This window comes from Marinobacter sp. F4218 (assembly GCF_019443085.1).
Lineage (GTDB): Bacteria > Pseudomonadota > Gammaproteobacteria > Pseudomonadales > Oleiphilaceae > Marinobacter > Marinobacter albus.
The window spans coordinates 1-115343 of the sequence record NZ_JAHZIL010000004.1; the positions used below are offsets into that span (position 1 = coordinate 1).

The 115343-nt window shown below is 58.0% G+C and carries 105 protein-coding genes and 2 tRNA genes (1 of these 107 running past the window's edge); 47 read left to right on the top strand and 60 right to left on the bottom strand.

Going from position 1 to position 115343, the window contains the following annotated elements:
- Positions 1–157 precede the first annotated feature (157 nt).
- The 4 genes from purT to K0B93_RS15345 are packed head-to-tail and all read right to left on the bottom strand — an operon-like array spanning position 158 to position 2711.
- The gene (purT, locus tag K0B93_RS15330) at positions 158–1357 is read right to left on the bottom strand and encodes a formate-dependent phosphoribosylglycinamide formyltransferase (protein ID WP_219868151.1); all 1200 of its coding nucleotides are present in this window, start codon (positions 1355–1357) and stop codon (positions 158–160) included.
- Between the two features lie 52 nt (positions 1358–1409).
- Entirely contained in the window at positions 1410–1592 is a 183-nt protein-coding gene (locus K0B93_RS15335; RefSeq protein ID WP_219868152.1) for a DUF1289 domain-containing protein, read from the bottom strand.
- Positions 1589–2122 (bottom strand): gamma carbonic anhydrase family protein, encoded by a 534-nt coding sequence (locus K0B93_RS15340; RefSeq protein WP_219868153.1) that lies wholly within the window; start codon positions 2120–2122, stop codon positions 1589–1591. The genes K0B93_RS15335 and K0B93_RS15340 overlap by 4 nt, the downstream gene beginning before the upstream one ends.
- A gap of 1 nt (position 2123) precedes the next feature.
- The gene (locus tag K0B93_RS15345; RefSeq protein ID WP_219868154.1) at positions 2124–2711 is read right to left on the bottom strand and encodes an NUDIX hydrolase; all 588 of its coding nucleotides are present in this window, start codon (positions 2709–2711) and stop codon (positions 2124–2126) included.
- A gap of 98 nt (positions 2712–2809) precedes the next feature.
- On the opposite strand from K0B93_RS15345, the gene K0B93_RS15350 reads away from it, so the two are divergent.
- Positions 2810–3367, top strand: a complete 558-nt coding sequence (locus K0B93_RS15350; RefSeq protein ID WP_219868155.1) for an NUDIX hydrolase — start codon at positions 2810–2812, stop codon at positions 3365–3367.
- On the opposite strand, the gene K0B93_RS15355 is transcribed toward K0B93_RS15350, so the two are convergent.
- Together K0B93_RS15355 and purL are read right to left on the bottom strand one after the other, a co-directional pair.
- On the bottom strand, positions 3368–3679 hold the full coding sequence (locus K0B93_RS15355) for a YqfO family protein (protein WP_219868156.1): 312 nt from the start codon (positions 3677–3679) through the stop codon (positions 3368–3370).
- A gap of 414 nt (positions 3680–4093) precedes the next feature.
- On the bottom strand, positions 4094–7999 hold the full coding sequence (purL, locus tag K0B93_RS15360) for a phosphoribosylformylglycinamidine synthase (protein ID WP_219868157.1): 3906 nt from the start codon (positions 7997–7999) through the stop codon (positions 4094–4096).
- 334 nt (positions 8000–8333) lie between these two features.
- Between purL and mltF the strand changes: the two genes are divergently transcribed.
- Positions 8334–9788: a membrane-bound lytic murein transglycosylase MltF gene (gene mltF / locus K0B93_RS15365; protein ID WP_219868158.1), complete on the top strand. Its 1455-nt coding sequence runs from the start codon at positions 8334–8336 to the stop codon at positions 9786–9788.
- A gap of 18 nt (positions 9789–9806) precedes the next feature.
- Here mltF and K0B93_RS15370 read toward each other — a convergent pair whose 3' ends face one another.
- Positions 9807–10283, bottom strand: a complete 477-nt coding sequence (locus tag K0B93_RS15370; RefSeq protein WP_219868159.1) for a regulatory protein RecX — start codon at positions 10281–10283, stop codon at positions 9807–9809.
- 168 nt (positions 10284–10451) lie between these two features.
- On the opposite strand from K0B93_RS15370, the gene K0B93_RS15375 reads away from it, so the two are divergent.
- Positions 10452–12920 (top strand): DUF349 domain-containing protein, encoded by a 2469-nt coding sequence (locus K0B93_RS15375; RefSeq protein WP_219868160.1) that lies wholly within the window; start codon positions 10452–10454, stop codon positions 12918–12920.
- A 13-nt stretch (positions 12921–12933) separates the two neighbouring features.
- Here the strand turns inward: K0B93_RS15375 and K0B93_RS15380 are convergent, their stop codons facing one another.
- Positions 12934–13197 carry a late competence development ComFB family protein gene (locus K0B93_RS15380; RefSeq protein ID WP_219868161.1) on the bottom strand — a complete coding sequence of 88 codons (264 nt, stop codon included), beginning with the start codon at positions 13195–13197 and terminating at the stop codon, positions 12934–12936.
- Positions 13198–13384: 187 nt separating this feature from the next.
- Between K0B93_RS15380 and K0B93_RS15385 the strand changes: the two genes are divergently transcribed.
- The 4 genes from K0B93_RS15385 to K0B93_RS15400 all read left to right on the top strand — a co-directional run bounded on the left by K0B93_RS15385 (position 13385) and on the right by K0B93_RS15400 (position 19962).
- The gene (locus K0B93_RS15385) at positions 13385–14593 is read left to right on the top strand and encodes an acetyl-CoA C-acetyltransferase (protein ID WP_219868162.1); all 1209 of its coding nucleotides are present in this window, start codon (positions 13385–13387) and stop codon (positions 14591–14593) included.
- A gap of 32 nt (positions 14594–14625) precedes the next feature.
- The gene (locus tag K0B93_RS15390) at positions 14626–16776 is read left to right on the top strand and encodes a 3-hydroxyacyl-CoA dehydrogenase NAD-binding domain-containing protein (RefSeq protein ID WP_219868163.1); all 2151 of its coding nucleotides are present in this window, start codon (positions 14626–14628) and stop codon (positions 16774–16776) included.
- A 223-nt stretch (positions 16777–16999) separates the two neighbouring features.
- Positions 17000–19171 carry a carboxy terminal-processing peptidase gene (locus K0B93_RS15395; protein ID WP_219868164.1) on the top strand — a complete coding sequence of 724 codons (2172 nt, stop codon included), beginning with the start codon at positions 17000–17002 and terminating at the stop codon, positions 19169–19171.
- 17 nt (positions 19172–19188) lie between these two features.
- On the top strand, positions 19189–19962 hold the full coding sequence (locus K0B93_RS15400; RefSeq protein ID WP_219868165.1) for a helix-turn-helix domain-containing protein: 774 nt from the start codon (positions 19189–19191) through the stop codon (positions 19960–19962).
- Here K0B93_RS15400 and mtnA read toward each other — a convergent pair.
- A complete protein-coding gene (mtnA, locus tag K0B93_RS15405; protein WP_219868166.1) occupies positions 19951–21015 on the bottom strand; it encodes an S-methyl-5-thioribose-1-phosphate isomerase in 1065 nt (354 codons plus the stop codon). The genes K0B93_RS15400 and mtnA overlap by 12 nt on opposite strands.
- Before the next feature lie 108 nt (positions 21016–21123).
- Here mtnA and K0B93_RS15410 point away from each other — a divergent pair, with 108 nt between their 5' ends.
- From K0B93_RS15410 to rdgC, 8 genes are all read left to right on the top strand, one after another.
- The gene (locus K0B93_RS15410) at positions 21124–22464 is read left to right on the top strand and encodes a TRZ/ATZ family hydrolase (protein ID WP_219868167.1); all 1341 of its coding nucleotides are present in this window, start codon (positions 21124–21126) and stop codon (positions 22462–22464) included.
- 35 nt (positions 22465–22499) lie between these two features.
- Positions 22500–23216, top strand: coding sequence for a bifunctional 2-polyprenyl-6-hydroxyphenol methylase/3-demethylubiquinol 3-O-methyltransferase UbiG (gene ubiG, locus K0B93_RS15415; protein WP_219868168.1), 717 nt, complete (start codon positions 22500–22502; stop codon positions 23214–23216).
- Entirely contained in the window at positions 23209–23871 is a 663-nt protein-coding gene (gene gph / locus K0B93_RS15420) for a phosphoglycolate phosphatase (protein WP_219868169.1), read from the top strand. The genes ubiG and gph overlap by 8 nt, the downstream gene beginning before the upstream one ends.
- 50 nt (positions 23872–23921) lie before the next feature.
- On the top strand, positions 23922–24671 hold the full coding sequence (locus K0B93_RS15425; RefSeq protein ID WP_219868170.1) for a YciK family oxidoreductase: 750 nt from the start codon (positions 23922–23924) through the stop codon (positions 24669–24671).
- Positions 24671–24904 carry a glutaredoxin family protein gene (locus K0B93_RS15430; protein ID WP_041342924.1) on the top strand — a complete coding sequence of 78 codons (234 nt, stop codon included), beginning with the start codon at positions 24671–24673 and terminating at the stop codon, positions 24902–24904. The genes K0B93_RS15425 and K0B93_RS15430 overlap by 1 nt, the downstream gene beginning before the upstream one ends.
- Positions 24905–24916: 12 nt before the next feature.
- Entirely contained in the window at positions 24917–25690 is a 774-nt protein-coding gene (yaaA, locus tag K0B93_RS15435; RefSeq protein ID WP_219868171.1) for a peroxide stress protein YaaA, read from the top strand.
- A gap of 30 nt (positions 25691–25720) precedes the next feature.
- Positions 25721–25921: a DUF2788 domain-containing protein gene (locus tag K0B93_RS15440; RefSeq protein ID WP_218637204.1), complete on the top strand. Its 201-nt coding sequence runs from the start codon at positions 25721–25723 to the stop codon at positions 25919–25921.
- 96 nt (positions 25922–26017) lie between these two features.
- Positions 26018–26944: a recombination-associated protein RdgC gene (gene rdgC / locus K0B93_RS15445; RefSeq protein WP_219868172.1), complete on the top strand. Its 927-nt coding sequence runs from the start codon at positions 26018–26020 to the stop codon at positions 26942–26944.
- 21 nt (positions 26945–26965) lie between these two features.
- Here rdgC and K0B93_RS15450 read toward each other — a convergent pair whose 3' ends face one another.
- Positions 26966–29710: a GNAT family N-acetyltransferase gene (locus K0B93_RS15450; RefSeq protein WP_219868173.1), complete on the bottom strand. Its 2745-nt coding sequence runs from the start codon at positions 29708–29710 to the stop codon at positions 26966–26968.
- A 210-nt stretch (positions 29711–29920) separates the two neighbouring features.
- On the opposite strand from K0B93_RS15450, the gene K0B93_RS15455 reads away from it, so the two are divergent.
- Positions 29921–30847 (top strand): histone deacetylase family protein, encoded by a 927-nt coding sequence (locus tag K0B93_RS15455; RefSeq protein WP_219868174.1) that lies wholly within the window; start codon positions 29921–29923, stop codon positions 30845–30847.
- 7 nt (positions 30848–30854) lie between these two features.
- Here the strand turns inward: K0B93_RS15455 and K0B93_RS15460 are convergent, their stop codons facing one another.
- A complete protein-coding gene (locus K0B93_RS15460) occupies positions 30855–31730 on the bottom strand; it encodes a flagellar protein MotY (protein ID WP_228743585.1) in 876 nt (291 codons plus the stop codon).
- A 200-nt stretch (positions 31731–31930) separates the two neighbouring features.
- Here K0B93_RS15460 and pyrC point away from each other — a divergent pair, with 200 nt between their 5' ends.
- Entirely contained in the window at positions 31931–32962 is a 1032-nt protein-coding gene (gene pyrC, locus K0B93_RS15465) for a dihydroorotase (RefSeq protein ID WP_219868176.1), read from the top strand.
- A gap of 41 nt (positions 32963–33003) precedes the next feature.
- Entirely contained in the window at positions 33004–33657 is a 654-nt protein-coding gene (gene rnt, locus K0B93_RS15470; protein ID WP_219868177.1) for a ribonuclease T, read from the top strand.
- 54 nt (positions 33658–33711) lie between these two features.
- Here rnt and K0B93_RS15475 read toward each other — a convergent pair whose 3' ends face one another.
- Positions 33712–35697 (bottom strand): SDR family oxidoreductase, encoded by a 1986-nt coding sequence (locus tag K0B93_RS15475; RefSeq protein ID WP_219868178.1) that lies wholly within the window; start codon positions 35695–35697, stop codon positions 33712–33714.
- Between the two features lie 387 nt (positions 35698–36084).
- Between K0B93_RS15475 and K0B93_RS15480 the strand changes: the two genes are divergently transcribed.
- Both K0B93_RS15480 and K0B93_RS15485 read left to right on the top strand, forming a co-directional pair.
- Positions 36085–36384 (top strand): hypothetical protein, encoded by a 300-nt coding sequence (locus K0B93_RS15480; protein ID WP_219868179.1) that lies wholly within the window; start codon positions 36085–36087, stop codon positions 36382–36384.
- Between the two features lie 35 nt (positions 36385–36419).
- Positions 36420–39272: an insulinase family protein gene (locus K0B93_RS15485; RefSeq protein WP_219868180.1), complete on the top strand. Its 2853-nt coding sequence runs from the start codon at positions 36420–36422 to the stop codon at positions 39270–39272.
- Between the two features lies 1 nt (position 39273).
- Here K0B93_RS15485 and K0B93_RS15490 read toward each other — a convergent pair whose 3' ends face one another.
- Both K0B93_RS15490 and K0B93_RS15495 read right to left on the bottom strand, forming a co-directional pair.
- Complete coding sequence (locus tag K0B93_RS15490; protein ID WP_219868181.1) at positions 39274–39912, bottom strand: TIGR04282 family arsenosugar biosynthesis glycosyltransferase; 639 nt, start codon at positions 39910–39912, stop codon at positions 39274–39276.
- Complete coding sequence (locus K0B93_RS15495) at positions 39905–40606, bottom strand: TIGR04283 family arsenosugar biosynthesis glycosyltransferase (RefSeq protein ID WP_219868182.1); 702 nt, start codon at positions 40604–40606, stop codon at positions 39905–39907. The genes K0B93_RS15490 and K0B93_RS15495 overlap by 8 nt, the downstream gene beginning before the upstream one ends.
- 87 nt (positions 40607–40693) lie before the next feature.
- Between K0B93_RS15495 and K0B93_RS15500 the strand changes: the two genes are divergently transcribed.
- The 3 genes from K0B93_RS15500 (at position 40694) to K0B93_RS15510 (ending at position 42207) form a co-directional block, all read left to right on the top strand.
- Positions 40694–40770: transfer RNA gene (locus K0B93_RS15500), tRNA-Arg, on the top strand.
- Between the two features lie 141 nt (positions 40771–40911).
- Positions 40912–41154, top strand: coding sequence for an inovirus-type Gp2 protein (locus K0B93_RS19480; protein WP_219868183.1), 243 nt, complete (start codon positions 40912–40914; stop codon positions 41152–41154).
- A 333-nt stretch (positions 41155–41487) separates the two neighbouring features.
- The gene (locus K0B93_RS15510) at positions 41488–42207 is read left to right on the top strand and encodes a Crp/Fnr family transcriptional regulator (protein ID WP_219868184.1); all 720 of its coding nucleotides are present in this window, start codon (positions 41488–41490) and stop codon (positions 42205–42207) included.
- Here K0B93_RS15510 and K0B93_RS15515 read toward each other — a convergent pair.
- From K0B93_RS15515 to K0B93_RS15530, 4 genes are all read right to left on the bottom strand, one after another.
- Entirely contained in the window at positions 42204–43136 is a 933-nt protein-coding gene (locus K0B93_RS15515) for a diguanylate cyclase domain-containing protein (RefSeq protein WP_219868185.1), read from the bottom strand. The genes K0B93_RS15510 and K0B93_RS15515 overlap by 4 nt on opposite strands.
- A gap of 78 nt (positions 43137–43214) precedes the next feature.
- A complete protein-coding gene (locus tag K0B93_RS15520; RefSeq protein ID WP_228743559.1) occupies positions 43215–43826 on the bottom strand; it encodes a PEP-CTERM sorting domain-containing protein in 612 nt (203 codons plus the stop codon).
- 10 nt (positions 43827–43836) lie between these two features.
- Entirely contained in the window at positions 43837–44697 is an 861-nt protein-coding gene (locus K0B93_RS15525; RefSeq protein WP_219868186.1) for an OmpA family protein, read from the bottom strand.
- Positions 44694–45092 carry a DUF4398 domain-containing protein gene (locus K0B93_RS15530; protein ID WP_219868187.1) on the bottom strand — a complete coding sequence of 133 codons (399 nt, stop codon included), beginning with the start codon at positions 45090–45092 and terminating at the stop codon, positions 44694–44696. The genes K0B93_RS15525 and K0B93_RS15530 overlap by 4 nt, the downstream gene beginning before the upstream one ends.
- Before the next feature lie 244 nt (positions 45093–45336).
- On the opposite strand from K0B93_RS15530, the gene K0B93_RS15535 reads away from it, so the two are divergent.
- From K0B93_RS15535 to K0B93_RS15545, 3 genes are all read left to right on the top strand, one after another.
- A complete protein-coding gene (locus tag K0B93_RS15535; RefSeq protein ID WP_219868188.1) occupies positions 45337–45963 on the top strand; it encodes a PAS domain-containing protein in 627 nt (208 codons plus the stop codon).
- Complete coding sequence (locus K0B93_RS15540) at positions 45963–48488, top strand: chemotaxis protein CheB (RefSeq protein ID WP_219868189.1); 2526 nt, start codon at positions 45963–45965, stop codon at positions 48486–48488. The genes K0B93_RS15535 and K0B93_RS15540 overlap by 1 nt, the downstream gene beginning before the upstream one ends.
- 168 nt (positions 48489–48656) lie before the next feature.
- Positions 48657–49148 (top strand): PRC-barrel domain-containing protein, encoded by a 492-nt coding sequence (locus K0B93_RS15545; protein WP_219868190.1) that lies wholly within the window; start codon positions 48657–48659, stop codon positions 49146–49148.
- Positions 49149–49284: 136 nt separating this feature from the next.
- Here the strand turns inward: K0B93_RS15545 and K0B93_RS15550 are convergent, their stop codons facing one another.
- Positions 49285–50361: a histone deacetylase gene (locus tag K0B93_RS15550; RefSeq protein ID WP_219868191.1), complete on the bottom strand. Its 1077-nt coding sequence runs from the start codon at positions 50359–50361 to the stop codon at positions 49285–49287.
- Positions 50362–50692: 331 nt separating this feature from the next.
- Here K0B93_RS15550 and K0B93_RS15555 point away from each other — a divergent pair, with 331 nt between their 5' ends.
- On the top strand, positions 50693–51364 hold the full coding sequence (locus K0B93_RS15555; RefSeq protein ID WP_219868192.1) for a matrixin family metalloprotease: 672 nt from the start codon (positions 50693–50695) through the stop codon (positions 51362–51364).
- A 6-nt stretch (positions 51365–51370) separates the two neighbouring features.
- Here the strand turns inward: K0B93_RS15555 and K0B93_RS15560 are convergent, their stop codons facing one another.
- Both K0B93_RS15560 and K0B93_RS15565 read right to left on the bottom strand, forming a co-directional pair.
- Entirely contained in the window at positions 51371–51859 is a 489-nt protein-coding gene (locus K0B93_RS15560; RefSeq protein WP_219868193.1) for a hypothetical protein, read from the bottom strand.
- Between the two features lie 240 nt (positions 51860–52099).
- Positions 52100–53389, bottom strand: coding sequence for a cation:proton antiporter (locus K0B93_RS15565; RefSeq protein WP_219868194.1), 1290 nt, complete (start codon positions 53387–53389; stop codon positions 52100–52102).
- 234 nt (positions 53390–53623) lie between these two features.
- Between K0B93_RS15565 and K0B93_RS15570 the strand changes: the two genes are divergently transcribed.
- On the top strand, positions 53624–53827 hold the full coding sequence (locus K0B93_RS15570) for a CsbD family protein (protein ID WP_219868195.1): 204 nt from the start codon (positions 53624–53626) through the stop codon (positions 53825–53827).
- A gap of 982 nt (positions 53828–54809) precedes the next feature.
- Here the strand turns inward: K0B93_RS15570 and K0B93_RS15575 are convergent.
- The 5 genes from K0B93_RS15575 to K0B93_RS15595 all read right to left on the bottom strand — a co-directional run bounded on the left by K0B93_RS15575 (position 54810) and on the right by K0B93_RS15595 (position 61145).
- A complete protein-coding gene (locus K0B93_RS15575) occupies positions 54810–55802 on the bottom strand; it encodes an XdhC family protein (RefSeq protein WP_219868664.1) in 993 nt (330 codons plus the stop codon).
- A gap of 2 nt (positions 55803–55804) precedes the next feature.
- On the bottom strand, positions 55805–58135 hold the full coding sequence (locus K0B93_RS15580; protein ID WP_219868196.1) for a xanthine dehydrogenase family protein molybdopterin-binding subunit: 2331 nt from the start codon (positions 58133–58135) through the stop codon (positions 55805–55807).
- Positions 58132–58593, bottom strand: coding sequence for a (2Fe-2S)-binding protein (locus tag K0B93_RS15585; RefSeq protein WP_219868197.1), 462 nt, complete (start codon positions 58591–58593; stop codon positions 58132–58134). Before K0B93_RS15585 ends, K0B93_RS15580 begins: the two co-directional genes overlap by 4 nt.
- A gap of 99 nt (positions 58594–58692) precedes the next feature.
- Positions 58693–59628, bottom strand: a complete 936-nt coding sequence (locus K0B93_RS15590) for an AraC family transcriptional regulator (protein WP_228743560.1) — start codon at positions 59626–59628, stop codon at positions 58693–58695.
- A gap of 398 nt (positions 59629–60026) precedes the next feature.
- A complete protein-coding gene (locus K0B93_RS15595) occupies positions 60027–61145 on the bottom strand; it encodes an S-(hydroxymethyl)glutathione dehydrogenase/class III alcohol dehydrogenase (RefSeq protein ID WP_228743587.1) in 1119 nt (372 codons plus the stop codon).
- Positions 61146–61385: 240 nt separating this feature from the next.
- On the opposite strand from K0B93_RS15595, the gene K0B93_RS15600 reads away from it, so the two are divergent.
- The 3 genes from K0B93_RS15600 to K0B93_RS15610 all read left to right on the top strand — a co-directional run bounded on the left by K0B93_RS15600 (position 61386) and on the right by K0B93_RS15610 (position 65262).
- Entirely contained in the window at positions 61386–62255 is an 870-nt protein-coding gene (locus tag K0B93_RS15600; protein ID WP_219868198.1) for a LysR substrate-binding domain-containing protein, read from the top strand.
- A 229-nt stretch (positions 62256–62484) separates the two neighbouring features.
- Positions 62485–63669 carry a YncE family protein gene (locus tag K0B93_RS15605; protein WP_219868199.1) on the top strand — a complete coding sequence of 395 codons (1185 nt, stop codon included), beginning with the start codon at positions 62485–62487 and terminating at the stop codon, positions 63667–63669.
- A 201-nt stretch (positions 63670–63870) separates the two neighbouring features.
- Positions 63871–65262 (top strand): hypothetical protein, encoded by a 1392-nt coding sequence (locus K0B93_RS15610; protein WP_219868200.1) that lies wholly within the window; start codon positions 63871–63873, stop codon positions 65260–65262.
- A 148-nt stretch (positions 65263–65410) separates the two neighbouring features.
- Here the strand turns inward: K0B93_RS15610 and K0B93_RS15615 are convergent, their stop codons facing one another.
- Positions 65411–66340, bottom strand: a complete 930-nt coding sequence (locus K0B93_RS15615) for a hypothetical protein (RefSeq protein WP_219868201.1) — start codon at positions 66338–66340, stop codon at positions 65411–65413.
- Between the two features lie 288 nt (positions 66341–66628).
- On the opposite strand from K0B93_RS15615, the gene K0B93_RS15620 reads away from it, so the two are divergent.
- Positions 66629–67270: an MBL fold metallo-hydrolase gene (locus K0B93_RS15620; protein WP_219868202.1), complete on the top strand. Its 642-nt coding sequence runs from the start codon at positions 66629–66631 to the stop codon at positions 67268–67270.
- Here the strand turns inward: K0B93_RS15620 and K0B93_RS15625 are convergent.
- Positions 67267–68883 (bottom strand): methyl-accepting chemotaxis protein, encoded by a 1617-nt coding sequence (locus K0B93_RS15625; RefSeq protein WP_219868203.1) that lies wholly within the window; start codon positions 68881–68883, stop codon positions 67267–67269. The two genes, K0B93_RS15620 and K0B93_RS15625, sit on opposite strands and share 4 nt — an antisense overlap.
- A 251-nt stretch (positions 68884–69134) precedes the next feature.
- On the opposite strand from K0B93_RS15625, the gene K0B93_RS15630 reads away from it, so the two are divergent.
- A complete protein-coding gene (locus K0B93_RS15630; protein WP_219868204.1) occupies positions 69135–69800 on the top strand; it encodes a hypothetical protein in 666 nt (221 codons plus the stop codon).
- A 20-nt stretch (positions 69801–69820) separates the two neighbouring features.
- On the opposite strand, the gene K0B93_RS15635 is transcribed toward K0B93_RS15630, so the two are convergent.
- Together K0B93_RS15635 and K0B93_RS15640 are read right to left on the bottom strand one after the other, a co-directional pair.
- Positions 69821–70444 carry an L-threonylcarbamoyladenylate synthase gene (locus K0B93_RS15635; protein WP_219868205.1) on the bottom strand — a complete coding sequence of 208 codons (624 nt, stop codon included), beginning with the start codon at positions 70442–70444 and terminating at the stop codon, positions 69821–69823.
- The gene (locus K0B93_RS15640) at positions 70441–70797 is read right to left on the bottom strand and encodes a BolA family protein (RefSeq protein WP_219868206.1); all 357 of its coding nucleotides are present in this window, start codon (positions 70795–70797) and stop codon (positions 70441–70443) included. Before K0B93_RS15640 ends, K0B93_RS15635 begins: the two co-directional genes overlap by 4 nt.
- 125 nt (positions 70798–70922) lie before the next feature.
- Here K0B93_RS15640 and K0B93_RS15645 point away from each other — a divergent pair, with 125 nt between their 5' ends.
- The 4 genes from K0B93_RS15645 (at position 70923) to K0B93_RS15660 (ending at position 78181) form a co-directional block, all read left to right on the top strand.
- Positions 70923–73097: a DNA topoisomerase 3 gene (locus K0B93_RS15645; protein WP_219868207.1), complete on the top strand. Its 2175-nt coding sequence runs from the start codon at positions 70923–70925 to the stop codon at positions 73095–73097.
- Positions 73098–73212: 115 nt separating this feature from the next.
- The gene (locus tag K0B93_RS15650) at positions 73213–73950 is read left to right on the top strand and encodes a response regulator transcription factor (RefSeq protein WP_219868208.1); all 738 of its coding nucleotides are present in this window, start codon (positions 73213–73215) and stop codon (positions 73948–73950) included.
- Positions 73943–75580 carry a FecR family protein gene (locus K0B93_RS15655; protein ID WP_219868209.1) on the top strand — a complete coding sequence of 546 codons (1638 nt, stop codon included), beginning with the start codon at positions 73943–73945 and terminating at the stop codon, positions 75578–75580. The genes K0B93_RS15650 and K0B93_RS15655 overlap by 8 nt, the downstream gene beginning before the upstream one ends.
- Before the next feature lie 33 nt (positions 75581–75613).
- Entirely contained in the window at positions 75614–78181 is a 2568-nt protein-coding gene (locus K0B93_RS15660) for a CHASE2 domain-containing protein (RefSeq protein WP_219868210.1), read from the top strand.
- Between the two features lie 37 nt (positions 78182–78218).
- Here K0B93_RS15660 and K0B93_RS15665 read toward each other — a convergent pair whose 3' ends face one another.
- From K0B93_RS15665 to K0B93_RS15680, 4 genes are all read right to left on the bottom strand, one after another.
- The gene (locus K0B93_RS15665; protein ID WP_228743561.1) at positions 78219–78464 is read right to left on the bottom strand and encodes a fibronectin type III domain-containing protein; all 246 of its coding nucleotides are present in this window, start codon (positions 78462–78464) and stop codon (positions 78219–78221) included.
- Between the two features lie 538 nt (positions 78465–79002).
- Positions 79003–79842, bottom strand: coding sequence for a DODA-type extradiol aromatic ring-opening family dioxygenase (locus K0B93_RS15670; RefSeq protein WP_219868211.1), 840 nt, complete (start codon positions 79840–79842; stop codon positions 79003–79005).
- Positions 79843–79891: 49 nt separating this feature from the next.
- Positions 79892–80839, bottom strand: a complete 948-nt coding sequence (locus tag K0B93_RS15675; protein WP_219868212.1) for a glutathione S-transferase family protein — start codon at positions 80837–80839, stop codon at positions 79892–79894.
- A gap of 90 nt (positions 80840–80929) precedes the next feature.
- Positions 80930–81406 carry a DoxX family protein gene (locus K0B93_RS15680; RefSeq protein WP_219868668.1) on the bottom strand — a complete coding sequence of 159 codons (477 nt, stop codon included), beginning with the start codon at positions 81404–81406 and terminating at the stop codon, positions 80930–80932.
- A 164-nt stretch (positions 81407–81570) separates the two neighbouring features.
- On the opposite strand from K0B93_RS15680, the gene K0B93_RS15685 reads away from it, so the two are divergent.
- Positions 81571–82467 carry a LysR family transcriptional regulator gene (locus tag K0B93_RS15685; protein ID WP_219868213.1) on the top strand — a complete coding sequence of 299 codons (897 nt, stop codon included), beginning with the start codon at positions 81571–81573 and terminating at the stop codon, positions 82465–82467.
- A 62-nt stretch (positions 82468–82529) separates the two neighbouring features.
- Here K0B93_RS15685 and K0B93_RS15690 read toward each other — a convergent pair whose 3' ends face one another.
- The 19 genes from K0B93_RS15690 to rpsB all read right to left on the bottom strand — a co-directional run bounded on the left by K0B93_RS15690 (position 82530) and on the right by rpsB (position 99944).
- Positions 82530–83081, bottom strand: a complete 552-nt coding sequence (locus tag K0B93_RS15690) for a hypothetical protein (RefSeq protein WP_219868214.1) — start codon at positions 83079–83081, stop codon at positions 82530–82532.
- Between the two features lie 445 nt (positions 83082–83526).
- Positions 83527–84033, bottom strand: a complete 507-nt coding sequence (locus tag K0B93_RS15695; protein WP_219868215.1) for a hypothetical protein — start codon at positions 84031–84033, stop codon at positions 83527–83529.
- Positions 84034–84112: 79 nt separating this feature from the next.
- A complete protein-coding gene (locus tag K0B93_RS15700) occupies positions 84113–84394 on the bottom strand; it encodes a hypothetical protein (RefSeq protein ID WP_219868216.1) in 282 nt (93 codons plus the stop codon).
- A 749-nt stretch (positions 84395–85143) separates the two neighbouring features.
- Positions 85144–85220, bottom strand: a tRNA-Met gene (locus tag K0B93_RS15705).
- 71 nt (positions 85221–85291) lie between these two features.
- Entirely contained in the window at positions 85292–85987 is a 696-nt protein-coding gene (rnhB, locus tag K0B93_RS15710; RefSeq protein ID WP_219868217.1) for a ribonuclease HII, read from the bottom strand.
- On the bottom strand, positions 85987–87174 hold the full coding sequence (lpxB, locus tag K0B93_RS15715) for a lipid-A-disaccharide synthase (RefSeq protein ID WP_219868218.1): 1188 nt from the start codon (positions 87172–87174) through the stop codon (positions 85987–85989). The genes rnhB and lpxB overlap by 1 nt, the downstream gene beginning before the upstream one ends.
- A gap of 18 nt (positions 87175–87192) precedes the next feature.
- Positions 87193–87984 carry an acyl-ACP--UDP-N-acetylglucosamine O-acyltransferase gene (gene lpxA, locus K0B93_RS15720; RefSeq protein ID WP_219868219.1) on the bottom strand — a complete coding sequence of 264 codons (792 nt, stop codon included), beginning with the start codon at positions 87982–87984 and terminating at the stop codon, positions 87193–87195.
- Positions 87984–88421: a 3-hydroxyacyl-ACP dehydratase FabZ gene (gene fabZ / locus K0B93_RS15725; protein WP_219868220.1), complete on the bottom strand. Its 438-nt coding sequence runs from the start codon at positions 88419–88421 to the stop codon at positions 87984–87986. The genes lpxA and fabZ overlap by 1 nt, the downstream gene beginning before the upstream one ends.
- Before the next feature lie 11 nt (positions 88422–88432).
- The gene (gene lpxD, locus K0B93_RS15730) at positions 88433–89458 is read right to left on the bottom strand and encodes a UDP-3-O-(3-hydroxymyristoyl)glucosamine N-acyltransferase (protein ID WP_219868221.1); all 1026 of its coding nucleotides are present in this window, start codon (positions 89456–89458) and stop codon (positions 88433–88435) included.
- A 39-nt stretch (positions 89459–89497) separates the two neighbouring features.
- Positions 89498–89995, bottom strand: a complete 498-nt coding sequence (locus K0B93_RS15735) for an OmpH family outer membrane protein (RefSeq protein ID WP_219868222.1) — start codon at positions 89993–89995, stop codon at positions 89498–89500.
- A 42-nt stretch (positions 89996–90037) separates the two neighbouring features.
- Positions 90038–92356: an outer membrane protein assembly factor BamA gene (gene bamA / locus K0B93_RS15740; RefSeq protein ID WP_219868223.1), complete on the bottom strand. Its 2319-nt coding sequence runs from the start codon at positions 92354–92356 to the stop codon at positions 90038–90040.
- A 44-nt stretch (positions 92357–92400) separates the two neighbouring features.
- Positions 92401–93750, bottom strand: coding sequence for an RIP metalloprotease RseP (rseP, locus tag K0B93_RS15745; RefSeq protein ID WP_219868224.1), 1350 nt, complete (start codon positions 93748–93750; stop codon positions 92401–92403).
- A 47-nt stretch (positions 93751–93797) separates the two neighbouring features.
- Entirely contained in the window at positions 93798–94982 is a 1185-nt protein-coding gene (gene ispC, locus K0B93_RS15750; RefSeq protein ID WP_219868225.1) for a 1-deoxy-D-xylulose-5-phosphate reductoisomerase, read from the bottom strand.
- Positions 94983–94984: 2 nt separating this feature from the next.
- Positions 94985–95824 carry a phosphatidate cytidylyltransferase gene (locus K0B93_RS15755; protein WP_219868226.1) on the bottom strand — a complete coding sequence of 280 codons (840 nt, stop codon included), beginning with the start codon at positions 95822–95824 and terminating at the stop codon, positions 94985–94987.
- A gap of 22 nt (positions 95825–95846) precedes the next feature.
- Positions 95847–96617: a polyprenyl diphosphate synthase gene (uppS, locus tag K0B93_RS15760; RefSeq protein WP_219868227.1), complete on the bottom strand. Its 771-nt coding sequence runs from the start codon at positions 96615–96617 to the stop codon at positions 95847–95849.
- Between the two features lie 66 nt (positions 96618–96683).
- Positions 96684–97241 carry a ribosome recycling factor gene (frr, locus tag K0B93_RS15765; RefSeq protein ID WP_219868228.1) on the bottom strand — a complete coding sequence of 186 codons (558 nt, stop codon included), beginning with the start codon at positions 97239–97241 and terminating at the stop codon, positions 96684–96686.
- Positions 97242–97318: 77 nt separating this feature from the next.
- Positions 97319–98047 carry a UMP kinase gene (pyrH, locus tag K0B93_RS15770; protein ID WP_008170379.1) on the bottom strand — a complete coding sequence of 243 codons (729 nt, stop codon included), beginning with the start codon at positions 98045–98047 and terminating at the stop codon, positions 97319–97321.
- Between the two features lie 183 nt (positions 98048–98230).
- The gene (gene tsf, locus K0B93_RS15775; protein WP_219868229.1) at positions 98231–99100 is read right to left on the bottom strand and encodes a translation elongation factor Ts; all 870 of its coding nucleotides are present in this window, start codon (positions 99098–99100) and stop codon (positions 98231–98233) included.
- 91 nt (positions 99101–99191) lie between these two features.
- Positions 99192–99944 carry a 30S ribosomal protein S2 gene (gene rpsB, locus K0B93_RS15780; protein ID WP_219868230.1) on the bottom strand — a complete coding sequence of 251 codons (753 nt, stop codon included), beginning with the start codon at positions 99942–99944 and terminating at the stop codon, positions 99192–99194.
- Positions 99945–100196: 252 nt separating this feature from the next.
- On the opposite strand from rpsB, the gene map reads away from it, so the two are divergent.
- From map to dapE, 6 genes are read left to right on the top strand one after another with little or no spacing between them, the layout of a single operon-like run.
- Positions 100197–100967, top strand: coding sequence for a type I methionyl aminopeptidase (gene map / locus K0B93_RS15785; RefSeq protein WP_219868231.1), 771 nt, complete (start codon positions 100197–100199; stop codon positions 100965–100967).
- Positions 100968–103613 carry a [protein-PII] uridylyltransferase gene (locus tag K0B93_RS15790; RefSeq protein ID WP_219868232.1) on the top strand — a complete coding sequence of 882 codons (2646 nt, stop codon included), beginning with the start codon at positions 100968–100970 and terminating at the stop codon, positions 103611–103613.
- Positions 103610–104812: a succinyldiaminopimelate transaminase gene (gene dapC / locus K0B93_RS15795; protein ID WP_219868233.1), complete on the top strand. Its 1203-nt coding sequence runs from the start codon at positions 103610–103612 to the stop codon at positions 104810–104812. Before K0B93_RS15790 ends, dapC begins: the two co-directional genes overlap by 4 nt.
- Positions 104809–105156, top strand: coding sequence for an ArsC family reductase (locus K0B93_RS15800; RefSeq protein ID WP_219868234.1), 348 nt, complete (start codon positions 104809–104811; stop codon positions 105154–105156). Before dapC ends, K0B93_RS15800 begins: the two co-directional genes overlap by 4 nt.
- A gap of 30 nt (positions 105157–105186) precedes the next feature.
- The gene (dapD, locus tag K0B93_RS15805) at positions 105187–106215 is read left to right on the top strand and encodes a 2,3,4,5-tetrahydropyridine-2,6-dicarboxylate N-succinyltransferase (protein ID WP_219868235.1); all 1029 of its coding nucleotides are present in this window, start codon (positions 105187–105189) and stop codon (positions 106213–106215) included.
- Entirely contained in the window at positions 106202–107338 is a 1137-nt protein-coding gene (gene dapE / locus K0B93_RS15810; RefSeq protein ID WP_219868236.1) for a succinyl-diaminopimelate desuccinylase, read from the top strand. Before dapD ends, dapE begins: the two co-directional genes overlap by 14 nt.
- 11 nt (positions 107339–107349) lie before the next feature.
- On the opposite strand, the gene K0B93_RS15815 is transcribed toward dapE, so the two are convergent.
- Complete coding sequence (locus tag K0B93_RS15815) at positions 107350–107568, bottom strand: SlyX family protein (RefSeq protein WP_219868237.1); 219 nt, start codon at positions 107566–107568, stop codon at positions 107350–107352.
- A 227-nt stretch (positions 107569–107795) separates the two neighbouring features.
- Between K0B93_RS15815 and K0B93_RS19425 the strand changes: the two genes are divergently transcribed.
- A complete protein-coding gene (locus K0B93_RS19425) occupies positions 107796–108329 on the top strand; it encodes a cold shock domain-containing protein (protein ID WP_324125532.1) in 534 nt (177 codons plus the stop codon).
- Positions 108330–108374: 45 nt separating this feature from the next.
- Here K0B93_RS19425 and K0B93_RS15825 read toward each other — a convergent pair whose 3' ends face one another.
- From K0B93_RS15825 to gloA, 3 genes are all read right to left on the bottom strand, one after another.
- A complete protein-coding gene (locus tag K0B93_RS15825; protein ID WP_219868238.1) occupies positions 108375–108749 on the bottom strand; it encodes a hypothetical protein in 375 nt (124 codons plus the stop codon).
- Positions 108721–110124 carry a hypothetical protein gene (locus K0B93_RS15830; protein ID WP_219868239.1) on the bottom strand — a complete coding sequence of 468 codons (1404 nt, stop codon included), beginning with the start codon at positions 110122–110124 and terminating at the stop codon, positions 108721–108723. The genes K0B93_RS15825 and K0B93_RS15830 overlap by 29 nt, the downstream gene beginning before the upstream one ends.
- Positions 110125–110219: 95 nt before the next feature.
- Positions 110220–110660: a lactoylglutathione lyase gene (gene gloA / locus K0B93_RS15835; RefSeq protein ID WP_219868240.1), complete on the bottom strand. Its 441-nt coding sequence runs from the start codon at positions 110658–110660 to the stop codon at positions 110220–110222.
- Positions 110661–110740: 80 nt separating this feature from the next.
- Between gloA and K0B93_RS15840 the strand changes: the two genes are divergently transcribed.
- A complete protein-coding gene (locus K0B93_RS15840; protein WP_219868241.1) occupies positions 110741–111640 on the top strand; it encodes a DUF1853 family protein in 900 nt (299 codons plus the stop codon).
- Positions 111641–111805: 165 nt separating this feature from the next.
- On the top strand, positions 111806–112831 hold the full coding sequence (locus K0B93_RS15845) for an MDR family NADP-dependent oxidoreductase (RefSeq protein WP_219868242.1): 1026 nt from the start codon (positions 111806–111808) through the stop codon (positions 112829–112831).
- Positions 112832–112861: 30 nt separating this feature from the next.
- On the opposite strand, the gene K0B93_RS15850 is transcribed toward K0B93_RS15845, so the two are convergent.
- The 3 genes in view from K0B93_RS15850 to K0B93_RS15860 are tightly spaced (at most 29 nt apart) and all read right to left on the bottom strand, a layout consistent with a single transcriptional unit that may run on beyond the window.
- Positions 112862–113830 (bottom strand): NAD(P)H-quinone oxidoreductase, encoded by a 969-nt coding sequence (locus K0B93_RS15850; RefSeq protein ID WP_219868243.1) that lies wholly within the window; start codon positions 113828–113830, stop codon positions 112862–112864.
- 29 nt (positions 113831–113859) lie between these two features.
- Positions 113860–114981 carry a tRNA-queuosine alpha-mannosyltransferase domain-containing protein gene (locus K0B93_RS15855; RefSeq protein ID WP_219868244.1) on the bottom strand — a complete coding sequence of 374 codons (1122 nt, stop codon included), beginning with the start codon at positions 114979–114981 and terminating at the stop codon, positions 113860–113862.
- A gap of 14 nt (positions 114982–114995) precedes the next feature.
- On the bottom strand, positions 114996–115343 hold the 3' portion of the coding sequence (locus K0B93_RS15860) for a sugar phosphorylase (RefSeq protein WP_219868245.1). 1383 nt of this gene lie beyond the right edge of the window; only the last 348 of its 1731 coding nucleotides appear in the window; the start codon falls outside the window, past its right edge — the gene reads right to left on this strand; its stop codon occupies positions 114996–114998.

Sequence of the window (115343 nt, forward strand, 5' to 3'; positions counted from 1 at the left end):
CGATTTCTGGCCCGCCTCAGTGGCGTTCCCCTCGAAAGAGATGCGCATTCTACAGACCTGCTCAGAGGTGTCAACGGTTCGTTTTAAGTTTTTTCAAAAGCCGTCATTTTCCCGATCAAAAGACCCCATCAGGCACGCCCTGAAACGACCAGAAGATCTACAGTTCTACATTAACCGCAGCCGCTGCACGCCGAGCTTTTTCCCGGGCCTCCTCGATACTCTCCCCGCGTGCCAGCGCCACACCCATACGGCGACGGCCCTTCAGTTCCGGCTTCCCAAACAGTCGCAACTGGGTATCCGGTTCAGACAGGGCGCTTTCGATGCCACTGAAGGCGACGTCCGACGACTCTCCCTCCGGCAGAATGACTGCCGACGCCGAGGCGCCGTTCTGCCGAATCATTGGAATCGGCAAACCCAGGATCGCACGGGCGTGCAATGCGAATTCGGACAGGTCCTGGGAGATAAGGGTAACGAGCCCCGTATCGTGTGGGCGCGGAGACACCTCAGAGAACCAGACGTCATCTCCCTTAACAAACAGCTCCACCCCATAAAGACCAAAGCCGCCAAGATTCTCAACTACCGCCCTCGCAATCTCCATGGACCGATCGAGGGCGGCGGCCGACATCGGCTGCGGCTGCCAGGATTCCCGATAGTCCCCATCCTCTTGCCGGTGGCCAATAGGATCGCAAAAAGAAACACCATCACGGTGCTTAACAGTCAGCAAGGTGATTTCATAGTCGAAATCCACAAACCCTTCGACGATGACCCGGCCTTTGCCTGCCCGGCCACCGGACTGGGCATACTCCCAGGCAGCCTCGACATCCGAGCCGGACGTGACAGTGCTCTGCCCTTTACCGGAGGAACTCATCACTGGCTTGACGACAAGGGGCAACCCGACTTCGTCGACGGCGGCCAGATACTCCTCCCGCGTCCCGGCAAACCGGTACGGCGAGGCGGGCAATCCGAGCTCTTCAGCCGCAAGCCGGCGTATGCCCTCACGATTCATGGTCAGGTTCACGGCTCGGGCGGTCGGTATGACCCGATAGCCTTCGTTCTCCAGCTTCACCAGCTCGGGAGTGGCAATCGCCTCGATCTCGGGAACGATAAGATCCGGCCTCTCCTGCTCAATAATGCTGCGCAGGTTACCCGCATCCAGCATGTCGATCACATGGCTTCGATGGGCCACCTGCATGGCTGGAGCATTGGCATAGCGATCGACTGCAATCACTTCCACGCCGTAGCGCTGCAACTCGATAACCACTTCCTTGCCAAGCTCGCCGGAGCCACAAAACAATACCTTGAATGCGCCCTGCTTGAGGGGGGTGCCGATTCGAACCGTGCTGGTGCCTTCTGTCATGTCGATGTCTGCCTGAATGTCTATGGTTGGGCGTGTTTACTCATTTCTGCCGCTATAGCGCTACCTTTTCTTCGCGAATGGCAACCTTGCGCAGAACCTCCCTACGCTCCTCATTGGTCATCTGGGTCCAGCGAAGAATCTCATCGCCAGTGCGCTGACAACCGATGCACATATCGTTTTCATCAAGAGCGCAAACCTGAACGCAAGGCGAGCGAACTTTATCTGCAACGCTCATCGCTCGGGCTCACACACTTTCAGCTTGTCCTGGTACCGAGCACCGTTCTGCACGTAATGCTGCGCGCTCATTTCCAACATCTTCTTCTGGCTGTCGTTCAGTTCGCGCTTGATCTTGCCGGGGGAGCCCACAACCATCGACCCGTCCGGAATCTCCATCCCCTCCGGAATCAGTGTATTGGCGCCGATCAGGCAATGCTTTCCAATCTTCGCGCCATTAAGGACAACCGCGTTGATTCCGATCAGGCTGTAATCCCCAATCTCGCAACCATGAAGCATCACCTTGTGACCGACGGTCACACCTCGACCAAGGGTCAGCGGGATGCCGGGATCGGTATGAAGAACGGATCCATCCTGGACATTGCTTTCCGGGCCGATGGTGATCAGCTCATTGTCACCTCGAATGACCACGTTGAACCATACACTGGCCTTCTCCATCAGGCGCACACTGCCAATCACTGTCGCGTTTTCGGCAACAAACTGACCCTCTCCCTCCAGCACAGGCGTTCGGTTGTCCAGCTCGTAAAACATGTCAGCCTCCTCGGGGCGGTTCCAATAAATCGATACCGGCATCGTACACAGCGTTCATAAAATCGACCAGAACCACCGCCGATAACCCCCATATCTGATAACGCTCCCAACGATAACAGGGGACATAGAACGTGTGGTTCAGGAAGTTCAGCGCATCCGTACGCTCCCGACGGTCTTCGTGAAAGAACGACAGGGGTACACGAAATACGCTCTCAATTTCATCCGGATTGGGCTCCAGAGGGTGATCCACCGGAATCACTCCGACATAAGGAGTGACCAAAATGCCGTAGCGGGACATCACCTGACTGAGAGGCGCAATTACCTCGACGTGCTCTGGTGGCAAACCGATCTCTTCATGGGTCTCCCTCAGAGCGGTGGCCGCCAGAGATGGATCCCCGGGGTCTCGCTTCCCCCCGGGATAGGCAACCTGCCCCCGGTGAGTGCTCAGATTCGAGGATCTCAACGTAAACACCATTTCCGGGTTACGATGATCGTCCGTCACCGGAACAAGGATGCCGGCTTCGGGATAATCCAACGCCAGTTGTCGGGGTGCGTAGCCAGCCAAACGCTCGGCGAGTAAATCACGCAAATTGTAGCTCCGTGGAACTTCAGAATGTTGGATGAGACACAGGCAGCCACGATGGTTAAACTGACTACCAAACCAATTTCCAGTATACGGGGAATCACATGAAGTACTGCAGCACATGCGGCCATCCGGTTGAACAACGCATCCCCGAGGGGGACAACCGCCACCGCTATGTATGCATCAGCTGTGAAACCATACATTACCAGAACCCGCGTATTGTCGCCGGGACGGTTCCAGTATGGAACGGGAAAATCCTGTTGTGCCGCAGGGCCATCGAACCACGTTACGGATACTGGACTCTGCCTGCCGGGTTTATGGAGAACGCCGAGACCACCATCGAAGCGGCCGCCCGGGAAACTCTGGAGGAAGCCCTCGCTGAAGTGCATATAGAGGGCTTGTATTCGATCATTGATGTGCCACACATCAACCAGGTCCACATGTTTTACCGGGCAACCCTCAAGAATGACCAATTCGGTGCCGGCGAAGAATCGCTCGAAACCCAATTATTTGAACTCGAAGACATTCCCTGGGATGAACTGTCGTTCCCGACGGTCCGGAAAACCCTCGAGCTGTTTATCGAGGACTTCCGCAAGGAGTCCTTCGGAGTACACGTACAGGACATACGCCATCCAATGTCAGGTTCCACTGCCAGACGGTGATCACATCGCCTCCATCCGGTAGACCTCGTAGGCAGGCTCCTCATAGGGGTGGGCCTGCTTGAGGGCTTTGAGGGCCTCCCCCACCACACTGTCGTCGCAAACCAGCTCGACCTTGTACTCATCCACAACTTCCAGGGCGCCTTTTTTACCCAGAAACGGATCACTGCCTTCCAGCGGTCGAAATTGCCCCTGCCCGACGCACTGCCAGGCACAACAATCGTAATCGCCGATTTTTCCGGCGCCAGCCTGAAACAATGCGCGCTTGGTCTTTTCAAGGTGAGTTTCGGGTACGAAATAGCACAGTTTGTACATAACCAACCTCCACAAATACGGATATTTTTTGTACAGATTAATGGCTTAGCAACTTACCCACAGAATCTGTGGATAACTCTGGGGAAAGTTTTGGGGAACACGCCTCTCACCCCCGTAATCACTGCACTTCCGTTAAATTGGCGACAAAATCGCCCAATTACTTTTGTATATATTTTTCAATAGCTTATATGCAAAGAACAAAAATTGAACCAATTTCTCATTCTTTGTACACAGAACACTCAGGGAAGCACCAGGAATGTGCATAAAAATACTGAGTCAAGTTCATTTTTGCCTATTTTACGAATTTTATCCCTTGAAAATCGCTCCAGAGCCGGGGGCCCAAAGACAAAAAAGCCGGCCGTGAAAAATGCCTTCAACAGACACCTTCCAGGACCGGCTTTTTAGCCAGGGGGCTTAACCGAACCAGCGCCTCGCATTCCTGAACATACGAATCCAGGGACCATCTTCCTGCCAGCCTTCTGGATGCCAGGAGTACTGAACCGCCCGGAAAACCCGCTCGGGATGAGGCATCATGATCGTGACCCGGCCATCGCGAGTGGTAACACCGGTAATGCCGCCCTCCGACCCGTTCGGGTTGAAGGGATAGCGCGACGTGGCCTGGCCTTTGTTGTCCACGTAGCGAATGGCAACCAACTCGCTCTCGGTCAGACCTGCGGCCGAACTTCCGCCCGCAAACTCTACCCGGCCCTCCCCATGGGCGACCGCGATCGGCATGCGCGATCCCGCCATACCATCAAGGAATGCCGATGGTGAAGACATCACTTCGGTCATCACCAGGCGCGCCTCGAACTGCTCGGACTGGTTGCGGACAAACCTTGGCCAGCCTTCACTGCCCGGAATCAGTTCGTGCAGGTTGGAAAGCATCTGGCAGCCATTGCACACCCCAAGCGTCAGGGTGTCCTGACGGTTGAAAAAGGCAGCAAACTGGTCGCGAACCCGGTCGCTGAACAGGATTGACTTGGCCCAGCCTTCGCCGGCTCCCAGTACATCACCGTAGGAGAAGCCGCCGCAGGCGACGAGACTGTTGAAGCGTTCCAGCGTCACGCGACCGGACAACAGGTCGCTCATGTGAACATCCACGGATTCGAAGCCGGCACGATCAAACGCCGCAGCCATTTCGACCTGACCGTTCACGCCCTGTTCGCGCAGAACCGCTACCTTCGGGCGGGCTCCCTTGCTGATGTAGGGCGCGGCAACGTCGTCATTGATGTCGTAGGTCAGATCTGCACTGAGCCCGGGATCGGAGGCATCCAGCAGATTGTCGAATTCCTCCTGGGCGCAATGCGCGTTGTCCCGCAGCGACTGGACCCGGTAACTGGTCTCGGCCCACAGGCGCTGGAGGGAAACCCGTGATTCATCAACCACCGTTTCCCCTTCGAAACTCAGACGCAACTGATCGTCGTCGTTCAGGGTGCCGATTACGCTGGTGTGATCGCCCAGGCCAGCGGCGGAAAACTGCTGCAGAACAAACCTGGTGTCGTCACGACGGACCTGGATGACGGCACCCAGCTCCTCGTTGAACAACTCCCGAGCGAACTGGGACCCATCCTCGGCCAGCCCGTCCAGCTTGATATCAACCCCGGTATGGCCGGCAAAACACATTTCCGCCAGGGTCACGAACAGGCCACCGTCTGAGCGGTCATGGTAAGCCAGCAGCTTGGAGTCTGCGTTCAGGCCCTGGATGACCGCAAAGAAGGCCTTGATGTCCTCGGGATCGTCCAGATCCGGTGCAACGGCGCCCACCTGCCGATATACCTGAGCCAGCGCGGAGCCGCCGAGTCGGTTCTGGCCCGCCGCCAGGTCAATCATGATCAGATCGGTTTCACCGGCGTCGGTTACCAGTTGCGGCGTCAGCGTCCGGGCCACGTCAATGACAGGGGCAAAGCCGCTGATTACCAGGGACAACGGCGCGGTGACACTCTTCTGCTCGCCGCTGTCCTCTTCCCACATGGTTTTCATGGACATGGAGTCCTTACCAACGGGGATCGTAATACCCAATGCCGGGCAGAGTTCCATGCCCACGGCACGCACGGTCTCGTAAAGGTTCTCGTCTTCGCCCGGGTGCCCTGCCGCAGCCATCCAGTTGGCCGACAGACGAATGTCCGAAAGCTGGCCGATGGCTGCGGCTGCAAGGTTGGTCACCACTTCACCCACGGCCATACGCCCAGAGGCCGGCGCATCAATCACCGCAACCGGCGTGCGCTCACCCATCGCCATGGCTTCACCCGCACGGACATCAAAGGAACTGGCGGTGACGGCAACGTCGCTGACCGGCACCTGCCACGGGCCAACCATCTGATCCCGGGCAACCAGGCCAGTGATGGTGCGATCCCCGATTGTAATCAGGAAGCTCTTGGAACCTACGGACGGCAAACGCAGGACCCGGCGAATGGCATCGTGTAGATCAATCTTGGTGGAATCGAAGATTGGCTTGGTGAAGGAAGCGCGGCTCACACTGCGGTGCATGCGCGGTGGCTTACCGAACAGCACTTCCATCGGCAGGTCTACCGGCTTGTCGTCGAAATAGGAATCGCCCAATTCGAGATGATGGGATTCGGTCGCTTCGCCAATAACGGCATACGGGCAACGCTCGCGACGGCACAGGGCGTCGAATTGCTCCAGATTCTCCGGAGCAACGGCCATGACATAACGCTCCTGGGACTCGTTGCACCAGATCTCCAGAGGCGACATGCCAGGTTCGTCGCTCGGGATGTCCCGAAGCTCGAACTTGCCCCCGCGCCCGCCGTCTTTAACCAGTTCCGGCATGGCATTGGACAAGCCGCCGGCACCGACGTCGTGTATGAAACAGATCGGGTTACGGTCGCCCATCTGCCAGCAACGGTCGATCACCTCCTGACAACGGCGCTCCATTTCCGGGTTATCGCGCTGGACCGAGGCAAAATCGAGGTTCTCATTGCTTGAACCCGAGTCCATGGAGGAAGCTGCACCGCCACCCAATCCGATAAGCATGGAGGGGCCACCCAGAACGATCAATTTGGCACCAACCGGGATGTTACCTTTTTCGACGTGCTCCTCACGGATGTTCCCCAAGCCACCCGCGATCATGATCGGCTTGTGGTACCCTCGCACTTCTTCTCCCGCCGGTCCTGGCACCTTCTCTTCGAAGGTCCGGAAGTAGCCGGCCAGATTGGGTCGCCCGAATTCGTTGTTGAAAGAAGCCCCCCCAATGGGACCCTCGATCATGATATCCAGTGCGGACGCTATCCGCTCAGGCTTGCCATATCCAATTTCCCAGGGCTGGGGATCGCCTGGCAGATTCAGGTTCGACACAGTGAAGCCGGTCAGGCCCGCCTTGGGCTTGGAGCCGCGACCGGTGGCGCCCTCATCCCGGATCTCACCACCGGAACCGGTGGCCGAGCCCGAAGCCGGCGCAATGGCCGTCGGGTGATTGTGGGTTTCCACCTTCATCAGGATGTGGATGTCTTCTTCGTTGTACCCGTAGACACCGGAATCCGGATCCGGGTAGAAGCGACCACCACGGCTGCCACGAATGACTGAAGCATTGTCCTTGTATGCCGAAAGCACACCTTCACTGTTCATTTCGAAGGTGTTGCGGATCATGGCAAACAGCGATTTTTCCTGGCCTTCGCCGTCGATATCCCAGGACGCATTGAAGATCTTGTGCCGGCAGTGCTCCGAATTGGCCTGCGCAAACATCATCAGTTCAACGTCAGTCGGGTCACGCTGAAGATCGGTAAACGATTTCACCAGGTAGTCGATTTCATCGTCCGCCAGGGCCAGGCCCAACCGGGCGTTAGCTTCCACCAACGCTGAGCGACCGCCGGCCAGCACCGGCACGCGGCCAAGTGGGCGGGGCTCCTCATGGCTGAACAACAACTCAGCACCACCCATTTCATGGAACACTTTCTGGGTCATGCGGTCATGCAGCAACGCGGCAATTTTTTCACGCTGCGCCAGCCCCAGTTTACGATTGGCACGGACGTAGAAGGCGGTACCGCGCTCAATGCGGTGAATCTGGCGCAGACCACAGTTCCGTGCGATATCGGTGGCCTTGCTCGACCACGGGGACAAAGTGCCCGGTCGGGGTACGACCAGGAACAGGACGCCATCGGGATCTTCCACCTGGACGCTCGGACCGTAGGTCAGAAGCCGGTCGAGAATCGCCTGATCGGATTCGGAAAGGCTGCCCTCCAGATCCACAAAGTGCATGAACTCGGCATACACATGCTCGACTTCAGGTACAACGTCCTGAATTCGGGTATGCAGTTTGCGGGAGCGGAAGGGCGAAAGCGCGGGAGCGCCGCGAAGTTCAAGCATGATATCAACCTGTATCGCGCGAAACGGGGAAGTCTGGGTGCAATTTGAAAGGCCGCCATGATACTCGAAAGCGAGGTCGGGATACAGCGCCACTCGCCTTAATTCCGTCCTGTACAATTGACATTGTTTTGCATATTAATTAACCAGCTTTATTGACCAACGTAGCAGCAGCAACGATCATATATATGTGGAAGCGGAAGCCACAGCTCGTGACACACCGGATGCGTCCATTCCCCACTTACTGACGTATCCCGACGATCCAGCGGTAACGGAGCCTAGGGACTTGTTCAGAATTCTGACTGCTTTTGCGGCTGCGCCAACTCAGGCGGCACTCATGATCAGTGCTGTCGTTGCAGTTGCCGGCTGCTCGCGCCCAAGCACACTGCAGGAGGTTCTCGCAGAGGACGTGCTGCATGTGATCACCCGCGAAGCGCCCTCCATTTACTATGAGGGACGGGACGGGCCGACTGGCTATGACTACGAGCTGGCAAAGCTGTTTGCCGATGAGCTCGGAGTTGAGCTTCGGGTGCGCGTGGCAGAAGACAACACTGAAGTCCTTTCCGTACTCTCCAGGAACTACGCCCACATTGGGCTGGCCGGATTGTCTGGCCAACCGGGTATGGCGGATCAGTACAAGGTCCTGCCTACCGGCATCGCCGCCCAGTCTGTGGTGGTGTACAACCGGGATGTACCGCGCCCCGATTCCCTCAGTGACCTTGAGGGCCAGACTCTTCATCTGGTCGCAGAAAGCAATCACGAACACTTGCTCGAGGGTGAAGAATCCGGATTCGACTGGCAGGTGCACCCCGGTCTGGATCCGGCAGGCATTCTGGCGCGCGTGGAAAGCGGTGAATTCTCCTATGCGGCGGTTTCCTCCAACGAGCTGGAACTCAACCACGTATTCTTTCCCCAGGTAAAAGATGCTTTCTACGTGGGAGAGCCAGAGGAACTGGCATGGCTGTTCCCAGCAGACCAGGATGACACCCTGGTCAATGCCGCCAACCAGTTCCTGACAAAACTGCAAAGTGACGGCACACTCGCACAGCTTGCGGAACGCTTTTATGGGCACCTTGACCAACTGAACTACGTCGGTGCCCGGACATTCATGCACCACGTCGAAAACCGCCTGCCAAAGTACGAATCACTGTTCCAGGATTATGCTGCCGAGTTCGGGATAGACTGGCGCCTGCTTGCGGCCATCGGTTACCAGGAGTCGCATTGGCGCCCGAATGCTGTTTCTCCAACGGGCGTTCGAGGCCTGATGATGCTGACACGGAACACCGCGAGCTACATTGGCATCAACAATAGGCTGGACCCTGAGGAAAGCATCCAGGGCGGCGCCAAATACTTTCGCATGGTGCACAAGAAAATCCCGGACCGGATTCCGGAACCGGACCGGACCTGGTTTGCGCTCGCTTCCTACAACGTTGGTTTCGGCCACCTGGAAGACGCGCGACGACTCGCGGAGAGCGCCGGCAAGAGCCCGGATCGCTGGATGGATGTAAAAGAATTCCTGCCGCTACTGGCTCAGAAGGAGTGGTACACCAAAACCCGCTTCGGATATGCTCGTGGTCATGAGCCGGTGTTGTACGTGCAGAATATTCGCCGCTATTACGACGTCCTCGCTCGGATAACCGAGCGTAACCAGACGGATGCGATAAAACCGGGCGAGCTGGTCAACCTCGATTCCATGCCCCGGGGTTCGGGTTCCGCACCAAAAGCAGAGGCCCACCCGGAACTGCGAGCCGGCCTGCCACGCGAGCTGGGCATGATTCCCCCGACCCTCTAGCACTGTGCCGCGGCAGACTCAGCTGTCTTGCGAGCGGGTTTCCAGGGCCCGCTCCACCTGACCCGCCGAAAATCCTCTCCGATTCAGAAACCGGGCCTGCCGCACTTTTTCATCCCAATCCTCGTCGAGGTCTGACAACCCGAAGCGCTTCGCCCTGAGCGCCACGGCGCGACGACACCAGTCTTCCTCAGTCATCTCTGTGAGGCACTCGGGGGCATGGTGCACACCGCGCTGCTGGAGCTCACCCAGTATGCGTAATGGGCCATAGCCCAGATCCATTCTTTGGCGAGCATAGACATCGGCGAACCGGTTGTCGTCCAACCAGCCCTCGCCTTCATAGTCGTCCAGCACCGCTTCGATAATGGCGGCTTCAATCTTTCGCTGGCGCAGTTTCAACGACAGCTCCAGACGACTGTGCTCCCTTCTGGCCAAAAGCCTGAGAGCGGCGGCACGAGCCTTGTATTCCTGATCGTCCTGATTTTCCGGTTTTGTCATACAGCCCCTTCCCGCGTGCGCGTACAAAACGCTAGACTAGCCCCCGAATTCATTCTTGCCGGCATGCCCGGCAACGGTACCCGGCTTGCCGACACGAGCAGCCGATGGCCGGTGGCGGATAACTTTGCCCGACACCGAGGACTGGTTTCAATCCCGAAGGATACCTTTATGGCCGCATTCATCCAGAAACTCTTCAAGTCCCGCAAGTCTCCAGAAGCGACCGGAAAGGTCCGCAAGGAAGTGCCCGCACCGGATGCCCCGCAGGAAGATACGCGTGCCAGCCTGAGGGAGGCTCAACTGGAAACGCTCAAAGGCTCGCCCGAGCAGGCCCGGCTCGCCGAATTGGCCGTCGAGGGTGTTACCGCCGATATTCGTCTTGAAGCCGCGGGCCGACTGACAGATGCCGAGAGCCTCCAACAGGTCCAGAAAAAAGCCAAGGGTCGGGACAAAAGCGTCTACCAGTCGGTCCGACAGGCACTCCAGAAACTCCGCGAAGAGCAGGCGCGGCTGGAGAGCCTTTCGCAAACCATCACCACACTGATCAACCATGCCAAAGATCAGGCCCGAAGCGATGACACCAAGCTTTATGAAGCGCGACTGGGTGCCCTCACCCGCCAGTGGGCCGAGGTAGAAGCCCACGCCAACGCGGAGCAGGCGCAAAGCTTTCTCGAGGCAGTTCACCGCTGCAAGGAACGTCTGGCGGCGGTCCAGTCAGCGCAGGCGGATGAGGAACGTCAAGAAGAGCAACGACTCCAGCGAGAGGAAACCCTGGCCCTTCTTGCAAACACCCTGGACGACCTGAAGACCCAGTCGCCAGAGACTCTGCCCTCGCTGGCCTCTCTGGATGCTCTCCAGAAAACCCAGGAGAACCGCTGGCTGGAAGCCACACGGGATACCTCCGTGGACAGGCAACAGCAAAAGGCCTACGAGACCAGCATGTTGTCCCTGCGCAATTACATCAGCGCCGTCCGCCGTACCACCCAGGAAAAAGACACCCTTGCAGAGCTGACAGCGGCTAACGCCTCCGGTGATGACGGCGCCGATGAGCGTCGCGAACAGGCCAGGCAACTGATCCGGGAGATCAACTGGCCCGAGAACTTTCCCATGCCGGCGTTGCTCGAGTCGGTCCGACAACTGGCCGGAAAGCCCAAGCAGTCAAAACCGGCCAGTACGGAAGACCTTGAAAAACAGAAGGCCATTGCCGCCGAACTGGAAGCATCTATGACCAGTCTGGAGGCGGCACTTGAAGCAAAGCAGCTGAGGGAATCCAGGCAGCTTCTGAAGACAGTCCAACAACAGTTCAAATCCCTTGATCGCCGCCATGGCAAACCGTTCCAGGCCCGTATGCAGCTGCTGAACGGCCAGCTCAGGGAACTCAGTGACTGGTTGGGATTTGCGACCGAGCCCAAGCAGATTGAGCTTTGCGAACAGATGGAGTACCTCGCGGAACAACCCATGGAACCGGAAGCCAAGGCCGAACGGATCAAGGAGCTCCAGAATGAATGGCGCAATCTGGGGGGCTCCTCGGACCGCGCACTCTGGACCCGCTTCAAGGCGGCGTCTGATAAGGCATACGAGCCCTGCAAAGACTATTTTTCGGCAAAATCAGGGCTCAAACGCGCGAACCTGGAAAAACGCAAGGCCATTTGCGAGGAGCTGGAAACGTTCCTGAATCACGCCGACTGGTCCACCATTGACTGGAAAGCCGCCGAAAAGATCCACCTGACCGCTCGCCAGGAATGGAAGGCAGCCTGGCCGGTCGAGTTTCGGGAGAACCGGCAGGTCCAGAAACATTTTGACGACCTGCTGAAAAAGCTCGAGGCGCCCCTGGATCAGGAACGGCAGAAGAACGAGGCCCTGAAGCAGGAGATCGTCGACAAGGCAAACGCGTTGATCGATCATGAGCCGCTGCAAGACGCGATGAATCAGGCGAAAAACCTGCAGGCTGACTGGCAGGCCATAGGCATCACCCGTCACCGGGAAGACCGCAAGCTCTGGCAGGCGTTCCGCAAAGCCTGTGACCAGATCTTCGCTCGCCGCGATGCCCATCGAAACGAACAGCAGCAGGCGACACGGGCAGCCGACGAAGCGGCAGCCCCGGTGATCGAGGAAAGCCGGAAACTGTCCAGCGAGGACGACGGTTCTACCCTGTCGGATGCCCTCAGCAAACTGCATGAGCTTCAGGTTTCGGCACTTTCCGCCACCTTGAAAGACAAGGTTCAAGGCGAGAAGCAAAGACTAAAGCAGGCCCTGACGGAACAGCAATTGCGAGCGGATGTCAGTTACTGGCAATCACTGGTGATGGCACGCCTGGAGGGGCCAGCCGACGCGGCGCAGGTTCCCGGCCACTGGCCGGAACTGGCCGCCGGACAAGACAGTCTCGACCACGGTGAACTGGTCATTCGCGCCGAAATTCTTGGAGGGATTACGTCACCGGATTTCGATCAACAACGCCGGATGGAGATTCAGGTCCAGCGACTGGCGGAGGGAATGGGTTCGACCGAGCCGGCCAGCAACGAGTTCCGGGAACTGGAGAAACTGGTTGCACGCTGGTGCCTCCAGCCCGCAGACGCATCACCGGACGAAGCCCTGGCCAAACGCCTCAGCAATGCACTGGCAGCCGTGGTTCCGGGCTGACTGGCACGGGATCTCAGTTCCTTTGATGCTCCCTCACAAAATCCCTGGCCGCCTGCACCTCGGCCAGGGATTTTTCTTTCATGCCCTTTAATTCCTCATCGGTCAAAAAGAACACCATATCGATCGCGTGCCGGTAGTACCGGGCCGGAAGGTGGTTCAGCGCGACACACATCACGTCAGTCAGGTAATCCGCGTTGTCCGCATCCTCCCGGGTGGCGTCGATGGCATCCAGAACCAGCCGCTCATAAAAATTGTCGATGGCATCTCTGAGGGACATATCACTCTGCCTCCCACACTTGCGCGCCTTACTTTAACCATAGAAGTCACGCCGCTTCTTGTCATGGCAACTGAGCAGTTTCGCCAATGCAAATGGCAGCCGTCGTCATTACACCGGGTCCCTTCTACCGGCTATGGTTACGCCATCGGAAGTATTTTCTGACTCAACCATCATCAGAGGACAAACAATGACCACCGAGGCGTATATCTTCGATGCAGTCCGCACCCCGAGAGGTCGCGGCAAAAAAGACGGTTCCCTTCACAGCGTCAAGCCCATCACGCTGATGACAACCGTACTCAAAGCGCTGCAGGAGAGGAATAGCCTGGATACGGCGCAGGTTGATGACATCGTCATGGGCTGTGTAACCGCTGTTGGCGACCAGGGCGCTGATATTGCCAAGACCGCAGCGCTGGCCGCCGATTGGGATGAAAAGGTGGCGGGCGTCACCCTCAACCGTTTCTGTGCCTCCGGACTGGAAGCCGTCAACCTGGCTGCCATGAAAGTCCGATCCGGGTGGGAGGACCTGGTGGTTGCCGGCGGCGTGGAGGCCATGTCCCGCGTCCCCATGGGCTCTGACGGCGGCGCCTGGGCCACGGACCCGGAAACCAATCTGCACACCGGGTTCATGCCCCAGGGCATTGGCGCCGACCTGATTGCCACCATCGAAGGCTTCAGCCGGGAAGACGTCGACGGATTCGCGGTCAAGTCCCAGCAAAAAGCCGCGAACGCCTGGCAGAACGGCCATTTTGCCAAATCCATCGTTCCGGTCACCGATCAGAATGGCGTGGTCATCCTGGATCGGGACGAGCACGTTCGGGGCAATGCCTCCATCGACTCCCTGGCCGGCCTCAAACCATCGTTCCAGATGATGGGAGAAATGGGCTTTGACGGAGTGGCCCGGGAGAAATACCACTACGTGGAGAAGATCAACCACGTTCACCACGCCGGCAACTCCTCAGGAATTGTAGACGGCGCTACCGCCCTGCTGATTGGCAGTGAAGCGAAGGGCAAGGCCATGGGCCTCAAGCCGAGAGCCCGGATCGTCGCCACCGCCGTCACCAGCACCGACCCGACCATCATGCTGACCGGTCCGGCTCCGGCGGCCCGCAAGGCCCTGGAAAAGGCCGGAATGACCGTCGACCAGATTGACCTGTTCGAAGTTAACGAGGCCTTCGCTTCCGTAGTGATGCGCTTCCAGCGCGAGTTGTCGGTTCCTGATGAGAAAGTGAATGTTAATGGCGGTGCAATCGCCATGGGCCATCCGCTGGGCGCAACGGGCGCCATGATTCTGGGCACGCTGATGGACGAGCTGGAACGCCGGGAACTGCGTTATGGCCTCGCCACCCTTTGTGTCGGCGGCGGCATGGGGATTGCCACCATCATTGAACGCGTCTGAACCCGACCCTTTTTCTGACAGGAGAACCGATTATGAGTGCTATCCGTTACGACCTGGGTTCAGACCAGATTCTGACCCTGACCATCGACATGCCCGGGCAATCCGCCAACACCATGAACGCGGCCTTCCGCGAAGCGCTGACTGATACAGTGACCAGGGTAAAAGCCGATCTGGCCAACATTCGTGGTGTCGTCATTACCTCCGCCAAGAAAACCTTCTTTGCCGGTGGTGACCTGACCGAACTGCACAGGGTCACTCGCGAGGATGCCCAAACCTTCGAAGACATGGTGAATGGCCTGAAAGGCGACATGCGCTTCCTCGAGACCAGCGGCAAGCCTGTGGTCGCTGCCATCAACGGCAGTGCGCTCGGCGGCGGGCTGGAGATCGCCCTGGCCTGCCATCACCGCGTTGTGCTGAATGAAGAAAGCATTCAGTTGGGCCTGCCCGAGGTCACCCTGGGATTGCTGCCCGGCGGTGGCGGAACCCAGCGCCTGCCGCGCATGATTGGCCTTGAGGCGGCCTTCCCCTATTTGATGGAAGGCAAGAAAGTGAATCCGAAAGCCGCCCTCAAGGCAGGCATCGTTGATGAGCTGGCCGAGTCGCCGGACGAAATGATGGCCAAGGCCCGGGCCTTTATCGATGCCAACCCCAAGTGCCAGCAACCCTGGGACCAGAAAGGCTTCAAATTTCCGGGGGGAGCGCCGCACCATCCGGCCATGGCCCAGAAACTGGCTATTGCCCCGGCCATGCTCAAGCAGAAAACCCGGGGTTGCTATCCAGCGCCTGAGCGCATTCTTTCGGCTGCAGTTGAAGGTGCGCAGGTGGACTTCGACAACGGCAGCCTGGTCGAGACCCGATATTTCGCGGAGCTGGTGATTGGTCAGGTGGCGAAGAACATGACCGGCACCTTCTGGTTCCAGTTAAATGCCATCAAGGCCGGCGGCAGCCGCCCTGACGGCGTAGACAAAGAAACGTTCCGGAAGGTTGGCGTGCTGGGCGCGGGAATGATGGGCGCTGGTATCGCCTACTCCACCGCCACCCGTGGGATTGAGGTCGTGCTGAAAGACGTTTCCGTCGAGAACGCCGAGAAAGGCAAAAGTTACTCGGAAAAACTGTTGGCAAAGAAAGTCAGCCGTGGCCGAATGACCGAGGAGAAAAAAGCCGAAATTCTCAGCCGCATCAAGGCGACCGACAGTGCCGAGGATCTCGACGGTTGCGACCTGGTCATCGAAGCGGTCTTCGAGGACAGCAGCCTGAAGGCGAAAGTGACCCAGGAAGCAGAAGCGAAACTTGCGTCAAATGGCATTTTCGCGTCCAACACCTCGACGATTCCCATCACTCAGCTGTCCGAAGCATCCGCCCGGCCCGATCACTTCATCGGCCTGCATTTCTTCTCCCCCGTGGACAAGATGCAACTGGTGGAAATTATCGTGGGTGAAAAGACCTCCGATGACACTCTTGCTCGCGCGTTCGACTATGTGCAGCAGATTGGCAAGATTCCCATCGTGGTCAACGACAGCCGGGGTTTCTTCACCTCCCGGGTATTCGGCACGTTTGTGAACGAGGGCATCTGCATGCTGGGCGAGGGCATTCACCCGGCCAGCATTGAAAATGCCGGCCTGCTTTCGGGCATGCCTGTCGGTCCGCTGGCCATTTCCGACGAAGTCAGCATGACCCTGATGCAACACATCCGCGACCAGAGCAGAAAAGATACCGAAGCTGCCGGCGGCACCTGGATTCCGCACCCTGCCGAGGCCGTGATCGACCAGATGGTCAATGAGCAGGGCCGCAAGGGCAAGGCTGCCGGCGCAGGCTTCTACGATTACCCGGAGCAAGGCAAGAAACACCTCTGGCCTGAACTGGAGCGTCTGTACGTGGATGCGAGCAAGGCGTCTTCGGTGGCACTGCATGACCTGAAAGACCGGATCCTCTTTATCCAGGCCATTGAAACCGTTCGCTGCCTGGAGGAGGGCGTGCTGCGCACCGTGGAAGACGCCAACATTGGCAGCATCTTCGGTATCGGTTTCGCTCCCTGGACCGGCGGGGCCATCCAATTCATCAACCAATACGGTGTGCGGGCATTTACCGAACGCGCCAAAGAACTGGCCGAACAGCATGGTGACCGCTTCGCGCCGCCCAGGCTGTTGCTGGAAAAAGCCGAAACCAACACCCTCTTTTGCTGACCCGACTTGCCGGAGAGGCTACGCCTCTCCGGCCCTCACAATGCCGCCCTTCCCCGTCATAATTCCACCGTCACATGACGATTTCATGGACAGATTGTCACGAACCGATACGCGCTGCCTATGGCAACGGTGGTAGCGCTTGCCTACAATAAATTTATTCGCCAACGGGAAAGCATGGTTCAACTCCACCGAACCTGCACCCAGCACCGTCAGGTATGCATTTATGACCATCGCGGAAAGAATTGTCGCCCCTTGCGCACCCTCAAAATATGCCCGGACAGGATTCTGCAAGGCTTTAACCATTGCCCTGCTGGTCTCGACGCCCCTGGCACTGAACGCGAAGGTGGACGATTCTCTGGTGTACGAACCGGTTGCGCCTACCATTGATCAGGCCAGGGCCAATATCCTGATTGCCCGCCAGCTCCAGTTCACTCACTTCCGCGATCTCGGCATCAGTGACGAGCTGTCAGGGGATGTATTCGATGCGTATCTGGAATACCTGGACGGGCAACGCATCTACCTGACCCAGGAAGACCTCAACAAATTCAACCGGGTACGAACACAACTGGGGGCGGCGCTGAAGACCGGCCAGCTCCAGCCCGGTTTCGATATCTACAATCTGGTTCAGCAACGCATCATTGAACGGCTCCAGTTTGCCCTCAACCTGATTAATGGCGGCATCGACAAACTCGACTTCGGGACGGATGAAACCATTCTCCTGGATCGGTCAGAAGCCTCCTGGGAGACCAATAGAGAGGCACTTGATGCCCTCTGGGTGAAGCGAATCAAGAATGCGGTGCTGGCGCAGCGCCTCAACGGCACTGACGACGAAACCATCGAAGACAACCTTCTCCGTCGGTATGAGGGCCAGTTAAAGCGGGCTTATCAAGCTCGTAGCGAGGACGCATTCCAGGCGTATATGAATGCATTCACCGGCATGTGGGATCCGCATACCTCCTATTTTTCCCCGCGGACGTCGGAAAATTTCAATATCAACATGAGCCTTTCGCTGGAAGGTATCGGTGCCGTTCTTCAATCCGATAATGAGTTCACCAAGGTGGTTCGCCTGGTACCTGGTGGACCGGCGTCCAAGCAGGGCCAGCTCCAGCCAGCGGACCGGATTGTCTCGGTTGCCCAGGGTGACGAGAAGCCGGTCAATGTCATTGGCTGGCGTCTGGACGAGGTGGTCGACCTCATTCGGGGCCCGCGCAATTCGGTCGTCACCCTCGAGGTTATCCCGGCCAACGCCAGTGACGAAACCATCACCAAGGCTATCGCCATCAAGCGTGACGAGGTGAAGCTTGAAGAACAGAGCGCCAGCAAGGACGTCATTGAGCTGGAGCGCAGCGGCACTGACTACACCGTCGGTGTGATCACCATCCCCACCTTCTACGCCGATTTCCAGGCCATGCAGGCGGGTGATCCCAACTACAAGAGCACAACCCGGGATGTCCGGAATCTGATTACCGAGCTCGAGGAAGACGGTGTCGACGGCCTGGTGATTGATCTTCGCAACAACGGCGGCGGCGCCCTGCATGAGGCCAACGACCTGGTCGGCCTGTTTATCGACAAAGGCCCAACCGTCCAGATCCGCAACGCCAATAACGACGTTCAGGTCCTCAACGACGAGGATCCTTCCGTCGCCTATGATGGCCCCCTCGTTGTCCTGACCAACCGCATGAGCGCCTCGGCCTCGGAGATTTTTGCCGGCGCTATCCAGGATTACGGCCGCGGTCTCGTGGTGGGTTCCCAAACCTTTGGCAAGGGCACGGTCCAGGCGGTTCGCCCGCTCAATCATGGCCAGCTGAAAATTACCCAGTCCAAGTTCTACCGGGTTTCCGGTGGTTCCACCCAGCATAAAGGGGTGATTCCGGACATCGAGATTCCGTCCCGCATCGACAAGAGCCGTATCGGTGAGGATGCCCTCGACCACGCCCTGCCCTGGGATCAGATCGAAGCCGTCCCCCACGAGCGCTATTTTGACTTCAGCGGCATCATCGATGAATTGAGAAAGCGCCACGAAGAACGGTTCTCGGCCAGCCCGGAGTTCAGTTTGCTGCAGCAGGAAATTGACTTCCTGAACGAGCAGCGGGAAATGGATTCCGTCAGTCTGAACTTCGACAACCGCAAGACCCAGCACGAGCAGATCGAGCGGACCCGGCTGACTATCGCCAATGCGCGCCGTGAGCTGCGCGGCGAAGAGCCGTTTGCATCCCTGGAAGACCTCGAGGACTGGCAGGATCAGCAGGCCGCCGATCTGGACACCACCGATGACGAGCTCGATTTTGTCATCCGCGAGGGCGGCCACATCATGGCAGATATGCTGGAACTGGATCGGCAAATGGTGTCCATCGTGTCGCCCCGGCAGTTCGCTGCTCAGGCGCCCACCCAGTAAGGGAACCGAACCCGAGTATGACGGAGCGTACCAAGGACCCGGACCCCCGACAGAAAGCGCGCATGCTGCAGGACATGCTTCTGGATGCCCTGCATGCCATGCGGTCTATGGAAGAGGTTGAAGAACTGGGGAGAGCCGACAACACGGCACCCCGGAATCCGGATAGCCTGTTCGACCGGCTGGCCAATCTGACCGGCTCCGCCCTCCGGTTCGGGGCAAAGGCCACAGACACCTCCATGCGGGTCGGGCGCGCCCTGATCAATTCCCAGGACCAGCTCCGCGCCATGCTGACGGCTGGTCAATCCCTCCAGGACATCCGTGAGGTGGCCGGCCTCACTCTGTCGGAAATGAGCGAGGCTCTGAATCTCCGAGACAAGTCGGTCCTCGAGGCCATTGAAAACGGCACCGCCACCCTCTCCTTCGAACTCATTCTGCGCCTTGCGGCCCTTATAGCCCGCAACGATCCGATCCCTTTCATCATGCGCACCACGCGCAACTACAACCCCGAAGTCTGGCAACTCCTGAACGACTGGGGCGTCGGGCGTCTGCCACTGCAGTTTGAACGGGAACGGGAATTCATCAACATCTTCCGCCGGCACGACGATGCCCGGCACCTCTCGGATGAAGGCTTCCGGCAGGTGCTGGATTTTACCCGCCAGAGTTTCGAGATGTCGCTGCACTTTGTGGAAGAACAGGAAAAGCAGGTCGCGGACATGAAGGCCCGCTACGAAGACACGGCCGGCGCGGACGATAAGCCCGCAACCGGCAGTCGGAAACCCTCAACCAAATAACTCGCGCATCCCGGTAATGTTCGGGTTATGGACCACGCCCTTTTCAGTCACGATGGCGTCGATCAGGCTTGCCGGAGTGACGTCGAAAACCGGATTGAAGACCTTGACCCCTGCTGGCGCCAACGGTACACCGCGAATTTCGCGAATTTCTGTACCTTCACGTTCTTCGATCGGGATGTCCTGGCCGGATGCCAGTGACATATCAACAGTGCTGGAAGGTGCCACCACCATGAAACCAACCTTGTGGTGGCGAGCCAGAACGGCAAGGCTGTAGGTGCCGATCTTGTTGGCGACATCGCCGTTGGCAGTGATTCGGTCAGCACCCACTACCACCCAGCGTACGTGGCCATCCGCCAGAATGGCTGCAGCGGCACCATCGGCGTTGAGCGTTACCGGGATGCCCTCCTGCGCCAGCTCCCAGGCGGTCAGGCGACTGCCCTGAAGCCAGGGACGAGTTTCGTCGGCATAGACGGTTTGCAGCATATTTTCTTCGTGAAGACGGCGGATAACGCCCAAGGCGGTGCCATACCCTCCGGTTGCCAGAGCGCCGGTATTGCAGTGGGTGAGAACCGATATGGGTTTGTCGGGCCGTATGACCCCCAGGGCGTGGTCCGCCATGGCGAGGTTCGCCGCCAGATCCTCTTCGTGAATGCGAACGGCTTCTGAGGCCAGTCGCCCCACCGCCTCGTCCAGCGAGTGACACTCGTGAAAGACCTGTTCCATACGCTGCAGTGCCCAGAACAGGTTGACGGCGGTGGGCCGCGATGCCGCCAGTTCTCGAATCGCCTGTTTGATCTCGGCTTTCCAGTCTCCCCCTCCGGCATGGCGGGCGGCCAGGGCAACGCCATAAGCGGCACTGATACCAATGGCCGGTGCGCCGCGAACCACCATGTCACGGATGCACTGGGCCACACTCGAAGCGCCCTCCAGGGTTATCCAGTGCTCGTCCACCGGCAGCAGACGCTGGTCCAGCAATTCCAGGGCATGGCCATGCCAACGAATAGCTACCGTGCCAACTGCCCGGGAAGATGGATTTGTGGGGGATGTCGCCATAGATCAGCTCCGCCTCTGAAACGCTGAAAACGCCCAGTATAACGTTTATACTTCCGCCCTACATTTTCAATGCGCGAGTTTTACGCGCCCGGCCCTGAAGGCAGGTACATGACGGCAGACACCATCACCGCAGCCGATATCCGCATCAACGCCCGTTGGCTCATTCCCATCGAACCGGAAGCAGTCGTCCTGGACAACCAGGCGGTCATTATCCAGGGGAACCGCATAGCCGCGGTGGTCTCGCAGCAGGAAGCCGACCGGCGTTTCCGTACCCGGGAAACCGTGGATCTGCCCAGTCACGCGTTGATGCCCGGCCTGATCAATCTTCATGGCCACGCCGCCATGTCGCTGTTTCGTGGCATGGCCGATGACCTGCCGTTGATGTCCTGGCTGAATGACCATATCTGGCCTGCCGAAGGCGCCTTTATCAGCGAAGCCTTCATCGCCGACGGCACCCAGCTCGCCATGGCCGAAATGCTGCGCACTGGCACCACTACCTTCTCGGACATGTATTTCTTCCCCGAGATTGCGGCCCAGTGCGCCCACGACGCCGGCATGCGTGCCCAGATTGCTTTTCCGCTACTGGATTTCCCGACGCCTTGGGGAACAGGGCCAGAAGACTACCTCGGAAAGGGTGAGGCATTCATCCGAGACTGGCAGGACGACCCGTACATTACCCCCGCCATAGGCCCGCATGCCCCCTACACGGTGTCGGATGCACCTCTGAAGCGTGCGATCCAGCTGTCCGCCGACACTGGCGCCCCGATCCAGATCCACCTGCACGAAACCGAATTCGAAGTTAACGAAGCCACCGAAAAGCTCGGTCAACGCCCGGTCGCACGCATGGCTGAACTGGGGCTTTTGGGCCCGAACACCCAGTGTGTCCACATGACCCAGGTAAACGACGCCGATCTGGAGACCGTCACCACGTCGGGCGCCCACGTCATTCACTGCCCGGAATCCAACCTCAAACTGGCGAGCGGCCTTTGCCCGGTGCAGAAACTGATGGATGCCGGCGTGAACGTCGCCATCGGCACCGATGGGGCCGCCAGCAACAACGATCTGGACCTCTTCGGGGAGCTACGCACGGCCGCCATGATCGCCAAGGTGGTATCGGGCGATGCCGCCGCCCTCTCGGCACATGCGGCACTGACCATGGCAACCCTGAGTGGCGCCAGGGCGTTGGGCCGCGACCACGAACTCGGTTCACTGGTGGCAGGCAAACTGGCCGACATCATCGCCGTGGACCTGAGCGATCCTTTCCTGCAACCGGTCTACGACCCGATCTCGCACTTGGTGTACAGCAACCATGGCCGGGCAGTAAGCCATAGCTGGATTAACGGCGTACCCCAGTTACAGGACGGCCGACTCACCCGCATCGATGTCGCGGACCTGATGTTGCGCGTCGATGGCTGGAAGGAACGTATTCGCAACCAGCAGGCCCAATAACCGAATTCCGACAGATTGATCAGGCAGCACAGACCATGACAAACCAGAACGTAGACCGGAATGAAATTGCAAAGTTTGAGGCACTGGCCAGTCGCTGGTGGGACCCCACCAGTGAATTCCGCCCCCTTCATGACATCAACCCGCTTCGGTTGAACTACATTGACGAGCGGGTCCCTCTCGCAGGCAAACGGGTCCTGGACGTGGGCTGTGGCGGCGGCCTGCTGTCGGAGGGCATGGCCCAGCGCGGCGCCCATGTGACCGGCATTGATATGGGCGAAGCGCCCCTGTCCGTCGCGAAACTGCATGGTCTGGAAAGCGGTATCAAAGTGGACTATCGCCAAACCACCGTTGAGGATCTCGCCCAGGATGCTGACCACGCCGGCCAGTACGACGTTGTCACCTGCCTGGAGATGCTGGAACACGTGCCCGATCCGGCGTCGGTGATCCGAGCCTGCTCCACCATACTCAAACCCGGTGGTCACCTCTTCGTCTCCACCATCAACCGGAATCCGAAGTCGTTCCTGTTCGCCATCGTGGGCGCCGAGTATGTCCTGAACATGTTGCCCAAAGGCACGCACGAGTGGAAAAAGTTCATCCGTCCCTCGGAAATGTCCGACCACCTGCGCCACGCCGGGCTCGAGGTGCTGGAGTTGACGGGAATGACCTACAACCCCATCACCAAGATCTACAAGCTCGGTCGCGATGTCGATGTGAACTACCTGATGCATGCGCGAGATACCCGCGATGCCTGAGACCGTACCCTCGGCCGTCCTGTTCGATCTTGACGGCACGCTGATCGACACGGCACCGGATTTTATCCGCTGCCTGAACCAGCTTCGCCAGCAGCATGGCCTCGCGCCACTGCCGGCCGAACACATCCGGCGCTCGGTCTCCAATGGCGCACGTGCCATGATTCGGGTCGGGTTCGGACTGGAGCCGGACCATCCGGACTACCTATCCAAGCACACCGAGTTTCTCGATCTCTACGAGGCCGGTGTCGCCATTGAGACCGCCCTGTTTGAAGGTATGGATCCGATTCTCAGGGCGCTGGAAGCACGGAGCATTCCCTGGGGCATCGTCACCAACAAACCGGTGCGTTTTGCCGCCCCACTGGTGGAAGCGCTCGGCCTGGCACCGCGCTGTGCGGCCGTTATCTGCCCGGACCACGTCGCCCAGCGCAAACCTCACCCCGAAGCCCTGTTCCTGGCCTGCCAGGAGATCGGAGCCGATCCTGCCAGCGCTGTCTACGTGGGCGATCACGAGCGCGATATCGAAGCCGGACGTAATGCCGGCATGCGGACCATCGCCGTTCGCTACGGCTATATCGAGGAGCCGGGATCGGTTGACCTGTGGCAAGCAGACCTCGTAGCCGACACCGTCGCCGACCTGGCAAAGCTGTTACAATAAAACCAGATTTGAATCCCTACCCGGTAACCGCCTGACACGGAGAACAGGTTATGCAAGATTACCAAGCCCCCGCCGATTTGCTGCGAGACCGCATTATTATGGTGACCGGTGCCGGCAGTGGAATTGGCCGGGCCGCAGCTATTGCCTACGCTGCCCATGGCGCAACCGTGATCCTGGTGGGCCGCACCGTTTCCAAACTGGAATCGGTGTACGACGAAATCGAAGCCGCCGGACACCCCAAGCCCGCCATCGTGCCGATGAACTTTGAAGGCGCAGCGGTCAAGGAGTATGAGGAGCTGGCCATGACACTCGAGGAAAACTTCGAGCGCCTGGACGGCATCCTACACAATGCCGCCATTCTCGGTGACCGCAGTCCCATTGAGCTGTACGATCCCGAGGTCTGGAACAAGGTGTTGCACGTCAACGCGACGGCGCCCTTCCTTCTCAGCCGGGCCATGATCCCGTTGCTGCGCAAATCCACCGACGCCTCGGTGATCTTCACGTCCTCGGGCGTGGGCCGCAAGGCCAAAGCCTATTGGGGCGCCTACGCGGTGTCCAAGTTTGCGGTTGAGGGTCTGAGCCAGCTGATGGCCGACGAGCTGGATGACGAACGCCATAATGTGCGTGTGAACAGTCTGAATCCGGGTGCGACCCGTACCAACATGAGAGCCCGGGCGTATCCGGCCGAGAACCCGCAGCAGAATCCCGCGCCGGAAGACCTGATGCCGATCTACCTGTATCTCATGGGCAAGGACAGTCACGGTGTGACTGGCCAGCAACTGGACGCGCAGCCCAAGTAATGGAACTGCTGTTTTATACAACGACCCAATGCCACCTGTGCGAGTTGGCCGAAGCCCTGCTGGTGAACACGCCCATGCCGGCGCCAATACCAGTCGACGTGGTGGATATTGCCCAGTCCGAAGAGCTGGTCGAGCGTTACGGCACACGCATCCCGGTGCTGCGCCGCAACGACACCGGTGCGGAGCTGGACTGGCCATTTACCAGGGATCAGTTACTCACGTTTCTTCAATGAGGATTGCCTGACATGCTAATGGTCATTTCCCCCGCCAAGACCCTCGACTATGAGAGTCCCCTGGCCACGGAAACCTTCACCCAACCGGATTTTCTCGATGACGCCTGCGAGCTGATCGATCAGCTCAAAGAGCTGGAACCCCATCAGGTCAGCAACCTGATGGGCATCAGCGACAAGCTCGGCCAACTCAACGCCGAGCGGTTCCGGACCTGGCACACACCGTTCACGCCAGACAACGCCCGCCAGGCTATCCTGGCTTTCAAGGGAGATGTCTACACAGGCCTCGATGCCGAGAGTTTCAGTGAGGACGAGTTCGCGTTCGCCCATAAGCATCTGCGGATGCTGTCGGGGCTGTATGGCATCCTGAAACCGCTGGATCTGATGCAACCCTACCGGCTGGAAATGGGTACCAAGTTTGAGAATCGCCGGGGCAAGGATCTCTATGCGTTCTGGGGCAACCGGATTACCGATGAGATCAACCGCCTGCTGGCCGCAGACGACGGCGTACTGGTCAACCTGGCATCGAATGAGTACTTCAGGAGCGTCCGGAAGAAGGACCTGGACGCGAGACTGGTCACGCCCCAGTTCAAGGATTGGAAAAACGGCCAGTACAAGATGATCAGTTTCTACGCCAAGAAAGCCCGTGGCCTGATGTGCCGTTTTGCAATCCAGAACCGGATCACCCAGGCCGATGACCTCAAGGGCTTTAACCTTGAGGGCTACTACTTCAGCGAAGACCAATCCGACAAGAACAACTGGGTTTTCCTGCGGGACGAACAACCGTAAATCCCCTTAAAAACCAGGATCCTGTTTAAAATGAACGAAGCAGTCTTTTCCCAGATCGCCATGCTGGTGCTTCTGACCGGACTTATTGTCTGGATGGGCATCATCGTGTGGGATCTTGCCAAGAAATCCAGGGCGGGCAAGTTTGGCACCCTCGCCCTGTTTATCGTGCTCGGTGCCGGCGTGGTGGGCTTTATCGTCAAGACGGTCATGGTAGAAATCATGAACCTCTGACGCCTGTGTAGCCACTTTACGGCCACCAACCGTGGCCGTATCATCCCCGCCTCTCTACGTTTCCTGAACCGTCTATAACAGCAAGGATCAAACCTGATGTGGTTTCGTAATGCCCGTGTCTTCCGTTTCACCAAACCGTTTGATATCTCAGCCGAAGAGCTCGAAGAAAAACTGCAGGCCGACGCCTTCAAGCCCTGCGGCCCCCAGGAAACCAGTCGCCAGGGCTGGGTCCCGCCACTGGGCAAGCACGGAGAGCAACTGGTTCACAGCGCCGGCGGCTACCACCTGATTGCCCTGCGCAAGGAAGAAAAGATTCTGCCCGGCGCCGTGGTGAAGGAGGCAGTGGAAGAAAAGGCGGAGGCCATCGAAATTGATCAGGGTCGCAAGGTCCGCCGCAAGGAAAAAGACGAGATCAAGGAACAGGTCATGCTGGAAATGCTGCCCCAGGCCTTTTCCAAAAATCGGCGCGGTTTTGCTTACCTTGCCCCGAAGGATGGCGTTATCGTGGTGGACGCAGGCTCCGCCAAGCAGGCTGAGGATCTTGCCTCCACCCTGCGCAAAAGCCTGGGGTCTCTGCCCGTACGCCCACCGGCTGTAGAGCAGGCTCCGGCTTTTACCTTCACCGGCTGGTTGAACGAGACCATTGACCTGCCCAGCCAGGTGGTTCTTGGCAACGAGTGCGAACTGAAGGATCCGTCCGAGGACGGCGGTGTGGTGCGCTGCAAGGGATTGGACCTGAAGGCGGGCGAGATCCGGAACCATCTGGACGCCGGCATGCAGGTCACCAAACTGTCCCTGACCTGGGACGATAACGTGTCCTTCGTGCTCGACGAGGAACTGGGGATTCGCCGCCTGAAATTCGGGGAAACCCTGCAGGACCAGTTGGATGACGTGGACGTGGACGACGCCGTGGCCAAGTTCGACGCCGCATTCACCCTGATGACCCTTGAGCTTTCGCGGCTGATTCCGGGCCTGTTGGAGGCCATGGGCGGCGAGGACCGCTCAGCCATCGTCGAGGAATAACCTTCGGGATCGGGAGCGTCCCTAGTGGACGCTCTTGCCCAGTCGTTCCCGCTGCCAGTCTTTCTCCGGCTCGTTGAGCACCAGGCGCAGGTCCATCACCTCTTCTTCCGGGTTGTACTTGATCTCGAATCCGAGATGCTCGGCCAACTGCAGCATGGGCCGATTGTCAGGCAGCACATCACCAACCATCTCGACAGTTCCGCGGCTGCGGCAGTAGTCGATCATCTTCTGCATCAGTGCCACTCCCAGGCCCTCGCCTTTCATCCGGTCATGCACCATCACTGCAAACTCGCATTGCAGATTGTCGGCGTCGGTCCAGGTCCGCACCGTGCCCAGGGTTTCTTCCCCTTCGCCGTCTTCTCTCGGCGCATTCGCAATGAATACCATCTCCCGGTCGTAATCGATTTGCACCATCTGGGCGACGTCTTCGCGGGAAAAATGCTTGCGATACTGGAAGAAACGGTAGCGAATGGACTCCGGGGACTGAAGTTCGTGGAACGCCCGGTGGGCAGGTTCGTCTTCGGCCAGCACAGGGCGAATGATGACCCGGCGCCCCGACTTCGGCAGTACGATCCACTCCTCCAGTTCCCTCGGGTATGGCTGAATGATCGGTTTACCCGGTTTTTCGGCCAGGTTGATGGCGATATTGACGGCCACAGCCCCCTGCTCGTTGAACAACAGAGGCGAGATTTCCAGCCCCTGAATCTCGGGAATATCGATCACAATCTGGGACAGGGTCACCAGGGTTTCGGACACCGCACGAATATCCTCTTCCGGCTTCAGGCTGTGCTCTTTCAGCAGCTTGTACATGTAGGTCCGGCGCAGCAGTTCCCTCGCCAGCACCATGTTCAGGGGCGGTAACGCAATCTGGCGGTCCGTCATCACATTGATCTGCGCGCCGGCCGCACCGCACACCACCAGCGGGCCAAACACCGGATCCCGGGTGATGCCGACGCTGAACTCAATGCCGCCGACGTGCTGGTAGGAACGCTGCACAGCGAAGCCCAGAAATCCGCTTTCCGGGAAATGCGACTGGTACTCTTCCATCAGATAGCGACAGCCATCCATGATGGCGGCCTCGCTGTTCAGTTTTTGGATTGTGCCCTTGTATCGGCGCTGGGTCGGACTGAGGTCAAGGAAGGGGTGACAACCCTGCTCGTGGATGATGGTGATATCAACCGGTCGCCGTTCCACCGCAAAGACCTCCAGTACCTCTTCCATGTCGTCGCAGTACATGGTTTCGATGGTGCTGATGCCGTAATCCTCGATCAGGTCCCGGGCCTCCCGATTGGACAGATGCTTGCGACCGTTGCGCAAGGCCTTCATCACCACGCGGCGGGTGTGGCTGCGATCGGCGAAATGATCGGTGAAGGACTCGGGAGTCTCCGTCAGCAGGCGCTGGACTCGTTGATGCTTCACGTGCTGCATGAACGCCATGACCGCCTTCTCCGGATTGAAGAAGGACGGTAACCCGGCCCGGTAAAACTCTTCCCGGGAGTCCATGACCGTGCTTTGGCCAAGCCAACAGGTAAACACATTCAGTCGCGTGCCCTTGGAGGCCTGCACCACGGCATCGGCAATCTGCAGGCTGTCTTCCGTCAGACTGGGCGCGTACATCACCAGAACGTTGGCCACTTCCGGATCCTTGGCAAGAATCCTGATCGCCTTACCGTAGAGTTCCGGTGAGGCGTCATAGTTGAGATCGATGGGGTTGCGCCGGGTCCAGTAGGGCGGCAACAACTCCGCCAGTGCGTCGATGCTTTGCTCCGACAACTCCGCCAGCTCCCCGCCCAGGTCCGCCAGGCGGTCAACCGCAAGCACGCCCGGCCCTACCCCATTGGCCATGATCGCCAGCGTCTCCCGGCGCAAAGGCCGCATCCGCGTGAGGGTTTCAAGGGCATCGAACATCTGGCCCAGACCATCCACCCTCAACACACCGGCGCGCTGAAGCATGGCGTCGTAGATCGGATCGCTGCGGGTCAGACCGTCCGGAAGTTCATGGGGAAACCATTCGGATTCCGGTACCCGACCGGATTTCACTGCGATCACCGGCTTGGTCCGGGAGGCCACCCTCACCGCAGACATGAAGCGACGCGGGTTGGGGATGTTTTCGATGTGCAGCAGGATGGCCCGGGTCTGGGTGTCCTGGGCCAGATAATCGATCAGGTCGTCGTGATCGATGTCCATGCCGTCACCGAGGGTCAGGAAATAGGAGAACCCCACGCCCCGGGCAAAGGCCCAGTCAATAACGGAGCTGGCAATGGTGCCGGATTGGCCAACGAACGCAACCCGGCCCGGGATCGCCCCCATGTGGGCGTAGGTGGCATTCAGGCTCCGGGCGGGCACCATAAGCCCGATCGTGTTCGGGCCCAGTACCCGAATGCCGGTCTCCCGGGCCGCTTCACGTACCGAGTACATGAGCGGTTGCCCGGTTTTACTGTGGGTCCGGGACATACCGCCGGTCATCACGATTGCGGTACGGACACCCGCCTCTCCCAGCCGCTTGATGGTCTTGGCAACGGTGTCCGGGGGCGTACAGACAATGGCGAGATCCGGCGAGAAATCCATCTTGGAGACTTTTCTGACGCAGGGGACCCCGTGCACATTGTCATAATCGTTCTGGTTTACCACCAACAGCTTACCCGGGTAGCCACCGCCCATCAGATTCCGCAACACCATACCGCCGAGACTGTCCGCCCGCTCAGACGCACCGACAACCACAATGGAGTCGGGATTAAACAGACTTTCCAGATATCGGGTGCTCAAGCTGGCTCTCCTTGGACGCCGCCCCCGAGGCCGCGCAGGTGATAATGTAACTAAATCAGGTCACTTATGAGTGTACATCTTATCTTAGGTGGAGATTAATTGATGTAAAACGACTATCGCTGCCATTACGACCAAAGAAACACGGCAGCCGGGATTGTTCCCTGATAACATTGATGAAAACAAAAGCAGATTCAGGGCGTTCAGAGGCGTATGACCACGGCATTTTTTTCTCATGATGACTTTATGAAACACAACATGGGCCCGGAACACCCGGAATGCCCTGAGCGCATCACAGCCATCCTCAGTCACATCGCAGAAACCAATCTTGAGCAGGACCTCGACTGGGTCCGCCCCGAAGAAATCACCCGTGACCAGCTGCTGACCGTTCATCCCGAAAAGTACCTGCACCAGCTCGACTTGATGCAACCGACCCGGGGCCGGGTATTCACCGATCCCGATACCGCCATGATGCCGGACACCCTGCGGGCCGCCCGCCTCGCCGCCGGCGCGAACATCCAGGCCGTGGACATGGTCATGAGCAGCCAGGTTACCAACGCCTTTGTCTGCGCTCGTCCCCCGGGTCATCACGCCGAACGCAGCAAATCCATGGGTTTCTGCTTCTACAACAACGTGGCCCTGGCCGCGATGCGCGCCCTTACCTTCCATCAGCTGGATCGGGTGGCCATCATTGATTTTGACGTGCACCAGGGCAATGGCACGGTGGATATCGTCGGAGGGGATGAGCGCATTCTCATGTGCTCCAGCTTTCAGCACCCGTTCTATCCACACTCGCACGTGCACCGGCAAGCGCCAAACATTATCAACGCACCGATTGAAGCGGGCTGCGCCGCGATTGAATACCGCAAGGCTGTCGAGTCGGCCTGGGTCAAGAAACTGCAGGACTTCAAACCTCAGGTTATCCTGATCTCGGCCGGGTTCGATGGCCACCGGCTGGACCCGATGGCCGAACTGAATCTCGAAGTGGATGACTATCGCTGGTTAACGGAAATGATTGTCAGCGTAGCCAGTGACCACGCCAATGACCGGATCATTTCAACGCTGGAGGGGGGCTACAGCCTGAAGGCCCTGGGCGAGAGTGTGACGGCTCATCTTGAAGTACTGAACTCCGTCTACTGAACCGGACTCATCCGGCGGAGTCGCCACCGTAGCCATTGGCCTGCTGGAATTCCGGGCGCTCACCCTCACGCTGCAACCGTATGTTGGTGCGACGGTTATCGGAGGGCCGGCGTGAAACCGGGTATTGGTCGCCATGAGCCCGCACGGTAATCATATCCTCGGAAACTCCTTGCGCCTTGAGATAGTCAGCCACCACGTTTGCCCGTTCCTCGGACAGCGCCCGGTTGTCGATGCGACTGCCCAGACGATCGCTGTGTCCGTCCACGAAAATCCGCTCAACGGTTGAATCGGCCAGCACGTAGGTCACCAGGTTATTGAGCAGTTGGCGATCGGCCTCAGACAGGCTGGTACTGCCACTGGCAAAGGGAATGCGGGAGCGTCGAACCTGGTCGTAGTTGACCGGCAACAGGTTGGCCGTGCAGGCCCGGTAGCTCTGGAACTGTCCGGCGAAATTCACGTTCGACACCTGAACCCGCACCGGCCGACTATCAAACCATGATTCCCGGGTGACCGTCGGGCGCAGGCCCTCAAGCAGACCCTGAACCAGCACCATGGCCTGGCGGGTTTCCAGCAGCACCGGCCGGTTTCCGTCCGAGACCGTGACCTTGCCCAGGGGTCTGGGGGCCACACCCGGGCGCCACGCCGGGGCCTCAACCACCAGATCACCACGGCCCGGCCGCATCAGCGGCGATTCCGACTCAAGAAAGAATGTGAGCCTTTCACCGGCCCGGTGCCGGAACACGGCTTTGCCGTACCCCGGAACTTCATGCACCAGCGAACATTCGAACACCGATTCTGCCAGATACCACTGGCTGTTCTCGATGCCCGCACCGTAGCTGGAAGCACCTGACGGTCCGGCCAGACCCAGCGCGAGGGCGCCCATCAGGCCAAGAGAGAATGTTCGTAAGCTGGATGCCATAGCGGATTACCAACGTGCTCAACTGATTCAGTGGTTTCCCCGGTTAACGGCCCGGCCCCCATCTTCTTTAGGGTCGGATACAAAAACAAACACTCTCCCCTTCTGGTATAATTCGCAAAATTTTTCAGGGCCATGGCCCACCTATGGAACTGCGGAAACCTCCCATGACCGATCAGATCACTCTCACCCGTCCGGACGACTGGCACCTGCACGTGCGTGACGGCGATGTCCTAAAGGATGTCGTTCCGGCCACCGCCGCGTGTTTCGGGCGCGCGATCATCATGCCCAACCTGGTTCCGCCGGTAACCACTACCGCAGACGCCCTGGCCTACCGGGACCGCATTCTGGATGCCGCCAAGGGCACGGAATTCCAGCCCCTGATGACGCTTTACCTCACCGAGAGCACCACCGCAGAGACCGTTCGCGACGCGAAGGCAGCCGGAGTGGTTGCCGCCAAACTCTACCCGGCCGGCGCCACCACCAACTCCGCATCGGGTGTAAAAGACATTCGCAATATCTACCCGGTGCTGGAAGCCATGGCCGAATGCGGCATGCTGCTGCTGGTTCACGGTGAGGTGACCGATGCTGACATTGATATTTTCGATCGCGAGAAAGTGTTCCTCGAACGGGTACTCGCTCCGACCATGGACGACTTTCCGAACCTCAAGGTGGTTCTGGAACATATCACCACGGCGGATTCGGCGAAATTTGTTCAGCAGTACGCCGGCAACAATCTGGCCGCCACACTGACGCCACAGCACCTGATGTATAACCGCAATCACATGCTGGTTGGCGGCATTCGCCCGCATCTCTACTGCCTGCCTATACTTAAGCGCAACCGTCACCAGCAGGCCCTGCGCGATGCCGTTGCAAGTGGTAATCCACGTTTCTTCCTGGGCACCGATTCTGCGCCCCACGCCAAGGACCGCAAGGAAGCCGCGTGCGGCTGCGCTGGCTGCTACTCTGCTTATGGCGCCATCGGCCTGTATGCAGAGATCTTCGAGGAACTGGGCATTCTGGACAAACTGGAGGCGTTCGCCAGCGTTAACGGCGCGGACTTCTACGGTCTGCCGAGAAACACGGACACCATTACCCTGGTGCGGGACCCCTGGACCATGCCGGAGCAACTGCCTCTGGCAGACGGCAACATCGTGCCACTGAAAGCGGGTGAAACCGTGAACTGGCGCCTGGCGTAAACATCCTGACTTTTCATCACACGGCCATGACCGGAGTTTGAGTGACTGACGAAAACAAAGAACCGCATCCCATGTCCCGCCGCTTTCGCGGTTTTCTGCCCGTCGTCGTTGACGTGGAAACCGCCGGTTTCAATCCGGAGCGGGACGCCTTGCTGGAAGTGGCCGCGGTGCTGCTGACCATGGACGAGAACGGCTACCTTCTGCGCGGGGAGACCCACGTGCAACAGATTGATCCGTTCGAGGGCGCAAACCTCGAACAATCGGCGCTGGACTTCACCGGCATTGACCCCTGGAATCCGGAGCGGGAAGCGGTCCCCGAACGGGAAGGCCTGAGCGAAATCTTTACCCCGATTCGTAAAGCGGTGAAAGCCTTCGACTGCAAGCGCGCGGTGCTGGTTGGCCACAACGCCACGTTCGATCACAACTTCGTGTTTGCCGCTGCGATGAGAGCCGACATCAAGCGCAATCCGTTCCACCCGTTTTCCACGTTTGACACCGCCACACTGGCGGGACTCGCCTACGGCCACACGGTTCTGGCCCAGGCCTGCAAACTGGCCGGTATTCCGTTCAACAACAAGGAAGCGCACTCTGCCGCCTATGATGCGGAGAAAACGGCGGACCTGTTCTGCGGGATAGTAAATCGCTGGAAGGATCTGGGCGGTTTCCCCCCGCCGTTGATTGAAGAGGCCGAATGACCGACACAAAAAACCCCGCCGAGGCGGGGTTTTTTGATCTCACGGAGCGACCACTTACCAGTAGATGCCCCGCATGATGGCCGCGAACGCCACCTGCTCGCTGGACACCTTGGGCCTCTGGCCGGACCGGCTGCCCGCTGCTGCCGGCGAATCCGGGAACATGCGGTAGCCGGTGTTCATCACGATCTCGCCCATCTTCGGTGCCAGGGCATGCAACACCTGCGCAAAGATGCCCAGTCGGGTCGCGATGCGCTTCGGACGATAGACGATGGCTTCGGCAACCATGTCGGCGGCTTCCTCCGGCGTCAGCGTTGGCACCGAATCGTAGATTTTGGTCGGCGCAATCATGGGCGTCTTCACCAGCGGCATGTTGATGGTGGTGAAGGTCACATTGCGATCCGACCACTCGGCCGCCGCACAGCGACTGAACGCGTCCAGTGCCGACTTGGATGCCACGTAGGCAGAGAATCGCGGCGCGTTGGTCAGCACACCGATGGAGGAAATGTTGATCACGTGGCCACGACGGTTCTCCAGCATTTTCGGTGCAAAACCCATGATCAGGCGCACTGAGCCGAAGTAGTTCAGCTGCATGGTGCGTTCAAAATCGTGGAAACGGTCAAACGACAGATCCAGGGAACGTCGGATTGAGCGACCGGCATTGTTCACCAGCACATCCACCTGACCGTGGTTGTCCAGAACCGTCTCCACGAAGCGGTCAGCGTCTTCCATGTCGGAGAAATCGCACTGGTAGGCATGCACGCTGGCCCCCCGGGATTCCAGCTCCGCTGCCACTTCCTTCAGGCGCTCCGGCTTACGGGCACCAATGACCAGAATGGCTCCGGCATCCGCCAGCTTCTGCGCAGTCGCCAGACCGATGCCCGAGGTTGCGCCGGTCACGACGCACACGCGGCCTTCGACAGTTCCGCGCAGGGTTCGGTCCTTGAACAGGTCCGGGTCCAGGTTGCGCTCCCAGTAGTCCCAGATTACCGCGGAATAATCGGTGAGCCGTGGCACTTCGATGCCGGTGTCCTTGAGAACGCGCTCGGTTTCACGGGCGTCAAACCGGGTCGGGTAATTCACGAACGACATAACCGACGGCGGAATGCCCATGTCGTCAAGGACAGCGCTGGTCAATCGTTTCACCGGAGGCAGGTTCTTCAGGCTCTGGCGAATGAACGGCGGGATGAAACCGAACATGCGGGAGTCAATACGCATGCCCATCTTGGGCGCATGACCGGCCTCGGAGAAGATGTTGAGGATTTCACCGACCTTGTACGGATCGGAATCCACGAGATGGAAGCAGTTGCCGTCCTCGCCATCGAGATGGGCAATGTGATCCATTGCGTTCACGACGAAATCCACCGGCACGATGTTCAGGCGACCACCCTCGATGCCGATGGTCGGCACCCACTGGGGCAGAGCGCGGCGGATCTTCTGGATCATCTTGAAGAAGTAATAGGGTCCGTCGACCTTGTCCATTTCGCCGGTCTTGGAGTGGCCAATGACCATGCCCGGACGGTAGATGCGGAACGGTACCTTGCACTCCTCGCGTACAACCTTTTCAGACTCGTGCTTGGTCAGCAGGTACGGGTGATCCAGCTTTTCCGCTTCCTCGAACATGTCCTCGCGGAACGTGCCTTTGAACAGGCCCGCCGCAGCAATGGAGGACACGTGATGGAAATGCTTGGCACCCATGGCTTCCGCCGCATTCACGGCGGCGCGCGTGCCTTCGATGTTGGTTGCCTGCTGGGCTTCCTCGTCGGCGCCCATGTCGTAGACGGCCGCCAGGTGGAAGAAATGATCAATATTGCCCTCAAGGGCCTTCATGGTCTTGGCGTCGATACCAAGATTCTTACTGGTCAGGTCGCCAATCACTGCCTTGACCTGGGACTCGTCTGCACCCCAGCGCTCCCTCAGCAATTCCAGTTTACCCTGGGACTGCTCACGCACCAGCACGTATACCGTGCCGCCACGCGCCAGCAGTTTTTCCACGAGAAAACGGCCAATAAATCCGGTGCCACCCGTCAGGAAATAGTTCATCAATTATCCACCCTGCTTGTTGCTCATTTGTTGTCTGTCCATGCCGGCACCCATTTAGACTAAAGTCGTAGAGTCTTCCGGAAACGACGGCATTGTACTTAATTGCAACCCTCATGTATCGAACTTTTTTAGAGCTTTTACTCTGTAACCTCTTGTTTTTAATAGAGCTAATACTCTAACTCGGGGCGCAACCCGCACCCGGACGCCTGTCCCGTATGTCGACACAATGATTTTGAGACTAGCACAGGAATTGGCCTGTGCCTGCCCTCTCATTCGATTACTGGAAAGCAATGAAACGCCACGCAAGCAATGACATAATCAGGAACTTATTGCGCCTTCCGGCGTCATCATTGTTCACAGAAATTCTGGATTTGCGGAAGCCACACCATGCCGAAAGACAACCCGAACACCGAACGCTATATCACCATTGCCCGCGCCTGCCTCAAGGCCATCAACGACACTGCCGAAGCATCCGGCAGCCGTGAGGAAAAAATCCAGGCCGTCTACGAGGCAATCGATTCGGCGTTCCAGGCAGAATTTGCCGATTACCGGCAATCGGTCGCCATCATGGCAACGGTATTGGAGCGCATTGCCTCCGGGCAGATGGAGGCCGATAAAGCGGTGGACCTGGCCCGCAAGACGCTGGAGCAGCAACCTGAAAGTACCCGCAACTCGCTGATGCACTGATAACCCCCAAACTGTCAATGGATGAACGAGGCCCTATGAGCACTGGTACCCCCCGGAACGCCCCTGTACGCCTGACTATCGCCAGCACATTGGCAATGCTCGTGCTGCTGTTGAGCAGCACTCTGGCCCTTGCAGCACAGCCGCCGGTCAAGAGCCCCGCTGATGACAATGACTACCGCTTCATCGAGCTGGACAACGGGCTCCGGGCAATCCTGGTATCCGACAGCGACGCCGACAAGGCAGCGGCCTCGATGAACGTTGCAGTGGGTAGCGGCGATGATCCTGCCGGCCGGGAGGGCCTCGCGCATTTCCTCGAGCACATGTTGTTCCTGGGAACCGAAAAATACCCTGAGCCCGGCGAGTACCAGCAATTCATCAAGAGCCACGGCGGCAGCCACAACGCCTACACGGCGTTTCAGGACACCAACTATTTCTTCGATGTCGAAGCGCCCTACCTTGAGCCGGCGCTGGACCGGTTCGCCGAACAGTTTGCCGCCCCGCTGTTTACCGCCGAGCTGGTCGACCGGGAACGTAACGCGGTGCACTCGGAGTTCAGCTCCAAGCAGAAGGAAGACGGCCGTCGCTTCTATTCGGTGAAGAAAGCGGCCAGCAATCCGGAGCATGCGTTCAACCAGTTTGCGGTGGGCAATCTCAGCACCCTGGAGAACACTGACGAAAACCCGCTCCGGCCCGATCTCATCCAGTTCTGGAAAGATCGTTATTCGGCCAACCTGATGACGCTCGCGGTTTACGGCCCCCAGCCCCTGGACGCCCTCGAGCAGATGGTTCAAAGCCGCTTTGGCGCCATTGAGAACCGCCAGCTGGAAGCCAAAACGCATCCGGCTGCTTTTTACCAGGACGACAAACTGCCGGGAAAGGTCACCGCGGATGCCATCAAGGACGTGCGCAGACTGACCCTCTCCTTCCCGATTCCCTCCCAGGAGGACAACTACCACACCAAGCCGGCGAGTTACATTGCCAATCTGCTGGGCCACGAGGGCCCCGGCAGTTTGTTTGACGTCCTCAAACGGGCTGGCCTTGTGGAGAGCCTCTCAGCCGGCGTGGGCATGGACACGGGTGAAGGCGCCATGCTGGACATCAGCATGTCCCTGACGCCGGAGGGTCTGCGCCGCCAGGATGACATCCTGCCGCTGGTGTTCGCCTACATCGACAAAATCCGGAGCAATGGCATCACGGAACAGCGCTTCAGGGAAATGCAGCAATTGGCCCGCATTGATTTTCGTTTCCGTGAGCAGGGCGAACCGGTGCATGAAGCCATGGCTCTTGCCAGTCAGCTCCAACACTACCCGGCCGAGGACATTCTCAGTGCGCCCTGGCTGCTGGAGCGCTACGCGCCGGAGCAATACCAGACCATCCTGGACCACCTCACCCCGGACAACCTGATGGCATTCGTTCTGGCGCCGGAGCCGGCGCTCAAGAATCCGGAACAAACCCGGTGGTACGGAGCGGAATGGCAATGGGAAGCACTTGATCCGGAAAACCTGACGCGCAGCTCGTTGCCGGAACTGGCGGCGCAGCTCAAGCTGCCCCAACCCAACCCCTTTGTTCCGGAAGAACTTGCGATGGTCGCGGGTTCAACCATGGAGCAGCCCACCCTGCTGGGTAGCCAGGACGGCCTGGAAATCTGGTTTGCCCGGGATACCCGGTTCGACACTCCCAAAGCGAACGTGTTCATCAGCCTTCGCACACCCGCCGCACGGGTCTCTGCCCGCAGCAGCGTCCTGACCCAGTTGCTGGTGGATGCGGTAAATACCAATCTGAATGCCTGGGCCTACTCGGCACGCCTTGCCGGTCTGGATTACAGCATTTATCCACACCTCCGGGGCATAACCGTTCGGGTGGGCGGTTACAGCGACAAGCTGCACACCTTGATTAACCGAATCCTGATGCAGGTCGCGGAACCGGACCTGACGCAACAGCGGTTCGACATCGCCCGCCAGAACCTGGTCGACAGCCTCAAGAACAAGGCCAAGAACCCGCCGGTGGAACAGACGTCCGAGTTCATCCAGACCGCCCTGATCGAGGGCGCCTGGAGTACGGACGACAAGCTTTCGGCGTCGCAACAGGTCACCCTGGATGAACTGAAATCGTTCTCCAAGGCGCTGCTTTCAGAAGTGGATCCGGTCATGCTGGCCCACGGCAATCTCAGCCGCGCCTACGCCCTCAACCTGGCCCAGCAGATCCGGGCCATTGTGCTTGATGACAGCAGCTTTGCCGACGTCGACCGCAGCCGGGTACGCCAGTTGCCGCCGGACGAAACCCAGGTGTCCCTGGACGTCAATCATCCGGATACCGGCTACACCCTGTACATGCAGGGCGACAATACCGGCTTTGACGAGCGGGCCCGCTTCCGGCTACTGGCGCAAATCATCAGCAGCCCCTTCTACGAAAACATCCGCACAACCCGGCAGCTGGGTTACATCGTCTACGCGACGCCGTTTGAGATACTGGAAACCCCGGCTCTCGGTTTCGTGATTCAATCCCCGGGCGCCAGCCCGGAGCAGATTGACCAGGCCGTTCGTCAGTTCTCAGCGGATTTTGAGGCGCAACTGGCCAGCCTCGATGAGGCCGGCCTGAATCGTGAAAAGCAGGCGGTAATCAGCAAACTACTTGAGCGGGACCGGCAGCTCGGCGATATTTCGAGTCGATACTGGCGGGAGATTGATCGCAACGCGACCGACTTCGATTCCCGGGAACAACTGGCCAATGCGGTCAAGGGCGTGAGCCGACAGGCACTGCTGGAAACGTTCAGAAAGGCGGTCCTGGACCGTGAACAGGCACTTCGCGTGGTGACTGGCGAGGATGGCTTGAACGCCGATAGCGCGCTGACCCATTTAATGGCGAGGCCGCCAGTCCCGGCGACCTGACCTAGGCCTCAGGCAGGCGCTGAAAACGCGCCCAGTCTTCCGGCTCGTCCACGTCCCACCGGGGTTCCAGCAGACTGACGCGGAGCCCCGATTTCTCCATACGGGCCAGGGTCTGAATCAGGACGTTTTCGGTCCCCCACTCAATGTCATCCAGCATGCCGGGCACCACCCGGCTCGCCCCGATCAGGACATAGCCCCCGTCGTCAGAGGGCCCGAGAACCACGTCAAACTCGGAAAGCCGATCAATGGCATGGCGAACGTACTGGGGATCCACCGAGGGGCAGTCACTGCCGATCACCACGGCACGCGAATAGTGCTGCAGCGACTCGCGCAAGGCCGCCTGCATCCTGTCGCCAAGGGTTTCTCCCTGCTGAACCTTCTGCTCCAGGCCGGCGCATTCAAGATTCCGCACAATGATGTCCGCTTCGTCAGGCGCCCGCTCCAGCTCTCGATCCCACCAGAACTGCACCGGGTACCCGGTGGCACAGAGGTTATCGAGAACTGCCAACGTGAGAGTGACGTGGGCCCGGAGTGCTCCGGCCGCCCCAAGGGCCGGCATCAGTCGGGTCTTGACCCGACCTTGCTCAGGCCATTTGGCAAATTGCATCAGTACGGCGCTTGCCGGGGTACTGTCAGGCATTGCGAACATCCGAGCGGTAGGCCTGGGCCAGGGATTCCGGCGATTCACCGCGCCAATAGCGCCAGCGCAACCGCCACATGAGGAAAATCGTACGCCAGGGGCCAAGCTTTTCCCAGCGTCGGCTGTCGGTAATCACCGGTGAGTGAATGCAGTAAGGGCGGGAAACAAGACACAGACGCCTCGAGAACTCGACATCTTCCATCAGCGGCTGCGCCCGAAACCCTCCAAGCGCCTCAAACGCGTCCCTCCGCACAAACATGGCCTGATCCCCGGTACAAACGCCGGTAAGGCGCGACCGTTGGTTCATGAACCAGGCAATCACCCGGAACAGCGCTCGCCGCCCGCTCAGCCGCACATCAAAACGTCCCCAGGCAGAACGGCTCGTCATGAAGGTTTCCAATTGCGTGACGGCATCGGCAGGCAGGCGGGTGTCGGCGTGCAGGAACAGCAAGAGATTGCCCCCGGCAGCCGCTGCGCCCGCGTTCATCTGCGCGCCCCGCCCTCTCTCGGAGACCAGGACCCGATCACACAGGGGACCAGCCAGCACCGCCGTACCGTCCTCGCTACCCGCGTCCACAACAATGACTTGGTGACCGGCCTCGCGAATGGAGGCCAGGGCTTTCAGAGAACTCTCAATGCCGGGGGCTTCTCTCCACACCGGCACGATCACACTCAGGGAAAAGGGGTCGGGCAAAGCTCACTCCGGAAAAACCGTGGAAACGGGACAACACCTTGAGCCATCAGCTCCAGATCGCTATCATACCGCCCTTCCTGAGAAATTGCCCCCGTAGCTCATCTGGATAGAGCGTCCCCCTCCTAAGGGGAAGGTAGCAGGTTCGAGTCCTGCCGGGGGTACCAACTACCCTTCCGCATCGATCCCCAACCACCATTACCCGATTGATTTTAAAACCTTTTACCGGAAACCGGCGTAACAGCCTCAACAATTACAAGCGTCTCTGCTAGCTTATGGAGGCCCTCTTTAGATGCCACAGCCGACTGATGGTCGTTCGGGTAGACCTGGGTTATGGCGAGTTTGACAGCCCCTACGTTAACTATGAGACGGCCCGTTACCACAGGGAACAACTTTGCCTCGCCTCTAACACCGACTCCATGTTCAATCATCTGTTGGGCGACGCCTGGAAACTGGAATGGCAACCCAAGAAGGGCTTCCATTACCACTTCATCTTCTTCTTTGGCGGTCATCAGTGCCAGGAGGACATAACCCAAGCGCGGCGAAATTGACGGCAAATTCTTGTTCAAGATACTTTGCCGTTTGTGGCTGGCCTTCCAGCGGCAGCCTAAAACTAGCTGTGACATAAACAATCTTCGATCCGCGCTTGGGCCTACTTCCTTTGGAAGTTTCTCCTGTGAATAACATATTAAAGTTCATGTTTTTCGTTCACGCTTAGCGTATTGTAAAGTTAGGAATATTGCTTTAAAACTGACCGATAATATCAACAAGAAAATCATGACGTCTGATTTCCTGGATGGTCACAAGTTATAGCGTCCGGTATTTAATGCAGTCGCCAGACAGCTAGGGTTCTCGCTAACCATCGTGCTCTGGAAAGGATTCAAATGACTTACCCACCCGACCAACTGCAAAACAAGCTTCTTGCCGCGCTGTCTGATGATGCCCGCAAGCGTATTTTCCCGAAACTGAAACTGGCCGAACTGTCCCTCGGGGACGTGATTTACGAATCCGGCCAATCCATTGAATACGTCTATTTCCCCGTAGACTGCATTATTTCACTGCTCTACGTGATGGTGAACGGTTCTTCCGCCGAAATCTCGGTGGTCGGCAACGAAGGCATGGCCGGTGTCGCCGTTATCATGGGGGGGGAAAGCACGCCCAACCGGTTTATTGTGCAGAGCCACGGCCACGCCTACCGGTTGCCCGCCGCTGACCTGAAAAAAGAGTTCAACAACCACTCCGAGATCCGCATTATCACCCTGCGCTTTACACAGGCCTTGATCACCCAGATGTCGCAGACTGCAGTCTGCAACCGCCATCACTCCATCGACCAGCAGTTGTGTCGCTGGTTGTTGTTGTCACTGGACCGGCTCGGCAACAATCAACTCAATATGACCCAGGAGCTGATTGCCAATATGCTGGGTGTACGCCGTGAGGGCGTCACCGAAGCGGCAGGCAAGCTGCAGAAACTGGGGGTGATTGAATATCAGCGCGGCCGGATCACCGTGATCGACCGCCCGAAACTGGAATCCCTCAGTTGCGAATGCTACGCCGTTGTCAGACGGGAGAATGAACGCCTTGAATCCAGAGGTTTAGGGATTTAAGGCTTAAGATCCCGCAACCCTCGCTTTGCTTCCGTCTTGACCCGATACATGGCCGCATCCGCGTGGGGCAATAAAGCCTCCAGAGTTTCGCCGTCGTTTGGAAACAGGCTGATACCCACGCTAACCGTAAGCGTCGCCCAGTGACCTTGCTGTCGCAGTAGTTCAGCGGCGGTTTCCCGTACTTTATCGACCACCGCAAACGCCTGTTCATGTTCTGCAAGGTCGCTTAGTAGCACCACAAATTCGTCACCGCCGTGACGGCATACGTGATCCGTCGCGCGCACACAGCCCAACAGCCTCGGGCCCAGCGCCTGTAAAATTTCGTCGCCAACGGCATGGCCCAGTGTATCGTTCACTTCCTTGAAGTTATTGAGATCAATGAACAACATCACCATTTTCTTTTCATGTCGTTGGGCCAATGCAGCGGCCTGCTTGAAACGCTCTTCAAACGCATAACGGTTGAGCAGGCCGGTCAGTGAATCGTGCTGCGCCAAATAAGCCATTCTGGCGGTTGTTTCCGCCGAAAAGCGGGCATCGTGGAATTTGACCAGAGCGCCGGTGATTTCACCTTTTGCATTGCGCAATGGTGATGCGGCATCTTCAATGGCCAGCTCACGACCGTCCCTCGCTTTCAAAAGGGCACTGTTATGTAGCTCAACGGGTGTGCCGATTTCCAGGACATGTTGCGCCAGGTTGGCCCTCGTCACGCGAGTGGTTACGTCAATCACCCGGAAGACCTCTTCCAGTGGTCGGCCCAGCGCTTCCTGTCGGCTGAAGCCAGTCAGAGTCTCCGCCGCCGTGTTCATGTAGGTAATATTCGCGCAGGTATCCGTTGCCATCACCCCATCGCCAACAAAGTCCAGCATGGCGTAAGCCAGCGCAGTCTCATCCCTGACATCCGTCTTATTCCTTGTGGATTTAGGCTTCAAGCGCTTCCGTTGGCCATTCCTCGTCGGCTTGGGTGAGAGATGAACAGGTCTGAAGGAGTTCAACATAATCAAGACCCCCTAGTTTTCAAAAGTAACTTTTCGCTTCAATGGATGCTTGCGAGAGCAGATCAGACCTGACAATCCAAGCCCAAAGAGCGCCAGTGTGCCTGGTTCAGGAACCGGGATACTGAAGGCTCTCATCATAACGAGCATGTCGTCATGGTCATCATCGACTCGATTATTGTCGTCCAGGCCCAGAATCATATGGTCGAGTCGGCCTTGGAAAATGGTGTAGTTATAAAACGGAGCCTGGTTGGCTTCGCTAAGGTTCGACACCGAACCGGCAGGGGCTCCAACGGGTTTCACAGACGAAAAGCCAAAGTCGAGTTTGCCAAGGCCCGCCGAATAAAAAGCTCTAAACGCCTCACCAGGTGCGGAAGAGGCGGTGTTGTATGCCTCTGAATGGTTTGATGAAAACGCGCCTCTGTCGCGAACAGCGTACCTATTGTCGCCAGAAACGGGCACTAACGCTCCACCCGGGTTGGCTACAATGTCGATAAAGGTCGCGTGGGCAAGGCCAGAGGCACCAACTGCCGCCGCGATGATTACGATTCGGCTCAGTGTGTTCATAAAAAATCCTTCCCGTGGATTGCCGAAGCCAACAAAACAGCTTTTAAAGAATTCAACCAAATCCGGTTTCCTAGTTTTCAATAATCACCTCAACGCGCCGGTTCTGCTGGCGACCCATGGCGGATTCGTTGCCAGCCACAGGCCGTTCAAGACCCAGACCGGACACCGAAAGCCTACGGCTCTGTACGCCATGATCCGTCAAGTAACGGCGGACCGAATCAGCTCTCTTCAGCGACAGGGTCTGGTTGAATTGTGCGCTGCCGACGTTGTCGGTGTGGCCTTCAATCAAAACGTCCCGGTCCGGATAGGTGTTGAGAAAGTCCACCAGCTTTTCCAGGTTGCGATTAGACCCGCCCTGCAGGTCTGCGCTGCCGGTGGCAAACAATACGTCGCCCAGCGTCAGCACCAGGCCACGTTCTGTTGCTTCTGCCTCAAGCTCGTCGATCTGCCTTTGCATCTCTTCGGCGGCTTTTGCGGACACGGCTGCAGCTGCCATCTCAGAGCTGCGGGCAGTATCTGCGTCAGCACGCGCTGTATCTGCCTCGAGGGTGCGGGCTGCCAGCCTGGCGGCAGCACGTTCTTCACCCATGCGTTTCCGATCGGCTTCCATTTGGCGGGCAGTACCCGTGGCTCTGGCGATTTCCACCATACGGTCGGCCATATAGACCCGGTGGTCGACCAACGTGGCTTCATCGCTGTCGAGAGGCTGTTCGGCAAGCTCGACGGCAGCTTCCGCATCACGCAATTCAATGCGGGCGTTACTGGCCATCGCCGGGTTGCGCTGCAGCTCTGTCAGCTTCTGTCGCACATCCAGCGCCGCAGGGGCGGTTTCAGGCGCCATGGCGCAGGCGTTCAGCAACAGCGAGGAAAGCACAACAATGGCACCGGTTTTGCGGACAAACGGTTTTTTCAACAGCGATACAGTCTTCATTTTTGCTCTCCCTGACGACCCATTTCCACATCCAGAGCATCGGCGCCGCGCCCCATTTCACGATTGATTTCCGCCGCTTTGGCGGCCTCTGTTCTTGCCATCGCCAGCCTGGCAGCCACACTGGCCTGTTTGGCCAACTGGTCCGCCTCAGTCATGGACTCCTCAGTCACGGCCTTCTCTGCCATAACCAACTGTGCACGGGCTTCTTCCAGCTCGGCACCAGCGTATTGCCGGGCGTCGGTCTGTTCCGCTTTGGCAATGGTATCCCTGGCCACGTTCATCGACTCAGTCGGGGGTATGGGTGCCGAAGCGCACGCAGTCAGTAATGCCGTCAGAGCAAGAGTGAAAAACAGAGGAATTCGGTGGTTTACAACGCCCGCGATAAAAAACTTCATAACCTGACTCCCTTCTAATCCGGAGCTGCCAGAACCCATCAAGATTCAGGCACTCACAAACCAAACCGGTTCGCGGACTCTCCTTATTTGATCCAATTTAACAATTGCCGGTCCGGGGGGTCGGTTCGCTAACACACACAGGTCAACATATTGAACACACGTGATATGGCGGCTGTTGAAGGCGGGCTCCCCGGAGTAGTATGGGAGTGGCAACAGCAGATATCTGCGACAGAAGGAAGCGATAATGACAAACAATGAAGGACGTTCATGGGCGGAAAACCGAGCCCAACTCCGCCTACACGCTGAAGATCTGATTCGTGGCGGCACCGACAAGGTGACTAAAATCGGAGGTGGCGCCCTGGGGGTTGAAGCACTGGCGCTTTTATACCGCCGGGCCAGTGACCCCGACTTTGCTGCCGATGCACTAAAGCTGCTGCATGAGCTGCAAACCCACCAGGTGGAACTTGATCTGCTGCTTGAACAACTTCAGACCAGTGAAATCGAGCTTGCTGAGGAGCTGGCCCATTATCAGGCGCTGTATAGATTCGCGCCAGCGGCGTGCCTGGTGGTATCCCGCGACGGGCGCGTGATTGAAAGCAACGCTGCCGCGGTCGCTCTGCTGGGGTGCACGCCAGAGCATTCGGAGGAACAGACGCTGACCCAATACCTGGCACCGCCGGGCCGCGGCGATGTGGCCGATCTGTTAGAGAGGCTTAAGACGCCCGGGGCCGTGGCAACTTGCAAGGCCTGGCTTGCCGGCAACGATAGCTTTGAGCTGTCGATCAACGCGAGCCTCATTTCGAGCGGAGACCTGATTATGATAGTGATGTCCCACTACCCGGCTCCTCACACTCCTCCCGCCCGTTCCTGATGCGCATTGTCGGAATCGGAGCCTCTGCTGGTGGTCTGGCGGCACTCGAAGAATTTCTGCGCCATACGCCAACCGATACCGGCCTGGCCTTTATCGTGGTCCAGCATCTGGACCCGACCCAGAAGGCCCTGCTGCCGGAGTTGTTGCAGCGGGTGACTGCCATGCCCGTGCAAGAAGCCCTGCAAGGCAGAGAAATTCTACCCAATTGTGTCTATGTCATCCCCTCCAACGCGGAACTGACCGTTGAGAATGATCGGCTGAAGCTTGATCAGCCCCGGGAACCCCGGGGCATGCGCCTGCCTATCAACGTGTTGTTTTCATCTCTGGCCAGCGCTCGCAATGAACGGGCAATTGCCGTGGTGCTTTCCGGCATGGGCTCGGATGGCACGCTGGGCCTGCAAGCCATTCGCGCCGTGGGCGGCCTGACGGTTGTGCAGGAGCCCAGCTCGGCCGAATTCGATGCCATGCCTCGAAACGCCATTGCCACCGGTTGTGCGGATATTATTGCCCCGGCCAGCGAGTTGCCCAGCCGCATACTGGCCTACAACACACGTGTCACCGAGCCTGACCAGGCTGGGCCACCGGCAAAATTGGTGGAGCCGATCAAAGCCATCATCGCCATATTGCAGCAACACACCAGGCACGACTTTTCCCTGTACAAACCCAGCACTGTCCTGCGCAGAATAGAGCGTCGTATGGCGATTCATGGCGTTGCCAATTTGCCAGACTATGCACGATACCTGGAGAACAACGATCAGGAAGTGCAATTGCTTTTCAGGGAAATGCTGATTGGTGTGACTTCTTTTTTCCGAGATGCCGATGCCTGGGATTACCTGTGCGATTACGCACTTGAACCACTGATCGGGCAACTTGAACCCGGCGAGAACCTGAGGGCGTGGGTGGTAGGCTGTTCAACCGGAGAGGAGGCCTATTCCTTAGCCATGACCTTCACCGAGACTCTGGAACGACTCCACCCTGGAAAGCAGGCCAACTTTCAGATTTTTGCCTCGGACCTGAGCCTGGAAGCCATCACCGTGGCCCGGGCGGGTCGGTATCCCTCGATGATTGACGGCCAGGTATCCGAGCAGCGTCTGGCCCGATTCTTCACAAAAGACAACCATCATTACCAGATAAACCAGACCATTCGCGACAAGATCTTGTTCGCCCAACACGATGTCATTCTGGACCCACCGTTCACGAAGCTCGACCTGCTGGCCTGCCGCAATCTGCTGATCTATTTTGACCCTATGCTGCAGCGTCGACTACTGCCCCTGTTCCATTACAGTCTGCGGAACAATGGCCTACTGGTGTTGGGCAGCTCAGAAACCGTCGGCAGGCTGAACCACCTGTTCAGGCCACTTGAGCGACAGCTAAGGCTCTATGAAAGACTGCCCCACAACTCCATCAACGGCTCCAGTTTTCTGCTGAAATCCTTCCCCCCCCTTTCCAATCTGTCCAAGGAGCAACCCGTGTCCGCGCCTATCTATCCCATCGGGGACAGCGACAATCTTCAGAATGCCGCAGATCACCTTCTTTTGCAGCGATATTCACCGGCGGCCGTAGTGCTTAACCAGAATGCGGATATCGTCTACATAAGCGGGCGCACGGGAAAATACCTGGAACCGGCCGCTGGCAAAACCAACTGGAATATCCATGCCATGGCCAGGGAAGGTTTGCGCACGCCGCTGTACACGGCATTGAAACAGGCCGCCACTCAGCGAGACCCGGTTGAGTTAAACAACCTGGCCGTGGAAACTGGCGCCGGTGTACAGCATGTGGACGTAACCGTGCAGTCACTCAATGAACCACTGGCTCTAAAGGGTATGACCATGGTGGTGTTCCGGAACCACTCTGTAACTACGCGGCGCAAACGCTCGAAGCGCGACGGCGCGAAAGCCACCGATCAGCCCGATGAAATCTTGCGTTATCAGCAGGCCATTGAACAGTTAAGCGAAGAGGCCCGGCTTTCCAGCGAAGAACTTCAGGCCTCGAATGAAGAGCTGCAATCCACCAACGAAGAACTTCAGTCTGCAAACGAGGAACTTACATCGTCCAAGGAAGAAATGCAGTCAATGAACGAAGAGCTGCAAACCATCAACACGGAATTGCAAACCAAACTGGACGATCTGGCACTGGCACAGAGCGACATGCAGAACGTGCTGAACAGTACCGAAATTGCCATCGTGTTTATGGACGAGAATCTTAATGTCCGCCGCTACACCGCCCGCGCAGCCAACATCATCAGCTTGAGAGAAAGCGATGTGGGGCGGCCGCTCAGCGAGCTGACCACAAAACTGGAATATCCCGGGCTGGCGGATGATGCTCAGCAAACTCTCGATACCCTGATGGTCAGTGAAAAACAGATAAAAACAAACGAAGACCGCTGGTTCTCCATCCGTATCATGCCCTATCAAAGGCTAGACAATGTGAACGACGGCCTGGTTATAACCATGGTCGATATAACAGAGGCGAAAGCACTGGAATCCAGCTTGCGAAGTTCTGCGCTGTCGCCTCAATCGAAGTAGGTTTCTCTGCCCCAATCTACCGCTTTGGTGGTCTAGCGAACAGACCGGGCGCCCTGCCCGATGTAGATTGGAACCTCATCCTGAATTCGATGTAAGGCAGTAATTCAGACCGCGCTCGGCAATGGCGCTGACGCGGACTATGCCCAGATGAGGAATACGGAGAAATCAATGAAAAATATGCGTTCATACGCGTTTTATGCACTGGTCACGCCAGCCATCGCCTTGGGATCCAGCGCAGTTCTCGCACAGGAGTCCACCAGCCAGCAGGTTGAGCAGTCACAGCCTGATGTGCAAAAAAGCCAGGGTGATATGAAATCCGCATCCAAGGCACCTCAAACAGATCCGTCCTACACAAAGAGCCGTGGCTACATGGCTAACGCCCCTGCCAACGGCCTACAGGCGAGTAATCTGATGGGTGTCACAGTGATTACCTCCGGCGACGAAGAAGTCGGCGAAGTGAAAGATCTCATCATTAACAAGGATGGACAGGTTGTCGGCGTCGTCATCGGCGTTGGCGGGTTCCTTGGAATGGGTGACAAGGATGTTGCGATCGGATGGGACGAAGTGCAGAAAGTCGGCAAGGCCACGGAGCTGGAGCTGAAGATTGACCAGTCCCGTGAAACCCTGATGTCGGCTCCGGAATTTGAAACTCAAAAGTAAACCCGACCAGGTCGACATTAATGCAATCTGATTAATGCTCACAATCTGAGAGCGTACTTTGGCAAGGCTGAATAGGCCTTGCCCTTTTTTATGGGTGCCCTACAAGTCAACAAGCCGATTCTTTTTTTGATAACGGTTAGCCGCATCCGCTACAGCTTGGATCCTCCGGGATGACTTTGCAGGCATTCACCCGACTACCCGCCAGCACCTCAACCACCGCATGAGCACTATCAGCCAGGGCCTGGGCGTTGTAGCCACCCTCAAGCAAAAGCACCAGACGGCCGTCGCATAGCTCATCTGCCAGGTCGCTCATGCGCTGGGTAAGCATCGCAAAGCCCGTTTCATCCATGGTGCAGGTCATGTCGAGGTAATGGCAATCAAAGCCTGAAGACACCAGCAGAAGATCAGGCTGAAATTCCCTCGCCGCAGGCTCTACCACCTCATCGAACACTTTTAGCAGTGCCGCATTGCCGATACCCAGCGGCAGCGGAACGTTGAGTTGATAGCCGATGCCGGCCCCGGCCCCTTTCTCACTCTGCAAACCGCTGCCCGGATAGAAGGGCGCCGCACAGTGGCTATCAATCACCAGCACGGAAGGATCGGAATAGAAGATTTCCTGTGTACCGTTACCGTGGTGCATATCCCAGTCCCAGATCATCACTCGCTGATAGCCAAGGCTTTCACGCGCATGGGCAGCGGTAACGGCGAGGTTGTTATATAGACAAAAGCCCGAGGCATGGTCGGAATGGGCATGATGGCCTGGCGGCCGCAGCACACAAAACGCCCGGCGGGCCTCACCCGTCGAGATGGCCTCGACTGCGCTGATTCCCGCACCAGCGGCGAGACAAGCCGCCTCCACGCTTCCTGGCGACACTGCCGTGGTGTCTTTGGACAGCCAGCAGGAGTCCCCTTTCAATGACTCAATATGAGCGACATAGGTCTTGTCATGAACGCGCTCCAGTTGAGCCATGGTCGCCGCCGTCGGCAGCATCCAGCGCACCCCTTCAATTGGTTCCAGCATCAGCCGGTCAACGATCGCTGTCAGTCGTTCCGCGCGCTCCGGGTGAGTGTAGGTTTCCAGGTTGCTGCCGGGATATTGCAGGTTAATCATTGCCTTGACCGCCTCTGTCCAGGCGGGATGGCTGGGGTCCCAACCATGTGGATTGTGACCGAGCATCCGCATGTCATAGTAGACCAATACTGTTGCTGTCATAGCTTTCATTTCTCTGGAGCCGCCCATATAGGCGCTTTCCTTTACAAACCGGAATGTTCGCAAACGCTTTGTCTGATCGAGCTTATTAAACAAGAGCCAGGTCTTCGGTACGTCAACGCACATAGCAATTGAATCATTCCAACCTTCCGATGCAGGAATTCTCACGCTGAACAATCAGCCCTCATCAACATCCGCCTACCAAATTACCATCGACATCTTCCGCCGTTACCCTTAATCTTTTCCCATGAACCGTCCTTCGATACCGAGCGACCGCTTCTTACGGCTCAGTCATATCCTGACAGTCTCCGCCTGTGTGCTCCTGTCATTGCCCTTGTTTGCCTCAGAACAACAGGATGGCTACCGGCTGCTTAAGCTTGAAGGCTATCTGGTGAAATGGGGCGAGCAGCAATTGGGCACGGGTGCAAAGATCAGCTACGCCTTCGCGGATGAAACGCTGGACTTTGAAAACGCCCGCAATTGTGGCGTTCTGGCGCCGATGAGAGCACTGTCCAGCCGGGATCTGAGCTTTGAGATGCTAGTAAAGGAAACCGCCGCCGCGTTCCGGGTCTGGGAGCGTGCAGCTGACCTTTCGTTCTACCGGATTGCCAATGTCCGAGAGGCAGACATAATCCTTGGCACCCAGGGCCAGCCGCGTCGGCGAGCATTCGCCAACGTCACCTTCGCACCCAGGGAGAAAGACGGTGTGCGCGCCATTAACCAGTCGTTGGTCTGCCTGAACCCAGAACAGAAATGGAAAGTCGGCTTTGATGGCGACACGGAGACCTACGATATTCGCTATACGCTGATTCATGAAATCGGCCACGCCATCGGGCTGGACCACCCCGGCCCATCCGGGCAGGTGATGGGTTTTCGCTACACCGAGAATTTCCCCGAGCTGCAGCCAGGTGATCTGCGCGGTGTACAGCGCCTGTACGGACATCGGGCCAGCGACCGTCAACTGGTCACCGGCACCGACCCGGGTCTTACCGAATCAGCACTGTAACCGTGTTCAGAAGTTATAACCCAGACCCACGGTATAGGCCCAGATGCCGTCATCCTGAAAAGCATCACTGGCATCACTGGAGTCGCTGAACAGAAACTGGTACTCGGCGCGGGCCAGGAAATAGGTCTTGGTCTGCACGTAATACTTTAATCCTCCCTCCAGGCCGGCAAAGGCACTGTCCTTGACACCATCCCCATAAAGGCCGCCCAGACTCGCACCAACAAAGGGTCGCGCACGATCGTCAAGGAATTGATAGTCGAGGTACCCCCGGGTTGAGCCGTTCCAGAAATCATCGGTGAGGGCCTCGCCTTCGATATCGGCATAATTAAGACTCTGGCGAATACCGGCTACTACGTTGTCCCGCAAATACCAACCCAGATCACCGGTCACGCCGAAGCTGCCGCTATTGAAATCCCGGTCGTTACTGCCGGTTCCGGAGAGGGAGAATTCACGGTCGCCCTCTCGCGGGCCAAACTCTGCGGATTGTGCGGACACAGCGAGAGGCAAGGCACCTAGAAGACATAAAGTGATCACAGCAGTCTTGATTCTGATCATGAGAAGCTCCTTGCTTACATTACTCAGATTGCATTTCCATAATGCGCCAATGAAGATCGGACGCGGGTCGGGGCGCAGCGAATGGTGTAGCGTCGATTCGGTGCAAGCCCACTTCTCCAGAATCAGGCTTAGACCACTGTGCCGTCTGTTCGTAAGCACACACAGGGAGACGAAAGAGTTTCAGGGGCCCCACCACCGCGTCATCATCGGTTTGACGGTCAGCCCGTGAATGATGATCGAAAGCACCACGACCACCAGCGTGAGATGGATCAGCTCCAGGGCCAATTCTTCCGGCAGGCCGAAGACAACGGCGAACATCAGGTAGTAGACAGAACCGATTCCCCGAACCCCGAACCAGCCCACCAGCATCTGCAGCCGCCAAGGTGCCCCGGAGCCGATTAAACCAAGAAATACACTGACCGGCCGAACAATCACAAACAGGAATAACCCGAGACCAACGGCCCGGAAACTCCAGGAGTCGTAGAACAACGTGCCACCCAGCAACACCACCAATACCAGTTCGGACAAGCGTTCAAGAGATTCCTTGAACATCAACGAGCCTTTCGATACCCCGGTAGGAAGATGTCGGATGGTTTCATGCGGCTGATCGAAAGAGTCCGCCGCTGTCTCCGTGTCTTGGCCAGGCTTTTCGGACTGGGCCAGCGTCATTTCGGATTGCCGCAGCGAAATGGCAGCGACAAACACGCCCAAAAACCCCCAGGCATCGATCAGCAGGCAGACCCCGTAGGTCAGGCCAATCAATCCAAGGCCAAGGAAGTCATCCAACAACGGGGCCTGTTTCTCGAGACATCGCTGCCCCCGCACACACTGAGCCAGCAGCCTTCCCGCCAAAAGCCCAACCACAATCGCCGAGGCCGTTGACCACAAAACCTCATTAAGCCCCCACGTTATAAGCAATTCGTTGCTGACCGGCGCACCGAGCAACAAAAGCCCTAATATGACGAACGGAAACGCGCTGCCATCGTTCATGCCAGCTTCACTCGTCAGAGTAAACCGAAGGGGGTCGGTATCGCCCATGTGCCGGACCTGAACTTCCGTTGCCAGTACCGGATCGGTGGGTGCCAGTATGCCGCCCAGCGCAATCGCCGCCCCCGCGGGAAGTCCTAGCACGTAGTAACCAAAGGCTGCCGTCAACGCGACACTGAGGGTCATGGAGATGAATGCCAGGCGCAAAGGTACGCGCCATGCGTTCCATATGAAGGGCACCGGCATCTTGGTGCCAGCAATAAACAACGATAACAACACCGCGAGCTCGGCAAACAGTTCCAGCAGATGTGCCTGTTTCAGCGGGTTAAAATGAAAGACACCAAAAATCAACGGGCCCAGAAGCACGCCCACACTCAAATAGACCATGGACGGTGTCAGATTCAGACGCTGAAGCACCGGCGGGCGCGTCCCCATAAGAATCAGCAGGGCTCCGATCGCGACAAACCAGACAGCGTTACTCAAAATGACTACCTCGGGCTCAGACAGGTTCCAAAAGCTTGTTCCTACGAACTAATTTGCCTGAAAAGCAGATCGGCCTCTGTACGCTATCCCACTTGAACACGTCTGTGTTTGCGAACGCACAGACCGTGACCCGGTTTCAACGCACGATGAAACGACGGTGGCACATGGTTCTGTCTGGAAATGGGCCGCCGTTCGATGAACCTATTATCTGGCCAGAGGGCCAAAGGAGCTGAAATGAACAAGGACACCATCGAAGGCAACTGGAAAGAACTGAAGGGCAAGGTGAAAGAGCAATGGGGTAAGCTAACGGATGAGCGCCTCGATGAGATTGCTGGCCGGCGTGAACAGCTGGCGGGCGAGATTCAGCAGGCTTATGGCGTCACCAGAGACGAAGCGGACAAGCAAATCAAGGACTTCGAACAAATCCGCAAGCATTGATATACCCCCCACCTAACTCTGATTTGGCTGCCTGCAGGCTTGTTTTGCAGGCGGCATTTCAACTACCAGACCAAACCCACCAGCATTTTTTCCTGCGCTATGTGGGCCAGCGTACAGACCCGGCAACGCTGATACCTCAATCTAAACCCCGATGTGGCGATGGATCTGCCTATACAAGGAGTTGCATCATCCGTCGCAGGGAACGCGGCGCAACCAAATTTACAGTTTCTAGGAAAGGTCATCACTTATGAACAATATCGTTTATATGGTTGGTGCAGTCGTAATCGTTCTAGCAATTCTCTCCTTCTTCGGTTTTCGCTAAGCCGAGGCGGATTCAGGGGGTCAGAAGTCACCAGTTACACCCAGGACTTGCTTGGCCCCTGATACCAGATCAGTACAGAGCATCTCGAAGGTACACTGTGCGCTATCAGGGAGAGGAATCTTGGTAACCGCGCTAATTGTTGGTTTTTTCTCTTTTAAGGCTGTTAATTCTAGAAAAACCCTGATCAAGGCGGCGCTGTATCATTATTTCCTGAATCACAGAGAGACCGAAAGCGAAACGCACCCAAAGAATGCTTCATTGCCTTCGACAGCATAGGGTATGGCAATCGGAAAATTTCAGAAGATGAACGACGGTCGAGACGATTACAACTTCTGCTTTGAAATTCTCAACCATCAAGTTGGGATTTTTCGTCATCATCATATTCGAATAGCGCATTGCCGAATCCCTTCGCTGCAGCCGCATCCAGCGCAGCCGGGTCAACGCCCTCTTCCTTAACCTACTGGGCCTTTTCCCTTGCTTCAGCCACTGCGTCCTGCCGGGCGGACCAATCGCGTCGCTCAGCGATCAGTGCGCTCACTGTCGCCGGCGGAAACCATCCCTGAGTAAAAGATGCCGACAAGCAGGAGGAAGCCCCGCTGGATTTTCGAAGCCTTCGATGAAAATCTCATTGGTCGTTCCTCCGGGGGCCACGCTGTCAAGTCACAGCTCATCCAGATCACGGCCGCGTCTTACGCGGACAATGTCGGCCATGATTGCCAGTGCAATTTCCGCAGGGGTCTTGCTGCCCAGTCGAAGGCCGATTGGCATACGGATTCGGTTGATCTCGTCCTGGCTGAGCCCTCCAGTGCGACTCAGGCGCTCGGCCCGAGCCCGGGAGGTTTTCATCGAGCCCATGACACCAATGTAGGTCGCGGGGGTTTTCACCGCCGCCATCATCGCAAGATCATCAATTTTCGGATCATGGGTTGTCGCAACCACGGCTGTGGAGGACGTACAGGCGCCCTCGGCACTGATATACATGGAGGGTAAAACTGGCTCGAAGGCAATCCCTTCGGGTAGTTGAGCGTTGGCAGTCACCTCCTCCCGCGGATCGCAAAGAACCACCTGATAGCCGAGACTCATTGCGAGACTGGCGCACGCCTCTGCGACGGTTGAATAGCCGGCCAGGATGAGTCTGGAAATCGCGCCTACACGAATGCACACCGTTTCTTCACGCTCATCAACGACCACCCGTGGGCCTGTGGGCCGAGCATTTTCAAGCGACCTCACGCCATCCGTGAGCCTCACCTGACGGACAAGCGCCTTTTCACCGGACCTCATCGCTTCAAGAATCTGCCCGCAGTGGTCTCTGTTCCCGTCATTGGCGACCATCCGCTCAACCAGCACGTGGAGAATGCCACCGCATGGCAGCCGAATCCGGGGGTTTGCAGGTGCATCTTCGGGATCGCCATAGCGCACCATAACTGCCGGCAACTCATAGTCACCGGCGGCCAGGCGGGCAAGAAAATCCTCCTCAACACACCCACCGGACAAGGATCCGACATGCTCCCCCTCAGCAGTGGCGACCATGAGCGACCCCGGTTCGCGGGGCGAGGAGCCAAAGGTCGACAGGACGGTACACAACCACACCGTCCTGCCATCCTCCAGCCATTCCAGGGCCTGCTTTACGACCCGATAATCCAGGCTTTGCATGGTCATCCGCTCAGCTGGTCGCCGACCGGAAGGCGGCGGATACGTTTTCCAGTGGCGGCATAGATTGCGTTGCAAAGGGCCGGCGCCACCGGCGGCAGTCCGGGTTCGCCAACACCGCCCATGGCATCGTCCGGGTTGTCGATCAGGTGAACCCGAACCACTTTCGGGACGTCCGGCATACGCGGGATCAGGTACTTGTCAAAGTTGCCCTGCTGGGCCACGCCATCCTGGAACGTCACCTCGCTCTTCAGAGCAACACCGATACCCATAACGCATGCGCCCTCCATCTGCGCGCGGATGCGCTCCGGGTTGGCCTGGGGCCCACAATCGAAGGCAATGTCCGCCCGATGAATGGTGAGTTCGCCGGCGTCGTCCACCTCCACGTCAAAAACGATGGCGGTGTAGGACACAAAGCTGTGATGAAAGGCCAGGCCCAGGCCCCGTCCCTTTGGAGTGTCGCGGCCCCAGCCCGCTTCCTCGGTAGCGCGTTCAATGACGCGCCGCATGCGAGCCGTGTCGATCGGGTACAGATCCGGATCCTCCCCGTAATTCCAGCCATCCCCGACGGTCAGGTTGTGCACTTCCCGATCCGGCCCAAGCAGATCCAGCGCATAATCCCGGTGATCCTTACCTGCTGCTTCCGCCATTTCATGGGCAAAGCTCTGAATGGCCCAGGCATGAGGCAGGTTGTAGACCGAACGGAACCAACCGATCCGGACATGGGCCGGTGCCGGCGGGTTTTCCAGACGAATCGACGGGATACTGAACGGCATGGTGTTGAAGCCCATGCCCAACTCGAACTCGCCCTTATGTTTCGGGTCCGGTGCAAACAGCGATGCGATACTGGGGGAGAGTGTTCGATGAAGCCAGCCAGTTGCATTGCCCTCGCTATCCAGGCCTGCTTTCAGGTGATCGACCGACACGGCGTGGAAATAGGCATGCTGGACATCATCTTCCCGGGTCCATTGCAGTTTGATGGGAGTTCCTTCGAACTCTTTCGCAATCCGGGCGGCTTCGCTGACAAAATCAGGTTTGGACTTACGCCCAAAACCGCCACCGAGCAGGGTTTGATGGACCGTCACATTCTCCGCGTCCATCTCAAGTATCCCGGCAATCCCGTCGCGAGTTGCCTTGGGATTCTGCACCGGCGCCCACGCTTCCACCGCGCCATCCTTGACCCGAACGACCGCCACTGGCGGCTCCATCGGGGCTTGTGCCATGTGCGGCATGTAATAGGTAGCTGAGACCGTTTTTGCGGCATCGTTCAGGGCTGAGTCGACATCCCCGGTTTGCCGGATGACCTTACCGGGGGATTGCGCAGCTTCTTCCAGCGACGCCTTGTAGTCCGCTGAAGTGTATTTGGCATTATCTCCCGCCGCCGCCAGGTCCCATTCAATCTTCAGCGCCCTGCGACCTTCCATCGCCGCCCAGGTGTTCGACGCCACCACCGCAACACCGCCCAGGGGATTGAAGGCTGCAGGCTGGTTCGCCGTTTCAATCCGGATAACCTTCTGAACACCGGGAACCTTGAGCGCATCGCTGTCTTCAACGCTCGTTATCTCCGCACCATAGACCGGTGGCCGCGCGATCACAGCATAGAGAACGCCCTCAAGATCTACATCAGCACCAAACACCGCTTTGCCCGAAACAATGTCCTCACCATCGAGGGCTTTGGGGTGTGCGGACATCAGCTTGCCATTGACCAGGCCTGACTCCTTGCCGACGAAACGCAGCTCATTTTCTGACTTCAGAATCAGTCCATTCCTGCTTGGAACGTCCAGCTCTCGCGCGGCTTCTGCAAGTTCTCCAAAACCCAGTTCCCGGCCCGTGGCCGAATGAACCACCTTGTGAACATCGGTGCGGACTTCCAACACCGGCACGCCCCACTGATCGGCCGCCGCTCGCTCCAGCATGAGCCTGGCGGCAGCGCCAGAACGTCGAATGGGTTCATACCAGTGGCGCATACTGCGGGAACCATCTGTGTTCTGGTTGCCATACTTGTCTTGATCTGCAGGCGCCTGCTCAACGCGAACATGGCCCCAATCCGCACCCAGTTCGTCGGCAGCTACCATGGCCAGACTAGTGCGAATGCCCTGACCCATTTCAGCGCGGTTGTTGATGAAGGTGACGATGCCGTCGGCGTCGATTTGGATAAACACATTGGGATTGTCGATCCACCCACCGGGCATAGCGCCCGCGCCGAACTGAGCCTGTTCATTGGCAAAGCCGGTATCCCATCGAGCCGCGAGCAGAAGTGCGGAGGCTCCGGCCATACCCCTCAAAAGCCCCCGACGGCTGACATTGGCAAGCATCAATCTATCTGAGCGGCTCATGAGTTCACCTCCGTACCAGCAGCGCGCTCAATGGCGGCAAGAATGCGGTTGTAGGTCCCACAGCGACACAGGTTACCGGCCATGGCGTCTATAATTTCCTGAGTATTCGGCTCCGGATTGTTTTTTAGCAGCCCGGTCGCATTCATGATCTGACCACCCTGACAATAGCCACATTGGGCCACGCCGAGGTCCAACCAGGCTTGCTGTACTTTTTTACCGACCGGATCGTCGGCCATGGCCTCAATGGTTTTGACTTCCCCCGTCACGGCGGACACGGGGGTCACGCATGAACGTGTTGCGACGCCGTCGATGTGGACTGTGCAGGCCCCGCACTGAGCCATACCACAACCGAACTTGGTACCCTTCATCCCGACAACATCGCGAATGACCCAAAGCAGGGGCATGTTGTCAGGAACGTCCAGCTCATGCTGGCGTCCATTGATCGTCAGACTAGCCATTGTTTTCTCCTTAATGATTTTTTGCGGGTTGCCGACCCATGCACGCAATTTGCAAACCCATCAGCGCGCTATTCCTACTAACCTTTTACGTGAATTCGACTAGGCAGATTGCTGCACCAGTCTCCGGATGTCTTGCATCGGTGGGGCACCAAACATTCGACTGTATTCGCGGCTGAACTGTGACGGACTCTCGTAACCGACCTCGAATGCCGCTCTTGAAGCGTCCAGGTGTTCTGTCAGCATCAGTCGCCGAGCCTCACTCAGGCGCATCCGCTTCTGAAACTGCAGGGGCGTCATGGAAGTCATCGCCCGGAAGTGGTGATGAAAGGCGGAGACACTCAACCCCGCCCTGCTTGCCATGTCCTCGATTTTCATAGCTTTACTGTAGTGTTGTTTCAACCACTCTATGGTGCGAACAACCCGATAGCCGTGTTGACCGGAAGCTGCTATCTGGCGAAGCCTGGGGCCCTGTTCACCCATCAGTAAACGGTAGAAAATTTCACGCTGGATCAATGGCGCCAAAGCACCAATATCTTCGGGATGACTGAGCAGATCGAGCAATCGATTAAAGGCGTCAAACAGGTGCCCGGTGACGCCACTGACGGCAATACCGAGAGAATTTGCGCTGGAGCGCCCCACGGGTGCGGGGTGTTCCAACACAAGCTGGGAGAGTGTTCGCAGGTCGATCTCCATTGTCAGCCCCAGGTATGGACTCTCGGGGCTTGCTTCCAGAATTCGCGATACGACCGGAAGGTCAATTGAAGTGATCAGGCAATGGCTGGCGTCATAGACGAACGCATCTTCGCCCACAACCACTTGCTTCCGACCCTGCCCGATCAGACAAATGCTTGGCGCAAGCATGTAACTGGTAGGCTCGGTGGGGTGTTCCCAACGATGGAGGCTCAGCCCCTGCACTTCCGTATCGAGTCGGTTACTGTCGGCCGTTAAAAGGTCAATCTTCCTGGCCAGTCCGATCACCCCCCTGTCCTCTCCGCCAACCATTTTTGAGGCTTCAGACGGTTTTATGCTGCCCATTTGTTTCTGACCTCCAACTCTGACAGTTGCACCCCGGTCGTGCATTAGCTCAACATATTGTGGGGTATCCTGATTCAACCTCATTACCATACCCGCTTTCACCTGTTTTCCGTTTAGCGCGGAGAATCAGGCAAGAATTCAATAGGATCGAGACAGCCCCCGAGAACGGTTTGCCTCAATGAGGATCCGGTTGGCGCAAAACCTCAGCTCATTGCCACCAGCTGCTGAATCGCCCGTAATCTTTATCATCTAACTGAACGATACTGCTCCGGGTTACGCAAGGCGACCCGCAGCGCACCAGCTTTCTGCATGAAGTTTTCATCGGTACAGGTCAGCTCTGAAAGCCATTTCTCACAGCCCCACATGCTGCCAGCAAGCACGTAGGGCTGTGATGGTGATTATTTATCGAAGTGGATGACGCTGCGGATGCTCTTGCCTTCGTGCATCAGTTCGAACGCCTCATTGATATCGTCCAGGCCCATGGTATGGGTGATGAAGTCGTTGAGCTTGAACTCACCCTGCAGATAACGTTCGACAATACCTGGAAGCTCGGAACGACCCTTGACACCGCCAAAGGCGGAGCCTTTCCAGACCCGACCGGTCACAAGCTGGAACGGGCGTGTAGAGATTTCCTGACCGGCGCCGGCAACACCGATGATGACGGACTCACCCCAGCCCTTATGGCAGCACTCGAGGGCGGAACGCATGACATCCACGTTGCCGATGCACTCGAAGGAATAGTCCACACCACCGTCGGTCAGCTCGACAATCACTTCCTGAATCGGTTTGTCGTAGTCTTTCGGATTGATGCAATCGGTTGCTCCCAACTGGCGGGCGAGCTCGAATTTGCTCTCGTTGATGTCGATGCCGATGATGCGGCTGGCCTTGGCCATGGTCGCACCAATGATGGCAGACAGGCCGATACCGCCCAGGCCAAAGATGGCCACGGTGGCGCCCTTCTCGACCTTGGCGGTGTTCATCACAGCACCCATGCCAGTGGTGACACCACAGCCCAGCAGGCAGACTTCTTCCAGCGGTGCTTCCTTATTGACCTTGGCGAGGGAAATCTCAGGCAGCACGGTGTATTCGGAGAAGGTTGAGCATCCCATGTAGTGATGGATGGGCTTACCGTCTTTGTAAAAGCGGGTGGTGCCGTCCGGCATCAGTCCCTTACCCTGAGTTTCACGTACCGCCTGACACAGGTTGGTCTTACCGGAGGTACAGAACTTACACTCGCCGCACTCGGCGGTGTACAGAGGAATCACATGATCACCCACCTGCACGCTGGTGACACCTTCACCCACCTGCTCGACGATGCCACCGCCTTCATGGCCCAGAATGGCAGGAAAGATGCCTTCGGGATCATCACCGGAAAGAGTGAAGGCGTCAGTGTGACAGACACCGGTAGCCACGATGCGGACCAGCACTTCACCGGCCTTCGGCGGCATCACGTCCACTTCTTCGATGGACAGGGGCTGGCCGGGGCCCCAGGCTACGGCGGCTCTGGATTTGATCATCTCGGTCATGAAGATTTTTCCTACCTTTGTCAGTGAGTTCGTGCAGCGCTCGTGCCGCCATTTGGTCGGAAACCATAGTATCCATGCCCGCAGAAATGATAATCCGTTAGAATATAAAATGACTTTTGCCATGTGGTAATAATGCAGCCCCGGCACAGTCGCCTGGCGCACGGCGGGCGTTGCCTATTTTATCGGAAGATATGCCGTGCCTATCTCTAGCTCCGGTGTGTGGTGGTAGAAATGTTCAATTGGGAAGGCGTCAGTGAATTTGTTGCGGTCGCAGAGGCGGAAAGCTTTACTGCAGCAGGCAAACGGCTGGGCATATCAACTGCCCAGGTTAGTAGACAGGTCAGCGCACTGGAGAACCGGCTTTCGGCCAAGTTGTTCTATCGCACCACACGCAGGGTGTCGGTGACGGAGGTGGGCAATATCTACTACCAACACTGCCGGCAGGTATTGGACGGGTTGGAGGAGGCCGAGCGCGCCATCACCAATCTGCAGAGCACGCCGACCGGAAAACTGAAAATTACTGCGCCGGTCACTTACGGTGAGAGCACAATCTCCCCTTTGATAAACAACTTCGCGGCGAAATACCCGGAACTGGATGTCAGGTTGCACCTCACCAACCAGACACTGGATCTCGTCGACGAGGGCTATGATCTGGCCATCCGCCTGGGCAAGCTGAATGACTCGACGATGATGGCGAGGCGACTCGCTTTACGCACCCAGTATGTCTGCGCATCACCCGACTACCTCTCGGCCCACGGAGTGCCCCATTCGCTGTCAGAGCTGACGCAGCATAACTGCCTGCAAGGAACTCTGGGCTATTGGCGTTTTCAGGAACAGGGTAAAGAGCGCAACATCAAGGTTAAGGGCAACCTCGGTTGTAACAGTGGGCGCGCGCTTGTCGATGCTGCACTGAAAGGCATCGGGATCGTCCAACTGCCGGATTACTATGTTTTGCGCTATATCGAAACCGGTCAACTGGTCTCGCTGTTGGACCACCTCCGCGAACCGGATGACGGCATCTGGGCCCTATATCCGCATAACAGACACCTGTCTCCCAAGGTGCGCATGTTGCTTGATTACCTTGGTGAAGAGCTGAGATGACTACCTTTGGTTAGCCGGTAGAAGAGCCTGCGTTTGAATTGACATCGCCGTCAAACCCCTCAGTTTTCCAGTATCTCCGTAAATGACAAAAGACCGGGCCGGCTCTGTTTTTCCGTGATCAAAGAGCGCTTGAAAGCTGTGCGTTCTCGGCCAACGGGTGCTATACCTTTATCTAAGACTGCCTAAGGTTATGCCAAGGCTCGTCGCGCCCCACTGAGGAGGGCATCCCATGAAAAATGCAATTCCCTGGACGTTCGCTGCCGTGGCAGCATTCCTTTCCATCGGCCCGGCCACCGCTGAAATCCTGGCCATAATGAATTACGAGAGCAAGCCGGCCGACCAACTCAAGAATCTCAAGTTATCGGGTGACATTCCTAGGCGCGAAGGCCTGGCGATCATCGATGTTGATCCGGAAAGCCCAAATTTCGGTAACATCCTGTCCGACATCCCGATCGACCCGGCGACGGTAGCGCACCACATTTTCTACGACCGCACCATGACCAAAGCCTACATCACCGGCCTGCAACAGCCGGCGCTTCAGGTTCTCGATCTCACGAAGAACCCCTATCGCCTCTCCACGATCGAAACGCCACCCTGCAACGTTGCGGAGGACGTCATCCTGGACGAAGCGAATGAGCGCTGGTATCTGACCTGCATGGGCTCCGGCAAGGTAATTGTCGGTGAGGTCGCAAGCGACGAAGTAGTGGGCGAGATCGAGTTGACGGACACCTACCCGCACGGCCTCGCCGTCAACAGCGCAATTGACCGCATCCTGGTAACCTCGACCATCACGCCGGACCTGACCGCCCCGGACGAGTTCATCTCAGTGGTGCGTGCCTCCGACCTGGAACCGCTCGGCAAGATCAAGATGTCGAACGCCGAATCGCCCTCCAAGGTCGCGCCTGTCGAGGTGTTCTTCGTGCCCGGTGCCGAGCCGGCGACTGCGATTGTGACCAATATGTTCGGGCATACGCTGGAAGCGCTGGTCTGGAATGCGGACGCACAGAACTTTGATCGCGAGACGATCTTCAACTTCGCGGAGCATGGCGCCAGTGTGCCGCTCGAAATCTACTTCAACGATGGCAGCGATCCGGATCGCATGTACGTTACGACGGCGATGAAGCCCGGTCACCTGCATATCTTCGACATTTCGGAAGGCCCGACGAAGCCTAAGCTCCTGCAGCAGATCGTCACAGCCGACGGCGCGCACCATGTCGGATTCACGTCTGACTTCAGGTACGGGTTCGTCCAGAACTCGTTCATCAATCTGCCGGACATGAGCGACGGCTCGGTCTCGGTGGTGGATCTGGAGAGCGGCAAGGTGGTCGCTTCAATGGACACCCTCAAGAATGCCGGGTTCAACCCGAACTCACTCACGCTCCTGCCTGAGTGGAACCACCTAGCCGGACACTAGGCGGTTGGCGCGGCGCCGGACCGACGGCGCTGCGCCAAACCTCCCGGAGGTGGCGATGCGTTCGAAGAAACTCCAGGTGACGATAACAAGCGCCAAACTGCATTTGCACGGATACGATCTGTCCGGAATGACCAACGACAGGGCACTCGCCTACATTGAAGTTCGGCCTGAATGACGCGATGGCGGCCTGCGGTAGCGGCGGTGACGTTTCTTGCTGCGTCGCGGACCCTGGCCCATGCATTTGGCGCGCGCTACGACCTGCCGCTGCCGCTCGGCCTGTATCTTGCCGCTGCGGGGATGGCGGTGGCAGCTTCGTTTCTCGGCGCACTGTTCTTCCTGCGCGCCGGGCGGGCACGTCCTGTACATCTGGACATCCCGATACCCGCCAGAGTTGGCCATGTGCTTTCGACGGTTCTCGGCATTTTCGGCGTGCTTGGGCTTGCCATCCTCCTAGGTGCAGCCTTCTCCGGCCCACAGGAGGCCGTCCGCAACCTCGCTACCGTCGGGGTGTGGGTGATCTGGTGGGTAGGATTTGTGCTTTTTTCGGCCTTGGTGGTCTGCCTCTGGCCGCAGGTCGACCCATTCCGCAGGCTGGCGGCGCTCCTGGCGAGGGTGGCCGGACGGCCATGGGGAAGCAGTTCGGCCAAACCGCCGTCGGCTGCCGGCTTGCTTGCACCGACAGGACTGCTGGCACTTGCCTGGATTGAGCTGGTATCAGACTGGTCAGAAGAGCCGTATGCGGTGGGCCTGCTGGTGATTGCCTATATCTTGGTCGCGCTCCTCGGCGGACTCGCCTACGGAAAAGAGTGGTTCTGTGTGGTCGACCCACTGAGCCGCATTTTCGCGGTGCTCGCCCGACTTGCACCTATCTGTGTGGCCAGCCGCACAGCCTTGCGCTTGCGTCCGCCGGGCGAGGGCCTCCTGCAGAGGACCGAGCCTGTACGTGGCGAGGTGGCGCTGATCACCGCGCTCATCGGGATTGTACTCTTTGACGGCTTGTCCGAGACGCCCGTCTGGGCCGCGGTGCTGGATTTCGTGAGCGGCTCGCAATCGCTGCGCCCGCAGCTACTCTGGCTGCGTGCCCAGGGCGCCGATTTGATCCAGGTGATACGCACCATCGGCCTCTTCACCACCATAGCCGGTTTCTACGGAGCCTACTGGCTTTTGATTGTGCTGATGCAGGCGTTGGCCGGTGGCGGGCTCACGATCAGTCAACTCGCGCGCGAGTTCGTCGGAACCCTCCTTCCTATCGCGGTCGCCTACCACCTGTCGCACTACATCTCGTACCTCCTGATCGCGGGACAGCTGATCTTTCCCGCCGCGTCCGACCCGTTCGGCCTGGGATGGGACGTATTCGGCACGCGGAACTGGTCCATCGACATCAGCATCATCGGGGCCAAGCAGGTCTGGTGGATAGCCTTCACGGCACTGATCGCGGGGCACGCGCTTTCGGTCCTGGTCGCCCACCGGCGGGCAATCCTGCTGTTCAAAGACAAGCGGCGCGCGGCCCTCTCGCAGATCCCAATGACAATTGCTATGGTCGGCCTGACCGTACTGAGCCTGTGGATTCTCTCGCAGCCGCTCACGGAGTAAGTAGACGCTACCTCGTTTCGCACCCGAGCGAACTGCGCAGGTTTCGCAACTTCAGGATACACACCGACCGACGGGTTCTGAGGATTCGTCACCTTGTGCACCATGATGCCCCTGCCCGTTAACCTTCCCTACTGTGAGCGCTTCCGGTTCAGAGCGGCAGCGCCGTGCCGCAAGTGTCCTGGTAGGAAACTTCACTGCCATTGACCAGCACTTCCAGCCCGAAGCCCCGGGCGGTGCTCTGCCCGTAGCGCGCTTCAACGGTGCCATCCCCTTCCAGAAGAATGTGTCCCCGGGTAGGGCAATCTTCCGTCAACACCACCTCTAAGGGGATCGGTGTGGAGTACGAGACATAGCCCGCAAGGGCAGAGCTCACCAGATCGGCTGTCATGGAAAGTGTGATGACGTCACCGGACTGGACTACCTTGAATTCGGAATCCCGCGTTGCGACGTATTCGCTGCCCAGCCGGTACTCCATCGATGGCGATACCGTGGTTACGGTGTAATCGGACTCATTGGTAACGCTAATTGTCGACGTCTGGCTGCCGAGGATCGCAAGCGCGTCACCGGAATCCAGCTTCTGCCCGGAAATGTCGATCCGCTCCACAACGGTAGCTGAGGAACCGCTGCTGGAAGCCGTCACATCGGTACGGTATTCGCCATTCAGCAGAAGCAAGCCATGGCTGAACGTCTGCACCTGGCAGTTACTGAACGTAAACACATAGCTTTCACTGGTCGAACCCACTGTCTGCTGAACATTCACCACGCCATCCGCGTTTGCGCAGCTGTACTCCGGCTCAGCAGCCGCCGTAGCGACCGCCGTGCCACCGGAAGGTGCCTGGAGGGAAACCTCAACGTCCTCGACAAGCGAAACCACGCCATTGATGTCCGAGTAGGCCGCCGTTGCGTCCTGGAAATCACCCTGAACCCGCAACGAAGCCTTTTTATCGCCGTAACCCTGAGTGTCGAGGGACAGTTGGGTTGGCGAACTCGCCGATCCACCACCACCTCCTCCGCCACAGCCCGTGATAAGAACCGTTGCCACTGCCATTGAGAAGTACTTCACGCCTGCCATGTCCATTTTTTACTGCTCCTTTTCGGGATACACCTTGATCGCATCCGGACCATGCGACCACCCGGCATTACCGCCCCGGAAAATATTCCCGGGCGAATGATTTATGTACCTATAAGCTACCGTCTAATCGAACAATTGCCAGTCCAGGACCTCACTATCTACCCGTGATGGCGTTAAAATTGAGGTCTGTGTCACATCCTGTCTATGCCTCGGGTAGCCGTCATCCGGGTTTCAGCCACGGCGAATTATCGTAGACTACTGCGCCAAATTGATCTGACAGAGGTAACGCCTGCCATGAAATACCGCATCATCCCGGTTACTCCGTTTCAGCAGAACTGCTCGCTGATCTGGTGCGAAACAACCCGGAAAGCCGCGGTGGTCGATCCCGGCGGGGATCTGGACCGGATTCGCGCTGCCGTGAGCGAGGAAGCCGTTACCGTCGAAAAGATCCTGCTCACCCATGCCCACATTGACCACGCCGGGGGCACTGCGGAACTGGCGCGGGAGCTGGCTGTTCCGATCGAGGGTCCTCAGCGGGAGGACCAGTTCTGGATTGCAGGTCTACCCCAGCAGGCTCAGATGTTCGGTTTCCCGACCCCGGAGACCTTCACCCCTGATCGCTGGCTGAACGATGGTGAGGAGGTAACCGTCGGAGAACAAACCCTGCAAGTACTGCATTGCCCCGGACACACCCCGGGGCATGTGGTGTTTTTCCACCAGTCGTCGAGGTTGGCCCTGGTTGGCGATGTCCTTTTCCATGGCTCCATTGGCCGGACCGATTTCCCGAAGGGCGACCACGCCACTCTGATACGGTCGATTCGGGAAAAGCTGTTCCCTTTGGGCGACGATGTCGCCTTTATCCCCGGGCACGGCCCCATGTCCACGTTTGGAAAGGAGCGGGCCACCAACCCGTTTGTCTCGGACCACCGAGGCTAACCCTGCGCTAACCGGAACTGCGCGATGGTCGCACGGAGGGTCTCCGCCATAGCTAGCAGATCCCCGGCGATGCGAGAGGTTTCCTGGGCATCCCGGGAGGTTTGCTCGGCAGAGCGGCTTATCTCAATCACGTTGTGATTGATCGACTCGGAAACGTCGCTCTGCTCGTCGGCTGCGCTCTCCATTTCCTGGTTCAGATCGGTTATCTGGCGCACCGCCAGGGCGATGGTCTGCAGCTCGGACTCCACCCTGAGAATGGCCTGCACCTGATGCTCCGCCATCTCCGAGGCGTGGCTCATGGTGGCCACACAGTCCACCACCTCACTTTTCAGGCCGGTGATGGTGTTGCGGATTTCCTCGGTGGAATCCTGGGTGCGGGATGCCAGTGCCCGAACCTCATCGGCAACTACCGAGAATCCGCGCCCCTGTTCACCTGCACGTGCTGCCTCAATGGCAGCGTTCAGAGCGAGCAGATTGGTCTGGTCGGCAATATTGGAAATCACCTCCAGCATGTCCGACATCTGACTGGTGCGTTGGTCCAGTTGCTCGATTCGCCTGGCCCCTGCCTGAACCTCGTTGTTCAGTACCTCAATGCCCTCAACCGCATTGCGCGCCAGTTGTTCGCCGGCACTGGCGGAAGCAGCGGTGTCGGCCGATTTCCGGGTGGTGTGAATGGCATTTTCACGGACCTGAACCGCGGATGCAGCCATTTCGGTGGTGGCACTGGCAACCTGGTCGGTGTTATCCCGCTGTGCGAGCACTTCCCGTTCTGTGGTTCCGGATTTTTCCGCTATGCCGCGAGCCGCCCGCTCCACCTGCTCGGCATTGTCCATTACCGTGTTCATACTCTCGCGGATTTTCGCCATCATCCGGTTAAAGGCGCGGGACACCGACCCGATCTCATCGTTTCGGCCGACCTCAAGTTCGACGGTCAGGTCAGAATTGCGGGATATCTCGTCCATCCGGTCATGAAGCCGTCGCAAACGTGAAAACACCAATCGGCCGAGGACGAACGCGGTCAGGAAAAACACCGCTGCAAAAATCACGGCCTGGATACCACCGCTGGCCAACAGCTGCTGGTGCAGACGGGCATCGGTTGCCGCCAGTGAATAATCCACCCGGATGGCCCCAAGCACCTGCCCTTCCTCAGCCTGATGGCATCCGAGGCAATTCACGCCCTGGTAATTCTCACTGGCAACCACCGGCTCAACCAGCGTGTAGACACGGCCATCTGCGTTGCTGGAATAGGATTCCACCCGCTCACCAGCCAGCGCCTGCCGGTCCAGCGCATCGCGCTTCTGCTCGGCGGCGGTTCCTTTGCCGAACATCCGGTTTAAATGGTCACTGCGAACAACCCGGATATCCAGGACTTCGTCGGGCGCCATCACCTTCTCGCGCAACAAATCCCGGTTGGCGATAGTGCCCGTTACCATCATGGTATTGAGACCATCGAAATAGGATTTGGCGAGGCCATCCACGTACTGGTGGCTGAATTCCTCCATATGCTCGCGTTGGGCCTGAGCGTTGTAGAGAACCGTCAGCACCAGAACCAGGGAGAAGGCCGCCGCCAACGCGGCGAGTAACAGAAAACGGATGGAGTGTTGTTTTGTCATGGCAGTCCGGCAGAAAGGCACACAAAGATCGAGTTAACTGTCGCGTTTGACGTCGGTCGACGACAGCGAATCGACACCGGACTCTATAGAAACGCGCCATTTTTTTACTGACGCAGATCAGATCTGAGGTAACTCCCGGCACATACCGCCCGGCCTGCTGCCCCTATGGGAATGGCCCGAAACGTGCATAGCACAAGGCAGACGATGATTTTCCGGCAAACGCACCCGTTGCCAAGAGAGGACACAGAGCCATGTCACTACTGACATCCCTGATTCGGGCAAGCAGCCAGTTTCAACAGGCGATGGAAAAACGCCCGACATCCGACAGTGCTGCGCAGGGCGGGCCCGCCAAGGCTGACAGCCCGGCCCCGCAACCTGTCGGCGGGCCGGGTGATGACCGTTTCACACCCTCCGGCGACGACGGGAAAGACCTGGCCAACCTGAAGTCCCGCAAACTTGCGATGGCGGACTACAAGCAGTCAGTGGGGCAGGATCTTGCCTTTGTGCGGGAAACACTGCGGCACAAGCTTGCCGAGTACAGCCTCGCGCCTAACACCGCACTCAACGTGAACCGGGGTGAAAGTGGAAAAATCCAGGTAAGCGGCCAGATCACCGAGGAGTCGAAGACGCTCATCGAGAATGACCTGAACATTAACAGGAACTTCAAGGACGCCTTCAGCCGACTGAGCGTCAATGAGCCGACGCTGCATTTCATGGACAACGCCTTGAAGCTTAATCAGGCCTACGGGGTAAACAATCCGCTACTGGACACACTCATAAGCGAGAACCAGCAGTTCAACGGCCTTCAGGACCTGGTTCATCGATACGACACCCTGCGCCGCTCCGCCAGTGCCGAGAAAATGGAAGCGGCAGGTAATAGCCGGGGCTATGCGTTCAACCTGAACGCCAGGGCCTGAACCTTACCCCGCCTTTCCCATCACACATTGAAGGGTGCGGGATCGCCCTTGCCGACCCGTGTCACCACCGGGGCCTCGCCGGTGAAATCCACAACCGTCGTCGCCTCCATTCCACAGAAGCCACCATCGATGATCAGATCCAGTTCGTGTTCCAGGGTTTCCCGGATTTCGTAGGGATCGGTCATCGGTTCGGTTTCACCGGGCAGGATCAGCGTACTGCTCATGATCGGCTCCCCCAGCTCACCCAGCAGCTCCTGAACGATGGCGTTGTCCGGAACACGGACGCCCACCGAGCGCCGCTTGGGGTGCAGCAGCCGGCGTGGCACTTCGCTGGTGGCGTCCAGAATGAACGTGTAAGGCCCGGGGGTGAAGTTCTTCAGCAACCGGTACTGGGTGTTATCCACCTTGGCGTATACGCCGATATCGGAAAGGTCCCGGCATACGAGGGTAAAGTTGTGTTTGTCGTCCAGGCGCCGTATTCGCTTGATGCGATCCGCCGCCTGCTTGTCCCCCAGATGGCAGCCAATGGCATACGCCGAATCCGTGGGATACACAATCACGCCGCCGCGCCGGAGAATATCCACCGCCTGGTTGATCAGTCTCTTCTGCGGCGTTTCCGGGTGAATCTGAAAAAACTGGCTCATGAGCCCTCTCCCCGACTCACAGACCCAGCCATGGCCGGGTCGTTCTTCGAGCCACCCATGCAGTTCGGTGACTCGGGGGCGGCCTGACCCGTTGCCTCCCATTCCTTCGGCGAGTACAGGTGCAGGGCCAGAGCATGGACCTCGCCCGCGAGCTCATCGGCCAGGACACTGTAAATGGCCTGATGCCGCCTGACTTTCATCTGGCCCTCAAAATCCGGGGACACCAGGGTGACCTTGAAGTGCGTCTCCGAATTCGGCGGCACGCTGTGTTTGTGGCTCTCGTTCTCGACCTGCAAAAAACGGACGTCAAAAGCCCCGTTGAGCTTCGTCTCGATGGTGTTCTGGACCTTCATTACTCAATCCTTCTGCGAATGCTTTCTTTCCTGCAGTCTACTACACAAACCGCCAGCCGCCCGAACCTTGACAGCAAAGAACCAAACAGCCACATTCCCATCCCGACCCAATCGCGCCCAGAACCATGCACCTCTATATTGCCGAAAAACCAAGCCTCGGCCGCGCCATTGCCGCCGCCCTGCCCGGCCCCTATCAGAAAGGCCAGGGCTGGATCCGTTGCGGCAAAGGCGACGACGCTGCCACCGTCAGTTGGTGTATTGGCCACTTGCTGGAGCCCGCCGAACCGGCTCGCTACAACCCCGCCTGGAAGAAATGGCGCCAGGAACATTTACCCATGTTCCCGGAGCAATGGCAGGTAATGCCCAAGGACAGCGTGCGCCAGCAACTGAAGGTGCTTGAGTCCCTGATACGTCAGGCCGAAACCATTGTCCACGCAGGGGATCCCGACCGGGAGGGGCAACTGCTGGTGGACGAGGTACTCAGGTACTTCGGCGCAAAAGCGCCGGTTCAGCGAATACTGATCAACGATCTGACACCTGCCGCAGTGGCGAAGGCCGTTCAGACCCCGAAGGACAACCGTGAATTCCGCCGGCTGTCCCACTCGGCTCTCGCTCGCCAACGCGCCGACTGGCTGTACGGCATTAACCTGACACGCTTCTATACCCTGACCTACCAGCAGCAGGGCGAACAGGGCGTCTATTCCGTCGGCCGGGTGCAGACGCCGGTTCTGGGTCTCGTGGTGGAGCGTGACAACACCATCGCGAACTTTGACCCCAGGCCCTTTTTTCGCATTGAGGCGCGCTTCACAGCACAGGAAGAGGAAGCGGACCAAACCCCGTTCACCGCGCGCTGGCTGCCAGACGAACAGTTCCGCGATCACCTTGATGAGGAAAACCGCTTGCTCGACAGGGCAACGGCAGAGCAGATCGCCGCCGACACCAACGGACGCCCCGGAACGATCGTCGAGTCCCGGTTTCGCGACCGCCCGGAACCACCGCCTTTACCTTTGTCACTCTCGGTGCTTCAGATTGAGGCCGGGCGGCTATTTCGCATGGGCGCCAAAGAGGTTCTGGATACGGCGCAGAATCTGTACGAACGGCACCAACTGATCACCTACCCACGTTCAGACTGCCGGTACCTTCCGGAAGGCCACTACGGTCAGCGGGAACAGGTGGTACGGGCGATTGCCCGGGTTGCGCCAAACCTCGCTGACGCCTGCAGCGCGGCAGATCTTGAGCGTCGAACCGCCGCCTGGAACGACAAACGGGTAGACGCCCACCACGCCATCATTCCAACCAGCCGGCCGGCTCCGAATGGCAAGCTGACACCGGCCGAAGAGAAAATCTACGACCTGATCAGCCGTCACTACCTGATGCAGTTCGCGGCCGATGCCGTGCACCGGGAAGGCCGCCTTACGGTGCGAGTGGCGGAACACAAGTTCCGGGCCACCGAGACCGCCATCCTGACGCCTGGCTGGAAGGCCCTGGAACTGAAGCTGCGGGAAGGCAGAAGCGATCCCCAGAAAGCGCCGCTCCCAAGACTGGAACGGGGCGAACCGGTGCTGTGCGACGACTGCTCTATTGCTGAACGGAAAACCCAGCCGCCGCAGCACTTCACCGACGCCACCCTGCTCTCGGCGATGACCAACATTGCCCGCTTCGTCAGCGATCCCGAGTTGCGCAAGACGCTTCGGGAGACCGACGGACTCGGCACCGAAGCCACCCGCGCCGCGATTATCGACACGCTGTTCAAAAGGGAATACCTGTACCGGGACAGCCGGCACATCCGGGCCACTGACAAGGGAAAGGCGCTGATCAGCGCCCTGCCCGAATCAGTCAGCAAACCGGACCGTACCGCGGTATGGGAGGCAACACTTGAAAGCATCCGGCGTGGCGAGGGCGACCCCCGCGCCTTCCTGGACACACTGAAACAGGAAGTCCGGGATTTCATTAATCGCCCACAGGGCGACCGTGTCGCCGATGAACCGGGAGACGCTCAGCCGGGGCAGGTGCATTGTCCGAAATGCCGGGCGCCCATGACCGAAAGGGACGGCAAGTTTGGACGCTTCCACGCCTGCACCCGGTACCCGGATTGCACAGGCACGAGACCCATCGAGGATACGGCTCCGGCGGATGGCACCGGCCAGAAACCGATCCCCTGCCCCCACTGTTTTTCACCGCTGGTCCGAAGAAAAGGAAAAAAAGGCTGGTTCTGGGGCTGCAGTAATTTCCCTGCCTGCCGACAAACGCTTAATGACGAGGATGGGAAACCCGCCATCCGTTTACGCAAGTCTACATAACGATACTGAATACATTGTCACATTTTGTGATAATCCGGCGGTATGGCTGATCAGTCCGTCTGATCATTAGCCTATCGGCAAGATGAAAACAGCGAGCAACCCCGGGAGAGGCTTCATGCGAATCGCTCTGCTTGAAGACGAATACGAACAGGCACAGCACGTACAGTCGATGTTGTCCGAGCACGGGCACCACTGTGACAGCTTCCCCGCTGGCCAGTCGTTCCTCAGTGCTGTCCTGCATCGCAGTTACGATCTCCTTATCCTGGACTGGCAGATACCAGACATGACCGGCATTGAAGTGCTGGAAAATGTCCGGGCCCAGCTCGACTGGTCCATTCCAGTCGTCTTCCTCACCCAGCGAGACAGCGAAGCGGATATCGTCAGGGCCCTGGATGCCGGTGCCGACGACTACCTGGCCAAGCCGGCCCGGGAAGCTGAGCTGGTAGCGCGGATTAACGCCCTCGCCCGCCGAATCAACCCGGACAGCGAGAAGGAATTGCTGAGATACGGTCCGTTTGAGGTCAACACCAAGCGCCGCATCATCACTCTGCACGGGGAAGAGCTGACCCTGACCGATAAAGATTTTGACCTGACCCTGTTCCTGTTCCAGAACCAGGGCCGGCTGCTAACAAGAGAAATGCTCCTGGAGCGGGTATGGGGCCTGGCACGTGACATCAACACCCGTACCGTAGACACCCACATGAGCCGCCTGCGGCGCCGACTCGGCCTGAACCCCGAGAACGGTTTCCGGATCAAGACCATCTACCAGCGCGGCTACCGGCTCGAGTCGATGCAGACGCCGGAAGCAGAGACCACTGACATCGTCGAGACTGATCGGGCCGCGAATGAGTAAAACGGGAGTGCAACGACTTTTCCGGCTGCTGTGGGCGCCGGCCATCCTGTTGACCGCATTCACCACTCAGGCCGAACTGTCCATCACCCAGGGTTCTGCCTCCTCGGTCGGTGATTCTCAAAAAGCGACGACGCCCGAGTGGATATACACGTTGCGGCCCGGTGAGAGTTACGGCCAAGTGGCAGGCGAACTACTGGCGCCAGGCTATTCGGCAGCGCGCCTGCTTCAGTACAACAACATTGAAAAAAGTTCGGCAATAGCCGAAGGCGACAGCATCCGCATTCCCCTGTCCTGGCTGAAGCGCCAACCCGACCCGGCCCGTGTTACGACCGTTTCCGGATCGGTTCAGCTGATCTCCAGCGCAGACGGTCGAAAGCTACCCCTGACGTCCTACACCCTGATTCGCGTGGGCGACGAAATCCTCTCCGGTTCCGGCTCTGCAACCATCGCACTGGCGGACGGATCGGAGGTGCGAATTTCGCCGGACTCCCGACTGATTTTTAACCGCCTGACCCAGTACGGAAAATCCGGGATGGTGGATACACGCCTGCGCCTGCACAAAGGTGAGGTCCATACCCGGGTGAAACCGGTGATAGAGGGTGGTGCACGGTTCGAAATCGAAACCCCATCGGCCGTTGCTGCGGTTCGCGGAACCGTATTTGCCCTGCAGACCTCCGTCAACGGCACCAGCCTCCAGGTCACCGAGGGCGTGGTTGATTTCGGCTCGCCCGGCAAGACTCGCCGAATCCCGGCGGGATACAGTGCCTCGGTTTCGACCACGTCCAATACCGGCCTCAGCATCCGCCGCCTGCCGCCGGCACCGGAGGTCAATCCAATCCCGGCCACTCTGACCAAGCTTCCGGCACCGGTAAGCTGGGCGCCAAGCCAGGCGCCACGACACCGCCTCGATATTTTCGAGTCTGACAGCGGGCGCTGGGTGGAAAGCCGAAAGCTCGACGGCAGCGAGTTCAAACTAAGCATGCTCGACAATGGCGATTACGAAATTCACCTGGCGGCGTTGGACAGTCGCGGCACAGCGGGCATGCCAGCGGTAATCCCCTTCGAGATTGACTTGCAGGCGCAATCCGCAAGCCTGGTTGCCCCTGCTGCCGGTGGCGTAGCCAACGATGATATGCCGGAATTCCGCTGGAGCCTGAACGGCCAGAACGAAGTCGCGCGGGTGGAAATCGCCGAAGACGACAGCTTCCGGGAATTGGTTACCACGAGCGAATGGGCCCCTGAAACATCGGCGCTGCCGTTGCGTCCCCTCGGGCCCGGCCAATACTACTGGCGGGTAGTTACCGAAGCCGGTGGCAACTCGGTGGCGATCAGCGAAACCAGAACACTGGTGGTAAACGGAAGTCTTCCGCCGGTGCGCATCATCAGCGTCAATTACGTGGATAGCCAGGTTCGGGTGTTCTGGGAGAAGGTCAGGACCGCGAGGGAATATCGCCTCCAGCTTTCCGAGGAGCCCGAGTTCCAGAACATTATAAAGGAGGCTAAGCTTGCCGATACCACGGCAGCCTTGCGCCTGATTCCCGGAAGACGGTATTTTGTGCGGCTTAAAGCTCTTTCTGACGGCCCCTTGACCAGTCGCTGGGGACCCGGGAGGGAACTGTACCTGGAATAATCCATTGAACAACCGAACGACACAGCAGGGCTCATGAACCGGGAATGGCTGCCAATAAAAACGACTCCCTGGACAATGGGCCTGATACTGCTGGCACTGCTTATCCTGATCCAGTCATCCGAACTTCCCCAACGGCTGGATTACTGGCTGTTCGATAAAGCCACTACCGCCGCACCAGCCCCACTTTCGAGCCAGGTTGCCATTGTGGCTATTGACGAGTTCAGCCTCGACCGGCTTGGGCGATGGCCCTGGCAACGCACGATCCACGCCGAACTCATCGAGAAACTGACGTCCGCCGGTGCGAAGACCATTGTCTTCGACGTGCTGTTTCCCGAACCGTCTGCAGAGGACACCGTTCTTGCCGGTGCAATGCGCAGGCATGGCAATGTCGTACTGCCCATTCATCTTTCTCCACCGACAGCCCATCAACTGCTGAGCGAAGAACTTCCCGCACCTGAACTCACAGCTGCGGCCTCCAGTCTCGGCCACGCCCATGTTGAACTTGATGAGGACGGGGTCGCCCGGGGGCTCTATCTTTTCAATGGCCTGGGCAACCAACTCTGGCCCAGCCTCTCCCTGGCCGCCTCGAGCTTCCCCGGGAATGGATCCGACACTCATCCGGCTCCGCCATTCATGAATGTCCGGGATGAATATCGGGCGGTGCCGCTTGTAGGCGGAGCCGGCACCCTGCCCACGTACTCGTATATCGAGGTACTTAATCAACCTCCGGCACCGGAAGTTTTCGAGGGCAAAACCGTATTTGTCGGTGCAACGGCAGTGGGTTTCGGCGACATACTGCCCACACCCTTTTCAGGGCTGAGCCGGCCAATGTCGGGCGTGGAGTTCCATGCCAACACCTTTTCGGCCCTCAACCAGGACCTTCTGATTCGTCGGGCTCCGGTCTGGGTTTCACCGACACTTACCCTGGCAATTGTGCTCGCGCTCTCTCTCCTACTGCCGAGAATGCGGCCGACTCGCACCATTGCCGCCTGCCTGATGACCGTGGCAGTGCTGCTTGTCGCCCATTTCTCTGGGCTGTTTGTCGCGAACCTGTGGATTCCCGTCGCGAATGCACTGCTGGTCCCATTGCTGGCACTGCCGATATCCAGCGGCTTTCGCCTCGCCATGACCAATCGCTTCCTGAACCGGCAACTGGACGACCTCGCCCGCAGCCCACACATCTCGGTTCCGGAACCCTCGCGACGGCACCCTGCCCAGCTCCTCGAACATTTCCAGGCACTGCTTCAACCTGAGGGATGGCTGCTCTGTGAAGGGCCGAACACCCTATCACGTCGCGGCCTGACCACCGCCGACATCCCCGGAAACCTCGAAGCCGGCCACTGGGTCCATGACAGCAACCGAAGCTGGATAGAACTGCTGCGCGGAAACACCACCTACACCCTAGGCCTGATCCTGCCGAATGACCTGAGCCGCGAGGCCATCCAGCGCTACCTTCGCCGCCTCCACCTGAAAGCCAGCGAGGGACACCTCAAAAAGGAAAAGCCGCGGGAGAACATCTCCGCGAGAATCGAGCGGGTGCGCCTCGCCACCGAACGGCTCAATCACATGCAGCAGTTTATCCGGCGCAGCTTCGAACGCATGCCCGACGGCATCATCGTGACGGACGAACTGGCCGTGATCCGTTTTGCCAATGGTCACATCGAGGAGTGGTTCCAGGAACCGATGCCAAGCCTTGCCGGCCTCCCCCTGGCCCGGCTTCTGGAGGGGCATGACCCCCGGGAGACGCCCCCCTGGCACGAAACCGTTTCGGAAACCCTGACGCTAAGGCAAAGCCGCACAGTCGACCTGCGCATTCGCAACAAAGACTTCCTGATTCACTTTGCGCCATTCGCCCTGCCGGACAGCGATCAGCACGGCATCATCGCTAACATCTCCGACATTTCCGAACTTCGGGAACAACAGCGCCAGCACCGGGAAGCCATCGACTTCATCTCCCACGATGTCCGGTCGCCCCTGGTGTCACAGTTGGCATTGATCGAGCAGCTCAAACGGGATCCGAGCCACATTGAGAAGGCACAGCTTGACCAGCTTGGCCGACTTGCCAGGCGGAGCTATCACCTTGCGGAAGAGTTTGTTCAGCTGGCACGCGCCGAACAGCTGACGGAAACCCGTTTCTATGAGTGCGAGTTCCTGGCCATCGTCGAAAACGCCCGTGACAGTGTCAGTGAGCAGGCGGCGGAAAAGAATATCCAGCTGCAACTGCAGGGCACCGAGGATCTCTGGCTGAAAGGCAATGCGGAATTGCTCGAGCGAGCGGTCATCAATCTGCTGACCAATGCCGTCCAGTACAGTCCGGCGGATTCGGCCATCGACATCCAGGTATACCGGGCTGGCCATCAGGCCTGCCTCACCATCGGCGACGAGGGCAGCGGTATTGATGCGGACGAGCTACCCCACCTGTTTGATCGTTACCGTCGCCAGAAGAGAAGCGAGCTGGCCGGTGTGCATGGCACAGGTCTGGGCTTGTCGTTTGTAAAGATTGTGGTGGAGAAACACCGAGGGGAAATTTCGGTGGCTTCGACGCCTGGTGAAGGCTCTACCTTTACCCTGAAGCTCCCGATTGCCGACCCCCTTGCCTGAGACTTCGTTACTTCAGGCATACAAGGGGCATCACGGATCAAGACTGAATAGACTTGCTAACTACATCTGACGGTGCACTCATCACACCACTGGTGTCCTGCACCTGAATTGTAAAGTACCAGGTACCATTTTCCAGCCCGTTGATCGCGTAGGACATTTCAGCTTCGGACTGAGCGTTGCTGATAACCACTTCCTCGCCCAGGTCTTCCGCATCCTTTCCATACCGAATCACGTACTTCTCGAGCTCGCCCATCTGGATGCTGTCGCCATTTTCCCGAGTCATGGGTGCGCTCCAGCTCAGTACCGCCGTGCGCTCATCGACGTACCCGCCGTTGCCTGCAGTAGATCCAGTGCCGGAACCTGACCCGCCTCCGCCACAGCCTGTGAGAAGAGTCCCGATTACAAACGCGGCCATCCCTGCCATTGACATTTTGTTGACGCGTTTCATATCTATATTCACCATTTAATCGTCGTTACAGAGGAGTTGTTCAATTCGTGGGCAATTATGAATGAGGCAAACGTCAATTTACTAATTACAAATTGGTCAATTTTCCGTCAGATATCGGTAATAAAATATTCCATTGCGCTGTTTTTTGGGTAATTTTTAACCTGGAATGGAATTGAGGTAAGGGTTTGTACCTAGAGGAAAGTCATAAAACAGGCAGGAAAAAGTGTCCCCTTAAACAGGAGTTCATGGAGAGCACGCCGATCAGCGCCGTGGATATGACATTTTTTGAACTTGGATGGGCCGAGAATTCGTCAATTTAGTGTTGACGCTGGCAGATGTATACCAACAGCACGAACAGAAGCAGTTCAGATGGCTATGAGAGGGCGTCCTGGAGGGAGTAGAGGGGCGATTCGCTGGACCAGTGAAACATCCCTGATTTCTTGCCGAGGATGGTTGCCGGGATATGGGCGTCGCTGGCCCTGCCCGCCAACCCGTAACACACGTGCAAGGGCAAGAGATGCTCTTCCCGGGGATGGCAGAATCGGGCGTGGGGAGCCTGATCCCAGTGGATCAGGCGCTCGGCGCGCTGTGATTCCGGCATGGTGGAGTCGGAGCAAGTCTCGTCCAGCCAGTCTTCGAAAGCCTGGTTGCGGGCCTGAATCTCCGGCGTATTGGGGGTGAAGAACGCTCGCATGTTGTGAAACGAGAAGCCGGACCCGATCACCAGCAGGTTGTCGTAGTCCAGCGCCTGCAACGCCTTGCCAATCGCCAGATGCACGCCGGCATCCAGACTGCCTACCAGCGACAGCTGAACGCAGGGAATATCGGCCTCTGGGTACATCAGCTTCAGCGGCACGAACAGGCCATGATCGAAGCCGCGCTTATCATCAAGCCTTGCCGGAATTCCCGCCTTATCCAACGCCTGGTAAACCTGGCGGGCAAGCACGGGCTCACCCGGGCAGGGATACTGAATGTCGTAGGCCTCTGGAGGAAAGCCATAATAGTCGTAGATCAACGGCGGGTTGGCACCGGCGGTGATTGTCGGTACCGCCTCCTCCCAATGGGCGCTGATAACCAGAATCGCCGAGGGCTTTTTCAGCGCACCGCCCATTTCGGAGAGCCGTTCCACCAGCTCCCGATGCCCGGGATCGCCCAGCAACGGCATTGGCCCGCCGCCATGTGAGATGAACAGTACATCATTATCTGTGGTCATGGTCGCCCCCTCCAGCAAACGGTCGCATGCGGGTTACCGGCAATACCGTTCAGAGTTCGCCCGGCCCTGCCGGTACAATACCGGTCGGGTTCAGCGCCTTGATGGAGTAATACCCGGCCTTGATGTGATCAAGGTTTACCGTGCTTGCCACCCCGTCCAGCTTCAGAATCCGATGCATGTAGGCATGCAGGCGTGGCATGGCTCGCAGGGTATTACGGTTGCACTTGAACAACCCATGGTAGGCCGCATCGAAGCGCACCAGGGTGACGAACAGACGGACATCGGTTTCCGTCAGGCGATCACCAAACAGATAGGTGCGCCCGTCCGCCAGACGCGCCTCAAGCTCATCCAGGGCCGAAAAGACCTTGGCATAGGCTTCATTATAGGCTTCCTGACTAGAGGCAAAGCCGGCCTGATAGACACCGTTATTCAGATCCGTATAAAGATAAGCATTGAGGCTGTCGATCTCGGCCGCGAGATCTTCCGGGTACAGATCCGGGCCCTGGTCCACAATGCCTGCAAAGGCGCTGTTCAGCATTCGAACCACATCCGCAGACTCATTGTTCACGATTGTCCCGGTCTGTTTGTCCCATAACACCGGCACGGTAGCCCGACCAGAGATCTCCGGATCCGAACGGGTGTACAGCTCGTGCATGTAGCGCGCACCGTTGATCGTGTCCTCGTCCGCTCCGGGATAACCACCAAACTGCCAGCCTTGATCGGTCAACCGGGGATTGACCACCGTAACCCCGATCAGATCCTTCAGCCCTTTCAGTTCCCGAACCATCAACGCTCTCGACGCCCAGGGACAGATGTACGCTACGTAGAGATGATAACGTCCCTTTTCCGCCCTGAATCCGCCAGCCCCGGTGGGACCGGCCGAGCCATCGGGCGTAATCCAGTTTCGGAACGGGGAAACCTGGCGGATAAAACGCCCCTGCTCGTCCTTTGCCTGCACGGGTTGCCAATTCTCTTGCCAGACACCATTCACCAGCATGATTCAGTCCTCCGGTCAGCAAGGCACTCCCCGCGTCGGAGGAGTGCCCATTTCAGTCTTGAATTCGTACTGTGACAAAAACCCAGCCCATCAAATGGCAGCCCGCTGGCCATGGCCGATCCCACCGACGCGCTCAAGCAGCACGTTGTCCAGAGCAAGGCGTCCGCCACCCTGGATGGCCAGGGCCACGCTCACAACGAACAGAGTCAGGGCGTATTCGTAACCATTGTTGGACATGAACAGGCCATTGCCGATGTGAACCGCGAAGATCGCCACCAGCATGGCAACGGCGTTGACCAGTGCCGCCGGTCGGGTCAGCAGGCCAAGGGCCAGCGCCAGGCCGCCAAAGAATTCGGCACTGCCGGCGAGTAGCGCCATCAGGTAGCCTGGCTCCAGCCCAATGCTCGCCATCCACTGGCCTGTCCCCTCAAGACCGTAACCACCAAACCACCCGAAGAGTTTCTGGGCGCCGTGGGCGGCGAGAACCAGCCCAACCGGAACCCGAAGTACCAGGGCAGCGAAACCAGCGCTGGATTGGAGCAGTGTCTGTGCGAATTGATTGTTCATGATGGTCACCTCGAATCTTGCTTTCATTGATTTGTCCCGAAGCCCCCGCTTCAGGTGATGAACCCACTCTACTATCGCCAAACCAAAAGACTAAGATGACCAATGTTGCTTTATTATCAACCAAACATTGATAATTGTGGGAGCACCAGCGAGGGGATGAGTTTATGGACCGTATCGATGCCATGCGGGCCTTTGTCACGGTAGTGAACGAAGGCACCTTCACACGCGCTGCTGACCGGATGGAGATGTCCCCGCAGCTGGTCAGCAAATACGTTTCCCAGCTGGAGCAACACCTTGGTGTACGCCTGCTGAACCGCACTACCCGCAAGATCCACCTGACGGAGGCGGGCGCAAGCTACCACCAGCGCGCGCAGCAGGTTCTCAACGACATCGACGACATGGAAAACCAGCTGGGCGACCTGCAGACCCAGGCGCGCGGCCTGCTGCGCATCAGTGCCCCGGTCTCCTTTGCCATCCGCCATATGGCGCCAATGTTGACGGCCTTCCAGAAAGCCCACCCCGCCGTCGACATCGACCTGCAGCTGAACGACCGCAAGGTCGATATTGTCGAGGAAGGCTTCGATATCGCGCTGCGTATCGGCCACCTGAAAAGCTCCTCCCTGATCGCCAAGCGCATAGCGCCGGTGCGCCTGGTCATGTGCGCCTCCCCGGACTACCTGGAACAACGGGGCACACCCGAACGACCGGAGGAACTCCGGGACCATCGTTACCTGCGCTACAGCTACATGGATGTGGATGCCAACGAGGCGGTGCACCGCGAGTTGCGGAGTGCGGGAAGCGGCATGGTCAGCAATAACGGCGATGTGCTGGTGGAGGCCGCTGTTGCTGGGGCCGGGATTGCCCTACAGCCCACTTTCATTGCAGGTTCGGCAATCCGGGAGGGGAAACTTCAGGTAATCCTGCCAGAGTGCGAGCCAGAACCCATGGCACTCTACGCCGTGTACGCCCACCGGCAGTTGCTGGCAAGCAAGGTTCGCAGCTTCGTGGACTTCATGGACGGGTATTTCGGGGAACCGCCCTATTGGGATCGGTTTGAATAACCAGATTCGGGGCGCCTGACGCCGCGCTTTGAGACGGTTTCGAAAGCATTAAGCGACGCCCCTCATGCCTTTTTGTGAAGACCCAACCTTTCGTTTTCACGTTGGAAAACTTCACGGATCTTGGCGCCATCAGAAGGCTCTTCCTCAAGTGTCTCCGGGTTCCATTGGCTCCGCCGGGTATCGAAGAAATCACCACCATAGATGTGGATTCCCCCCGTGAAACGCTGCAATGGATTGGTAACCGAATGCACTGCGTCTTCAGGCAGCATTACCGTGTCCTTTACGAACAGCGCATTTGCGCCGGACGCCTTGATTCCCTGAGACGTCCTTTTCCAGAATATGTTGTCCTCGCGACCTGTGTAAATTCCGATATTGGCCCACATCCGGTGATTGTGAGGCATGAGGTTCATCTGGGGCGTCCACGTGGCTGAAAATATCGTCAGCGTGGGAGAACTCAGAAGAACGTTCAATCCTGCCTTGTCAGGCTCGCCTAGAGCCGCCAACACGGCACCGGGTGTTGAAACCGCTCGGGCAAGTACTTCATTGACGGCGGCTTGAGCATCGGTCTCTTCGTTAGCAGCGATGCAGTCAGCAATAAAGCGTTCAATGTCCATGCTCACATTCCCCATTGATACCTGTGGTTTATGACTCCCACAGGCGGCAAGTGGCAAGAGTTCTCTCAGATGCGCCTCCGCAGTGAATCGACTGAGGCGAATAGTCATTCAATTTCATCATAGCTGGAAACCTACTCCGGGCTAAAGAAAGCGTTCACGCACTCAGGTTGGCGGCTGGCTTGGCCCAAAAATTGATGATTGCCTGATGTTTCCGGGAAAACTGTCCGGCGGAGCCTCGCGAGGCCGGAACAAACGGTCTCGCATTGGCATGCATTTCAGCTAAGGCTGGACAGGGTGCCCTTCAAATTGCCTAGCCGAATCGCCTTTCGACAATACCTCTCCTAGTTCTGATCCGCAGACTGAGCAAAAACACCGATCATATTTATAGTTCGCACTCAAGGCGAGGCCATTTCCTGACTCTCTGAATGACGCCGTCGTGAGGGAGTTATCGGGTTAGATTGAGCATCAAGCCCGATACGGTTCTGGCTCGTGCCACAAGCAACACAGCCAATAATAGCTCTACTACAGTGGTAACCATGGCGGCCTTGCTTTCTCCCCCTAAATAAAGAGTGGATTCGGAGTATTTGTCACCACTCATTTGCCAGAGAGTCAGCCAGTACACAGTGTCAGAAATAGCGAAGTAGAGAACGTACAAGCCGATTGCCAGCACTAAAACTGTGAGAATGCTTGGTGCGCTCATCGGTTCAATAGGTTGATCCAGCTCAGGTCGAATGATCGAGGCAGAAACCGTCATGGGAAAAAACCACAGCAATAGGGCCACAACCAAAGGGCACAGAACCGACACCCACGCAAAGCCTGCTGGCACTCCATAGTCTTGAATACCGCCGCTAGTCAGTACCTCGACAAGAACTGAGGACTGCCTGACGGTATAGATAACCAGAGCTATCGCAAATAGCCGAATCAAAATGGCGAAGTAGTGGGTAGGTTTCATCGTTTACCTTTAGCGCCCGGCACATGCGCCGGTTTGGAGCCTTAAAGCGGCGGAAACGCGGTCGCTGTTCTGCCGCTTGTTAATCACTGTACTTTTGGACAAGCGACTCAATTTCGTCGACTTTTTCGACTTTCCCGTTACCCAGGTATTTGAAGAACCGACCTTCACCATCCCTAAAGACTTCTCCGGCATTGATGACAGCCTGCTTCGGAGAAATTACTTTCAGTTCCCCAGTACTCTGGTTGAGTAAATAGACAACACCTGCCGAGGTTTCAAAGAGCGAAAAGTTGGGAGAGGCTGAAAACGTAGTGTTGTCACACCCCGTGAGAACCAGAGCTGCCAGAAGAACCCACAATCTCATGCGAGAGACCCCCACAGGATTAACAGCAATTAGGCAGCGCGCTTCGCGATTGCAAAAACTTGACCGCTTCATTATTACGGCCTTTGAATCCCTATTTGCGCTGCCCATAAATACAGAAAACAAAAGCTTAGCTCACTGTTAATCCCCTTGCCACGGAATCATTTGACGTCTGTGATCGGCGCCAACAATAACGCTGTATGCAAGTAAAGTATCTGGCAAGGAGCCGCAAAAATGCAGGGACAGCTTTTTCACCTGAGCTATCAGGTTCACTCAGTAGTTCGGCCGAACCGTTACAGCAACCGCACTGAGAAAACCTATTGGTATTGGATCCGGCGACCTTTCATTCGCTTTCAGCAAATAAAGCACTCTCATGATCCGGGGGCAAAAGGGGGGTGGGGAGATAATTTGGACAAGCAGTTCGAAGATATTGACGAAGTTACTCGCTCGAAAAACCCTCGGAAAGGACCTGCAGTGGTAACCGATGACCAAGCTATGAGCATCATCAATAGGCTCAACGAGCCTGATAGATTGATAGCCTCTTTACTCTAGGTCGCAGGATGAAGGGCCGTGCGTCCGCCGGCGAGAGGGACCAGAATGCACAAACCGGCAGACTGCCAGCATTTCGCCATATCTATGTAACGCGACCCCAAGAGAGAGGTAACGACATTCGTACCGGTTCTGGAAGGACTACCTCTTCCCCAAACGAAAAAAGGCAGGTCAGTGAATCACTGATCTGCCTTTCTCTTATATGGTAGCGGGGGCAGGATTCGAACCTACGACCTTCGGGTTATGAGCCCGACGAGCTACCAGACTGCTCCACCCCGCATCAAAACTGGTTGTTTACCGGGGTGACCCCCGATCAACGTGCGCGTATCTTAAGGACTGAAAACCACCCTGTCAATTGCTATTTTCAAACAAATCGACGGGGAAATGAAGGTCCCCTGCATCAGCGGTTTCTCGCACCTCCGACTGCTTCCAGAAACCAGCCTCCTCGATCGCCTCCTGAACCGGACGGAAGGATCGACGATGCTCGGGCGTGACGCCCAGGCGAAACAGGGCTTCGAGGTGAACCGGTGTCGGGTATCCCTTGTGCTTCGCCAGTCCATAGCCTGGATAGGTCTGTTCCAGCACTTCCATCTCCCGATCACGGGTAACCTTTGCGAGGATGGAGGCAGCACTGATCGCCTCAACCCGGCTGTCGCCCTTTACCACCGGTTCGGATGCCCAGCGCCACTTCGGGCACCGATTGCCGTCGACCAGCACGTACTCAGGCTCAATGCAGAGCCCGGCGATTGCCCGTTCCATCGCGACCATCGTGGCCTGGTAGATGTTCAGTTGATCAATTTCATGGGCCTCACAACGTCCAATGCACCAGGCGGTGGCCTTTTCGACAATCTCGTCATACAGTGCGTTACGCTTTTTTTCCGTCAACTTCTTGGAATCGGCCAGTCCCGCAATCGGCCTCTCCGGATTGAGGATCACCGCGGCGGTCACAACCGCGCCAATGAGTGGCCCTCGCCCCACCTCATCCACACCGGCCAGCAATGGGCCCTGGTAGGAACATTCGAATGGCGGCAACTCAACGCGTGCCATCAGGCTCGCCTCCCTTCTAAAAGGTCTGAAATGGCCTGCGCGGCTTTCTCATCGGCGTCCTGCTTCAGCGTCTGATGCAACTCGGTAAAAGCATCTACCAGCCGTTGGCGCTCCTGCTGATTCTCCAACCGCTCCAGTACCGCAGACCCCAGCGCCTCGGCAGTTGCCTCGTCCTGCAACAGTTCAGGAACCAGAGCCTCCCGGGCCAGTAAATTGGGCAGTGCCACATGGGGCACCTTGACCAGACGCGACAACAGCGCGTAGCTGAAATCACTCAACCGGTACCCCACCACCATGGGCTTTTTCAGTAACATGGCTTCCAGCGTCGCTGTGCCGGAGGCGAGAAGCACGACATCCGAGGCGGCCATGACCTCCCGGGACCTCCCACGAACGATGGTAACTGGCAACTTCACTTCCAGGGCATCAACCAGGTCCCGTACCTGTTTTTCCCGCTCCCGATTGACACAGGGAATCACCAACTGCAAATCCGGGCGTTTCTCCTGAATCCAGCGAGCGGCTTCCAGAAACAGGGTTCCCAGGCGCTCTACCTCACCAGCCCGGCTTCCCGGCAGTACCGCCAGCAACGGAGCCTGATCGGCAAGCCCCAGCTCCTGACGCGCCTTGCCTGTTTCAGGGACCATGGGAATACGATCAGCCAGCGGGTGCCCCACAAAGGCCACCGGAACCTGATGATCCTCGTAAAAACGGGCCTCGAAGGGGAACAGCGTGAGCATCAGGTTCACGGACTTGGCAATCTTGAAAATCCGTTTCTGTCGCCAGGCCCAGACCGACGGGCTGACGTAGTGAACCGTCGGAATCCCGGCCTCGCGGCAACGCCGTTCAATGGTCAGGGTGAAATCGGGGGAATCAATGCCGATGACGACATCCGGCGGGGTCGTAAAAAAATACTCAAGAAGGCGGGCTCGAATCTGGAACAACTCTCGGATCCGGCCCAGAACTTCTATCAGCCCCATCACGGAAAGCCGTTCCATGGGGACCAGAGAGTGAAACCCTTCGGCGATCATGTCGTCACCGCCAATACCCACAAATCTGGCATTGGGATACCGGCTACGAAGAGACCGGATAAGGCCGGCACCGAGAATGTCTCCCGATGCCTCACCGGCAATGATTCCGAAGGTAATTCGGCGGTTGCTGACAACCGCACGGTTCAAAGGATGGTCCGTCACCTTCAGGCTCCCGCCAGATTAGCGGATGATGCCGCGGTGGGCTCCACGCAGGGAGTCGATGAGAGGGTTAATTTCGGGGACATCCCGATAAGCACTGGTCAGTTCTTCCACCGCCTGTTCAGTCGTCAGGCCCTGGCGATAGATCACTTTGTACGCTCTGCGTAAGCTGAGCAGGACTTCCTTGCTGAAACCTCGGCGCTTCAGACCCTCGACGTTCATGCCGTGAGGCTGAGCTGACTGGCCGCTCGCCATGACATAGGCGGGAATATCCTTGAGTACAATGCTGCCACCGGCCGCCATGCTGTGGGGACCGATGTTACAGAACTGGTGCACCATGGTGCCGCCACCCAGAATGGCAAAATCACCCACGTTGACGTGGCCGGCCAGGGTCGCACAGTTGGCAAGAATGGTGTTGTCGCCAACGACGCAGTCGTGGGCCACATGCACGTATGCCATCAGGAGATTACCACTGCCGATACGGGTTTCTCCACGGTCCTGGATAGTGCCCCGGTGGATAGTGCAGTTCTCGCGGATAACGTTGTTGTCGCCGATCGTCAGAGTCGTCGGCTCACCAGCGTATTTCTTGTCCTGACATTCCTCTCCAATACTGGAGAACTGGAAAATCCGGTTGTTCCGACCGATTACGGTCGGCCCTTTCACAACCACGTGGGACAGGATCTCGGTGCCATCCCCTATTTCAACGCCAGGGCCAATGTAACTCCAGGGACCAACGGTCACGTTGTCACCGAGTTTGGCTGATGGGTCTACAATCGCTTGAGGATGAATACCCGACCAGTCACTTGTCGCCATCAAACTTCTCTCTCAGCGGTCAGTATCTCTGCCACGCACACGACTTCACCGTCGACCAGTGCCCGACAATCGAATTTCCAGATGCCACGCTTGCCTGAAATCAGTTCCGACTCCATACAGAGCTGATCTCCCGGCAGCACAGGACGCTTGAAGCGGGCCTTACTGGAACCAGCGAGGTATTGTACCACGCCGTCTGCCGGTTTCCGTTCTACGGTCACAAAACCGAGAATGCCAGAAAGCTGCGCCATGGCCTCGATGATCAGCACACCCGGCATGATCGGATTATTCGGGAAATGGCCCTGGAAGAATGACTCGTTGAACGAGATATTCTTGTACCCCTTGATCAATTTTCCCTTTTCAACCTCCGTTACCCGGTCCACCAGCAGGAACGGATAACGATGCGGCAGGTATTCCATGATTTCGTCAATTCGCATCATCTTGATCGGCCTCAGCCCTCTAATTTCTTTTCCAGTTCTTTGATCCGTCGTGCCAGGTCATCCAGCTGCCTGAAGCGCACCGCATTCTTTCGCCATTTGCGGTTGGTATCCGCACTGGTGCCGGAGGAATAGACTCCCGGTTCCCGGATATCGCCGGTTACCAGGGTCATACCGGTCAGATGCACCTGGTCTGCAATGTCGAGATGCCCCGCTACCCCGGACGCTCCCCCGAAGACACAATGTCGCCCTATGCGGGTGCTACCGGCGATACCTACCATGGCCGCCATGGCACTGTGGTCACCAATCTGCACGTTGTGAGCGATCTGTATCAGATTGTCGAGCTTCACCCCGTCGCCGATAATCGTGTCATCGAGTGCGCCCCGATCTATGGTCGTATTGGCGCCGACTTCGACGTCATCACCCAGCACCACTCGGCCCAGTTGGGCAATTCTCTGCCAAACACCTTTCTCGTTGGCAAAACCAAAACCATCAGAACCGACCACGGCGCCACTCAGGATATGGCAGCGCTGCCCCACGACCACATCGTGGGCAAGCGTTACCCGGGGACGAATAACTGTCCCTGCACCCACACGGGTGCGGGCGCCGATCACGGAACCGGCGCCAACCACCACCTTTTCGCCGATTTCCACGTCGGCTTCAATAACGGCATTGGGACCGATTGATGCGCTGCCCGCCACTCGGGCACTGGCGTCCACGACGGCTGACGGATGAATGCCAGCTTCCGATACGGGTTCAGGGTCGAACCAGTGGCTCAGGCGAGCGTAGCCCAGGTAAGGATTGTCCAATAACAGGACATTGGTCGTGGCGTTTCCGGCGGAAGCCGGCGACATGATGACTGCGGAAGCCTGGGTGTCTGCCAGATATTTGGCATAGGAAGGGTTGGCCAGAAAGCTGATCTCGCCCGGCTTCGCGGCCTGCAGGGTTGCGAGCCCAGTCACATGAACATCGGGGTCTCCCCGGAGTTCGGCTCCCAGCGCTGCAGCAATTTCTTCGAGCCGAAAGGACCTCTCTGTCATTACTTGCTCCATTACGTTCCGGGGACTACCCCACCAGGGTTAACGGTTCAGCTTTTCGAGCAGCTGCGGGGTGAGGTTCATTTCCGGCTTCACGTAGACCACGGCTTCGCTGGGTAGAATCAGATCAAGGTCGTGTTCTTCGAGCAATTCTTCGACGGCGGCGTCAACCTCGGGACGGGCCTGCTCCAGGAACGCCTGCTTTCGCTGCGCCACGGTGCTGTCCAGACGCTGTTTCAGGAAATTGAACTCCTTGACCTTTTCCTGGAACTCGCCGGCCAGCTTGTTGCGCTCGCTCTCGTTCATCATCGCGCCGTCTTTTTCCAGACGCTCCTTCAACTGACGAGCTTCCTCCTGCACTTCCCGCACTTTGGCTTCGTCACCGGCGAAATCCTTCTGAAGGGTCTCGCTGAAACTCTTGGCATCGTTTGATGAGAACAGCGCCTGGCGCAGATCAACGACACCGATACGGGTTTCGGCCATTGCCGGGAACGAGAGTGCCATCAAGGCAGCCGCAACCATTATTAGAATTCGAGACATCGGTATTCTCCTTGTTTCATCCATTATTTTTTTCGTCATTCGTCAGAACGTCTGGCCCAGGGAGAACTGGAACACCTGGGTATCATCACCAGTCTTGTCGTTCAGAGGTTGCGCAAGACTGAAGGCCAGCGGACCAACTGCAGTAATCCACTGGAAGCCGACACCGGCGGACAATCTCACCTCATCCAGGGTCGGATCAAAGCCACGGTCGGTGTCGAAGACCTGGCCGGCATCAACGAAGAACGCTGTGCGCATGGAGCGGCTGTCGCCGGCAAACGGCGTCGGGAAAATCAGCTCCAGACTGCCCTCTGTGAGCAGGTTACCACCGAAGGGATCCGGCTCAGACAGATCATTCGGGCTGTTGGTTGCCCTCAGACCCAGTGAGTTCGCCTCATAACCACGAACGGAACCATACCCACCGGCATAGAAATGCTCGTAGAACGGCATCTGAGTGCGATCCTTGTAGCCATCACCATAGCCGATATCGGTTCGGGCGCGCACTATCCAGCGGCCCGAATCGGTCAGCGGCTGATAGAAATCGGTCTTGTGGCTCAATTTATAGAAGGTCAGATCACTGCCGGGCACCGCGACATCCAGCGACACGGAATGACTGTAACCGTCGCTCGGCAACACACCCCGGTTCAGGGTGCTGCGCCGCCAGCTTCCGAACAGGAAGTAGTTGTCGAAGGAATCGCCCTCTTCATCAATAAATTCCAGAACTTCCTGGGAGGTAAACGCCCCTTCCTTGATGTTGGACCGAGTATAACCAAGACCAAAATTCAGACGCGTGATGTTATCCGTTGGATAGCCGAAGGTCACCCGGCCGCCATACTCGTCCAGCAGGTATGACGAAATGTCTTCTTCCTCGTAATCGGTCTCGCGCGCAAACAGGCTGAACCCGCGACTCACACCGTCCACCGTGTAGTAAGGGTCCAGGTAGGAAACGTTGGCGCTCTTGACGGAATCACTGACGTTGACCCCAAACGACACGCGCTTGCCGGTTCCGAAGAAGTTGTTCTCCGACACGTTCGCGCCGAGGATCACCCCGGAGTCCTGGGAGAAGCCGACAGAGGCAGACAGGCTGCCGGTGGGCTGCTCTTCAACGCTGTAGTTCACGTCCACCAGATCATCGGTACCCGGCACCGGAACCGTCTCTACGTTCACCGTCTTGAAGAAGCCGAGGCGCTCAAGTCGGGTCTTGGAGAATTCAATGCGGTCAGACGATGCAATGCCGCCTTCCATCTGGGTCATTTCCTGACGCAGGACATCATCACGGGTGGATACGTTGCCGTCGAAATTCACCCGGCGCACGTAGGCGCGCTTACCAGGCTCAACAAAGAAGGTGACCTCAGCCGTGTTGTCTTCTCCGGGCTCGGGGACCGCATTCACATTGGCAAACGCGTAACCCTCACGCCCCAACCGGAATGCCAACGCCTCGGAAATCGCGGTCATGCGCGCCCGGGAGAACACATCCCCCTCTTCCACCGGAATCAGTTTTCGCAGCTCCTCCTCACCGACAATCAGGTCGCCGCGCAGATTGATTTCAGAGATGGTGTACTGCGGCCCCTCATTCAGGGCAATGGCAATAAAGACCTGCTGTTTGTCCGGAGAGATCGATACCTGGCTGGACTCCACGTTGAAATCCAGATAGCCGCGGTCAAGGTAGAAGGATCGCAGGGATTCAAGGTCACCGCTCAGCCGTTCACGGGCATACTTGTCCGCGTTGGTGATGGAATTCCACCAGCTGCTGGTCTGGAGTTCGAACAGGTCAAGCAGTTGTTCGTCCTCAAAATCCTCATTGCCTACTATGTTGATGTGATGAATGGCCGCAACGGTACCTTCGTTGATTTCCAGACGAATCGAGACCCGATTCCTTGGCAATTCTTCAGCTGTTGCCTTGACCCGCGCGTTGTAACGACCCTGAGCAATGTAGGAGCGAAGAATTTCCAGCTCCAGCCGCTCAAGTGTGGCGCGCCGGAACACCTGCCCTTCCTGAAGACCGGCTCCGGACAATGCGTCCATGAGCATTTCGGTCTCGATGTTCTTGTTACCCTCGATCTCGATGTCGCTGATGGAAGGCCGCTCACGGACCGTCAGAATCAGAACGCCGGCATCTCGGCTGGCTTCAATATCGGTAAAGAGACCGGTTCCAAACAGGGATTTGATTGCATCGGCGAGTTCGGCAGGATCAACCTGCTCGCCGATGTTGACGGGAAAGGCAGAAAAAACGGTACCTGCAGATACCCGTTGCAGGCCTTCAACCTCAATGTCCGCAACCGTGAATTCATCTGCAAGAGCTGGCTTCATGCCGGTCGTGGCTAAAGCGAGGCCAATGGCTACACCTAGAAGAGAACGTCTCATTCAAATATTTCGCCTGGTTAATGCGCGTAAGGAGCTCGCAATTCTCACAACCGCATCAGGTCGTTGTAAAGAGCAAACACCATTAATGTGAGAATCAGTGTCATACCAATTCGTAACCCGAGCGCCTGGGCCTCCTCGGAAAGAGGCTTCCCGCGAATGGCTTCAATGGTGTAGTAGACAATATGGCCACCATCGAGAACCGGAATTGGCAACAGGTTAAGGACACCCAGACTGATACTGAGATAGGCCAGGAACCGGACAAAATCCTCGAATCCGGAACTGACGCTGGCCTCGGCAACCCTGGCAATGGTAATGGGCCCGCTGAGGTTCGTCGGTGACAGCAGTCCCGTAACCATCTTCTTGATCGCAACGAGCGTCAGGCGGGTATCCGCCCAGGTTTCGCTGACCGCGTTGGGAATGGCGGCCAGCGGCCCGTAGCTCACATCCCGCAACACCTCGTCGGGCCAGGTAACCGGTTGCACGCCAGCGCCCAGGAAACCAATGGTTTCGCCTTCTTCCGCGACTTTCGCTTCGGGCGTTACCTCGATCGTGCGCTCAGCACCCTCCCGCTCAATCGTCAATGCCAGCGTCTGCTGCGGGGAACTCCGGATAAGGTCCACCAGTTCGAACCAGTTACCGATCGGTTCACCATCAACCGCCAACACCTGATCACCCGGACGCAGACCTGCCTGCTCGGCCCGACCGCCATCGGAAATCTGCCCGAGAACCGGAGGAACGTCCGGGCGCCAGGGTGTAATACCAAACTGCCCCAGCGGGTTTGGCGATTCATTGCTCAGACGCCAGCCCCCGAGCTCACCGGTAATGGTTCCACGGGCTCCGCTATCGGACACCTCGATAGCGATTTCACCGCGCTCACCCGCGCGCTCCAACAAGCGCATGTTAACGTCCCGCCAGGACGTGACCCGGTGCCCGTCGACCGCATGCAGCTCCATGCCTTCCCGAAGCCCCATGCGCTCCGCCACGGTATCCGGGGCGACATCACCAACAATCGGCGCGACCGCCGTTACGCCGACAATGCCCAGCAGCCAATAGGCGAAGAGTGCGAACATGAAATTGGCCACAGGCCCTGCCGCAGCAATGGCAATGCGCTTGGACGGCGGTTTGGACGTGAACGCCTGGTCCTCCAGTTCCTCTGGAACCGGCCCTTCCCGGGCATCCAGCATTTTGACATAGCCACCCAGCGGTATCGCAGCGACGGCGAATTCCGTCCCATGGCGGTCGTACCAGGAGAACAGCGGCTTGCCGAAACCCACTGAGAATCGGAGCACCTTCACGCCACAGCGACGGGCGACCCAGAAATGGCCATACTCATGAAGCGTGACGAGGATCCCGAGCGTCAGCGCAAGTGCCAGAATGGTTTCGATTATCTGCATAGCTTTCCCGGTTGATGGCTAGAGCGAGACAGAAACTGCGATGTATTTCAGACAGTTAACAAGCCGATCTGTTCCCGCGCCCGCTGCCTGGCCTCGGTGTCCTTGGCGAAAATGGTTTCAAAACTGTCCGCGGGAGCCACCGCGGTGGCGGCCAGCGTCCGCTCTATAATAACGGGGATATCGGCAAAACACAGGTTACCTGCCAGAAAGGCTGACACCGCCTCCTCGTTCGCGGCATTCAGGACAGCGGGCGCAGTACCGCCGGCGTCAAACGCCTCGGCCGCGAGCCTCAGGCACGGAAAGCGAACCAGGTCCGGACGCTCAAAATGAAAACGGCCAATGGAAAACAGATCCAGCGGCGCTACACCGGCGTCAATGCGCTCGGGCCAGGCCAGACCGTTGGCAATCGGCGTTCTCATATCCGGACTGCCCAACTGGGCAAGAACGGAGCCGTCCACATACTCCACCATAGAATGGATAATACTCTCGGGATGGACGTGCACTTCGATTCGTTCCGGCGTGGTATTGAACAGCCAGCAGGCCTCAATCAGCTCCAACCCCTTGTTCATCAGGGTGGCGGAATCCACGGAGATTTTCTGCCCCATTGACCAGTTGGGATGGGCGCAGGCCTGCTCGGGAGAAACCGCCCGCAATGCCTCGGCACTGTGCTCCCGAAAGGGACCGCCCGATGCCGTCAACAGGATTCGCGAAATACCGGCGCCCTCGGGATCCCGAATCCGATCGGAGGGCATACACTGGAAAATCGCGTTGTGCTCCGAATCAATTGGCAGCAACTCCGCACCGGATTCAGCCACGGCATCCATGAACAGCTTACCCGACATCACCAGCGCTTCCTTGTTCGCCAGCAACACCCGCTTGCCAGCGCGCGCGGCGGACAGCGTCGGAGGCAGGCCAGCCGCCCCCACAATGGCTGCCATTACGGTGTCAACCTGAGCCGAGGAGGCCACCTCGCACAGCCCCTCGGAACCGGAGAGCACCTGAATTGCAGTAAGGTCGGACAGCAGCTCGGCAAGCTCGTCCGCCGCCTTGGGATCGGCCATCACCGCCACTTCGGGGCGGAATTCACGACACAGGGTAGCCAACTCGCGAGCGCGGGTGCCGGCAGTCAGTGCGTAGACCGAGAAACGGTCGGGATGACGCCGGATAACATCCAGCGTACTCAGACCAATGGAGCCCGTGGCTCCCAGAATTGTCAGGCGGCGCGTGACCATGGTTACCATTGCCCGGCGGTGAGCCAGCCAAGTTGGGTGATGATCAGGGCAAACACCGGTATGGCAACCGTCAGGCTGTCGATTCGATCCATGATCCCCCCGTGACCCGGCAGCAGCTGGCTGCTGTCCTTGATTCCCCGAAAACGCTTCAGCATGCTTTCCAGCAAGTCTCCCAGGACGGAAACAAGGCCTGTCGCCAGACTGGCAAGAACCAGAAACACGGTCTCAGATCCGCCAGCAGAGGCCAACAGACTGACAAGGATGGCGAAGACGCCAACCGCGACCAGACCACCCCAGACCCCAGCCCAGGATTTACCGGGGCTGACCCGGGGCGCCAGTTTGGCCTTTCCGAAGGCTCGCCCGGCGAAATAGGCGCCGATATCGGCGACCCAGACGACACAGAAGACGTAGAGGATGGCCCACAAGCTGTTGGTGACGGCGCCAAAGTCGAGTCCTCCGGTTCGGAGGTGATTGAGTCCCACCCAGGCCGGGACAAGCACCAACAGCCCCATGACCGCCCGCACCGGCACACTACCCCATCGAGAGGACCCGGCAGGATAACTGCGGACCATCAGGAAGCAGGCAGCCCACCACAGCACCGCCAGCCACAGAACAGCCACCGCCGGCACATTAAGCAGGCCAAACAGAACCACCGCCGTCACGGCGGCATAAACCACCCGGCCGACCTGCCCTTCAATGCCGGACATATTGGCCCACTCCCAGGCTCCCAGCGTGATGATTGCACCGGTAAAAAGGGCAAAACCCAGCGGTGGCAGAAAAAAGATGCCGCCGATGGCAATCGGAGCCAGTATCAGCGCTGTAATAATTCGGGTTTTTAACACAGTGATGGTCGCTATGGGTTCATTATTGTTGTGATGCCTTGGCAGCGATCTGGTCGTCGGTCTGGCCGAAACGGCGTTGACGTCCAGCGTATGCCTCAAGTGCCTTACGCATCTCATCAGCTTTGAAGTCCGGCCAGTAAACCGGCGAGAAATACAGTTCGGTGTAGGCAAGATGCCAGAGCATGAAATTACTGATTCGCTGCTCACCGGCCGTCCGGATCATCAAGTCCGGCATGGGCAGGTCGCCAATGCTCAGATGCTGTTGTATGAGGTCATCGGTGATGTCCGAAGGCTCGATCTGCCCTGCCCGCACCTTGGTGGCAACCTGCCGGGTTGCCTGAGCGATATCCCAGTGCCCACCGTAATTTGCCGCGATCACCAGCGTCATGCGGGTATTGTGCTGGGTAAGCTCTTCCGCCTCTTTCATGTGCTGCTGCAACAGGGAACTGAACGCCGTGCGATCCCCGATGATCCGGAGGCGGATATTGTTGCGGTGCAGCTTGCGGACTTCCCGCTCAAGCGCAAAGAGGAACAGCTTCATCAACGCTGACACTTCGTCCTGCGGTCGACGCCAGTTTTCACTGGAGAACGCGAACAGGGTAAGCACCTCAACCCCTTCACGACCGCAGGTTTCCACCACAGCCTTGACCGCATCGACGCCCGCCTTATGTCCGGCCACCCCGGTCAGGCGGTGCTGTTTCGCCCACCGATTGTTACCGTCCATGATAATCGCCACGTGCCGGGGGCTACTGTCCGCCGACACCGGAATCTCTGCGGATACCGTTCCCGTCATGAAATCCTCTGCTTGGCCGGGAGGCATTGCCCCGGCCATCGTTCGCTTACAGATCAACCCAGGCGGTCAAACCGCCATCAGGTCCTCTTCTTTTGCCTTCAGGGCTTTCTCGACTTCCGCGATATATCGGTCAGTCAGCTTCTGGATCTCGTCCTCACCCTTGCGCTCGTCGTCTTCGGTGATTTCCTTTTCCTTCAGCAGTTCCTTGATCATGCTGTTGGCATCCCGGCGGGCATTGCGGATGGAAACCCGGCCATGCTCGGCGTCGGCTTTCGCCTGCTTGACCATATCTTTCCGGGTTTCCTCCGTCAGCATCGGCATCGGAATACGAATCAGGTCACCGCTGGTGGCGGGATTCAGCCCCAGGTCAGAACTCATGATCGCTTTCTCGATGGTCGGAACCAGGTTCTTCTCCCAGGGGGACACCGCCAGCGTCCGATTATCCTCAACGTTAATGCTTGCGACCTGCTTCAGCGGCGTTTCCTGGCCGTAGTAATTGACCATTACGCCGTCCAGAATGGAAGGGTGAGCCCGGCCCGTGCGGATCTTGTTGAACGCCGCGTGGAGAGCGTCCAGGCTCTTTGTCATTTTCTTCTCGGCTTCTGCTTTGATGTCATTAATCACTTCAGCATCCTCAATTCGTTCGTCAAATCAATTCGTGCCATATGGTCTCAGCGCTGCTTCAGCCCCGAAACGCCTGCTTATTCGATCAGTGTACCTTCTTTTTCGCCAGTCACGATGCGGGTCAGGGCGCCGGCGCGGTTCATATCGAACACTCGCAGCGGCATGCCGTGATCGCGCGCCAGACAGATGGCGGTCAGATCCATGACACCCAGTTTCTTGTCCAGGACTTCGTCATAGGTCAGGTAGTCGTATTTTTCCGCGGAGCTGTCCAGATGCGGATCAGCGGAGTAGACGCCATCGACTTTGGTCGCCTTGAGCACGGCATCCGCTTCGATTTCAATGCCACGGAGGCAGGCTGCGGAATCAGTTGTGAAAAACGGGTTGCCGGTGCCGGCACAGAAGATCACCACGTCGCCGTCTTTCAGGTCTCGAACCGCACGGCGCCGGTCATAATGCTCGACGATGCCGCTCATGGGAATGGCCGACATGACCCGGGTACGGATGTTCGAGCGCTCCAGGGCATCGCGCATGGCCAGACCGTTCATCACGGTCGCAAGCATTCCCATGTGATCACCGGTCACGCGGTCCATGCCGGCCGCATTCAGGGCGGCGCCGCGAAACAGGTTACCGCCACCGATAACGAGGCCAACCTGAACGCCGATGCCGATCAGGGCGCCAATCTCAAGGGCCATACGATCAAGAACTTTGGGATCAATGCCGAAATCGTGCTCCCCCATCAGGGCCTCGCCACTGAGCTTGAGCAGAACACGCTTGTATCTGGGCTGGGTTTTCGATGATGTCGGCATGGTGATCCCCTTTTCGTCTGTTGGCTGCTGTCCGGCGTAAAACGCGTCGCAGGCTTGTATCTGACATACTCCTCAAAAAAAGGGGTATCTCAGATACAAGCCCGCCACGAAAGCCAGGCATTCCTGACTAACGTGGCAGACTCAGATGACACTGGGGCCGACGCCACAGTGCCGAAAGAAAGATCAGGCCTTGCCTGTGCCAGCTGCAGCAGCAACTTCGGCGGCAAAGTCCACTTCTTCTTTCTCGATGCCTTCACCCACTTCCAGGCGAACAAAACCGACCAGCTCGCCACCGGCAGACTTGATCAGTTCGCCCACGGTCTGGTCCGGGTTCTTGACGAAAGGCTGTTCAACAAGGCTGTTTTCCTTGAGGAACTTCTTGATGCGGCCGCCCATCATCTTCTCGACGATTTCGGCAGGCTTGCCTTCCATATCCGGCTGGGCCTTGATGACGGCCTCCTCTTTCTCCAGCTCTTCAGCAGGCATATCTTCCGGCTTGCCAACACGCGGGTTAACAGCGGCCACGTGCATGGCGATGTCGCGGGCCACTTCTGAATCACCGGCAGTCAGGGCAACAACAGAAGCGATCTTGTTGGTGCTGTGGACGTATCCACCAACAACCGGACCTTCAACCTTCACGATGCGACGAACTGTGATGTTCTCGCCGATCTTCTGAACCAGCGCCTCGCGCTTGGCTTCCAGATCACCGTCCATCAGCTTGGCAACGTCGGTTTCGCCTTTCTCGAACGCAACGTTCAGAACGTCGTTAGCAAAGTTCAGGAAGTTATCGTCACGCGCGACGAAGTCGGTTTCTGAGTTCACTTCCAGAATGTAGGCAACGGTGTTGTCGTCGGAGATCTTAATCAGAGACACACCTTCAGCGGCGGTACGGCCAGCCTTCTTAGCGGCTTTCAGGCCGGAAGACTTGCGCAGCTCTTCAATCGCGGCGTCTACACTGCCCTCAGCCTCAACCAGAGCTTTCTTGCACTCCATCATGCCAAGGCCGGTACGCTCACGCAGCTCTTTGACCATTGCAGCGGTAATTGCAGCCATGTTCAATCCTCTCAACTGTTCCGAATTCGGTAGGACGTGTGCCCGAAGCACGTTCGGGCACACATTACATCTCAAACGTGAAGCTGACGCGTTACTCGGCGGCCGGAGCAGCGCCTTCCGCGTCTTCGCTGACTTCAACAAACTCGTCAGCGCCCGCGCCGGCAGACTGAGCCGCTTCGACACAGGTATCAGCAACGGCCTTCACGTAGATCTGGATCGCACGGATGGCATCATCGTTGCCCGGAATCACGTAATCAACGCCGTCCGGATCGCTGTTGGTATCAACAACGCCAATGACAGGAATGCCCAGCTTGTTGGCTTCCTTGATGGCGATACGCTCGTGATCAACGTCGATCACGAACAGCGCGTCCGGCAGACCGCCCATGTCCTTGATGCCGCCGATAGAACGCTCGAGCTTATCCATCTCACGGGTACGCTCAAGGGCTTCTTTCTTGGTCAGCTTGTCAAAGGTGCCGTCTTTGCTCTGGGCTTCCAGATCGCGGTAACGACGGATGGACTGACGGATGGTCTTGTAGTTGGTCAGCATGCCACCGAGCCAGCGGTGGTTAACGAACGGCTGGCCAGCGCGCTCTGCTTCTTCCTTGACGATCTTGGCCGCTGCACGCTTGGTGCCAACGAACAGGATCTTGTTCTTGTTCTCTGCCAACTGCTGAATGAAGTTCAGCGCGTCGTTCATGGCAGGAACAGTCTGCTCAAGGTTGATGATATGAATCTTGTTACGGGCGCCGAAGATGAACTTCGACATTTTCGGGTTCCAGTAGCGGGTCTGGTGACCGAAGTGAGCACCTGCCTTCAGCAGGTCACGCATATTTACCTGAGCCATGATATTTACCTTTTAGCTTCGGGTTAGTCCTCCACGCGTCCGATTGACCCAACCCGCCTTCATCTAAGCTGAAGGGAGGCACCCTGGGACAACGTGCCGACACGTGTGCGAATTTGCCGGATTCGTTTCCGGCGGGCGCGTTTATACCATAAATCGCTCCGAAAACGCCATTATTTTTACGCCCACCCTTCCTTGTACCCAGCCACTCAGCCCCTTAAAATGCCGGTTTGATACAAATCAATGGGAAGCCCGATGCAAGTATCGATCAAGACCCCGGAAGAAATCGAAAAAATGCGCGTCGCCGGCCGCCTGGCTGCCGAAGTGCTCGAGATGATTGGCGAACATATCAAGCCCGGTATCAGCACCGAGGAGATCGACCGCATCTGCCACGATTACATCGTGAACGAGCAGAAAGCCATTCCTGCTCCCCTGAATTACAAGGGTTTCCCGAAGTCGGTCTGCACCTCGGTCAACCATGTTATCTGCCATGGCATCCCGTCGGAGAAGAAAATCCTGAAGGACGGAGACATCCTCAACATTGATGTCACTGTCATCAAGGATGAATACCACGGCGACACCAGCAAGATGTGGATCGTGGGCAAACCGAAGCCAGGTACAGAGCGGCTGATCGACATCACTCAGCAGTGTCTATATAAAGGTATTGAGCTGGTCAAGCCAGGCACCCGCCTCGGCGACATTGGCCACGTTATCCAGCAACACGCCGAAAAGCATCGCTATTCGGTGGTCCGAGACTACTGCGGCCATGGTATCGGCAAGGTATTCCACGAAGAGCCTCAGGTGATGCACTACGGAAAACCCGGAACCGGTTTGGAATTGCAGGAAGGCATGACCTTCACCATCGAGCCCATGATCAACCAGGGCAAGTACCAGACCAAACTGTTACCGGACGGCTGGACCGTTGTCACCAAGGACCACAAGTTGTCCGCCCAGTGGGAGCACACCATTCTCGTCACGGCAGACGGGCACGAGGTTCTGACCAAACGAACGGAAGAGTCCTTCTAAGTGGACCTGAGCGAACTGGAATCCCGCATCAGCAACGATACCTCACCGGTTCGGGCGGCAAGAGAGCTTTTGCGGGAGCGGTACAATGCCGACGCAGAGGCTTTTCGCCAGGGCGCCGATGTCCGCGCCCTGGTGCATTCCCGAGCCAACACCGTGGACACGGTTCTCAGGCTCATCTGGAATCGGTACCCCTTCGCCAGTTCGCCCGATATTGCCCTGATTGCCGTCGGGGGCTATGGACGGGGGGAGCTGCACCCCCACTCAGACATTGATCTGCTGATCCTGACCCGATCGGGTATTGACGACAGTTGGCATGAGGACCTGGGCGCCTTCGTCACCCTCCTCTGGGATCTGAAGCTGGACATAGGTCACAGCGTTCGCAGCATTGATGAAAGCCTGGCAGCGGCCCGGGACGACATCACCATTCTCACCAACCTCCTGGAGACCCGCACCATTGCCGGTCCCGACGAACTCCGGGAAGTGCTCAGCGAACAGGTTTATTCCGACAACGTCAGCAGCGACCGGGACTACTTCATCGCCAAGCGGGAAGAGCAAAAGGACCGCCATCACAAGTATGGCGATACCGAGTACAACCTGGAGCCGAACGTCAAAGGTTCACCCGGTGCCCTCAGGGACATCCAGACCATTGGCTGGATCACCAAGCGGCATTTCGGCCTGCAGAACATCGCCGACCTGACGCGGTTCAGTATTCTGACCGAAGAAGAGCATCAGATTCTGTTCCAGGGAGAGACATTTCTCTGGCAACTCCGTTACGGACTGCAACTGCTTGCCGATCGCAACGAGAACCGCCTGCTGTTTGACCATCAACGCGCCCTCGCCCAGATGCTGGGCTACAAGGATGAAGGCAAACGCCTCGGCGTGGAACTGATGATGCAATCCTACTACCGAACTGTACTGGCCCTGGCCGAGCTCACGGACGTGATTCTGCAGTACTACGATGAGGCCATTCTGGGCTCCGGCACCGAAGATGACATTCAGCCACTGAACAAACGGTTCCAGATTCGCAACCGCTATATTGAGGCGGTGAACAATCAGGTGTTTGCCTACGCCCCCTACGCCATTATGGAAATCTTTGTCCTGATGGCGCAGCACCCGGACATCAAAGGCATCCGCGCGACGACGATCCGATCCCTGCGGGCCCACCGGCACCTGGTTGACGATGCGTTTCGGTCTGACCTGGCAGTCACCACCCTGTTCATGGAACTGCTTCGAACCCCCCACGCCCTCGACCAGACCCTGTCGTCGATGAAGAAGTACAACGTGCTGGGTCGCTACCTGCCGGAATTCGGGCAGATCATCGGCCAGATGCAGCACGATCTGTTCCACATTTATACCGTGGACGCCCACACCATGCGGGTGATCCGCAACATGGTCAGGCTCAACAGCACCGAGGCCCGCACCGAATACCCGCTGGCATCGCGACTGATTCATCGGCTGCCCAAGCTGGAAACCCTGTTCATCGCCGGCCTGTATCACGACGTGGCCAAGGGCCGCGGCGGCGACCATTCCGAGCTGGGCGCGATTGATGCCGAAGCCTTCTGCCAACGGCACCATTTGAGCGAACGGGACACCAAACTGGTGTCCTGGCTGGTGGAAAATCACCTGCTGATGTCCATGACGGCACAGCGAAAGGATATTTCAGACCCCGACATCATCCACAATTTCGCCCAGGCCATACCCAGCCAGGCACACCTCGATTATCTGTATGTGCTGACGGTCTGCGACATCAGTGCCACCAACCCCAGGCTCTGGAACACCTGGCGCGCGTCTTTGCTGCGCCAGCTCTACATTGAGGCGAAACGTGCCCTCCGGCGCGGCACAGAAACACCGGTCAACCGCAGTGAGTGGGTAAGCGCCACCCAATCGGAAGCCCGGGAAATCCTGCACGCCCAGAACATGACCGATGAACAGATCGATCGCGTCTGGGATACGGTGGACGAGGATTACTTCCTGCAGGATTCCACGGTCGATATTGCCTGGCAAACCGCTGCCATTATCCGGCACGGGGACAACCCTGACCCCCTGGTGCTGATTCGTGATACCCGTGGCGGTCCGACGGACGGCTACTCCCAGATCATCATCTACATGAGAGACCGGGTAGCGCTGTTCGCTGCCACAACAGCGGTGCTGGAACAACTGAATCTCAACATCGTGGATGCCCGGATCAGTTCCAGCGAAGGCCCCTATTCCGTCAGCTCCTACGTTGTTCTTGATGAAAAGGGACAACCGCTCGGCATTGATCCGGCCCGGAAGGAACGCGTGCGCAAGCGCCTGATCGAGGAACTGGATGACCCGGACGATTACCCGGACATCATCCACCGCCGCACCCCAAGGCAGTTAAAGCACTTTGCCTTCCCGACGGAAGTCACCTTCTCCAACGACACCGTAAACCAACGCACGGTCATGGAGGTCATCACACCTGACCGTCCCGGTCTGCTCGCGAGAATCGGGCAGGTCCTGCTTGACCATCGGGTACGCCTGACCACCGCCAAGATCGCCACCCTCGGCGAACGGGTTGAGGACGTTTTCTTCGTGACCGACGAACACGGCGAACCCCTGCGTGATCCGGCCGTGTGCCAGGAACTGCAGCAAGATCTCTGTAAAATGCTGGACGACATTCAATGAATCCAAACCTGGACAGGCTCCACCCCTACCCCTTTGAAAAACTGGCCAAGCTGAAAGCCGACATCAAGACGCCGGACCATCTGAGGCCTATTTCACTGGGTATCGGGGAGCCCAAACACCCCTCCCCGGAATTCGTGAAGCGGGTCATCGCGGACAACCTGGACAGACTCGCCAACTACCCGACCACCAGGGGCACGGATGAGCTGCGCGAGGCCATCAGCGACTGGGCCACCCGTCGATTCAGACTTGCACCGGGATCGCTCAGCGCCGCTGACAGTGTCGTTCCGGTAAACGGGACCCGGGAGGCCATATTCTCACTGGTCCAGGCGGTCGTAGCCGGCAGCGATTCGGCAACCGTGGTGAGCCCGAATCCGTTCTATCAGGTTTACGAGGGCGCGGCCTTTCTTGCCGGAGCGACACCGGTCTACCTGCCCTGCGACGGGGCCAACGGATTTATTCCTGATTTTGACGCCGTCCCTGACTCGGTCTGGCAGGATTGCCAGATCCTGTTCCTGTGCTCCCCGGGCAATCCAAGTGGCGCGGTCATTCCACGGGAAACGCTGGTCAAGATCATCGAGCTGGCCGACCGGCATGACTTCATCGTCGCATCCGACGAATGTTACTCGGAGCTCTATCCGGATGAGGCCAATCCGCCGGAAGGTTTGCTTCAGACCTGTGCCGCTATCGGGCGCGACGATTTTGCGCGCTGCATCGTCTTCCATAGCCTGTCCAAGCGCAGCAATCTGCCCGGACTGCGTTCCGGCTTCGTCGCCGGGGATGCGAGCGTTCTCCGAGGTTATCTGAAATACCGGACCTATCACGGATGTGCCATGCCGATTCACAACCAGCTGGCCAGCATTGCGGCCTGGCAGGACGAAGATCACGTGAAGGAAAACCGGGCGGCCTATCGCGCCAAATTCGAGACCGTTGTACCCATACTCAGGGAAGTCATGGACGTCGAGTACCCGGACGCCGGCTTCTATCTCTGGCCAGTCACGCCAATGGACGACGAAACCTTCGCCCGCGAACTGTCAGCGCAGCAAAATGTACACGTTCTGCCAGGCCGGTATCTGTCCCGCACCGTTGACGGACACAACCCCGGGGAGAATCGGGTTCGCATGGCCCTCGTTGCCCCTCTGGAGGAATGTGTGGAGGCGGCAGAGCGTATCGTTGAATTTGTCAGGGCTAACAAGGCATGAAGATTTACGGCATCAGGAACTGCGACACCGTCAAAAAGGCCCGCAAGTGGCTTGACGAACAGGGCATTGCCTACGAATTTCACGACTTCAAGAAAGACGGTCTGGATGAGGACCGTTTAAGCCGATGGGAACAGGCGGTCGGCTGGGAAACCCTGCTGAACCGCCGTGGCACCACCTGGCGCCAACTTCCCGATGAGGTTCGTGATACCATTAGCGCCCAATCCGCCCGTGACATCATGTTGGAAAATCCGTCGATCATAAAACGACCGGTGGTAGAGCATGACGGCACCGTTTCCGTTGGCTTCAAAGCCGACGACTGGGCCAAACAGTTTTCAAACGCTTAAGTCTGACGAATATAAAGGAGCAACCACCTGATGAGTTTCGCATTCGGTATCGGTATCGGCACCCAGAACAAACAGGGCCAATGGCTGGAAGTGTTTTACCAGCAGCCGGTGATGACACCCGATAACACCCTGATGGAAGTTGTCCAGAACGCGCTCGACTACAAAGGTGGCAACCAGGCCATCGGTGCAACGTCGGAGCAACTGAGCCAGCTCTCCAAGGCACTGCGTCAGGCAGGTCAGACTGAACAGGCAGTACTGGCGGAAAAAGCATCCATCAGCACCCGTCCGGTCGTGGTAACCATTCTGGAGACAGACGACACCGCCTCCAGCACGCCCGAGGTCTACCTCAAACTGCACCTGATCTCCCATCGCATGGCCAAGCCCCATGGCCTGAAACTGGACGGTATCTTCGGCCTGCTGCCGAACCTTGCCTGGACCAGTGAAGGCGCGATCGATCTGGGCGAACTCCCGGACCGTCAGCTGCAGGCGCGAATCGAGGGTCGTACCCTGGAAGTGAAGTCAGTGGACAAGTTCCCGCAAATGACTGACTACGTGGTTCCCAATGGTGTTCGAATTGCCGATACCGCCCGGGTTCGTCTGGGCGCCTATGTCGGCGAAGGTACCACCGTGATGCACGAAGGCTTTATCAACTTCAATGCCGGCACCGAAGGCACCAGCATGATTGAAGGCCGTATTTCCGCCGGAGTAATGGTAGGCAAAGGCTCTGACCTGGGCGGCGGCTGCTCCACCATGGGTACCCTGTCCGGTGGCGGCAACATCATTATCGCTGTGGGCGAGAACTGCCTGATCGGCGCCAACGCCGGCATCGGCATTCCGCTGGGAGACCGCTGCAAGGTTGAGGCGGGCCTGTACATCACCGCCGGAACCAAGGTCGCCCTGCTCGATGACAACAACGAGCTGGTGGAAGTCATCAAGGCCCGTGATCTCGCCAATAAGCCGGACCTGCTGTTCCGTCGCAACAGCCAGACCGGTGCGGTGGAGTGCAAAACCAACAAGTCTGCCATCGAGCTGAACGAAGAGCTGCATGCAAACAACTGAGTCAAAAACCCTTGAACTGGCCGTCGACCTGATTCGCCGGCAATCCGTAACGCCAGAGGATGCCGGCTGCCAGGAACTGATGATGTCCCGGCTGGCCCCCCTGGGGTTTAACGGCGAAAACCTGCGCTTCGGTGATACCGACAACCTCTGGGCCCGCAAGGGATCGGAGGGGCCGGTACTGGCCTTTGCGGGCCACACCGACGTGGTACCGACCGGGCCCGAAAAGAACTGGGCCCACCCCCCGTTCAATCCGGTCATCAAGGACGGCTATCTCTACGGTCGCGGCGCGGCGGACATGAAAGGCAGCCTCGCTGCCTTCGTCACCGCGTGCGAACGATTCGTCCAGGCTTACCCGAACCATCGGGGTTCGATCGCCCTGTTGATCACCAGCGACGAGGAAGGCCCGGCGCAGGACGGCACCGTTAAGGTCGTCGAAACCCTGGAAGCCCGAAACGAGAAAATCGACTGGTGCCTGATCGGCGAACCGTCCAGTACTCATGAGGTCGGCGATGTCATCAAGAATGGTCGGCGGGGTTCCCTGCACGGTTACCTGACGGTCCACGGCATCCAGGGGCATGTGGCCTATCCGCACCTGGCGGAGAACCCGGTTCATGCCGCAGCGCCGGCACTGGATGATCTGGCCAGGGAGTTCTGGGATAGCGGCAATGACTTTTTTCCGCCCACCACGTTCCAGATCACTAAGGTGGAGGCCGGCACCGGCAGCAACATCATTCCCGGGGAGTGCCTGGTGCACTTCAACTTCCGGTACTGCACCGAAAACACTGCAGAAAGTCTCGAGGAAAGGGTCGTCGCCATCCTGGACCGGCACGGTCTGAAATATGACCTGCAATGGCACCTTAGTGGTCGTCCCTTCCTGACCGACCGGGGCGCTCTGGTTTCCGCCAGCCAGGACGCCATCCGGACCGTTACCGGTCGCGAGACAGAACTCTCGACATCCGGTGGCACCTCGGACGGGCGGTTCATCGCACCGACCGGTGCTCAGGTCTTGGAGCTTGGCCCTACCAATGCCACCATCCACAAAGTGGACGAGTGTGTTAAGGCCGAGGATCTGGATACGCTCTCGGAGATCTACGAGCAGATCCTCATTGAGCTGTTGGCCTAGCCCGATCAACGTCAATAGTGCGGAGGCGGTGTTTCGTCTTCCTCACTTTTGATGTTGGAGGGAGACACTTCTTTCAGCTGTTTGTGCAGCAGCTGTTTGGCCTCCCAAAGTTCCCGAAGCTCCAACTCCTGTTTCGCCACCTGCTCACTCAGGGTGTTAATGATGTCATCCTGAAACGCCAGCCGCGTTTCCAGTTCATCGAGTCGTGCTTCCAGATCTTTCTGGCTCATGTCGCTACTGAAACTCCCATGCATGGATCCCTTGAGATTGTGACTGTCGGCAACTCGCTAGTCCCTTCCCTTGGTCAGCGATTGGGATAATCTGATATCATGCCGCTTTTGCCCGCCGACACTCCTAAAATCAGGAAGTTTGGCGGTTTTCATCGACCGGGTGTGCGATTTTACCCGATATCCGGTTTTTTATCGTTAGCGTTACAAGAATGGAGAAACCTTAGTCAATGCGTAATCCAGCCAAAGCGATCCTTGTTGCTATCCTGATCGCCATTCCCGCACCACTGGTACTGGCCCTTCTGCTCTCTTTTACCCCGGAACCACTTCGTCTGATCGCCGCAGGTGAGCTAGTCGAAGCACTCGGAAGCAATCGGGGCATTGCAGCGTACATCATTGCCTTCGTTATTTTCGGTTTTGCGGGCTTCCTGACCATCGCCATCGCTGGCAAACAGCAGGCCACCAATCGCAGTGCGTCTCGCGGTAACCGCGCTCAGCAAAGCCAGGGCTATCAAGATGATGACGATGACAACTACGACGAGAGCAGCCCGGAAGGCGACGAGGAAGGCACCGTAAAGTGGTTTAACGTCAAGAAAGGCTTTGGCTTCATCGTCCGCGACAGCGGCGACGAAGTATTCGTGCATTTCCGCGCCATTCGCGGCCGTGGTCGTCGGGTTCTCCGACAGGGCCAACTGGTACGTTTCAATGTGGTGGAAGCCGACAAGGGACTGCAGGCAGACAACGTGTCTATCCTGAGCGACTGATCCTGACCAGACCCCATGAAGAAGGCAGCCCTCAGGCTGCCTTTTTTAGTTCCAGACGACCTGCTGCTCGCCCCGGTGATCCAGTCGCCACCACTTCTCATCCTCGACCGGCTCGCCTTCTTTCCAGTCACCGGGACTGCACCGAATCTCGGTATCCATGGCCCGCCAGGCGCTTCGGGCACACTCGAGATCGGTATTCCAGGGCAGGTTTTCGCCTTCGATCACCAGACAGGTAAAGCGCTTTCCGAACGCTCCCGGGTAGAGCGATATTTTCAGTCTCTGGCCCTCAAACGTGGCATCACCCTTCAACACCGATGAGACCTGGCTGTCGTCAAGCCTCAAATTATCCAGATGACTTTCCAGCCATCCTGAAACCGCGCCCTCGGCGAGGTCACGAATGTAAATTTCCAGATCCTGCACCCGCTGAATCTCCATCCTGATGATCACAATGCAGCACATATTGGACCGGCCCGCTGCTAGCTGCAACCCAACGTTCGAGTTCGCATCGCAGATCCGCAACCGAAAGCCGCCTTAACGTGCCTGCGGCCCGGCGTTCGTGCCACGAGACTTCAACCGCCGCCTTCTGCAGCTTCAGTTCAGCCAGGGCATCGGCCATGCCATCCTGGGGCTCTGAACGTGCCAGTGCCACGAGTTTTTGACGGTGCAATGTTTCGGTCCGGCCGGAAATCGACAATGCCGCCAACGGACCGCGCCGGGCAAACAGATCCAGCCGGGCCGCTGCACGCTCAACCCATTGGAGCATTTCACCGGGAGTGCTGACGCATTCGCTCCGGCGCGTTGCGGCGAAGTGAATGACCGATAACGGAAGCTCGATGTTCCACCGTTTCTCGATGGCCGCCTGGTGGGCCGTGAGAATTGCTTCGCGCTGCCCCTCACTGGAACCCGGCATATCACATACTTCCAGAACACGGCCGAGCCGCTGGTCGAGGCGCTGGTTCCCGTGGGTTGTGGTCTCGGGCCCGAGCAACACGATTGGGCCATTCCAGGCAGTGACCATTTCAGCAGCAAGACTCTTGGGTTGGCCCATGAGGAGTTCGAGGTCCGACGGCGGCATATTATCCAGCACCAATACAGGCCAGGCATGGCGCTCTCCAGGCTCGACACCCGGCAGCACCCACAGGTCACTTGCCAGAACCTCCGCCTCGCGGCGTAAATCGAGTTCCAGATAGTCCCTTTCAAGGGCCGACAACATCACCTGAAGCCAGCAGGATTTTCCCGCCCCCCGTTTTCCCCGTACCCAGAGGAGAGCGTTTTGGGAAGCGGCAACCGAGATGGCGACGTCCTCGGCCAACGTCATCCAGTCCGGGTCTGTTACCACAAGCGGGGAACTGGTGTGGTTCTCTACGCCACTCGGTAAGCCGTCTGTGGCGACACCGGGCCAATGGGGGACCAGCTCCAGTACCGCAACGTAGGCTTTGTTGCCCAACCGTTCCACACCCGTTGAGAGTACCTTCAACAGCACGCTCCAGCTCAGCCAGGGCGCCTCACTAATCTCTCTGGAACGCGCAAACCACTCAATCAACTGAGACGACAGCAAATCTTCGCCGCCGACCTCCGTAACAATGGGTTGCTCGCACTGGATCGTGCGCACAAGCTCATCGATATCCACCCCACAGCTGCGAAGAAACTGTGGGATATCCGGACAGGCGTCCAGAAGGGCAAGCAGGAAGTCCTCAACCGTGATCACAGTACCCCCGCGATCACTGACACTGTCTTTCGCCTGCACCAACGCAGCTTGGCACTCAGGCGCCAGGCATCCTTGCCAATCGTCCATAACATTCTCCATGTCTGTAAGCGCATCGTCCTGATGCTGGGACCTTCACTACAATCATCTGGCCCCTTGTGAGCACTCGCTAACGCCTCACAGGGTTACCAGGTGCCAGTGTTTTCCATACTCGCCCAGGGTTCCCTGGGAGGAAGCGACTCACCTTTTTGCAGAAGTTCGATAGAAATATTATCCGGCGTTCGGATAAAGGCCATGTGTCCGTCCCTGGGCGGCCGATTAATGGTGACTCCGTTGGCCTGCAGGCGCTCACACAGAGCGTAGATATCGTCCACGCGATAGGCCAGGTGCCCAAAATTACGCCCACCATCGTACTCTTCCGGGTCCCAGTTGTAGGTAAGCTCTATCATGGGTGTTTTGTCTTCACGGGCACGATGCTCGTCCTCTGGAGTGGCCAGAAAGACCAGCGTGAACCGGCCCTTCTCGCTGCTCTTTCTGCTGATTTCTTTCATGCCCAGAAGGTCGCAGAAAAAATGCAGGGTCTCGTCAAGGTTGCTCACTCGAATCATCGTATGCAGGTATTGCATAAAAAATCCTCATTGAAGGCGATTGGTGACGGGTGATGAATCACCCTTACCTTGCGGGTAGTTTACGGTATTCTGGATCTATGGATGTATGTAACCCCAACAATACCCTGCTTGAATTCCGGCACGCTGCCATACGGCACCTTGCGTGGTTGTGCTCAGCGCCCCAGCTAATCAATGCGCCGTCTGTATTCGAGCCCAACCGCTACCTTGCTTCCAACTATTTTGAAAGGCTCAGGGAATGGGATCGGTTACCCGATACGGCACCAGCCCTGTTGGGGCAACCACCCCAGCGGCGCCTTGGGTTCTATTTCGAACGGCTCTACGAAGTACTGCTCTCAGACCTTCTGGGCTGGAAGATCCTTCTAAAAAATGCCCAGATCCAATCCAACGGGCACACCCTCGGGGAGCTCGATTTTATTGTTCACAACACGACGGATGACCGGATCGAACACCACGAAGTTGCCATCAAGTATTACCTTGGCGTTCCCAGCCCTGGCGGCGACGCGCTGTGGTACGGACCTAACGCCCGGGATCGTCTGGATATCAAGAGCGACAGACTGATCAACCATCAAAGCCAACGTACGCATCAACCCGAGACACTCGAATTGCTGTCGAGCCATGGCATCTCCGGGCCGCTCACCGCGAGAATATTCATGCCCGGGTACCTGTTTTATCCCCTGAACCGCCCCCTGGCCGCACCAGACATGGCGCCTGCAAATCACCTTCGCGGTTGGTGGGCCTACACCGATGAGCTGGAGCAAGCCGACACCTCCTCCTGGGTGCAGCTGCGCAAACCCCACTGGGTCGGCCCCTGGTGCCAGGCTCAACGCCCGGCGACGGAAGAGACCGCGCAAACGTTAGCGATGATCAACGAGGACAGAATTCCACGCCTTTTTTCGGAGCTCGGGTATGATCGCAGCACCAAGACCTGGATTGAATGCCGGAGGGTGTTCGTGGTCCCGCCCTCCTGGCCAAGCTAGATTCTGCGGCCGACGCTGACCGCTCCCTGAGCATGAGGGCGAGTATAGCCGCCGTTAAAATGAATGTAACCCCACGGACTTTATAGATACTTCGGGATGAGAGGTTGACCACGGGTAGTTTGTACTGCACCCTAATCTGGTTTCATTACGCAACCGGAGATGACTGTGAGCGAATACAAAAACCGAGCCGTCGTGCTCAAGCAGCGCCCCCAGGGCGAAATCCAGGACGGCGACCTGGTGCTGGAACAACGCCCTGTGCGAGCCCCCAACAATGGTGAAGTCGTCGCGCAAATTCTCTGGCTTTCACTGGATCCATACATGCGCCCGCGCATGAACGATGCCAAGGGCTACATGGATCCCATTGGAATTGATGAGCCCATCGTCGGTGAGAGCGTGGCCCGTATCGTCGAGTCACGCTCGGACAAGCTGAAAGAAGGTGACCTGGTGACCTGTTATTCGGGCTGGCAGGAATACGTCACTTTCCCTGCCGACGCGCCCATGGTCTACAAAATCCATCAGAAAGAGAACGTGCCTCTGCAGACCTACCTCGGTGTCGCGGGCATGCCCGGACGCACTGGATACTGCGGCCTGACGTATGTGGGCAAGCCACAAAAGGGTGAAACCGTGGTTGTCTCTGCGGCGTCGGGCCCGGTGGGTACCGTCGTCGGGCAAACTGCCAAGACCGAGGGCTGCCGGGTCGTCGGCGTGGCCGGTGGACCGGAAAAGTGCAACTTTGTGGTCAACGAGCTTGGATTTGATGCCTGTGTGGATTACAAGGCCGGCAATCTTGAAGAAGACCTCAAGGCCGCCTGCCCGAATGGCATCGATATCTACTTCGAAAACGTGGGAGGCGCCGTAACGCGCGCGGTCGCGCCGTTGTTGAACGATGGCGCCAGGGTCCCCATCTGCGGTTATGTCTCAGCCTACAACGCGACCGACATGGCCAGCGTTGAAACCCCCTTTGACGTGCTCAAAGCGTTGGATCCGGTTCCGGAACACCGCTTTTTCCTCGTGACGGAATGGCAGGACAAACACCAGGAAATCACCGATATCCTGGCTTCCCGGATTGCAGCCGGTGAACTCAAGTACCGGGAGACCGTAGCAGAAGGACTGGAAAACGCCGTTGATGCGTTCAAGGGCATGCTCAAGGGCAGGAATTTCGGCAAGCAATTGGTCCATATCGCCGACTGACCAAACCCTCAGCACAAGGAACCGGGATGGTTACTCCGCGACTTGAAGCAAAACCTTCCCGGTATTCCTGTTTTCTGCGACGTGTGCCATGGCTTCATCGACCCTGGTGATCGGCCAATCGCTATCAATCAGGGGCTCAATCTGGCCGGCGCCAAGCAACGGCCAGACGTGACGATGCAGCGCCTGCATCACCCGGCCCTTGTCTTCTACCGTCCGTGAACGAAGCGTGGAGCCGATCAGGCGATGACGCTTCACCAGCATGACACCAAGATCTACCTCGGCTGACCGCCCGCCAAGGAGGCCAATGAGTACGATGCGTCCATCAACGTTCAGGACTTTCTGGTCTTCAGCAATGTAGCTGCCTCCGACGGGATCGAGCACCATATCGACGCCGCCCCACGTCTTCACCGCATCGACGAATGAACCGTCCTTGCGATTCCAAACCCCGCTAGCACCCAGTTGCTGACAGATCTCCAGTTTGTGGGCGTCTCCGGCAGTTGCAAATACCGGGTTGCCAAAGGCTGTCGCCAACTGAATGACCGCGGTTCCCAAACCGCTGGCCGCAGCGTGCAATAAAACCCTTTCCCCCGGCTTCAGGTCAGCTTCCTCGTAAAGGTTCAGCCAAGCGGTAGCGAACACTTCCGGAATCGCTGCGGCTTTTCGAAGCGAATATCCCTTCGGAACCGGCAACACTTGCACCGCGGGCACAGCAACCGAGGTGGCGTAACCTCCGCCGGTGAGCAGCGCACACACTTCCTGCCCGATTTCGAAGCCCGTTACCGACTTACCCAGGGCTGCAATCCGGCCGCTGACTTCCAGGCCCAGGATGTCGGAAGCGCCTGGTGGTGGTGGATAAACGCCAGCGCGCTGCATCAGATCGGCACGGTTGATGGCAGTCCAGACAACGTCGATTTCAACATGGTCAGCCGGCAGCTCACTGTTTTTCTCGCACTCTTCCCATACAAGGGCGCCACCGGTTACGTTGATTGCTTTCATCATGTCTGCTATCTCGGCATTAAACGATAAGGTCAGGATAACCGATGTCTTTCCACGGTTGTAATGAGCATATTTTCATAGGCGCCCGCCAGGCTGCCGAGACTCCAGCGTATTGGAGAGTATGGCTCGGTGCCCTGATTCAGTAACGCCAGCAAACAATCTGCTGCACCGTTCGCCTCCTCGGAGGCGTTGTCGATTACACTCGGGTAAAGCTGAATCTGAGGTACGTATTCGGGGTAGGCGAGGCGGTCTGGAGCCAGGGCAACGCACCCCGACGCCATCGCCTCCAACATCGAGAGTCCCTGGAAGTCGTGTAGTGCCGTAGAGACGACAACATCAGCCGTTGTCAGGAGCCGGTCATACTCATCCCGGTCGGCCAGGAAGCCCCAATAGACGATTCGCTCACCATGGCGCTCAAGGATGTCGTCGAACACCGCAGGCTGTTGCCGGAACTGCTCCCCCACCACGCTTAACCGGAACTCCTGGCCGCGCTCCACCAACGCATCAAGCAGCAAGAGAAGTCGTTCCGGCCCTTTGTCATACTCCCAGCGGTGATTCCACAACAGGTGCGGGCAGAGCCGGTCCAATGGCTTGGCGCGGTGAACAAACAGCCGGTCCTCGATCGGTACCGGCAACACCCGGGATTTATCCGCCAGCTTTTCCAGAGAGCCCTCGGGAACACCATCCGGCAGCCTCTGATACAGACGATCCACCCCATCCAGAAAACTCCGACGGTTCCACGCACTGTTGAACAGCACAGCCGTCGCCGCTGTCGCACTGAACAGGTTTACCATCTGTGGATCAACACTCGCGTGCTGGCCCTCCGATTCCGGGTAGGCAAACTGGTTTTCATGCATGTAGAGCAAGGCCGGCGTATTCGCCAGATGTGGGTGAAACCCCTTGATGGAGGCCAGGTCCACCATGGAGGTGGCCAACAGCAGATCCCAGCGTTGCTGCAACAGGGGTTCGTTTAACCAGGTGAGCGCGTTACCGCGAATCCGCCAGCGGAAGAACCGCGGCGCCAGAGCCAGGGTCTGCCACTCGAATCCACTCTGGCTGGCAACGAGCTGCTCCCGCCAACGCCGGTGACTGCCGGCGTCGTAGGCAGAGAGCAGGAGGATCCGCGGTTTGCGTGTTTCGGTCGTATCGGGCATGGAGGCATTTTGCCCTACTCCCGATTGGACAACCAGACGCTTTGATAGGGTTTAAGGGTAATGCTGCCGGAGAGATCATCAATGGTCATGCCGGAGATCAGATCCAGCCAGTGATCGGTGCCAATCAGGTTGATGTCGCTCAGTGCAATCTGCTGGACCTCGTCACTGATGTTATGAATACAGAAGATCGACTGGTCACGGCGCATACTCTGGCGCCAGAAACCGAACACCTGCAAGCCAAGGTGCAAGGTGAACTGGGTGGCGTTGGGATGGAATGCCGGCTGTTTTCGACGAATAGCGATCAGTCGTTTCAATTCATGGTAGGCCTTACTGTGATGGCTCAACGGATTCTCAAGCTCCTG

What these genes read in the sequence shown, in the direction of transcription:
- K0B93_RS15590 (WP_228743560.1), bottom strand. Translation starts at nt 59,628, where the DNA reads ATGGGCAGCATAAAACCGTCTGAAGCCTCAAAAATGGTTGGCGGAGAG.
- ispC (WP_219868225.1), bottom strand. Translation starts at nt 94,982, where the DNA reads ATGGTCACGCGCCGCCTGACAATTCTGGGAGCCACGGGCTCCATTGGT.
- K0B93_RS15510 (WP_219868184.1), top strand. Translation starts at nt 41,488, where the DNA reads ATGACTTACCCACCCGACCAACTGCAAAACAAGCTTCTTGCCGCGCTG.
- K0B93_RS15840 (WP_219868241.1), top strand. Translation starts at nt 110,741, where the DNA reads ATGGATGTATGTAACCCCAACAATACCCTGCTTGAATTCCGGCACGCT.
- K0B93_RS15355 (WP_219868156.1), bottom strand. Translation starts at nt 3,679, where the DNA reads ATGTACAAACTGTGCTATTTCGTACCCGAAACTCACCTTGAAAAGACC.
- K0B93_RS15485 (WP_219868180.1), top strand. Translation starts at nt 36,420, where the DNA reads ATGAGCACTGGTACCCCCCGGAACGCCCCTGTACGCCTGACTATCGCC.
- K0B93_RS15490 (WP_219868181.1), bottom strand. Translation starts at nt 39,912, where the DNA reads ATGCCTGACAGTACCCCGGCAAGCGCCGTACTGATGCAATTTGCCAAA.
- K0B93_RS15400 (WP_219868165.1), top strand. Translation starts at nt 19,189, where the DNA reads ATGACGGAGCGTACCAAGGACCCGGACCCCCGACAGAAAGCGCGCATG.
- K0B93_RS15660 (WP_219868210.1), top strand. Translation starts at nt 75,614, where the DNA reads ATGAACCGGGAATGGCTGCCAATAAAAACGACTCCCTGGACAATGGGC.
- K0B93_RS15670 (WP_219868211.1), bottom strand. Translation starts at nt 79,842, where the DNA reads ATGACCACAGATAATGATGTACTGTTCATCTCACATGGCGGCGGGCCA.
- K0B93_RS15615 (WP_219868201.1), bottom strand. Translation starts at nt 66,340, where the DNA reads ATGGACATGGCAGGCGTGAAGTACTTCTCAATGGCAGTGGCAACGGTT.
- K0B93_RS15380 (WP_219868161.1), bottom strand. Translation starts at nt 13,197, where the DNA reads ATGTCCCTCAGAGATGCCATCGACAATTTTTATGAGCGGCTGGTTCTG.
- K0B93_RS15575 (WP_219868664.1), bottom strand. Translation starts at nt 55,802, where the DNA reads ATGCAAAGCCTGGATTATCGGGTCGTAAAGCAGGCCCTGGAATGGCTG.
- lpxA (WP_219868219.1), bottom strand. Translation starts at nt 87,984, where the DNA reads ATGGCGACAAGTGACTGGTCGGGTATTCATCCTCAAGCGATTGTAGAC.
- K0B93_RS15645 (WP_219868207.1), top strand. Translation starts at nt 70,923, where the DNA reads ATGCACCTCTATATTGCCGAAAAACCAAGCCTCGGCCGCGCCATTGCC.
- K0B93_RS15410 (WP_219868167.1), top strand. Translation starts at nt 21,124, where the DNA reads ATGACGGCAGACACCATCACCGCAGCCGATATCCGCATCAACGCCCGT.
- K0B93_RS15350 (WP_219868155.1), top strand. Translation starts at nt 2,810, where the DNA reads ATGAAGTACTGCAGCACATGCGGCCATCCGGTTGAACAACGCATCCCC.
- K0B93_RS15700 (WP_219868216.1), bottom strand. Translation starts at nt 84,394, where the DNA reads ATGAGATTGTGGGTTCTTCTGGCAGCTCTGGTTCTCACGGGGTGTGAC.
- K0B93_RS19425 (WP_324125532.1), top strand. Translation starts at nt 107,796, where the DNA reads ATGCGTAATCCAGCCAAAGCGATCCTTGTTGCTATCCTGATCGCCATT.
- K0B93_RS15525 (WP_219868186.1), bottom strand. Translation starts at nt 44,697, where the DNA reads ATGAAGACTGTATCGCTGTTGAAAAAACCGTTTGTCCGCAAAACCGGT.
- K0B93_RS15855 (WP_219868244.1), bottom strand. Translation starts at nt 114,981, where the DNA reads ATGCCCGATACGACCGAAACACGCAAACCGCGGATCCTCCTGCTCTCT.
- K0B93_RS15600 (WP_219868198.1), top strand. Translation starts at nt 61,386, where the DNA reads ATGTTCAATTGGGAAGGCGTCAGTGAATTTGTTGCGGTCGCAGAGGCG.
- K0B93_RS15830 (WP_219868239.1), bottom strand. Translation starts at nt 110,124, where the DNA reads ATGGACGATTGGCAAGGATGCCTGGCGCCTGAGTGCCAAGCTGCGTTG.
- fabZ (WP_219868220.1), bottom strand. Translation starts at nt 88,421, where the DNA reads ATGATGCGAATTGACGAAATCATGGAATACCTGCCGCATCGTTATCCG.
- K0B93_RS15605 (WP_219868199.1), top strand. Translation starts at nt 62,485, where the DNA reads ATGAAAAATGCAATTCCCTGGACGTTCGCTGCCGTGGCAGCATTCCTT.
- pyrH (WP_008170379.1), bottom strand. Translation starts at nt 98,047, where the DNA reads ATGCCGACATCATCGAAAACCCAGCCCAGATACAAGCGTGTTCTGCTC.
- K0B93_RS15375 (WP_219868160.1), top strand. Translation starts at nt 10,452, where the DNA reads ATGGCCGCATTCATCCAGAAACTCTTCAAGTCCCGCAAGTCTCCAGAA.
- K0B93_RS15595 (WP_228743587.1), bottom strand. Translation starts at nt 61,145, where the DNA reads ATGATCAAATCCAGAGCCGCCGTAGCCTGGGGCCCCGGCCAGCCCCTG.
- rnhB (WP_219868217.1), bottom strand. Translation starts at nt 85,987, where the DNA reads ATGGCACGCGTTGAGTTGCCGCCATTCGAATGTTCCTACCAGGGCCCA.
- K0B93_RS15460 (WP_228743585.1), bottom strand. Translation starts at nt 31,730, where the DNA reads ATGGGCGCCCTCGCGCTGGGTCTGGCCGGACCGTCAGGTGCTTCCAGC.
- map (WP_219868231.1), top strand. Translation starts at nt 100,197, where the DNA reads ATGCAAGTATCGATCAAGACCCCGGAAGAAATCGAAAAAATGCGCGTC.
- K0B93_RS15665 (WP_228743561.1), bottom strand. Translation starts at nt 78,464, where the DNA reads ATGACTCGGGAAAATGGCGACAGCATCCAGATGGGCGAGCTCGAGAAG.
- K0B93_RS15480 (WP_219868179.1), top strand. Translation starts at nt 36,085, where the DNA reads ATGCCGAAAGACAACCCGAACACCGAACGCTATATCACCATTGCCCGC.
- K0B93_RS15850 (WP_219868243.1), bottom strand. Translation starts at nt 113,830, where the DNA reads ATGATGAAAGCAATCAACGTAACCGGTGGCGCCCTTGTATGGGAAGAG.
- mltF (WP_219868158.1), top strand. Translation starts at nt 8,334, where the DNA reads ATGATCAGTGCTGTCGTTGCAGTTGCCGGCTGCTCGCGCCCAAGCACA.
- K0B93_RS15635 (WP_219868205.1), bottom strand. Translation starts at nt 70,444, where the DNA reads ATGAGCCAGTTTTTTCAGATTCACCCGGAAACGCCGCAGAAGAGACTG.
- rdgC (WP_219868172.1), top strand. Translation starts at nt 26,018, where the DNA reads ATGTGGTTTCGTAATGCCCGTGTCTTCCGTTTCACCAAACCGTTTGAT.
- K0B93_RS15530 (WP_219868187.1), bottom strand. Translation starts at nt 45,092, where the DNA reads ATGAAGTTTTTTATCGCGGGCGTTGTAAACCACCGAATTCCTCTGTTT.
- K0B93_RS15690 (WP_219868214.1), bottom strand. Translation starts at nt 83,081, where the DNA reads ATGGACATTGAACGCTTTATTGCTGACTGCATCGCTGCTAACGAAGAG.
- pyrC (WP_219868176.1), top strand. Translation starts at nt 31,931, where the DNA reads ATGACCGATCAGATCACTCTCACCCGTCCGGACGACTGGCACCTGCAC.
- K0B93_RS15440 (WP_218637204.1), top strand. Translation starts at nt 25,721, where the DNA reads ATGAACGAAGCAGTCTTTTCCCAGATCGCCATGCTGGTGCTTCTGACC.
- dapE (WP_219868236.1), top strand. Translation starts at nt 106,202, where the DNA reads ATGCAAACAACTGAGTCAAAAACCCTTGAACTGGCCGTCGACCTGATT.
- K0B93_RS15430 (WP_041342924.1), top strand. Translation starts at nt 24,671, where the DNA reads ATGGAACTGCTGTTTTATACAACGACCCAATGCCACCTGTGCGAGTTG.
- rseP (WP_219868224.1), bottom strand. Translation starts at nt 93,750, where the DNA reads ATGCAGATAATCGAAACCATTCTGGCACTTGCGCTGACGCTCGGGATC.
- purL (WP_219868157.1), bottom strand. Translation starts at nt 7,999, where the DNA reads ATGCTTGAACTTCGCGGCGCTCCCGCGCTTTCGCCCTTCCGCTCCCGC.
- K0B93_RS15625 (WP_219868203.1), bottom strand. Translation starts at nt 68,883, where the DNA reads ATGACAAAACAACACTCCATCCGTTTTCTGTTACTCGCCGCGTTGGCG.
- yaaA (WP_219868171.1), top strand. Translation starts at nt 24,917, where the DNA reads ATGCTAATGGTCATTTCCCCCGCCAAGACCCTCGACTATGAGAGTCCC.
- rpsB (WP_219868230.1), bottom strand. Translation starts at nt 99,944, where the DNA reads ATGGCTCAGGTAAATATGCGTGACCTGCTGAAGGCAGGTGCTCACTTC.
- K0B93_RS15370 (WP_219868159.1), bottom strand. Translation starts at nt 10,283, where the DNA reads ATGACAAAACCGGAAAATCAGGACGATCAGGAATACAAGGCTCGTGCC.
- K0B93_RS15390 (WP_219868163.1), top strand. Translation starts at nt 14,626, where the DNA reads ATGAGTGCTATCCGTTACGACCTGGGTTCAGACCAGATTCTGACCCTG.
- K0B93_RS15550 (WP_219868191.1), bottom strand. Translation starts at nt 50,361, where the DNA reads ATGACAGCAACAGTATTGGTCTACTATGACATGCGGATGCTCGGTCAC.
- K0B93_RS15535 (WP_219868188.1), top strand. Translation starts at nt 45,337, where the DNA reads ATGACAAACAATGAAGGACGTTCATGGGCGGAAAACCGAGCCCAACTC.
- K0B93_RS15695 (WP_219868215.1), bottom strand. Translation starts at nt 84,033, where the DNA reads ATGAAACCTACCCACTACTTCGCCATTTTGATTCGGCTATTTGCGATA.
- K0B93_RS15580 (WP_219868196.1), bottom strand. Translation starts at nt 58,135, where the DNA reads ATGAGCCGCTCAGATAGATTGATGCTTGCCAATGTCAGCCGTCGGGGG.
- K0B93_RS15570 (WP_219868195.1), top strand. Translation starts at nt 53,624, where the DNA reads ATGAACAAGGACACCATCGAAGGCAACTGGAAAGAACTGAAGGGCAAG.
- K0B93_RS15640 (WP_219868206.1), bottom strand. Translation starts at nt 70,797, where the DNA reads ATGAAGGTCCAGAACACCATCGAGACGAAGCTCAACGGGGCTTTTGAC.
- K0B93_RS15655 (WP_219868209.1), top strand. Translation starts at nt 73,943, where the DNA reads ATGAGTAAAACGGGAGTGCAACGACTTTTCCGGCTGCTGTGGGCGCCG.
- K0B93_RS15630 (WP_219868204.1), top strand. Translation starts at nt 69,135, where the DNA reads ATGTCACTACTGACATCCCTGATTCGGGCAAGCAGCCAGTTTCAACAG.
- K0B93_RS15675 (WP_219868212.1), bottom strand. Translation starts at nt 80,839, where the DNA reads ATGCTGGTGAATGGTGTCTGGCAAGAGAATTGGCAACCCGTGCAGGCA.
- K0B93_RS15395 (WP_219868164.1), top strand. Translation starts at nt 17,000, where the DNA reads ATGACCATCGCGGAAAGAATTGTCGCCCCTTGCGCACCCTCAAAATAT.
- K0B93_RS15425 (WP_219868170.1), top strand. Translation starts at nt 23,922, where the DNA reads ATGCAAGATTACCAAGCCCCCGCCGATTTGCTGCGAGACCGCATTATT.
- K0B93_RS15335 (WP_219868152.1), bottom strand. Translation starts at nt 1,592, where the DNA reads ATGAGCGTTGCAGATAAAGTTCGCTCGCCTTGCGTTCAGGTTTGCGCT.
- K0B93_RS15815 (WP_219868237.1), bottom strand. Translation starts at nt 107,568, where the DNA reads ATGAGCCAGAAAGATCTGGAAGCACGACTCGATGAACTGGAAACGCGG.
- ubiG (WP_219868168.1), top strand. Translation starts at nt 22,500, where the DNA reads ATGACAAACCAGAACGTAGACCGGAATGAAATTGCAAAGTTTGAGGCA.
- purT (WP_219868151.1), bottom strand. Translation starts at nt 1,357, where the DNA reads ATGACAGAAGGCACCAGCACGGTTCGAATCGGCACCCCCCTCAAGCAG.
- K0B93_RS15620 (WP_219868202.1), top strand. Translation starts at nt 66,629, where the DNA reads ATGAAATACCGCATCATCCCGGTTACTCCGTTTCAGCAGAACTGCTCG.
- K0B93_RS15540 (WP_219868189.1), top strand. Translation starts at nt 45,963, where the DNA reads ATGCGCATTGTCGGAATCGGAGCCTCTGCTGGTGGTCTGGCGGCACTC.
- K0B93_RS15455 (WP_219868174.1), top strand. Translation starts at nt 29,921, where the DNA reads ATGACCACGGCATTTTTTTCTCATGATGACTTTATGAAACACAACATG.
- K0B93_RS15800 (WP_219868234.1), top strand. Translation starts at nt 104,809, where the DNA reads ATGAAGATTTACGGCATCAGGAACTGCGACACCGTCAAAAAGGCCCGC.
- K0B93_RS15680 (WP_219868668.1), bottom strand. Translation starts at nt 81,406, where the DNA reads ATGAACAATCAATTCGCACAGACACTGCTCCAATCCAGCGCTGGTTTC.
- tsf (WP_219868229.1), bottom strand. Translation starts at nt 99,100, where the DNA reads ATGGCTGCAATTACCGCTGCAATGGTCAAAGAGCTGCGTGAGCGTACC.
- bamA (WP_219868223.1), bottom strand. Translation starts at nt 92,356, where the DNA reads ATGAGACGTTCTCTTCTAGGTGTAGCCATTGGCCTCGCTTTAGCCACG.
- uppS (WP_219868227.1), bottom strand. Translation starts at nt 96,617, where the DNA reads ATGACGGGAACGGTATCCGCAGAGATTCCGGTGTCGGCGGACAGTAGC.
- gph (WP_219868169.1), top strand. Translation starts at nt 23,209, where the DNA reads ATGCCTGAGACCGTACCCTCGGCCGTCCTGTTCGATCTTGACGGCACG.
- K0B93_RS15650 (WP_219868208.1), top strand. Translation starts at nt 73,213, where the DNA reads ATGCGAATCGCTCTGCTTGAAGACGAATACGAACAGGCACAGCACGTA.
- lpxD (WP_219868221.1), bottom strand. Translation starts at nt 89,458, where the DNA reads ATGACAGAGAGGTCCTTTCGGCTCGAAGAAATTGCTGCAGCGCTGGGA.
- K0B93_RS15735 (WP_219868222.1), bottom strand. Translation starts at nt 89,995, where the DNA reads ATGTCTCGAATTCTAATAATGGTTGCGGCTGCCTTGATGGCACTCTCG.
- K0B93_RS15545 (WP_219868190.1), top strand. Translation starts at nt 48,657, where the DNA reads ATGAAAAATATGCGTTCATACGCGTTTTATGCACTGGTCACGCCAGCC.
- K0B93_RS15685 (WP_219868213.1), top strand. Translation starts at nt 81,571, where the DNA reads ATGGACCGTATCGATGCCATGCGGGCCTTTGTCACGGTAGTGAACGAA.
- K0B93_RS15475 (WP_219868178.1), bottom strand. Translation starts at nt 35,697, where the DNA reads ATGAACTATTTCCTGACGGGTGGCACCGGATTTATTGGCCGTTTTCTC.
- dapC (WP_219868233.1), top strand. Translation starts at nt 103,610, where the DNA reads ATGAATCCAAACCTGGACAGGCTCCACCCCTACCCCTTTGAAAAACTG.
- K0B93_RS15385 (WP_219868162.1), top strand. Translation starts at nt 13,385, where the DNA reads ATGACCACCGAGGCGTATATCTTCGATGCAGTCCGCACCCCGAGAGGT.
- K0B93_RS15340 (WP_219868153.1), bottom strand. Translation starts at nt 2,122, where the DNA reads ATGTTTTACGAGCTGGACAACCGAACGCCTGTGCTGGAGGGAGAGGGT.
- gloA (WP_219868240.1), bottom strand. Translation starts at nt 110,660, where the DNA reads ATGCAATACCTGCATACGATGATTCGAGTGAGCAACCTTGACGAGACC.
- mtnA (WP_219868166.1), bottom strand. Translation starts at nt 21,015, where the DNA reads ATGGCGACATCCCCCACAAATCCATCTTCCCGGGCAGTTGGCACGGTA.
- K0B93_RS19480 (WP_219868183.1), top strand. Translation starts at nt 40,912, where the DNA reads ATGGTCGTTCGGGTAGACCTGGGTTATGGCGAGTTTGACAGCCCCTAC.
- dapD (WP_219868235.1), top strand. Translation starts at nt 105,187, where the DNA reads ATGAGTTTCGCATTCGGTATCGGTATCGGCACCCAGAACAAACAGGGC.
- K0B93_RS15585 (WP_219868197.1), bottom strand. Translation starts at nt 58,593, where the DNA reads ATGGCTAGTCTGACGATCAATGGACGCCAGCATGAGCTGGACGTTCCT.